This window comes from Streptomyces sp. NPDC055013 (assembly GCF_053608645.1).
Map to the genome: position 1 here is coordinate 56,149 of NZ_JBSGVW010000024.1, position 89,345 is coordinate 145,493.

The following is an 89,345-nucleotide window of genomic DNA, read 5'->3' on the forward strand; positions in this document are numbered from 1 at the left end:
GTACAGCGCGCTGACCCGGCAGGCCTTCGAGGAGAACTACCTCTCCTTCCACGACGAGCTGCCACGCGTCCTGCAGGGCCCCAGCTCGATCGTGCCCGACGAGGTCCCGGCGGGCTCCTGCCGGTTCGTCCACGTCGACGGCTCGCACCTGTACGAGCACGTGTACGCAGACATCGGCGCGGCCCACGACCTGCTGCTGCCCGACGGGGTGGTCGTCCTGGACGACTTCCGCTCCGAGCACACCCCGGGAGTGGCGATAGCCACCTGGGAGGCCGTGATCAACCGTGGCCTGCGTCCGATCTGCCTGAGCACCCAGAAGCTGTACGCCACCTGGGGCGACCCGGAGCCGGTCCAGGAGGAACTGCTGGCGATGGTGCGGGCACGCAAGGACTGCCACCTCAGCGTCCAGCAGGCGGCCGGACACCGCATCATCCGCCTCAAGGCCAAGGGCACGCAGGCCCCGCCGTTCCCGCCGTCCCGGCACGCGGACAGCATCCCCGCGGAGCCCGCCGCGCCCGCCGCGCCCGCCGCGCCCGCCGCCTCCGCCGCTCGACCCGCGCGCCCGAAGGCGCCCCGCAGCCGCGCCCGCAGGCTCGCCGCGGATGTGCTCCCGCCGGTCGTCACCCGCGCGATCCGCAACGCCCGCCGCCGGGCGAGGTGATCCGCCGCACCGCTCAGCCGACCCCGTACCGCGCCTCGATCCCGGCGATCACCACCGCCAGCCCCTCCTCGAAGTGCCGGTCGTAGTCGGTGAAGATCTCCGCGCCCGCCCGAGCCGACAAGGGAAAGTCGGCCATCCGGCGGGCGCGCTGCTCTATGTCGTACCCCTCACGGCGCTCACCCGCGAGCGGCTCGACGCCCTGTTCCTCGGTGACGAAGCCGAGGGTGTAGAAGTACGTCGTCGAGGTCGCGCGGACCGCGTCGGCGAGGGCGAAGCCGGCGGCCGTGAACAGGCGCAGGTTGTCCTCCATCTGCTCGGCGTGCTCGATGCCGGTGAAGCGTGAGCCGCTGAAGACCTTGGCCCCGTCGCGGTAGCCGAGCAGCGCCGCGCGCAGTCCGCGGTTGGACCTCAGGAGCCGCTCCCGCCAGCCCTCGTCCGGGTCGAGGGGCGTCGCGGCGACCATCCGCCGGTACATCTCGGTCGCCATCTCGTCGAGCAGCGCCTGTTTGTCCTTGAAGTGCCAGTACAGGGCCGGCGCCTTGACGTCCAGCTCCTTGGCGATGGCGCGGAGGGTCAGGCCGTCGAGACCGACCTCGTTCAGGAGCTTGAGGGCGGTGGCCGCGACGCGTGTGCGATCCAGGGGCGCTCGGCGTTCCGTATTCACGCTTGACAGCTTAACGCCGTTAAGGGCACGCTCGTGACCGAGGGAACTTAACAACGTTAAGGAGAGTCCGCTCATGAACGCGCATGCGGAGGTACCGGTGGACACGGATGTACTGATCGTCGGCGCGGGCCCCACCGGCCTCGCCCTCGGCATCGACCTCGCGCGGCGTGGCGTGGACGCGCTGGTCGTGGAGCGGGCCGAGCGGCTCTTTCCCGGGTCGCGCGGCAAGGGGATCCAGCCGCGCACCATGGAGGTCTTCGACGACCTGGGCGTCCTCGGCGCGATCCGCGCGGCGGGCGGCAGCTATCCGGTCGGGATGATCTGGCAGGAGGGCCGGCGGGTCGGCGAGCACCAGATGTTCGACCCGGCGGAGGTCACGGAGGACTCGCCGTACAACGAGCCGTGGATGGTCCCGCAGTGGCGGACGCAGGAGATCCTCTTCGCGCGGCTGGCGGAGCTGGGCGGAGAGGTCGCCTTCGACCGGGAGGTCGTCGGGGTCGCACAGGACGAGGACGGCGTGACGGCTCGCTTCGCGTCCGGCGAGAGCGTCCGCGCGCGGTACGTCGTCGCCGCCGACGGCGGCCGTTCGGCCGTACGGCGGGCCCTCGGCATCGGTATGACCGGGGAGACCGTCGACCCGAGCCCGACGCTGGTGGCGGACGTCAGGATCACGGGCCTGGACCGGGACAACTGGCATCTCTTCCCGCCGCGTGGGGAGGGCCAGGACTTCCTCGCGATCTGCCCCCTCGCGGGCACGGAGGACTTCCAGGTCGCGGCCCGGTTCCCCGAGGGGACGTCGGTGGACGTCTCACCGGACGGCGTGCGCAAGGCGGTCGCGGCGCGTTCCCACCTCGCGCCGGAAGACGTGACGGAGGTCCGCTGGGCCTCGGACTTCCGGCCGCGGGCGGCCCTGGCGGACCGGTTCCGGGACGGGCGGGTGTTCCTCGCGGGGGACGCCGCGCACATCCACTCGCCGGCGGGCGGGCAGGGCCTCAACACCAGCGTCCAGGACGCCTACAACCTGGGCTGGAAGCTGGGCGCGGTGCTGCGGGACGGGGCCGACGCGGCGCTCCTCGACACCTACCAGGAGGAACGGCGTCCCGTCGCCGCCGACATGCTCGGCCTGTCGACGAGCGTGCACCGCGGCCAGGTGCGCCGCGGCGAGGCGACCCGTCAGCTCGGCCTGGGGTACCGGGAGTCGTCGCTGACCCGGGAGACACGGCCGACGCCGGGCCCGGTGCGGGCGGGTGACCGCGCGCCGGACGGGACGCTGGGTGGCGTGCGGCTGTTCGACGCGTTCCGGGGGCCGCACTGGACCCTGGTCGCGGTGGGCGCGCAGACACCGGAACTGCCGGAGGCGGTACGGGTGGTCGGCGGGCAGGAGCAGGCGTCGTACGGCGGGGGCCTGCTCCTGGTCCGGCCGGACGGGTATGTGGGGTGGGCGGGCGGGACGGCCGACGGCCTGCCCGCCTACCTCGCGCGCGTCGGCCTCTGATCAGGTGCCGGCGAGCGAGAGCTTCACCGCGAACCCGAGGAACAACGCCCCCGCCGCCGAAGTGGCCCCGGCCGACAGCCGCTTGCGCCGGCGGAACGCGGCCGCCAGCTTGGTGCCGCCGAATATCAGCGCGCTGAGGTACAGGAAGCTCGCGAGCTGCGCGAAGGCGCCGAGCACGACGAACGACAGCGCGGGGTAGGCGTACGCCGGATCGACGAACTGCACGAAGAAGGCGACGAAGAAGAGGATCGCCTTGGGGTTGAGGAGGCTGACGACGAAGGCCCGCCGGAAGGGCCGCTCCTCGGAGGCCGGGGCCAGGCTGTCCTCGACGACCGCCTCGCGCCGGGCCCGCCACATCCCCCAGGCCGCCCGCATCATCCCGATCGCCAGCCAGGTCAGATACCCGGCTCCCGCGTACTTCACGATCCCGAACAGCACGGCGTTCGTCTGCAGCAGGGAGGCGACGCCGGCGGCGGACAGTGTCATCAACACGGTGTCCCCGCACCAGACACCGGCCGCGGCGGTGTACCCGGGACGCACGCCCCGGCGCGCGGCGACGGACAGCACGTACAGCGAGTTGGGACCGGGCAGCAGGACGATCAGGATCAGGCCCGCGAGATAGGTGGGGAGGTCGATGACACCGAACATGGAATGGAGTGTGGCACGCGGGTACGACATTCCGATCCCGGATTTCAGCGGGCGAGACGGCGCGGATCAGAAGGCGTCGCTCGGGACGTACGTCCCCCAGATCTCCCGCAGCGCGTTGCACACCTCCCCCACCGTCGCCCGGGCCCGCAGCGCGTCCTTCATCGGGTACAGGACGTTGTCCTCCCCCGCGGCGGCCTTCCTCAGCGCGGCGAGGGCCGAGTCCACCGCGGACCGGTCGCGCCCGGCGCGCAGCTGCGCGAGACGCTCCGCCTGCCGGGCCTCGATGGCGGGGTCCACGCGAAGCGGCTCGTACGGCTCCTCCTCGTCGAGCTGGAAGCGGTTGACGCCGACGACGACCCGTTCGCCGGAGTCCGTCTCCTGGGCGATCCGGTAGGCGCTGCGCTCGATCTCGCCCTTCTGGAAGCCGTGCTCAATGGCCGCAACCGCGCCGCCGAGGTCCTCGACGCGCTGCATCAGCCCGACCGCGGCCGCCTCGACGTCGTCGGTCATCCGCTCGATGGCGTACGAGCCCGCGAAGGGGTCCACCGTCGCCGTCACGTCCGTCTCGTACGCCAGGACCTGCTGGGTGCGCAGGGCGAGGCGGGCGCTCTTGTCCGTGGGCAGCGCGATCGCCTCGTCGAAGGAGTTGGTGTGCAGGGACTGGGTGCCGCCCAGGACGGCCGCGAGGCCCTGCACCGCCACACGCACCAGGTTCACCTCGGGCTGCTGGGCCGTCAGCTGGACGCCGGCCGTCTGCGTGTGGAAGCGCAGCATCAGCGACTTGGGGTTCCGCGCGCCGAACTCGTCCCGCATCACCCGGGCCCAGATCCTGCGGGCCGCACGGAACTTGGCGACCTCCTCCAGGATCGTCGTACGGGCCACGAAGAAGAAGGACAGCCGGGGCGCGAAGTCGTCCACGTCCATGCCCGCCGCCACCGCCGTGCGGACGTACTCGATGCCGTCGGCGAGCGTGAAGGCGATCTCCTGCGCGGGGGACGCACCCGCCTCGGCCATGTGGTAGCCGGAGATCGAGATCGTGTTCCAGCGCGGGATCTCGGCCTGGCAGTACCGGAAGATGTCGGCGATCAGCCGGAGCGAGGGCTTCGGCGGGAAGATGTACGTCCCGCGCGCGATGTACTCCTTCAGCACGTCGTTCTGGATCGTGCCGGTGAGCCGGTCCGCCGCGACCCCCTGCTCCTCCGCCACCAGCTGGTACAGCAGGAGCAGCAGCGCGGCCGGCGCGTTGATGGTCATCGACGTGGACACCTTGTCCAGCGGGATCCCGCCGAACAGCACCCGCATGTCGTCGATCGAGTCGATGGCCACGCCCACCTTGCCGACCTCGCCGTGCGCGATCGGCGCGTCGGAGTCGTGGCCCATCTGGGTGGGCAGGTCGAAGGCGACCGACAGGCCGGTCGTGCCGTGGGCGATCAGCTGCCGGTAGCGGGCGTTGGACTCCGTCGCCGTACCGAAGCCGGCGTACTGGCGCATCGTCCAGGGGCGGCCGGTGTACATCGTGGGGTACACGCCGCGGGTGAAGGGGTACGAGCCCGGCTCACCCAGCTTCTCGGCCGGGTCCCAGCCGCTGAGCGCGTCCGGCCCGTAGACCGGCTCGATGGGCACTGCGGACTCGGACTCGCGCGTCATGGTGTGTGCCTCCGAGGTCGCCGTGGTTGTCGCCCGCAAAGACGGACGGTGTCCTTCACCTCTGTGTCCAACCATGCCGCGTAGTTCGCAACCGGTCACGTGCGGGGAACATCTCAGGTGACACCAGGGCGGTCGGGCGGTCGGGGTGGCCGCGGTGAGACGACGGGGGCCGGGATGCGTACCAGGGGTATGGGGCGGACACGGGACAGGGGCATGGGGAGCGGGACCGCCGTACTGGCCTGTGGTGCCGCGCTGACCGTGCTGTGCGGCTGCACCGTGCAGGCCTCCGGCGAGGAGGAGCGGCGCTCGCCCGTGCACATAGAGCTCCCGAGCGGCACACCGTCCCCGAAGTCGGCACCGCCCGACGGCAAGCCGAGCGCGAAGCCCACGCCCGCGGCACCACCCGCCGTGCTGTGGTCCCGGGGCGACGAGGGCCGTGACGTACGCGAGCTCCAGGCCCGTCTGCGTCAGATCGCCTGGCTCTTCGACGGGCCGACGGGGACGTACGACGATCTGACGGAGCAGGCGGTCAGGGGATTCCAGGGCAAGCGGGGACTGCCGAGAACGGGGAAGACCGACGAGGTCACCTGGCAGCGGCTGCTGCGGATGACGCGCGAGCCCGGCAAGTGGGACCTGTATCTGATGGGCGGCCAGCCGGCTGACGCGCCGGACGCGCGGTGCCTGACCGGCCGGGTGCTGTGCATCAGCAAGTCGAGCCGGACGCTGCGCTGGATGATCGACGGACGGTCGGTCCTGACGGTGCCGGTGCGGTTCGGGTCGCAGTACACACCGACCCGGGAAGGTGTGTTCAGCGTCTACTGGAAGTCACGGCACCATGTGTCGACGCTCTATGACTCGCCGATGCCGTACGCGATGTTCTTCAGCGGCGGCCAGGCGGTGCACTACTCGTCCGACTTCGCGGCCACGGGTTACGCGGGCGCCTCGCACGGCTGCGTCAACGTACGGGACGAGCGGGCGATCGCGGAGATGTTCGCGCAGGTGAGGACCGGCGACAAGGTCGTCGTCCACTGGTGAGGCGCGAGGGGTGGGTGTGGGGCGCGGGCGGGACCGGGGGAACGTGTCCCGCCCGCGCCGATGCACTGAGCCGTAGGTACGGGGGGAACCCCGGCTCTGTGCGACGGCCGATGACCAGTCGGCTCACTCACATCAGCGCCATGGCGGCCGAAAGTGTCACTCCTGCGGCGAAGAATTTTCAACCAATCACAAAACCGCAGGTCAGCGACCTGTGACGGAAGTGAGGACGTGGTCCGGCAGGAGGGCGGCCGCGCGTGCCACGACAGTGGACGGATCCGCTACGGCGCTGTGCGCGCGGTGGCCGTCACCGCCGCCATCACGGTCACGGCCGCGGTCACCGTGGTGGTCACGGTCGTCGTCGCCGTGCCGGCCGCCCCGGCCGTCGCCGCGCCCATCGGCACGGTCGCCCTCGTCGTCGTCGCTGTCCCGGTCCCGGTTCCTGTCCCGGTCCCTATCCCGGTCGCGGTCGCGGTCCCTGTCCTTGCCGCCGCCCGACTTGCCCCAGGTGCCGTCGCCGGCGGCCTTGAGGACGCCCTTGCAGTACTTCCGTACGCGTTCGGAGCCCCCCGCCGCGCGCTCCAGGGCGCGGCGGCGGTCGTTGGACAGGTCCTTGCCGTCGCTCAGGTCGCGGCAGTACGCGGTGACGACCTTCCACCAGCCGCCGGCGGCCTTGTCCCGGTCAGGAGCCGATCCGCGGTCCGGGGCGGGACCGCCGGGTTCGGCACCCTCGGTCGTGCCCGGATCGGTGGGCGCCCGCGAGTCGTCGTCGGGCGTTGGTCCGCCCTGCACGCCGCCTTCCGGCGAGGGCGAGAAGAGCGGGCGTTCCGGTGGTGCCGGTGCCGAGACCGTGGCGGCCGGGCGGCCCCCTTCGTCTTCGACGAACGGCGATGTCAGGACTCCGGTTCCGGCCGCGACCGCAACCCCGCCGATCATGCCGACGGCCAGCGCGGCGGCGAGACCGAGCCGTACGGGACGGGCCCAGCGGGGCCGGCGGACACCGTTGTCGGCGCAAGCGATACGAACCAGCCCGACGTCGACGGGCCCGGCACCGGGGGTGTCGCTGTCCTCGCAGGCACCGGATGCGGAGCCTTGGCCGACGGTCGCCGACTCGGCGTCCCGGCCCGCGCGTGCCGCGCGGAACGCCTCCAGCGCTGCGGCCTCTCCGGGGAGTTCCGTGCTGCTCAGCGGGGGTTCGGCGGTCAGCGCCTCAAGCGTCTTGGCGAGGCGTTCGGCCTGATCGCGGTCGGCCGGATCGACAGCTTCGAGTGACTCTCCGCGCAGCAAACGCTCCGCCGTTTCGCGGTCCAGCCACCTGTACTGCTCGTCGGCCATCACACATCCTTCTGCGTCCGCGCACGCATATGCGTCACACTCGCAGACGTCACCGCACGGTCGCGGGTTCCTCGCTGAGGAGGCAGGGCGTCGAGCACGCCGGTCGATTCCGGATCGTCGCCGAGCAGCTCGGCGAGCCTCTTCAGACCCCGGTGCGCGGCGGTGCGTACGGCACCCGGCCGCTTGCCCAGCGTCTGGGCGGCCGTTTTGGCGTCGAGCCCCACGACCACGCGCAGGACGACGGCCTCGGCCTGGTCCTGCGGCAGGCGGGCGATGAGGGAGAGGGTGCCGTCGGTGGCCAGGGCCTCCATGGCCTCCCCCGCCGTGTCGGACTCGGCGGCCTTCCCGGTCAGCTCCGTCTCGTCGCCGCCGATCGCGGGGCGGCGGCCGCGCATGCGTATGTGGTCCAGGGCGCGGTTGCGGGCTATCCGGGCGGCCCAGCCACGGAAGCGGTCCGCGTCCCCGCTGAACCGCTCCAGGTCACGCGCTATCTGCAGCCACGCCTCCGACGCGACGTCCTCGGCGTCCGGGTCGCCGACCAGCGTCCGTACGTACCCGAGCAGCCGCGGGTGCACAGCGCGGTACACAGTCCGGAACGCGCTCTCGTCCCCGTCCTGTGCCGCAAGCACCGCGGCGGTCAGCTCCGCGTCGTCCCCCAGCACTGCGCCCCTTTTGCGCCTAAGCCGGTGCCGCTGTCGCGGACCGGTTCTCGCCGTCGTGGTTCCTCAGTCGATGGTTGCGGTTCTGGAACCGCAGGTCGTTGCGGTGGTCATACACCTTCCGCGTCCGGCGCGAAAGGCACGTTACGGCCTGAAAGCGCTGCTCGTCCATGTCCGTACAACGTGCAACTACCCCGGATTCCGCGATGTCTCCGCCCAGGTGTGACAGAAAACGCAGTCATGGCGCTGTAGAAAGTACGGGCCGCCGCGCGGCCCGTGCCGCGCGACGGCCGGGGCCTCTCCTGTGGGGGGTGGCGGCCCCGGTCGTCTCGCGCAAGGCCCGTGTCGCGTCGGTGCGGGGTCAGTCCTTCTTCTCGGCGCTCTTGCCGGACTCACCCTTGTCGCCCGGGCCCCGGCTCCGGCTGCTGCCGGTGACACCGCCCTCGTCAGCCCTGTTCGCGGACCCGTTCGTCGGCCCGCTCTTCGCCCTCGCCAACTGATCGGCGCAGTACGCGGCCACCTTGTCCGCACCGCCCGCCGCCGCGACGAGCCGCTGCCAGGCCGTCGAGTCCAGGGCGTTGCCGCGATCCTCGACCTGGTCGTACGCGCGGCACCGGGCCTCGGTGTCCTGGGCGGTGGCCGGGTGGCCGGGCTCGGCGGAGCCGGCGCCGGACGCCGCGGAGGGGTGCGCGGCGGTCGGCCGGTCGGGGGCGCCGGCCGACGGAGCGGGCCTGGCCCCGTTGTCGCCGGGAGCCTCCGAGGAGCCGGACGAGCCGATCGCGGCGACCGCCACGCCGCCCAGCGCGAGGCTCGCGACGAACAGGGAGAGCGTGGTCTTCACCGACAGCGCCAGTCGGCGCGGCGCACGCGGCCGCCAGTCGTCCCGGCGCCGGGTGCGTGCCCCGTGGGCGCCCGCGGCACGCGCGGCACGGAAGGCGGCCACGGCACGCTGCTCGCCCTCGGCGTCCGCGGGGTGCCCGCGCAGTACGGCGGCGGAGAGCAGCGCCTCCAGTTCGGCGTCGTCGAGGGCCACGGCCGGGCCGGAGGCGTAACCCGCCGCCCTGTCGTCAGGGTGCGCATGCCGACGGCCGGGTTCTCCGCCGCGGCTCTGCCGTTCACCCATGCCCGTTTTCCCGTCCCTGTCCGACCTGCTTGGTTGGCTTTCGCCACTCTTTGGCTGCGCAACCGCTGCGACCTGTGTGGCCCATGTGGCTGTTGTGGCTGCTGTCGTTGCTGTTGTGACTCACGAGCTTCTAGAGCCTGTACGTCCGTCACGCCCCGTACCACTCACCGCGCACGCCGCCTCGCTTCATCGAAGCGCCGTGGCACCGGTGCGCGATGCGCCGAAGCGCCGCCCGTCAGCCGCCGACACCCTCACTGTTCATTTCGATTCCCCCAGCGTCCGGGGGCCGCCATCCGTCACACCTGCGACGCCCAGCTGCTCGGCCAGGCGCTTCAGCCCCCGGTGGGCGGCCGTCCGGACCGCGCCGGGGCGCTTGCCGAGGACGCGTGCGGCGGCGGGGCCGTCGAGGCCGACGACGACCCGGAGCAGTACGGCCTCGGCCTGGTCCTTCGGCAGCCCCCGGACCAGCTCGAGGGCGTGCTCGGTGGAGATCGACTCCAGGGCCTGGTCGTGCGTGTTCTGCGGACCTGGGAGGTCCAGTACGTCGTGCTCCAGCGCCGACGACCGCGGCCGTACCTTCTGCCGGCGCAGATGGTCCAGCGCCCGGTGCCGGCCGATGGTCGCGGTCCAGCCCCGGAATCCGGCGCCGTCTCCCTTGAACCGGCCGAGGTCCCGGGCTATCTCCAGCCAGGCGTCGGACGCCACGTCCTCCGCGTCGTTCCCGACCAGCCCGCGCAGGTACCCGAGCAGTCCCGGGTGCACCAGCCGGTACGCGACCGCGAAGGCGGCCTCGTCACCTTCCTGAGCCCGCGCGACGGCCGCGCTCAACTCCCCGTCGTGCGCGTGCCCGCGGCGGGGTTCCCCTCCCTGGCCCAAGAACTGTCCTCGTCCGTACCGGTTCGCGGCGGATTCGCACCCCGCGGTGCGGCCACCCTTTCCCACGCCCCTCCACGGTCAACAGCGCCCGGCCTCACAGAAGTGTCACAGGGGCCGCGCCTGCGGCCGGTCGCTACAACCATTGCCGCCCATGGGGAGTCAGAGACGCCGCGACCTGCACACAGCCCCATCACAGGGATGGCATACGATGCGGCGCGATCCACATAAAGTTCGCATAAGAGGATGTAACGTCATGTCAGCTCGCAGTCCATTTCGCTCCCTTCGCGGCATATCCTCCGTCGTCGCCCTGCTCGCGATCGGTGCGGTGGGATGCTCGGACGTCGTCGACAGCGCCAAGGACGGCGCGAAGAAGGTGGCCCGCCAGAGATCGGTGTTCTCGCTGAACGTCGGGGACTGCTACAACCCGAACAACAAGGGCGAAGGCACGGAGATCCTCGTCGAGATCGTGCCCTGCGCCGAGGCGCACACGGGTCAGGTCGTCGGCGACTTCAAGATCGAAGAAGGGTCGAAGTACCCCGGCACCGACGCGGTCGCCGCCATCGCCGACGAGCGATGCCCGGTCGAGGCCGGGAAGTTCGCCCCGGACACCTGGGCGCTCCCCAAGGGTGTGGCCCTTCTCCACTACACCCCGACCCAGGAGAGCTGGGCGACCGGCGACCGTGCCGTCAGCTGCAGCTACACCAAGGACTCGGGCACCTTCACCGGCGCGCTGAACGCGAAGTCCCTGAAGCCCGAGCAGACCGCGTACCTGAACGGTTCGAACGCCGTCTACGAGGCGCTGTGGACCAACCAGTCCGAGAAGGACTCCGTCGAGGCGGACTTCGCCGGCTACAAGGCGCAGGCCAAGGCCGTGGCGGCCGCCCTCGACGCCCATGTGAAGGGCCTGAAGGACGTCGACGGCACGGAGGTCGGCAAGCTCCGCGCGGACCTGACGAAGACGGCCGCGCACTGGAGGAAGGCCGCGAACGCCGCCGACACGGACGCCTTCTACCTCGCCTACGACCCGGCGTTCACCGGCATCGACCCGAACAAGACGGTCGCCGCCCGCAAGGAACTGGGCCTGGCCACCACCGTCCCGGCCGACGAGGCGGAGGTCTGGGCGAGCTGACGCTCCCTCGGCCCCGGCCGGGACCCCGCCCCTCCAGGGCGGCCCGGCCGGGCCGTCTTCCCTCCGTCGCCTACCGCTGGACGGCGTCCCGGCACAGCAACCGCAGCGACCCGTCGCCCGCGAAACACCGCCGCGCCTCGTCCATCGGATCCCACAGCCGACCGTCGGGCGTACGGATCCAGTGGTCGCCGCCCGACGCCCACCACTCGGCGCCGGCCTGACGGGCGATCACCTCACCGGCGTACGCGCCGAGGCCGCGCAGCGTGTTCTCCACGGCGGCGTACGGCGTCCGTTCCCGGCGCAGTTCCTCGATCATCCGGTCGACCCGCCACAGGCTCTGCGCCGAGTAGTCGAGTCGCAGCCGGGCCCCCTCACGCATCGTCGCCACCGCGTCCGCCGCCCACCGCACCGGCTTGGTAGCGGCTGCGGGCCTGGTTTCCGCTTGAGTCGTCACACCCTGGAAAGCGTGTCTGAACTGGGATTCGTCACCCGGATCCGGCGACTCCCCGGGACCGGTGCAGGACCGCCCCACCTCGCCCCCACCACAGTCACAGGACTCACCCAGGAACCAGGTTTACGAGAGAGTGACGCTTCGCCGCTCCCGTGCGCTCCACTCACTGATGAGCCTGTACTTCCATCTCCGAGCAGTGCCGCCCTCGGCGCTGCGCAACAGCGCGACCTGGTTCCAGCACCTGTTCCAGGACGACTGGGACACCGTGCGCCGACGGCTCGACCGGCACCGCGACGAGATGCTGGACCAGCGGTACGCCGAGCAGCACGCCCTCTACGCCGGGAAGGTCCAGGACGGGCCGCGGGCCGACGTGGTCCTGGGCGGCCGGCCGGTGAACCACCCGGTGCCGGAACACCCGCCGTTCCTGATCCTCACCGCGGCTCAGGTCACCCGCGTGGCCGACTACCTCGGATCGACCGACTTCGAGGGCCTGTGGCGCCCACTGCAGGCCACAGTCCCTCCCGAACCGGAAGTGCGCACCATCCTCGCGGCCGCCCACCGCGACCTGACGGCCTTCTACACCCGAACCGCGGAGTACGGCGACGCGGTGGTGAAGTGCGTCCTGCCATGAAGGGCGAGAGTCCTGCAACGCCCCAAAGGGGCGCGGGGAACTGCGCGACAAGCCCCCCCCCACGCACCCGCACCCGCCCCGCGGCACCCCCTCAGGCGGCCCGGCACCACCCGCGGAGCTATCCGCGGAGCGTCCGCGCACGCCGGGAAACCACCGCCCGCAGCACCCGCCGCCCCTCCGTCGACACCTCCAGCGCCCGGCGCAACCCGCTCGCGCCATGCCCGGCCAGAATCTCCAGGACGCCGATCTGGCGGCGAAGTTCGGCGGCGACGAGCGGCGACATGCCCTGCGTACGACCCTCGGCCGAGGCGGAGGGCTCCTCCGCGCGGGCCGAGCCGATCGCCTCGGGGAGGGCGTCGGCCGAGGACGCGTCGTCCTCCGCGGGGTCGAGGAGCCGGTGGATCTGCAGCGAGGCGACGGAGCAGGCGTCGGCCCAGATCCGTGCCTCGGCGGCGGACCGTACGGCCGGGGCCGCGGCCAGCATCCGCCGGGCGAGCAGGGCGGCCTCGTCCTCGACGTCCGCGTCGTCCATGACATCGGCGACGCCGAGCTTCGCGCGTACCTGCTCCAGCAGTTCACCCCACGCGGCGGAGTCCCCGCCGTCCGCGAGGTTCGCCCACAGCGGCCGCAGCACCTCGTCGTCACCGCCGAGCAGCGGCACGCACCGATCCAAACAAGCCAACCCGCTGGCGGCCAGTCCGCGTTCGTCGGCCTGAGCGATCAATTCCACCAGGCTCATCCACGCCTCCCTAAGCGGGTCATTCCTGAGGGTCGGGGTCCCCGCACAGAACCCTGACGAGCTCCGACCTTTACGGAGCCCGCACTTCCCCTTACTGCGTGCGACTGCCCCGGAGTGTCACAGGGGCACGACGCCCAGCCGGTCGAGCAGCCGGAAGAAGAGGTTTTCGGCCAAAGAGTCCGCATCAGCGGTGAGTACGGCGACGAGCGACTCGGCGTTCACTTCGTGCCCGGCCTCGGCGGCCCAGGCGACGGCCCGCTCGGCGGCGTCGGGGGGTTCGAGGAAGTAGTCCTCGAGCGTGAGCCCTTCGGTTCCGGCGCCGAGGTACCCGGCCATCGCGCCGCGCGCGAGACACGTCGTCCAGGCTCCGCTCTCCGGCGCCGCCGCCTCCACCACCACGCAGTCGCTGTCCATGACGTACCCGAAGAGCGCGGGCGCCCCCGTCTCCAGGGCCAGGGCGTTCATGCTCCCGACGTCGGCGCCGCTGCTCGGGTACTCCCACACCTGCCACCCGCCGGGCGCCTCCGCCCGCAGGGTCATCCCTTCGGCGCCCGCCAGCGCGTCCAGCTCCGCCAGCGGCCGCTCCCCGCGGCCCACGACGAAGTACCCCCAGTACCCCATTCCGGTTCCCCCTGGCTGTTCGGTACGGCTCGGGCCGAATACACCACAGTCGCACGGGGGTTCGCAGCCGTATCGGCCAATCCGCGGCTCAGTCCAGCCGGTCGGCGAGCGCCCTGAACTCGGCCCAGGACAGTTCCGGCTCACCCGCGTCCCACAGCTTCTGCACCGTCGCCCGCAGCGGCATCCGGATCCCGGCCGCGACCTGTTCCTGTGTCTGCGAGTTCGCGAGGTCGCACCACACGGCGAAGGACCCGCCGAGGATCTGGTCGTCGTACTTGGCCGGCACGGGCGACGTGCCCCGCAGGACGCGCGGCGTCCACTGTTCGTAGATCCGCTGACCCGTCGGATAGACGAAGGTCTGCGGCTCCCCGAGCACGTAGTAGAGGAACTCGTCGTTGTAGTTGATGACCTTCCGACCCGTGCTCAGATACTCCTCGGGCAGCCGGGCGCCGATCTCCTTGCCCGTCCAGTACGCCACCTGGATGTCCTTGTCCGGCTGGACGGAGGTGTCCCGGAAGAACCCGTCGTTCCACGCCCGGGGCGTGCGGTCGTCGGCGCGGACGGTGGCGGCGCGGCCGTTGAGCCACCCCGTGGCGAGGTCGGCGACGGTGGCGCCGGAGCCGTAGGCCTTTCGGGCGGCCGCGGCGAGCTGCGGGTAGGACGCCTCGGGATTCGAGACGACCAGCGCCTGGTACTCGTCGGCGCCGAGGTGCCACTGGTCGCCGGGGAAGAGGCCGGCGTACTCGTTGAGCAGGTCGTCGACGATCTCGGCGGACTCGGGCTTGGAGATGTCGATGGCGCCCCGGGTCGCCACCCCGTTGACATTGCGCAGCTGAAGATCGGGGTGCGCGGCGATCACGGCGCCCAGATGCCCCGGCGAGTCGATCTCGGGCACGATCTGGATGTGCCGGCTCTGGGCCAGCTTGACGATCTTCTGCACCTGCGCCTTGGTCAGATGCTGCTGGGACACGATCTCGGGATGCGACTCGGACTCGATACGGAATCCCTGGTCGTCGGAGAAATGCAGCCCCAGCTGGTTGTACTTCAGGTCGCCGAGCTCCCGCACCCGGTCCTCGATCCAGTCCGCGGTGAAGTACTTGCGGGCCATGTCGAGCATGAACCCGCGCACCGGCTTGGCGGGCTCGTCCCGCACGACGCCCTCCGGCGCCGTACCCCCGTCGTGGACCTCCTGCTTGAGCGTCCGGGTCCCGTAGAAGACCCCCGCCTCACCGGGCCCGCTGATGGTCACCCGCCCGCCGCGCACGGTCATGGCGTACGACTCCGGGTCCGCACCCTCGTCGTCGTTCAGGGCCAGCCGCACGTCCCCGGCCCGCACGTCGTCCTTCTCGCCGGCGTACTTGAGCCCCAGCTCACCGGCGATGAGCCGGCCCTCGTCGGCCAGGCCCGCGTCGCTCACGACGACCCGCTCGCCCTGCGCGGGACGCCAGCCGGGCCCACGGGCGGCGGTGTGAGAGGTCACGGCCGGGATGGTGCGGGGGGCCTTGGAGAGCGGGTACGACCGAGTGGGCGAAGGAGTCGGGGTCGTCGCCCCTCTCGAGGCGGCCTCGCCGGTCCCCGGCCCCGACCGCCGCTGCTCCGACTGCGCCGACGATCCGTCGTCGCCGGTGGCCAGGAGCCCGAGGCTCACCCCGGCCCCGACCGTCACGACGACCACGGCGACGATCAGCACCCATGTCTGCTTCAGCGCCCTCGTGGCCGATGCCCGGCGCCTGTGCTTGTGCTGGCTCACATGGCCAACGTAGGCCCTATGGGCTCAGCCCGCCGTCCGACCGCCGTCCAGCGAGCGTTCCGAAACTCTCCCGTTCGACTGAAATTCGGGCATCCGTCGGACACCTCACGTCCACACTCGGTAACGTGGCGCCACTCCTCCCCCAAAATCTCCTGTCGAAACCACGTGACGCCCACACACCTTCCTGGCCGAGTCGCCATACCGTCGCTGCCCGAGCAGACCCGCACTCCACCGTCCCCGGACGCGCTGGAGGCGTTCAACGCTGCCCCTGCCGACGCGGTCCGGCGCGTCCTCCTGACCTGCCTGCGCAGCCCCCGCTGGGCCGACCGCCTCGCCGACCACCGCCCGTACCCCGATGTCGAGTCCCTGCTGGCCGCGTCCGACGAGGCGGCCTACGACCTGGCTCCGGGCGATCTGGCGCAGGCCCTGGCAGGAGAAACGTTGCCGGTGCTGCCGGAGGGTGTGTACGGGGCGGCCCATACGGCACTCAGCGCCGCGCATGCCGCATACGAGGCCAAATTCGGCCACGCGTTCGTGATCTGCGTGGACAACCTGTCGCCGAACGAGGCCCTGGACCAGGCACTGGCGGGAATCCGGTCACGTTTGACGAACGATCCCGAGGAGGAACGCGTCGTCGCGGCGGAGGAATTGCGCCGCCTGACGAAGGGGCGGTTGCTGAATTCCCTCAGGGGCGCGGGGCTGTAGTCGATGCGCGGCCACGGCCGCGCGGGCGCGCGACCAGCGTCAACGGCGCCACACTCGATGGATAACCGAACATTCCATCGCATTGGCCGCCAATACCCCATCCGCGTGCCACTTTGATCACATACGCAGCCCCCCGCTCAGCTGCGCGGCGCCACGTGGATACGATGCTGAGGGCCGGTGGACCGTACCCGGCCGGGCCCGACCGACAGCACAAGCCGGCGCGGCCCCAATCCCCGCTCCCGGAGGAACTTCCGTGCCGGCTGGAACGCTGTACCGCGGCCGGGAAGGAATGTGGTCCTGGGTGGCTCACCGAGTCACCGGCGTCCTCATTTTCTTCTTCCTGTTCGTTCACGTGCTGGACACCGCTCTCGTGCGTGTCTCCCCCGAGGACTACGACAAGGTCGTAGCCACGTACAAGACGCCGATCGTCGCGCTGCTGGAGTACGGCCTCGTCGCCGCCATCCTGTTCCACGCGCTCAACGGCCTGCGTGTCATCGCTGTCGACTTCTGGTCGAAGGGCCCGCGCTACCAGAAGCAGATGCTCTGGTCCGTCGTCGGCCTGTGGGTCGTGCTGATGCTCGGGGCGATCTACCCCGTCCTCGGCCACGCCGCTCGTGAACTGTTCGGGAGCTGACGCGCACTCATGTCAAACAACACAGTCACCACTGAGAAGACCGCCACCGGTATCGGCCCGGTCGAGGGCGAGTCCCTCTACAACGTCGACAACCCGGCCCCCTACATCGAGGCACCGCGCCAGCGCACCAAGAAGACCCCGAAGTCCACGCGGGGCAACTTCGAGATGGCCGCCTGGCTCTTCATGCGCCTGTCCGGCGTCGTCCTGGTCGTCCTGGTCATCGGCCACCTGCTGATCCAGCTCGTGCTGGACGGCGGCGTGTCCAAGATCGGCTTCGCGTTCGTCGCGGGCCGCTGGGCGTCCCCGTTCTGGCAGGTCTGGGACCTGCTGATGCTGTGGCTCGCGATGCTGCACGGCGCCAACGGCCTGCGCACGGTCATCAACGACTACGCGGAGCGCGCGAACACCCGGCTGTGGCTGAAGGGCCTGCTCTACACCGCCACGGTGTTCACCATCCTGCTGGGCACGCTGGTGATCTTCACCTTCGACCCGAACATCCGCTAGGCACGGGGCTGAGGCAACCACCATGAAGATCCACAAGTACGACACCGTCATCGTCGGCGCCGGTGGCGCGGGCATGCGCGCGGCCATCGAGTCCACGAAGCGCAGCCGCACCGCCGTGCTGACCAAGCTGTACCCCACCCGCTCCCACACGGGCGCCGCGCAGGGCGGCATGGCCGCGGCGCTCGCCAACGTGGAGGAGGACAACTGGGAGTGGCACACCTTCGACACGGTCAAGGGCGGTGACTACCTGGTCGACCAGGACGCCGCCGAGATCCTGGCGAAGGAGGCCATCGACTCGGTCCTCGACCTGGAGAAGATGGGCCTGCCGTTCAACCGCACCCCGAACGGCACCATCGACCAGCGCCGCTTCGGCGGTCACAGCCGTAACCACGGCGAGGCCCCGGTCCGCCGGTCCTGCTACGCGGCCGACCGCACCGGCCACATGATCCTCCAGACGCTGTACCAGAACTGCGTCAAGGAGGGCGTGGAGTTCTTCAACGAGTTCTACGTCCTCGACCAGCTGATCACCGAGGTGGACGGCGTCAAGAGGTCCGCCGGTGTGGTCGCCTACGAACTGGCGACCGGCGAGATCCACGTCTTCCAGGCGAAGGCCGTGATCTACGCGTCCGGCGGCACCGGCAAGTTCTTCAAGGTGACGTCGAACGCGCACACGCTGACCGGTGACGGCCAGGCGGCCGTGTACCGCCGGGGTCTGCCGCTGGAGGACATGGAGTTCTTCCAGTTCCACCCGACCGGCATCTGGCGCATGGGCATCCTGCTGACGGAGGGCGCCCGTGGTGAGGGCGGCATCCTCCGCAACAAGGACGGCGAGCGCTTCATGGAGAAGTACGCGCCGGTCATGAAGGACCTCGCGTCCCGAGACGTCGTCTCGCGCTCCATCTACACGGAGATCCGCGAGGGCCGTGGCTGCGGTCCCGAGGGCGACCACGTCTACCTGGACCTCACGCACCTCCCGCCGGAGCAGCTCGACGCGAAGCTGCCCGACATCACGGAGTTCGCGCGCACGTACCTCGGTATCGAGCCGTACACGGACCCGATCCCGATCCAGCCCACCGCGCACTACGCCATGGGCGGCATCCCGACGAACGTCGAGGGTGAGGTCCTGCTCGACAACACGACGGTGGTCCCGGGCCTGTACGCGGCCGGCGAGGTCGCCTGCGTGTCCGTCCACGGCGCGAACCGGCTGGGCACGAACAGCCTCCTGGACATCAACGTGTTCGGCCGCCGGGCCGGCATCGCGGCCGCGGAGTACAGCCAGAAGGCGGACTTCGTGGAGCTGCCGGAGAACCCCTCGGAGCTGGTGATCGACCAGGTCGAGCGCCTGCGCACCTCCACCGGCACCGAGCGCGTGGCCACGCTCCGCAAGGAGCTGCAGGAGACCATGGACGCCAACGTCATGGTGTTCCGCACCGAGCAGACGATCAAGACGGCGGTCGAGAAGATCGCGGAGCTGCGCGAGCGCTACAAGAACGTCTCGATCCAGGACAAGGGCAAGCGGTTCAACACGGACCTGCTGGAGGCCATCGAGCTCGGCAACCTCCTGGACCTCGCCGAGGTCATGGCGGTTTCGGCCCTGGCCCGCAAGGAGTCCCGCGGCGGTCACTACCGCGAGGACTACCCGAACCGCGACGACGTCAACTTCATGCGCCACACCATGGCGTACCGCGAGGTCGGCGACGACGGCACGGAGTCCATTCGTCTCGACTACAAGCCGGTCGTCCAGACCCGCTACCAGCCGATGGAGCGTAAGTACTGATGGCAACCCCCGTTATGGACAAGGTCGAGGCGGAGTCCACGGCCTCCCCGTACATCACGGTCACGTTCCGGGTCCGCCGCTTCAACCCGGAAGTCTCCGCAGAGGCCGTGTGGGAAGACTTCGAGCTGGAGATCGACCCGAAGGAGCGCGTCCTCGACGGCCTCCACAAGATCAAGTGGGACGTCGACGGCACGCTGACCTTCCGCCGCTCTTGCGCCCACGGCATCTGCGGCTCGGACGCGATGCGGATCAACGGCAAGAACCGCCTTGCCTGCAAGACGCTGATCAAGGACATCAACCCCGAGAAGCCGATCACGGTCGAGCCCATCAAGGGCCTGACGGTCCTGAAGGACCTCGTGGTCGACATGGAGCCGTTCTTCCAGGCGTACCGCGACGTCATGCCCTTCCTCATCACGAAGGACACGAACGAGCCGACGCGCGAGCGCTTCCAGACGGCCGAGGACCGTGAGCGCTTCGACGACACGACGAAGTGCATCCTGTGCGCCGCCTGCACGTCCTCGTGCCCGGTCTTCTGGAACGACGGCCAGTACTTCGGCCCCGCCGCCATCGTCAACGCGCACCGCTTCATCTTCGACTCGCGCGACGAGGCCGGCGAGCAGCGCCTGGAGATCCTCAACGACAAGGACGGCGTGTGGCGCTGCCGCACGACGTTCAACTGCACGGACGCCTGCCCGCGCGGCATTGAGGTCACGAAGGCGATCGCGGAGGTCAAGAAGGCGCTGATCACTCGGCGGTTCTGATCTTCTCGGCCAAACGGTTGAGGGCCCTGTTTCCGGTGGTGCCGGAGGTGGGGCCCTTAGTCGTGTTGGCATGTCTTCGCCCTACCGAAGGATCTGTTCCGCCTGCACACTCCCAACGGGACCAGGCCTGAGGGGGCGGGTGTCACATGGCCGCACGCCGCGAGTACGCCCAGCCCGACGGGTTCGGCGAAGCGTCGAAACAGGCTCACTTCGTCGCCGCACCCCTTTTGACTGCAGCCGCGCTTGGTCTCGCGGGCGTGGTCGGGGGCGCCGACGACGAGTTCAAGTGGCCGGGAATCACCCTGCTGCTGCTCGTGATGACGTCGATGGCTCTCATCGCCAGCATCCAAATGGGCTATTACGCGCTGCAGTTCAAGTTCACCGAGGACGAGATGGAGGAGCGGAGGAAGGCTCGCCTGTGGCCCCCGCTCACGGAGGAGGAGCGGCGGCTGATCCTCGAGCACTCCCAGATCACGTACGAGAACAGCGTCAGGCGCGCCAACATCACTTTCAACGCCGGCACCTTGATGCTCGGGGTCGGCATCGCGGCAGCGCTCGTACCGCCCGACTGCGCTGATCAGCCAGGCTGGAGAACCGGTGCGGCCGTCTTCGTGCTGCTGTGCACCATCGCCGATGGCGTGTGGATCGTGAAGGTACTCGCCGAGTGACGGACCGCTTCCGAGCGGCGCACACAGGGAGGGCTCATGTACCAAGAGGTCGTACTACCGGGGCTGCCGGTACCGGCGCACCCATGCCCGGGCTGCGGTGCGCCAGTGCGCCGCGGATACTCGGCCATGATCCGGCGCCCGCCCATGGAGCAAGTCGTCAAGAAGGTCCGGGCGGAGAAGATCGATCCGCTGGAACCCGGCGACGTGAAGCACCGAAGTGCCTGCCGATTCCCCCGCGTCCATCCGACTCTGCTGCTCGCCTGCGAGACCGGTCCGGAAATGGACGCATTGCTCAGCGAACTCGACATCGATCCGAGCAAGCAGCCGCGCCCCCCGCCCCGGACAGCTCTCCTCCCACTCCCGGCTAGCATGGCGCCGCGGCACCCCGGGGTCCCGCGGAACTGGGAGGCGGCGCGCGGCGATGGCGTATGGCGAGGAGGGTGGCCGTGCCCCGCGGGCCCGGATATGGGCGGGCATACTCGCCGTCGCCGCGGGGGCCCTGCTCGTCGGGGACCCCGTCCACCGGGCCCACGCCGTCCTGGAGCGGACGGTCAGTTGGTGGCCGTGGGTGCTGCTGGGTCTGGCGTCACTGAACCTGCTCAGGTCGGCCGTCCCCGTCGGCTCGCTCATCGGTCCCTTGACTCTCGGCGCGGTTGCGGTAGTCGGCCTTGCCGCCTCCCACGGGCTGGAGGGACGCACGGCACGCGACCTGCTCGCGCCCACCCTCCTGGCCGTGGCGGGGGCGGCGCTCGTCCTGTCGGCGACGGCCCGCTTCGGCGACCGGACCAGTTGGACCCGCTTGCTGGCGACCGGTGCCGTCGTGGTACCGGCGCGCAGCGGGCCGACGCTGACCGTGCGAGTCGTCCTCGGGGAACTCCGCGTGGACCTGGGCCGGTTGGAGGGTGCGGTCGAGGTCAATGTCACCGCGATCGCCGGACACGTCCGACTCACCGTCCCGCGCACCGGCGAAGTGCGGGTCCACACAGCGGGGGCTCTGCTCACCAGGGTGGCGCTGCCCGATGGCCCATCTAGCTCGCCGCCCGCGGAACTACCTTGTCAGGAGGGCGAGTTCGACGTTCATGTGCTAGGCCTCTGCGGGGCCGTCAGCGTCTCCCGGGCCTGAAACACCCGGACTGGACACGCGCGGACCAGCCGTACGACCACGGCCGTGCTCGTAAGGAAGGCCGGGCTCGTCGCGCCCCGCGAAGGCCTCCGAGACCCGCCAGAAGGCATCCACCTCTCCTGCCCGGTCGGGCAGCGGATGGTGCAGCGCCTCCAGCAGGTCGAACCGGTGGAGGTCGTAGACGACGTGCATGAGTCCCGAATACGCCTGCGCGGCTGTGACCGCTCCCTTGTACGCGACGGCGGCGAGTAGGAGGGCCACTACGGGCAGCCAGCGCACGCCCGGTTCGTCGTACAGCGCCGTCGAGGTGATCACCGCGCAGGCGAGCAGGCTCCAGCAGAGATTCGCCGAGGTGTCGAGGGCGGTCCGGGCGGAGTGCAGCACCCGTGCCAGACGGTCCGAGACCTGGAAATGGATCCGCGGCCAAGAGGAGAGCGTCGTCAGGCCGTAGCGCTCTCCGGCGCTCAACTCGCCCGCCCGCAGGGCGTTGCCGAGCGCGGTAGGGAGCAGAACCTCCTCCGGTGCCGCTGCCGCCATACGCCGGGACGCGTCCGCGGCGACGCGCCGGGTGTTGTCGTCGGCCACAGCCTGGCCCTCGGTGCGGTCACGCAGCGTTCGTCTGCGGCGGCGTTGCAGTTCCATCAGTGCCCCGGCCAAGCGAGCCGTCACGGGCCACCTGTCCCAGTACCCTTCCAGCACGCGTATGGCCCGAACCTGGAACGGCTGCATCAGCAACGCCAGGACCGCGGAAGAGGCAATCAGCATCAGCAGCGAGCCAGCCGTCGCACCGGTACTCGGGGGCACCACCCGGTTCCAGTCGCTGCGTCCGGTGAAACTGCCGGCGCGCAGCAGGCTCCAAAGGCAGACGACGAACAGCCCGCACGGCGCGAGCCCGACCGCCAGCAGCCGCCACACGGAGCCGCCTCTCCCCCTATGCAACCCGCCTCGCAGCGAGCCCACACGCCACACATGCCCACGAATACACATCAGTATGACGATCGGAACGGCCCCGACAAGCTGTGGACACTCGCGGGGACCTGTTCCCCACGGCGCCGGCCGAGCCAGTTCACAGCTGGCTCAGGATCGTCGGGTCCGTGATCTTCATGTCATCCGCCAGCATCCGGTCACCCTCGTACGGCAGGTAACCCGCCTGCGGAGCCGAAGGGCTGGACTTCGGGACGATGCACAGGTACTGGTCGTTCGGGGTCATGAGGATGTTGCCCGAGCCGAAGTGGATCTTGTACGTGTGGCGTTCGCCCTTCACGCGCGGGAAGCGGCCCTCGATGGTGCAGCGGTCGGCGATGGCCAGTCTCGGTATGAGGCGTTCGAGGAGGGCCCGGCGGGTTTCGGCGCTCGCGCCGAGGTCGCCGAAACCATGCGCGTCGACCGTCGGATGCAGGTTCTGGAGGTTGGCGAGCAGGACCACGATGTTGCGTCGCGCGCGTGCGCCCACTTCCAGCTCGTGGTACCGGTCGGCCAGCGCGAGTACCAGCGCGCCCTGGAAACGCGCGTCCGCGGCGCACACCGCGTCGAGGACCTTGCGTCCCTCGTGACCCCAGTGGCCGTCGGCCATCTCGGCGAACCCGAGAAGGTCGGGAACGAGGCGGTCGGTGTCCTCGGCGGCGATCAGGTCGAGGACGGCGGGGACCCGCCGGGCGCGCTCGGAACGCGGCTCGGTCATCAGCCACCCACCAGCGGTACGAGCTTCAGGAACGTGATCCCGGTGCCCAGCCCGAGCTCGATCTCGTCGTCGAGGTCGGTGATCTGGCGGTCGCCGACGAGCACGAGGAATCCGTTGCCGGCGAAGGCCTTGAGCGCCTGCTCGGTCTGGGCCTCGGGGTCCAGTCGGCGGCGGGTGCGCACCGCATAGCCGTTCAGCACGCGCTCCGCGTCCTTCGGCTGCACGAGCCCCTGGAAGACCTCCGGCGTGCACGCGTTGTACTCGGCGACCTCCTGGAACACCCGGCGCCGGATCAACTCGCGCACGGTGAGCCGCTCCTCGGCGATCTCGAGCCCCCAGCCGTCGCTGCGGCCCTCGCTGGTCGTCTCATCGACGAACGTCACGATTCCCATGACGACGACGGTACGAGTCACCACTGACAATCACCGGTTCTCGCCGATCATCGCCTTACCCTGACGGTATGTCAGATGACGAGTCGTACGAACTGCTCGGGTTCGACAACGTGCTACTGCCGGTCGGCGACCTCGCCGAGGCCCTCGCGTTCTACGAGCGCGCCGGGTTCGCGGTCGGGTTCCGGCTCGACGAGGCCGGGATCGCGGGGCTGAAGGTCGGCGGCGAGACGCCCGGGATCCTGCTGCGCACCGAGGAAGGAGTGACGTACCGCCCGCCACCCTGGCCCTCCGCGCGCGTATGGCTGGAGGTGCCGGACGCGCGTGCGGCGGCGCGGGCGTTGTGCGACGCGGGGATCGTGCTGCTCGACGAGCCGGCCTCCGTGGCCACCGGCTGGACGGTCGAGATCGCCGATCCCTGGGGGAACGTCGTCGGGTTCACGGACTACTCCAAACGACCGATGCTCGGGCGTCGGCCCTGACCGACGTCACGGCGGGCCGCGCCCTGACGTGGTGCGTGACGCAGGCCTCACGCAATTGAGTTGAACACGTTCAAAGACAGCTCTAAAGTCATCACTGTCAGCTTTTTGAACGTGTTCAAGGAGGGGGAGGCGTCATGGACCGCACGGTCATCGCCTACGTCATCTACCTGGTCGTCAGCATCGCCCTGACCATCTGGGTGGCCCGCACTCTCAGCCGCAACGGACGGATCTTCCTCGCCGACGTGCTGCGCGGGAACGAGAAGCTCGCCGACGCCGTGAACCACCTGCTGGTGGTCGGCTTCTACCTCGTCAACCTCGGCTTCGTCGCCCTGTATCTGAGCGACGACGACACCGTCGTGGACGTTCGCGGGGTCTTCGAGGCCCTGTCGACCAAGCTCGGCGTGGTGCTGCTGGTGCTCGGTGTGATGCACCTGGGCAACGTCTACGTGCTCAACAAGATCCGGCGGCGCAGTGTCATGGAGCGGGAGCAGACGCCGCCGGTCGCGCCGCAGGACTGGGTCGCTCCGACGGCCGGGGCGTGAGCGGATGCCCGGCGAGGCGACGAGCGGGACGGACGCCATGGCGGACCGCGTCGCGACCGACACGCCCGGGGCTCAGGTCCGCCGCCTGACCGTCCTCCACGACGCCCAGTGCTCCCTGTGCACCTTCCTGCACGACTGGCTCGTACGGCAGCCCCAGCTGGTGCCGCTGGACTTCGTGGCCGCCGGGTCCGACGAGGCGCGGCGGCGCTACCCCGGGCTCGACCACAGCGCCACCCTCGCCGAGATCACCGTCGTCGGCGACGGGGGGCAGGTCTACCGGGGCGGCGCCGCCTGGATCGTCACCCTGTGGGCCCTGCGCGAGCACCGGCCGCTCGCACATCGCCTCAGCACGCCGGCGGGTGCACGGCTCGCCAAGGGGGCCGTGCTCGCCGCCGCCAAGTGGCGAGGGGCGCAGTGGGACGGGACAGGCCGGGGCGGGCGGAGCTATCGGCGTGCGGACGGGTGGACGTACGACACGCGCCGGGGCTGGACGTACGAGCCGCCGGGCTGCGAGAGCGGCACCTGCGCCACGCGGTGAGGCGGGTGCCGAGCGGACCCAACTCGTCCTGAACGGCACGTTTGGGACACCGGTTTGGCATGCACCCTTCCAAAACCGTGCCGGGGTTGGCACGCTGCCCCCGGTTCACCACTCCGCACTCGCACCGACTGTCTGTCGTCCGCCGGGCGGCGCCCCACCCGGTCGCCCGGTCCCCCCATCGCAGAAGGAGTACGCGTGAGAGGCATACCCCGCGTCACCCGCATACCCCGCCCCCTCCTCGGCGCTCTGGTCGGCGTCACCGCGCTGCTCACCGCCGGCGCCCTCGCCACACCCGCGGGCGCCGCGCCGAGGTCCGACAACGCGACCGGCGTCAGCTCGGTCTCGGCCGGCGCGCAGCAGCAGGCCCGTGAGTTCTGGACATCGGAACGGATGCGCGCGGCCACCCCGCTCGACCTGGTGACCGTGAACGGGCACTACGACGGCGGCTCGGCGCCCCTCAAGGGCAAGGCGACCACCATCGCGCCCAGCCCCCCGGTCGACAGCACCGGATCGGACATCGGTGTGCTGGCCTTCCCGAACGGCGGCGCCCAGTGGACCGGCGGCGGAGCGGTCGTGTCCACCGCGGGCCGCGTGTTCTTCTCGTACCAGGGCCGTACGGCGTCCTGCTCGGGCAACGCCGTCACCAGCGCCAACAAGAGCACCGTGATCACGGCGGGCCACTGCGTGAAGCTGGAGGGCGCCTGGCACACCAACTGGGTCTTCGTACCCGGCTACCACGACGGACAGGCCCCCCATGGCCGCTGGACCGCGTCGAAGACGCTCTCCACACCGCAGTGGACGGCGAGCGAGGACATTAACTACGACGTCGGGGCGGCGGTCGTCGCTCCGCTGGACGGCAAGCTGCTGACGGACGTCGTCGGCGGACAGGGGCTGGCCTTCAACACCGGCTACAACCTGCGCATGTACGCGTTCGGCTTCCCGGCCGCGGCCCCGTACGACGGCGAGAAGTTCATCTACTGCAGCGGCAACACCAACCGGGACTTCCTGCTGTCGAACGACCACGGCATGAACTGCAACATGACCGGCGGCTCCAGTGGCGGCCCCTGGTTCACGCAGTTCAACGAGGCCACGGGTACCGGCCTGCTGTCCTCGGTGAACAGCTTCAAGTACAACTTCCTGCCGAACCGGATGTACGGCCCGTACTTCGGCGCCGACGCCCAGAACCTCTACCAGGCGGCACAGGCCTCCTGACCGGCGGCCCGAACGCCACTCGTTAGGCTCTCTTTCCGTGTCCTCGAAGAACGACAGCCCTGAACAGGGCGATGCGCCCAGCAAGTCCGAGCAGACCCGTGCGCTCATCCTGGAGACGGCCATGCGGCTGTTCCAGGAGCGCGGCTACGACAAGACGACGATGCGGGCGATCGCCCAGGAGGCCGGGGTCTCCGTCGGCAACGCGTACTACTACTTCGCGGGCAAGGAACACCTGATCCAGGGCTTCTACGACCGGATCGCCGCCGAGCACCGCGCGGCGATCCGGGACGTCCTGGCCCGCGAGACCGACCTGGAGGCGCGGCTCGCGGGCGTGCTGAAGGTGTGGCTGGACATCGCCACGCCGTACCACGAGTTCGCGGTGCAGTTCTTCAAGAACGCCGCCGATCCCGACAGCCCGCTCAGCCCCTTCTCCGCCGAGTCGGAGCACGCGCGCGAAGAGGCCATCGACATCCACCGGCAGGTGCTCGCGGGCTCCGCGAAGACCAAGGTGCCCGAGGACCTCCGGGACGTACTGCCCGAGATGATGTGGCTCGGCCAGATGGGGCTCGTCCTGTACTGGATCTTCGACCGGACCGAGGGGCGCGAGCGCAGCTATCGGCTGGCCGAGCGGTCCGCCCGGCTGACCGCCCGGGGCGTGGCGCTGGCGCGGTTCCGGGTGCTGCGGCCGCTGGTGCGCGATGTGCACGAGCTGTTCACGGACTTCCTGCCCGGGATGACGAACGCGCTGCCGGACCCGGCGAAGGGCCGGACGAAGGACAGGACGAAGGGCAAAGAGGCGCCCGTCGAGGACGAGCGCCCCTGAACCCTCCTGCCGTGCCGGTCAGCTGACGCCGCCCCCGCGCGGTGCGGCGTCCACCTCACCCTCGGCCAGCTCGACGTCGTGCACGAGCGGCCCGTCCGCCACGACGACCTGCCCCGCGCGCGACCCGTACGACGGGGCGGTCGTCGCCAGCAGATACGTCCCCGGCGCCGGCACGGACACGATGTACGAGCCGTCCGCCAGCGACGTCACCCGGTCCACCTGGCGCCCGCCCTTCGTCAGCAGCGTCACCGCGGCGCCGTCGACCGGCTCACCGTCGGCCGTGCGGACGTACCCGTGCACGACCGAGGCCCGGCCCGCCCCGGTCGGCTCCTCCTCGGCCGCCGGCGCGACCGCCTCCTCCTTCGGCTCGACCGCCAGGTGCGGCAGCCGCTTCTCCATCCAGTCCGGCAGCCACCAGTTGGACCTGCCGAGCAGGTGCATCGCGGCCGGCACCAGGGCCGTACGCAGGATGAACGCGTCCAGGGCGACGGCGGCCGCGAGGCCGATGCCCGCCATCGCGCCTTCCATGTCGCCGCTCAGCACGAACGCGCTGAACACGCAGATCATGATCAGGGCGGCCGAGTTGATGACCCGGCTCGTCTCCGCGAGGCCGACGCGCACCGCGCGCGCGTTGTCCTTCGTGTGCACCCACTCCTCGTGCATACGGCTCACCAGGAACACCTGGTAGTCCATGGAGAGGCCGAACAGCAGGGACAGCATGATGACCGGCAGGAACGACGTGATCGGTCCCTCCTTGCCGACACCGATCAGCTCGGTGCCCCAGCCCCACTGGAAGATCGCCACCAGGACGCCGAAGGACGCCGCCGCCGCGATGAGGTTCATCAGGGCGGCCGTCAGCGGCACCACCAGCGAGCGGAAGGCCACCATCAGCAGCAGGAAGCCGAGCGCGATGATCGTCGCGACGAAGTACGGCAGGCGATCGCCGGTCACCGAGGCGAAGTCCTTGAAGACCGCCGTCACTCCGCCGACATGGGCCTCGGCCCCGGACTTCGGGATCACGTCGTCGCGCAGCCGGTCGATCAGCCGGTCCGTCTGCTCGGACTGCGGTGAGGTGGCCGGTACGACCTGGATGACCGTGACGCCGTTCGCGGGCGGGAGGGCGGCCACCTGGGCGACGCCCTCGGTCGACCGGATGCCGTCGACCAGGCCGGCGGGGGCGTCGCCGTCGACGACCACCTGGAGCGGGCCGTTGACGCCGGGCCCGAAGCCCTCGGCGAGCAGGTCGTAGGCCTGCCGGGTCGTGGTCGACTCCTGGTGGTTGCCCTGGTCGGTGGCGCCCAGGCGGAGCGACAGCACCGGTATCGCGAGGATTGCCATGACCACGACGGCCAGCGCCGCGAGCCGACGCGGGCTCTTCTGGACGTACGCCGACCAGCGCGCCGCGAGGCCGCTCGCCTCCTCCGGCTCCGGTCCCGCGGCGGCGAGCCGACTCCGCTGCCGGCGGCTGAGGACGCGCATGCCGAGCAGGCCGAGAAGGGCGGGCAGCAGAGTGATCGCGGCCAGCACGCTCAGGACGACCGTCAAGGAGGTCGCGACGACCACGCCGTCCAGGAACCGCATGTTCATCACCAGCATGCCCGCGAGCGCGATGCACACCGTGCCGCCCGCGAAGAGCACCGCGCGCCCGGAGGTGTTGAGGGCCGTCACCGCCGACTCCTCCGGCTTCATCCCGCGCAGGATGCCGCGACGGTGCCGGGTGACGATGAACAGGGCGTAGTCGATGCCGACGCCGAGGCCGATCAACGAGCCGAGCAGCGGGGCCACTTCGGGAACGTCCGTGACGTGGCTGAGCAGCATCGTCCCGATCAGGCCGGTGCCGACGCCCGCGATCGCCACGACGATCGGCAGCAGCATCGCGAAGAACGAGCCGAACGCCAGGAACAGCACGACCGCGGCGGCCAGAATGCCGACCGCCTCCGCCGTGCCCTGCGGCGGCTCCTGGGTACGGGCGATCGCCTGGCCGCCCAGCTCGACCTGGAGTCCGTCGCGTTCGGCGGCCTGCGCCGTGTCGACGACGTCCTCGATCAGCTCCTTCGGGATGGCGTTCGCCTGCTCGGTGAAGGTGATCTGGGCGTACGCGATCCGCCCGTCCCGGCTGATCTGCGCGGCTCCCTGGGCCACGTACGGGTCGGTGACCTCACCGACGCCCTTCATCCGCCCGATCTCCTCCAGCGCGGGCTCGATCCGGGACCGTACGGACTCGTCCCGGACGGACGCCCCGCCGTCCCCGTCCACCTTCCACACCACCGTGTCGGTGTCTCCCGCGCGCTCCGGGAAGGCCTTCTCCATCAGGTCGTACGCGGTGGTGGAGTCCGTGTTCGGCAGGGAGAAGTCGTTCGCGTAGTTCGTGCCCGCGGCCGAACTCGCCGCTCCCAGGCCGAACAGTGCCCCCAACCACAGCAACAGGACCACCAGCCGGTGCCGATAGCACCACCGTGCCAATGCCGCCACGCTCAACGCTCCTTATTCGGTTCGGTCGGTCCCCCAGGTCCTGGGCAACAGGATTGGCGGCGCCGCGCGCGCGTGGCAGGCGTGGGCCATGACTCTCAAGGAACTCCAAAGCGGCCGCCCACCCGACTGTCAGCGGCGCCGCCGATACTGGGGGCATGACGACGGCTTCCGGCACCGTGCTGATCGTGGAGGACGAGGAGAGCATCGCGGACGTCCTCGCGATCGCCCTGCGCTACCACCGCTTCGAGGTCATGACCGCGGGCACGGTCCGCGAGGCGCTCACCCTGGTCGAGCGCACCCGCCCGGACGCGGCGCTGCTCGACGTCATGCTCCCGGACGGGGACGGCCGGGCGCTCGGGCGCGAACTGCGCGAGCGGCGCCCCGACCTGGCGCTGGTCTTCCTCACCGCGCGCGACTCCCCCGCCGAGATCGTCGGCGCCCTCGGCTTCGGCGACGACTACATCACCAAGCCGTTCAACATCGACGAGGTCATAGCCCGCGTCACGGCGGTCCTGCGCCGCACCCGCCCCGCCGACGTCCTCCCGCAGCGACCGCCCCTGCGGTACGGCGACCTGGAGCTGGACGAGACGACGTACTCGGTCCACCGCGCGGGCCGCACCGTCGAACTCACCCCCACCGAGTACGCCCTGCTGCGCTTCCTGGTGCGCAACGGCGGCCGGATCGTGCCCAAGGAGCAACTCCTGCGCCACGTCTGGCAGTACGAGCACACGCCGCCCGAGTCGACCGTCGTGGAGACCTACATCAGCTATCTGCGGCGCAAGCTGGACACCTTGGGACCGCCGGTGATCACCACACGGCGGGGCGTCGGGTACGGGCTGGCATGAGGCTCGCCGGGATCCTCGACGTCTGCCGCCGGCGCGGCATCCACTCGCTGCGCGGGAAGCTGACGCTGGCGAACGTCGCGCTGCTGGCCGTCGGCATCGTCGTGGCGACCGCGGTCAGCCTGATGACCGCGCGGTTCTACCTGCTCGACAAGGTGGACACCGAACTCCAGGGGGCGCGGACCGCACTGCAGAACGCCGGGTTCACCCTGCGGCAGATCGAGTCGCTGAGTGAACTGGGCATCGCGCTGGACAGGTTCAACGGCGGCGGAGCCACGGACACCGATCCGCTGCCGAGCCCGAGCATGGTGTACGTCGCGGTCGACTCCGGCGGGAAGCCCGTGGCTCTGGGCCCTTTGCAGCCGACGCCGCGGCAGCACGCCCTCGCCGCCGCCGCGAAGAACCCGGTCGACTTCGCCGCCGACGAGGAGCCACGGGACGTACGGGTCGAGGGTGACCGCCACCGGATGGTCGGCGCACGGCTGTCGGACGGCACCGTCGTGCTGATCGCCATGCCGACCGAGAGCCTGCACGAGGGCATGGGCAAGGCACTGCGGATGGACCTCGCCGTCGGCGCCCTGCTGCTGGCCCTGCTCGGCTGTCTGACGATGATCAGCGTGCTGCGCTGGATGCGGCCGTTGGAGGACATGGTGGAGACCTCGTCGGCCATCGCCGACGGCGACCTGACCCGGCGAATCCCCTCCAGCCGCGACTCGACCCTGGAGGTGGAACAGCTCCGGGTCGCCCTCAACACCATGCTCCATCAGGTCGAGTCGGCCTACCGCACGCGTGAGCGCAGCACGGCACAGCTGCGCCGCTTCGTCGGTGACGCCTCGCACGAACTGCGCACGCCGCTGTCCGCGATACGCGGCTACCTCCAGCTGTACGACAAGGGGATGCTCACCGACCCGGCCGAGCGGAGACGGGCCTGGGACCGGATGAACGGCGAGGTCGACCGCATGGGGCGCCTCGTCGACGAGCTGCTCACCCTCGCCCGCCTCGACCAGCGCCCCGAACTGCGTTTCCGCAACGTCGACTTGAGCCGACTCGTGCGCGAGGCCGCCGAGGACCTGCGGGTGCAGCAACCCGAGCGGCCCATCACCGTCGACGCCGCCGGCACACTGCTCGTGCACGCCGACGAGTCGGGGCTGCGGCAGGTGCTGGGAAACCTGCTGAGCAACGTCCGCACGCACACGCCCTCCGATGTGCCGGTGCGGCTGGGGGTGGAGCGGACGGGCGGGGTCGTACGGCTGTGTGTCGCGGACAAGGGGCCGGGGCTGTGCGAGGAGGACGCGGCACGCGTCTTCGACCGGTTCTTCCGGACCGGCGGGGGCGCGGGCAGCGGACTGGGGATGGCGATCGTGCAGGGGGTGGTGGAGGCGCACTGCGGGGAGGTGGCGGTGCGGACCGCGCCGGATGACGGGCTGGCGGTGACGGTGACGCTGCCGTCGCGGTGAACAGGGCGCGCATCCACGCCCGCGCCTGCGCGCGCCTTTACGCCCGTAAAGCCTGCCGGGTCTCATGGGTTGGCGTCGGCGAGGACGAGTGCCCACACCGTCTTCCCGTGCCGCCCCCGGCTCCACACCCCCCACGCCGAGGCCAGGTTCTCCACGAGATGCAGGCCGCGGCCGGTCTCCTCCGACTCCCCCACCGACCTCAGCCGCGGGACGAGTTGCCCCTCGTCCGACACTTCGATCAGACAGGATCCGTCGGCGAGTGCGGTCACGGCCACCTCGAACTCGCGCTCCAGCAGCGGGCCGTGGCGTACGACGTTGGTGGCCAGCTCGGAGACGAGCAGCACGGCGTCCTCCAGCGCCGGATCCCTGGGCCCGTGCCCCCAGTCGGCCAGGTGGTTCTGGACCCGGCGCCGGGCGAGACCTACCGACGCCGGATGCCGGGGCAGCCGGAAGGCGTTGCGTCTCAGCACGTTTGCTCCTCACCCCGCGCACACCTTCGACACATGGTGCAGCGCCGAGCGGTCCCCCGGCATCACCGGGCGAATGTCAAGGCCGCGAGATCGCGTCAGATCCGGGTGAGACGTCAGATCCAGGTGAGGCTCCAGAGACGGAAGAGGCCGGTACCGTCCGACAGATACTGACCACCGCCGACGTCCTCGCTTGCGACCACGTACTCCTTGGCCTGCCACAGCGGGATCACCGGGACGTCGCGGGCGACGGCCTCCTGCAGCGAGCGGAAGTCCTTCGTGGCCTCGCCGCGGTCGGCGTACTGCTGGCTGGCCGTGATCAGCCGGTCGACGGCCTTGTCGCTGTAGCCGGTGTTCATGGTGCTCTTGGTGCCTACGAGCGGACCACCGTAGGTGTCCGGGTCGGGGAAGTCGGCGACCCAGCCGACGGCGTACGCGTCGAGCTTTCCGCTCGCCCAGCGCTTCTGGAAGTCGGTCCACTCGTAGCCCTTGACCGTCACCTTGAACAGCCCGCTCGCCTCCAGCTGCCGTTTGATCTCCGCGGCCTCCTCGGCGGTCGCGGCGCCCCGGCCGGTGGCGTAGCCGTAGGTGAAACGGACTGGCAGGCTGACGCCGGCTTCGTCGAGCAGGGCGCGCGCCTTGGTGGGGCTCAGGTTGGGGTAGCTGTCGAAGAACGAGGTGGTGTGGCCGGTGATGCCCGTCGGGATCAGCGAGAACAGCGGGTCGACGGTCCCCTTGTAGACCGTGGCCGCCAGCCGCTCGCGGTCGATCAGCCAGGCCAGTGCCTGCCGGACCCGGACGTCGTGCAAGGGTGAGCCCGTGCGGGTGTTGAAGTACAGATTGCGGGTCTCGGAGCTGTCGGCCTCGGAGACGCGCTGGCCCGGGTCGGCGGAGTTCAGACCGGCGAGAACCTCGGGCGGCAGCGTGCGGGTGGCCACGTCGATCCGCTTCGCCTTCCACGCGCTGTCGAGGGCGTCCGCGTCGGAGAAGTAGCGCAGTTCGACGGGGCGGCCGGTTTCCTTCAGGGCGCCCCTGTAGAGGGAGTTGGGCGCGAGGACGGCCTTGCTGTCCTTCGTATACGCGGTCAGGGTGTACGGCCCGGTGCCGTCGACAGCGTTGTCGGTGCGCAGCGCGTCGGCCGGATACTTCTCGCGGTCGACGATCGCGCCCGCCCCGGTGGCCACCTTCAGCGGGAACGTGGCATCGGGCGACGATAGCCGGAACGTCACGGTACGGCCGCCGGCGCTCACCGAGCCGAGGGTGTCCAGCAGGGAGGACGGGCCGACGTCCGACTTGATCCGCTTGACCCGGTCGAACGAGTACTTGACGTCCTGCGCGGTCATGGCGCGCCCGCTCGGGAAGGTGAGTCCCTCGCGCAGCTCGCAGCGGTACGTACTCAGATCGCTGCCGACGAACTCGCAGCTCTGGGCCGCGTCCGGCACGGGTGTGACGCCGCCCGGCTCGAAGGTCAGCAATGACTGGAAGACGTTGTTGAACAGCGCCCACGAGCCGGCGTCATAGGCGCCGGCCGGGTCGAGCGACGTGACGGCGTCCGTCGTGCCGACCGTGATGGTCCTGTTCTCGTCCCCCTGCGACGGCAACAGCTGCCAGCCGCCCACTCCCACGGCCGCCAGCACGAACAGCGTCGCGAGAATCCGCATGCGAACCGAACGCATGGGTGTGCCCTCTCCCCGGCCCTCAACGGGCCCCGCATGAGCAGTGAATTGGGCCGCCTCCCCTTGGCGGCGCGCACACCTAATCACACGTGTTTCAGCAGGGGGAAGAGGATTCTGGTGACATGGGAAAGAACTTACCTACGGGCGTTTCGGCCGTGTTTCACAGGTGGTCCGTAGTTCATCCACAGGCAGGGTGCGGCGAGTTGGGCGGGCCCCACGCCGACCGGGCAGCCGTCGTCAGGCCTGACGGGACGCCAGCTCGATCACCGTGATGTCCGACGGAGCGCCCACGCGCGTCGGAGGGCCCCAGGCGCCCGCGCCGCGGCTGACGTACAGCTGGGTGTCGCCGTACCGCTCCAGGCCGGCCAGGGTCGGGTTCGCCAGCTCCGCGACGAGATTGCCCGGCCAGAGCTGGCCGCCGTGGGTGTGGCCGGAGAGCTGGAGGTCGACGCCGTGATCGACGGCGTCGTGGATCTGGATCGGCTGGTGGGCGAGGAGCACGCACGCGCGTGCCGTGTCCCGGTTGCCGAGGGCCTTGGCGAAGTCGGGGCCCTGGCCCTCGCTCTCGCCCGCGACGTCGTTGACGCCGGCCAGGTCGAAGTGAGGCAGTTCCGTGCGGGCGTTCTCCAGGGGGCGCAGGCCCAGGCGGCGTACCTCCTCGACCCACTGCTCGGCGCCCGAGAAGTACTCGTGGTTGCCGGTGACGAAGAACGCGCCATGTCTCGCCCGGAGCCCGGCGAGCGGGGCCGCGGCCGGGCCGAGGTCCTTCACGCTGCCGTCCACCAGGTCGCCGACCACCGCGATCATGTCGGGCTGCGTGCCGTTGATCGTGTCGACGACCTTCTGCGCGAAACCGCGGCCCAGGACCGGGCCCAGGTGCACGTCGCTGACGACGGCGATCCGGTAACCGTGCGCCGCGCGCGGGAGCTTGGCCAGCGGGACGGTGACCCGCTTCACCTTGGGGCCGCGCAGCACGCCGTACGAGCCGTAACCGACGGTCCCCACGGCAGCCGCGGCGGCGGCCCCGGCGACGACTCTGGAGACGAAGAGGCGGCGGGTGGGGGCGGCCAGGGGGCGGGAGGGTGCTGTGGGGTCGGGGGCGGGGTCGGTCACGGAGGCCGGGGACGGGTCGGTCGCAGTCGCCGGGGCCGATCCGTTCGCGGACGTCGGGATCGGGTCCGTCACGGACGCCGGGGACGGGCTGGGGGTGGGGGTGGGGGCCGGAGACGGCTCGGTCGTGAGCGCCGAGGCGGCCCCGGCACTGGTCGCCGCAGTAATGCCCGTCGAGGGCACCGCGGTCGAGCCTGCAGTAGGAGCCGTCGCCGAGCCGGCCGTGGGCGCCATGGTGGGGCCCGCCGTCGGTGCCCCGGTCGGGACGGTCGTGGGCGTCGGGTCCGGGGCGGCCGTACGCGTCGGCGCCGGGCCGGACGCGTGGGTGAGGGTCTGGCGGTCGGCGGTCCCCGTGTCGGGCGACGTGGCCGGCATCACACCCACCGGCACGGACTCCGGCTCGGGCTCGCCCGCGCGCGCCCGCCGTTCGAGCCACCGTCGCAGCAGAGGTCGTACGACCTCACCCGCCAGCACACCCAGCATCAGGTACATCGACAGGGCCAGCCACAGGAAGCCCGGCCAGGCCAGGACCTGCTGGAGCCAGAAGGGCGCGCCCGAGCGCTCGGCGACGAAGGCCCCGATCGTCAGCGCCCAGCCACCGGCGATGACCACCACGCCCGCGCGGCGCACGAACCCGGGGCCGCGGGTCGTGTCGCGGAACAGACGGCGCCACAGCCACCAGTTGCCCACCACCAGGACGGACAGCACCAGCAGTGCGACAAGCGCGAAGACGATGACCACGCCGACGTTCCCTTTCCCTTGCGTGCTCAGTGAACGCCCGGCGCGATGGCCGAGTTCCTATGACGTCCGGCGCAGTGCGCGCACTCCACGCAACCCGATGACCCCGACGACCGTCCCCAATACGAAGGAGACGACGGCGAGCAGCAGATGCACCCAGAAGTAGGCCGTCGGGTGACCGTCGTCGAACGCGAGCCCGCTGCTGTCCTTGATCAGGTTTTTGACGAAAGTGACCCAGATGACCCAGCTCCACACCCCGAAGGCGAGCAGGAACCAGGAGACGGGGCGGCTGAGCTTCATGCGTTCAGTATCGCCGTCGCGTGTCCGGCCGTCCGGGCGGGGTGGGGACAGAAGCGGGACTTCCATGGGAACGGCATGTACGTTCTCGCTCGTGTCCGCACCCAAGAAGACCACCGGGCGAGCCCTGCTGGTCACTTCAGCCGTCGTGTCGTCCCTCGCGCTGACCGCGCCCGTCTCCTACGCGGCTCCCAAGCCGTCACCGAGTACGAGCCCGTCGGCCACTCCCCCGGCGAACATGTCGACCGTGGGCGGCGAGCGGCTGGGACAGGCCGGCACCCAGGTGAACCTCGCGGGAGGCGTCCCCGTCCTGCCCAAGGACCTGACCGCTCGCTCCTGGGTCGTCGCCGACGCCGAGTCCGGCGATGTGCTCGCCGCCCACAACGCGCACTGGCGGCTGGCGCCCGCGAGCACCATGAAGATGCTGTTCGCCGACACGCTGCTGCCGAAGTTCCCGAAGACCATGGAGCACGAGGTCGTCCCGTCCGACCTGGCGGACGTCGGGTCCGGCTCCAGCATGGTCGGGATAAAGGAGGGCGAGAAGTACAGCGTCCACGACCTGTGGCTCGGGGTCTTCCTGCGCTCCGGCAACGACGCCGTGCACGTGCTGTCGAAGATGAACGACGGAATCGACAACACCGTCAAGGAGATGAACGAGCACGCCGAGGAACTGCAGGCCCTCGATACGCACGCGGTGTCCCCCGACGGCTACGACGCTCCGGGCCAGGTCTCGTCGGCGTACGACCTGACGCTGATCGCCCGCTCCGGGCTGCAGAAGAAGGACTTCCGGGAGTACTGCTCGACCGTCAGCGCCAAGTTCCCGGGCGAGACGAAGAAGAACAAGAAGGGCAAGTCCGTCCGGGGGACCTTCGAGATCCAGAACACCAACCGACTGCTCAGCGGCGACTCCGACATCTCCGTCTACCAGGGCATCGCGGGTGTCAAGAACGGCAACACCACGAACGCCGGCTCCACCTTCACCGGCGTCGCCGAGCGCGACGGCAAGGTGCTGCTCGTCACCGTCATGAACCCGGAGAAGAGCGAGCACAACGAGGTCTACAAGGAGACCGCGAGGCTCTTCGACTGGGGCTTCCAGGCGGCCGGCAAGGTGCAGCCGGTGGGTGAGCTGGTGCCGCCGAAGAGCGCGGCGCAGGCCACCGCCCAGCCGGGTGCGAACGACTCCGGGGAGGCCGGTGGCGCCGGGGACGCCGAGAAGTCCTCGAAGCCGGCGGTGGGGGCCTCGGCCGCGGACGGTTCGAGCGGCGTCGGCGTCGCGCTCGGGATCACCGGCGGCGCACTGGTACTGCTCGCGGCGGGCGCGTTCCTGATCAACCGCCGGTGGCCGCTGCCCGACCTGGTGCGGCGTCGGGGCCGTTCCTGACCTCGGGCTTTTCGGGCTCACTCTTCCCGGGCTCATCCGTCTCGGGCTCGCCGGGGCTTTCGGACTCGTCAGCGAGCTCGACCTCCTTGCTCTGCGTCGCCGTCCAGGCGGCGCAGAACACCACCAGCTTCGAGGTGAAGTTGATCCACAGCAGCAGGGCCACGGGCACGCCGAACGCGCCGTACATGCTCTTCGTGGCCACGCCCTGCATATAGCCGCTGAGCAACAGCTTCAGCAGTTCGAACCCGATCGCGCCGATCAGGGCGGCCACCATCAGCCGGCGGCGCGGCGGTTCGACGCCGGGCAGCAGGGTCAGCACGTACAGCAGAAGCAGGAAGTTGGCGAGTACGGCGACCAGGAACGCGGCGATCTGCAGCAGGATGCCGCCCCAGCCGCCCTCGTCGATGCCCAGCTGCCGGGTGATCCAGCCGACCAGGGCGGAGGCGATCGTGGAGGCCGCGATCGTCACCAGCAAGGCGCCGCCGAGGCCCAGGAGGACACCCAAGTCCTTGGCCCTGCGCAGGATGGGGTTCTCCTCCTCGTCGGGCAGCTCCCACACGGCGCGCAGGCACTCGCGCGTGGCGGTGACCCAGCCGATGCCGGTGAACAGCAGGAGGGCGCCGGCGATGAGGCCGACGGTGCCGGCGTTCTGCACCAGCGCGTCGATGTCGAGCTGGCCGGAGATGCCGGGCACCTGGTCGGCGATCTTGTCCTCGAGCTTGTTCTGCTGCTCCGTGCTCAGCGTCGCGGCGGCGATCGACGCGGCCACGGTGAGCAGCGGGAACAGCGCCACGAAGCTGGTGAACGTCATCGCGGCGGCCAGCCGTGTCCAATGCACCCGGTCCATGCGCTCGTACGACCGCCACGCGTGCGTGGTCATCAGCCAGGTCGCCGCGGACCCGACGACGGGGAGCTTCTTCAGCCAGTCCATGATCCGACTCTGCCCTCCCTCCGGAAGACCATTGTGCGAGTGCCCCAAAACCGCAGGACCGTAGCCAGCACCATCCCGATTCCGGCTCCGGAGACGGTGTCCGCGCGCTGGGAGGTGAAGCCGAGCCCGTAGTGGCTCACGGTGAGACACAGCAGCTGTACGGCCGCCCCGGCGATGTTCACCACGAGGAAGACGGCGTAGGGGCGCAGGCCTTTCGGCTGGGTGTGGCGGTAGGTGCCGAGGGCGTTCCCGGCGTACGCGACCGTGCAGGCGGCGACGAAGGAGAGGGCCTTGGCGGTGAGGGGGCCGTGGGCGGCCGGGCCTCGCAGCCAGGTGAAGAGGGCGAGGTCGACGGCGTAGGCGAGCAGGCCGACGGTGGCGAAGCCGAGGAGCTCACGCCGGTCACCCCACACGCGTACCCCTCGCCGCGTCCCCGCGCTCGCACGCACGCGTGCCACCCTCTCGCCCCTGCTCCCGCAGACGCGAGCCATCCCCCTCGCCTCCGCCCTCCCCCGCACGCGAGCCCTCCCCGTCGCTTCCGCCCTCCCTCACATGCGTACAGCCCCTCTCACCCCCGCCGTGCCACCCACGCGTGGCGATCACTTCACCCCGGCCCCGCCACACGCGCGTGCCTACCAATTGGCCACCGCCAGCCCGTACATGGCCAGCCACACCATGCCGATGAGGGCGAGCGCGCGGTCGCGCAGGACGACGTCCTCGGGTTCGCCCGCGGTGCCGCGGTCGGCGAAGACGGCGTAGCGCAGGACGGCGAGGATGAAGGCGACCACGGACAGCTGACGCCAGGGCAGCACGCTCGTGTGCGGGACGCCGCCCTCCTCCAGGGCCCACAAGCAGTAGGCGAGGACGGCGACCCCGGCCGCCAGCTGCCAGACGAAACGCAGGTAGCCGGTCGTGTACTCGGTGAGCAACGCGCGCGTGGCGCCCGCTTTCCCGGCCATCTGCACGGCCTCGGAGTAGCGCTTGGCCGACACCATGAACAGCGCCCCGAACCCGGTCGTGATCAGGAACCAGCGCGACAGCGGGATGCCGAGCGCGAGCCCGCCGATCACCGCCCGCATCAGGAACCCGGTCGTGACGACGGCGAGGTCGACGACCAGGACGTGCTTGAGGCTGACGCAGTACGCCAGTTGCATGCCGATGTACGCCGCCAGCAGGGCCGCGACGGCCGGTGAGGTCAGCCAGGCCGCGGCGACCGGCGCGAGGGCGGCCAGGGCGCCTCCGACGGCGTAGGCGACGGGCACGGGGACCTGACCGGCGGCGACCGGCCGGTGGCGCTTGGTGGGGTGCGCGCGGTCCGCCTCGGCGTCGCGGGCGTCGTTGATCAGGTAGACGGCGGCGGCACTGGCGGTGAAGAGGACGAAGACGAGCGCGAGTTGGGTCAGGGACTGGGTCGAGAAGAGCCGACCGGCGGCGGCCGGAGCGGCGATGACCAGGAGGTTCTTGATCCACTGCTTGGGGCGTGCGGTCCTGAGCAGGCCTTTCAGCAGCGCACGGGGGCCGCCTTCGCGGGGTGGTGGCACGGCTCGTCGCGGGGGCGTGCGCTGCTCGTGGAGCGCGGCCTGTCTGATGCGCGCGGCGCTCGTCAGGTGCGCGGTCTCAGGCACGGGCGCCCCCTGCGCTCATCCAGCGCGCCCCGGCGCCCGCCGTGAGCGCCCCGAGCGCCACGCCTGCCGCCACGTCCGAGGGGTAGTGCACACCGACGACCAGGCGCGACACGCACATCGCGGCGGCGAGCGGCACGATCGTGTACGCGCCGAGCGCGCCGTAGGCGACGGCGGCAGCCGCCGCGGAGGCCGCGTGGGAGCTGGGGAAGGAGTGCCGGCCGAGGGTGCGTACCAGGGGCTCGACATGCGCCGGGCGCGGGCGGCGCACCACCCGCTTCACACCCATGCTGGCGAGGTGCGCACCCGCGGTGAGCGCCGTACCGCGCAGCCATGCGTCGCGACGCCCACCGTCCACGGCGGCCCCCGCGACGCCGGCCGCCAGCCACAGCGCGCCGTGCTCGCCCGCCCGGGAGAGGACACGAGCGGCGGCGGCGACCCGTGGGTCACGGCCGCGGGCATGGAGTGCGGAAAGGATTCGGCGGTCCGCGCCCCGAAGGCTCCGCTGATCGATGTCGTCGAGATGGTCCATGTGGACTCACTGTTCACGCCCACAGAGCCAGAATTACGGCAATATTGAGCGACATCCCATTAATCACCCATTTCGGGGAGAAGCTGGATGTTTCAGAAGTAATCCCTCAGATGCGGGCGCTACGGTCGCCGACATGCCTGCCGACACCGTCTCCGTCACGGGGTGGGGCCGCACCGCCCCCACCACAGCCCGTCTGATCCGCCCCAGGACGTACGAGGAGGCGGCGGCCGCCGTCCGGGACTGCGGGGCTCGCGGCGGCATCCCGAGGGGCCTGGGGCGGGCGTACGGGGACGCGGCGCAGAACGCCGGGGGTGCCGTGTTCGACATGACCGGCCTGGACCGCATCCACGCGATCGACGCCGACGGCGGCACCGTGGCCTGCGACGCGGGTGTCTCCCTGCACCGGCTGATGGAGGTGCTGCTCCCGCTCGGCTGGTTCGTGCCGGTGACGCCCGGCACCCGCTATGTGACGGTCGGCGGCGCCGTCGGGGCCGACATCCACGGCAAGAACCACCACGTGTCGGGCGCGTTCTCCCGTCACGTCCTGTCGCTGGAACTCCTCACCGCCGACGGCGAGATCCGTACCGTCCGCCGAGGCACGCCCCTCTTCGACGCGACCACCGGCGGCATGGGCCTGACCGGCGTGATCCTGACGGCCACGCTCCAACTCCAGCCGGTGCAGACCTCGCTGATGTCGGTCGACACGGAACGCGCGCGGGACCTCGACGACCTCATGGCACGCCTGGCGGCCGGCGACGACCACTACCGCTACTCAGTGGCGTGGATCGACCTGCTGGCGCGCGGCACGGCCACGGGGCGTGCGGTGCTCACGCGCGGCGACCACGCGCCCTTGGAGGCGCTGCGCGAAGGCACACGCGCGTGGAGAGACCCGCTCGCCTTCCGCCCCGTCCGCCTGCCGGCCGCGCCCGCGCTCCTGCCGGGAGGACTGCTCAACCGCCGTACCGTGGGCTGGTTCAACGAGCTCTGGTACCGCAAGGCCCCACACGCGCGTACCGGCGAACTGCAGCGGCTCTCCGCCTTCTTCCACCCGCTGGACGGCGTCCCGCACTGGAACCGGATCTACGGCCGGGGCGGCTTCCTTCAGTACCAGTTCGTCGTCGGACACGGCCAGGAGGAGACGCTGCGCCGGATCGTGCGGCGCATCTCCGAGCACCGCTGCCCGTCCTTCCTGGCCATCCTCAAACGCTTCGGGGAAGCCGACCCCGGCTGGCTCTCCTTCCCCGCGCCGGGCTGGACCCTGGCCCTGGACATCCCGGCCGGCCTGCCCGGCCTCGCCACCCTCCTCGACACGCTGGACGAGGAAGTGGCCGCGGCGGGCGGGCGCGTGTACCTCGCCAAGGACTCCCGGCTGCGGCCCGAGTTGCTCACCGCGATGTACCCCCGCCTGGAGGCCTTCCGCGCGCTGCGCGCGGAGGTGGACCCGCGCGGGGTGTTCGTCTCGGACCTGGCCCGCCGCCTGGGCCTGTAGCACCGGCGAACGGACCTCTCGCACCGTCAACCCCTCACCTCTCGGACCCTCAGATCACTAGGAGTTGTCGTGAAGGACGCCTTCGGCCTCCCCCAGTCCCTGCTCGTCCTCGGCGGTACGTCCGAGATCGCGCTGGCCACCGCACGCCGCCTGATCGCGCGCCGCACCCGCACCGTCTGGCTGGCGGGCCGCCCGTCACCCGCCCTGGAGAAGTCCGCGGCCGATCTGCGCGCTCTGGGAGCCGAGGTGCACACGGTGGCTTTCGACGCGCTCGACCCCGAGTCGCACGAGACGGCGCTCGGCAAGGTCTTCGCGGAGGGCGACATCGACATGGTGCTGCTCGCCTTCGGGATCCTCGGCGACCAGGCCCACGACGAGCGCGAGCCGCTGAGCGCGGTGCGGGTCGCCCAGACCAACTACACGGGCGCCGTGTCGGCCACCCTGGTCACCGCGAGCGCCCTCCAGAACCAGGGCCACGGCTCCCTGGTCGTCCTCTCCTCGGTCGCCGGCGAACGGGCCCGGCGCGCCAACTTCATCTACGGCTCCAGCAAGGCCGGCCTCGACACCTTCACCCAGGGCCTGGGCGACGCCCTGCACGGCACCGGCGTCCACGTCATGATCGTCCGCCCCGGATTCGTACGCTCCAAGATGACCGCCGACCTGGAGGAAACCCCGCTCGCGACCACTCCGGAGGCCGTCGCGACGGCCATCGAGGTAGGCCTACGGCGCCGCTCGGAGACGGTTTGGGTCCCGGGCGCACTCAGGCTGGTGATGTCAGCGCTACGGCACATGCCACGAGCGATGTTCCGCCGCCTGCCGCTTTAGATCCCGCTGGTGGGGCGCCCGACTCCACAACGCCCCGCGCGACCACCTCGTCGCCATGGTGCCGCCCGCCCCGCTGCCCCTGTGGCGCGGGACCGGGGCGCCGCATCAACGCCGCGCCCCGACAACCCCTCAGGGGCGCGGGGAACTGCGCACCCAGCCACAACGAACCCGCAGCCGACCAACGACCGATCCCGGCACCACCAGCGAAGCCAAAGTGGGGTGCGCATCAACGCCGCGCCCCGACAACCCCCAGGGGCGCCGGGAACTGCGCACCCAGCCACAACGAACCCGCAGCCGACCAACGACCTCCCCCGCCCCACCAGCGGAGCTACCCCGCCGGGATCGACCCACGTTCCACCGAGCCCGCCTGCGGCGGCACCACCGAGCCGCCGAAGGCGAAGTCCCTCAGCCTGCGCCACACACCGTCGGCGCCCTGCTCGTAGAGGGCGAAGCCGTTGCACGACCACGCGGCCTCGTAGTCGGCCAGCTCCTCGAAGGCGCGGTCCATCGAGGCCTCGTCGATACCGTGCGCGACGGTGACATGCGGGTGGTACGGGAACTGCAGTTCACGGGCGACCGGCCCGGAGGCGTGGCGGATCTGCTTCTGCAGCCAGGTACAGGCAGCGGCGCCCTCGACGACCTGGACGAAGACGACCGGCGACAGGGGCCGGAAGGTGCCGGTGCCGGACAGCCGCATCGGGAAAGGACGGCCCGCCGTCGCGACCTCGACGAGATGCGCCTCGATCGCGGGCAGCAGCGAGGCGTCGACCTCCGTCGGCGGCAGCAGTGTGACGTGCGTGGGGATGCCGTGAGCCGCGGCGTCGCCGAAGCCCGCGCGCCGCTCCTGGAGCAGGCTGCCGTGAGGCTCCGGGACCGCGATCGACACGCCGATCGTTACGGTCCCCACGTCGTCTCCTGTCGTCTGTCGGTGAGCTCGCGTCGCGAGGCTCGTCCTGTTGTGCGCTCGTGCCCTGTTGGTGTGCGTGAGCGGCCACCGGTGCGGCCGCTCGGCTATCGACTGTACGGCCACGGCAGTGCTGCGGGCAGGCGCAACGGTAGTGATGTGCAGCGCTCTGCGGTGGTACGGCCGTATTTAGGCCGCCTGCCGTGGTGCGGGCTCAGTGCTTGGCGGGCAGGAAGCCCACCTTGTCGTACGCCTGGGAGAGCGTCTCCGCGGCGACGGCACGCGCCTTCTCCGCGCCCTTGGCCAGGATCGAGTCCAGCGTCTCCGGGTCGTCCAGGTACTGCTGGGTGCGCTCCCGGAACGGCGTCACGAACTCGACCATGACCTCGGCGAGGTCCGTCTTGAGCGCACCGTAGCCCTTGCCGTCGTACTTCTGCTCCAGTTCCGCGATTCCCGCCCCGGTGAGGGTCGAGTAGATCGAGAGCAGGTTGCTGACGCCCGGCTTGTTCGCGACGTCGTAGCGGATGACGGTGTCGGTGTCGGTGACCGCGCTCTTGACCTTCTTGGCGGTGGCCTTGGGCTCGTCGAGCAGGTTGATGAGGCCCTTCGGCGTGGACGCCGACTTGCTCATCTTGATCGCCGGGTCCTGAAGGTCGTAGATCTTCGCCGTCTCCTTGAGGATGTACGGCTTCGGAACGGTGAAGGTCGCGCCGAAGCGGCCGTTGAAGCGCTCGGCGAGGTCGCGGGTGAGCTCGATGTGCTGGCGCTGGTCCTCGCCGACCGGGACCTCGTTGGCCTGGTACAGCAGGATGTCCGCGACCTGCAGGATCGGGTACGTGAACAGGCCGACCGACGCCCGGTCCGCGCCCTGCTTGGCGGACTTGTCCTTGAACTGGGTCATGCGGGAGGCCTCGCCGAAGCCGGTGAGGCAGTTCATGACCCAGGCGAGCTGGGCGTGCTCGGGGACGTGGCTCTGGACGAAGAGCGTGCAGCGCTCGGGGTCGAGACCGGCGGCGAGGAGCTGAGCGGCGGCGAGCCGGGTGTTGGCGCGCAGGTCCGCGGGGTCCTGCGGGAGCGTGATCGCGTGCAGGTCGACGACCATGTAGAACGCGTCGTGGGTCTCCTGCAGGGCCACCCACTGGCGGACCGCGCCGAGGTAGTTGCCGAGGTGGAACGAGCCTGCGGTGGGCTGGATTCCGGAGAGCACGCGGGGTCGATCAGAGGCCATGCTCACCATTCTCTCAGGTGTCGGGGGCCGATCCGGAACGGCACGGAAACAGATCTGACACGGGTGGGAACCGATCCGGTCCGGGCGGTGTACCAAGAATGTGAGAACGCGGGAGGGGGGCCGCATCGTCGATGAGGCCGCGGTGATCGCACGCGTACGCGCCGGAGAGCCGGAGGCGTATGCGCAGCTGGTGCGGGCCCATACGGGCATCGCGCTCAGGGCGGCCGCGGCGCTCGGGGCGGGTGCGGACGCGGAGGACGTGGTGCAGCAGGCCTTCGTGAAGGCGTATTGCTCGCTGGGCCGGTTCAAGGACGGCTCGGCGTTCAAGCCATGGCTGCTCGCGATCGTGGCCAATGAGACGAGGAACACAGTGCGCACGGCGGCCCGCCAGCGCTCGCTCGCCGGGCGTGAGGCGGCGTTCGTGGAGGCGGAGCCCCTGATACCGGAGTCGGCGGACCCGGCGGTGGCCGCGCTGGAGATAGAGCGTCGTGCCGCGCTGCAGTCCGCGCTGGAGAAGCTGAGCGAGGAGCATCGCCTGGTCGTGACCTACCGCTATCTCCTGGAGATGGACGAGTCCGAGACGGCTCAGGCGCTGGGCTGGCCCAGGGGCACGGTGAAATCCCGGCTGAACCGCGCGTTGCGGAAGCTGGGGCGGTTGCTGCCCGATTTTCAGCCTCGGGAAGGGGGTGATGAGCATGAGTGACGGACGCAAGCCCTACGACGGCGACGGTCAGGGGGCGTACGAGGGTGAGGGCGACGGACGACCTGCGTCCGGGCAGGACGGCGCCGGTCGGGGCGGTCGGGGATCCGGCCGCACGGGCACCGGTGATCGCGGCCGACGCGACGCCGCCGGGCTGCCCGAGGAGCTGCGGGCACTCGGGCGTTCGCTGGACGCGCCGGGCGCGGCGGACGGCGCCGAGACGATGGTCGAGCGGGTGCTGGGGCAGATACTCGCCGAGCGCGTACCGGTTCCGGTGGCCGAGCCGTCGGGCGCCGCCGAACGGCTGCGGGCGCTGCGGCGCTGGACGCGGGTGCGGTGGCGTTCGCTGACCGCGACGCTGTGCGGCCTGCTGGCGGTGCTCGTGCTCACGCCCCCGGTGCGGGCTGCGGTCTTCGACTGGTTCGACTTCGCCGGGGTCGAGGTGCGGTACGACCCGTCGGCGGCCCCCCCACCTGGTGCCGAGGTCCCCGGCTGCGGCCGCTCGGTGTCGCTCGCCGATGCGGAGCGCCGCGCCGGGTTCGAGCCGCCGGTGCCGGAGGAGCTCGGCATGCCGGACGCGGTCGCGGTGAGGGGTGAGCCGCGGGGGCGGATCGTGGTGAGCCTGTGCTGGCGCGAGGAAGGGCGCCCGATACGGGTGGACGTGCGGCGCGCGAGCCTGGACGTCGGCTTCGCCAAGACGGTGCGCCAACCGCCGGAATGGATCTCCCTGGGCACCGACACCTCGACCAGCGGCACCACCGATCCGGCCCTGTGGTTCGCCCGACCGCACCTGCTGACCTTCTGGCTCGTCGACACGAGCGGCCGGCGCTATGCCCAAGAGGAGCGGACGGCCGGGCCGACGTTGCTGTGGACCCACGAGGCCAGGGGCGAGGTCGTGACCCTGCGGCTGGAAGGCGTGGCATCGAAGGACCGAGCGGTGGAGATCGCACGGTCGCTCGCGAGGCCGGCCGAGGTGTCCTCGAATTAGGCGGACCGAGCCGTGGCCGGACCACCCACGGTCGGGATCCGAGCCGTGGCCGGGACCAGCCCGTGGCCAGGACCAACCCACGATCGGGACGAGTCCATGGTTGGGGCCAGACCCATGGTCGGCACGGGCCAGGCCCATCGTCGGGACGAAGGCCTGAAGGAGCCGGTCCGGAAATGGTGGGCCGAGGGTGGGAACCCCGGCGGGTCGGGCGGTGTACCAGAAGTGACATGCGGCTCGGGGACGGGCCGCACGGGGTTCGCTCGACTTGGGGGTTCGGATGTGGGGACATGAGATCGGCCGCTCCGAAGGCCGGTTGCCGGGGCAGGAGGCCGGCCGCTCGGAAGCTCGGCCGCATGGGCGCGGGGCCGGCTGGAGGAGCAGGTGTCGTGAACTTACGGCCATGACCGGGGCGTTGGGTGCCACGCTCGCCCTGCTCCTGTGGGGTGCGGCTCCCGCGTCGGCCGGAGGATCGACAAGCGTCTTCCTGGCCTCACCGGAGAGCCAGGAGACGGCTTCGCTGTACTACTCGGACGAGGAGTACGGCGAGCTGGACCGGTTGCTCGGCCCCGGGGGCAGGGGCACGCGGGACAAGCCGCCCGAGGCCGACCTCATGGCGTCCCACCAGATCAGCGTCACGTGGATGGCTCATGACGTGACGCCGTGGCGCCTCGACCGGGTCTACGAGATGGACGACGGGCGGAACGTCTGGATACACACCGCTGTGGGCCGTGACCAGCCGACGAACGGCACCTGGCATCGCGCCGAGCAGCCGGCCCAGCTGCGCATCCTGTTCAAGGACCTGGGCCTGATGAGTAAGGCCTCGGCCGAGGGAAGTGCAGCAGCCGTCCCTCCGGAGTCGGAGGCATCCGGAGACGGCGAGGGCGCGCAGGACTCGTCCGCCCTTGCGACCGACACCACAGGCACCGCGGCCGAGGCGCCGCTGGCCCGATCAACCGGGTCGGGTGACGGCACCGACTGGTGGTGGGCACTGCCGGGCGCGGCAGCCGGAGCGGTACTTGCGCTGGTCCTGCGGCCCTTTGCCACTCGACTGCCTCTGCCGCGCCTGCGCGGTGAACCGGGGCCCAGGCAGGAGCTGCGCGACGTGTGAGGACGGCCTGAGAGGCGGGCCGCGGACCGGACGGGACTGGGGGCCCGGGGCCCGGCAAGGACCGACACGGCCGGCGAGCGAACTGATGGGGCTGATGAGACGCAAGGGGGAGCAGTGGGGGCACTTGGCCGAGGGCGGAGAGGGTGGAAAGCGTGGAGAGCAGCTCGCTGGGGCAAGGCAAGGCTCGCGCTGCTCGTCCTGATGTCGGCTGCGCTGGCCTTGTGCGGACCAGCGATGACCGCCGCGGCGGTGCCGGCGCAGGGGCGGGACGTTCCCGATGTGGCGGTGGTCGTCGCGGGTGGCACGGGACGGACGACGACTCTGCGCTCCGGCGAGTCGGCCTTCGCTCGCCTCTGGCAGCTGCTGCAGCCGACGTATGTCGGGACGGAGCGGGTGTCCGAGGAGTGGGTCGAAGGGCGTCATCCGTCGATGCGCATCACGGTGATCTGGGGACTGACCGGGGTCGGTGGCTGGCCTCGCACGAATCGGTCGCCGGGCGGAGACGTGGCCATCCAGCGGCAGGACCAGCTGTTCGTGGCCGGGGACGGCACGCCCTGGGTGCGCTCGGATCTCGCTCCCGACGTGGAGGACGACGACATCCGCTGGCACCGGGCCCCACGCTCCGTCTTCGAGCGGCTGGACCTGGCAGGACTCCTCGGCGAGACGGAGGACCAGCTCGTCGAAGCCTCTGACGCCGGGGAGCGGCCAGGCCTGGCGATGAATGATGCCGGGTGGGCGGTGGCCGGGCTTGCCCTCGGGTTCGCGACCGGAATGGGCGGCACGCTCCTGATACGCCGCGCGGCGGCCCGGCCGGGGGCCGGACCGCCGCGGGAGGAACCACGCCATGAGTTGATCGACCTGGATCTCTGAGAACGCCAGGAAGATGCCCCAGAGGCGTCAGCCCAGGTCGATCTCCGGGTACAGCGGGAAGCCCGCCACGAGGTCGGTGGCGCGGTGGGAGATCTCGTCGGCGACCTTCGGGTCCAGGATGTGCTGAGCCTTGGAGGGAGCGCCCTTGCTGGTGGTGCCGGGTTCGGTGGTGGTGAGGACGCGGTCGATGAGGGCGGCGACCTCGTCCATCTCCGCGGTGCCCAGGCCACGGGTGGTCAGGGCGGGGGTGCCGATGCGGATGCCGGAGGTGTACCAGGCGCCGTTGGGGTCGGCCGGGATGGCGTTGCGGTTGGTGACGATGCCGGACTCGAGGAGCGCGGCCTCGGCCTGGCGGCCGGTGAGCCCGTAGGAGGAGGCGACGTCGATCAGGTTGAGGTGGTTGTCGGTGCCGCCGGTCACGAGGGTCGCGCCGCGGCGCGTCAGGCCTTCGGCCAGCGCCCGGGAGTTGTCCACGATGCGCTGGGCGTAGTCGCGGAAGGACTCCTGGCGGGCCTCGGCCAGGGCGACGGCCTTGGCGGCCATGACATGCGGGAGCGGGCCGCCGAGGACCATCGGGCAGCCGCGGTCGACCTGGTCCTTGAGGGAGTCGTCGCACAGGACCATGCCGCCGCGCGGGCCGCGCAGCGACTTGTGGGTGGTGGTGGTGACGATCTGGGCGTGCGGGACCGGGTCGAAGTCGCCGGTGAGGACCTTGCCGGCGACGAGACCCGCGAAGTGGGCCATGTCGACCATGAGCGTGGCGCCGACCTCGTCGGCGATCTCGCGCATGATCCGGAAGTTCACGAGACGGGGGTAGGCGGAGTAGCCGGCGACGATGATCAGCGGCTTGAACTCGCGGGCGGAGGCACGCAGCGCCTCGTAGTCGATCAGGCCCGTGGTGGGGTCGGTGCCGTAGGAGCGCTGGTTGAACATCTTGCCGGAGATGTTCGGGCGGAAGCCGTGGGTGAGGTGGCCGCCGGCGTCCAGGGACATGCCGAGCATGCGCTGGTTGCCGAAGGCCTGGCGGAGCTCGGCCCAGTCGGCCTCGGTGAGGTCGTTGACCTGGCGGACGCCGGCCTTCTGCAGGGCGGGGGCCTCGACCCGGGCGGCGAGGACGGCCCAGAAGGCGACGAGGTTGGCGTCGATGCCGGAGTGGGGCTGGACGTAGGCGTGACGGGCGCCGAAGAGCTCGCGGGCGTGCTCGGCGGCGAGGGACTCGACGGTGTCGACGTTGCGGCAGCCGGCGTAGAAGCGGCGGCCGACGGTGCCCTCGGCGTACTTGTCGCTGAACCAGTTGCCCATCGCCAGGAGGGTGGCCGGGGAGGCGTAGTTCTCGGAGGCGATCAGTTTGAGCATCTCGCGCTGGTCGGCGACCTCCTGGCCGATGGCGTCGGCCACGCGCGGCTCGACGGCGCGGATCACGTCGAGGGCGGAGCGGAAGGCGGTGGACTCGGTGGAAAGGGGCTCGGCTGGCATGGGGACCTCCGGACGTCGTGTGCTGCGTTCACGGTTCGGCCCAGGCGCACGGCACTCGGTACTGGACGACGAGGTCCAGTGGGCCGCTCCCCGATGGTCGGTCCCATCCCAGCGCGCCAGTCACGGCCCGTCGATCAGCCTACCGGGCGCGCCGATGCGGCATGGTCCCGCGTCCGCCATGCGAGCAACGATAGGAAGGGGCCCCAAAGCACTCGAACGGCCAGAAATGGACAGTGGCCACGAGTCTCGTGACTGGCGGAGCGCGAGTCCTCGTGGCGGCGGAAACGGAGAGCCCCGTGAGTACGTCGAGCACCACCGAATCCCTGATCGCCGCGGTCGACGCGCACAGCGCCCACAACTACCACCCGCTGCCGGTCGTGGTGGCGACGGCGGACGGGGCGTGGATGACGGATGTGGAGGGGCGGCGGTATCTGGATCTGCTCGCCGGGTATTCGGCGCTCAACTTCGGGCACGGCAACCGGCGGATCCTGGACGCGGCGAAGGCGCAGCTGGAGCGGGTGACGCTGACGTCGCGGGCGTTTCATCACGACCGGTTCGCTGCGTTCTGCGAGCAGCTCGCCGAGCTGTGCGGGATGGAGATGGTCCTGCCGATGAACACCGGGGCGGAGGCGGTGGAGACGGCGGTGAAGACCGCCCGGAAATGGGGTTACCGGGTCAAGGGAGTGCCTGCGGAGATGGCGAAGGTCGTCGTCGCGGGCAACAACTTCCACGGCCGTACGACGACGATCATCAGCTTCTCCACCGACCTGGAGGCGCGGGCGGACTTCGGGCCGTACACGCCTGGCTTCGAGATCGTGCCGTACGGGGATCTGACGGCGATGCGGGAGGCGTTGACGGAGAACACGGTGGCGGTGCTGCTGGAGCCGATCCAGGGCGAGGCGGGGGTGCTCGTTCCGCCGGCCGGTTATCTGCCGGCGGTGCGGGAGCTGACGCGGGAGCGGAACGTGCTGTTCGTGGCGGACGAGATCCAGTCGGGGCTGGGGCGCACGGGTCGGACGTTCGCGTGCGAGCACGAGGGGGTGGTGCCGGATGTGTATGTGCTCGGGAAGGCGCTCGGGGGCGGGGTCGTGCCGGTGTCGGCGGTGGTGTCGGCGGCCGATGTGCTCGGCGTGTTCCGGCCCGGGGAGCACGGGTCGACGTTCGGCGGGAATCCGCTGGCCTGTGCGGTGGCGCTGGAGGTGATCGCGATGCTGCGGACGGGCGAGTTCCAGGAGCGGGCGGCGCGGCTCGGCGCGCATCTGCATCGGGAGCTGGGCCTGTTGGCCGGGACGGGGCGGGTGACGGCGGTGCGGGGACGCGGGCTGTGGGCGGGGATCGACATCGCCCGGATGTACGGCACGGGGCGGGAGGTGTCGGAGAAGCTGATGGACCGGGGTGTGCTGGTCAAGGACACCCATGGATCGACGATCCGCATCGCGCCACCGCTGGTGATCGGGGAGGAGGATCTGGACTGGGGGCTCGGCCAGTTGCGGGGTGTGCTCGGGATGTGAACCGGCGCCGTCGGCCGGCCGGCGTCAGCTGTGTGCGGTGTGGTCGAGGATCGCGTGGGCGAGGGGCTTGTGGAGCTCGGGCGGGAGGGCGTGGGCCATGCCGGGGAGCTCCACGAGGTTGGCACCGTGGATCGTCTGGGTCAGGTGGTGGGCGTGTGGGAGGGGGTAGACGGGTTCGGCTGGGGCTGAGACGACGAGGGTGGGCACGGTGGACCGGGCGAGCTGCTCGGTGCGGAGCATTCCGGAGGTGTCGGCGCGGGCGTGGGCGTCGCCGGGCCTGTGGTGGCCGGTGTGGGCGATGACCTTGCGTTCCAGGGTGCGGAAGTAGTCGGCGTCGAAGGGGAGTTGGTCGCCGGACAGAGCTCGCCAGTGTTCGACCCGCCGGTCCAGCTCGGCATCCTGGCCCTGGTCCGTCCACGGCTGGGACCACAGTTCGATGATGCGGGGGTCGACGCCCGGGAGTTCCTCCGGCGGGGTGCGGGTGCCGTCCGGGTGAAGGTACGGGGCGTCGCTGAGGGCACCGGTGCCGATCAGGGTCGCACTGCGCAGGCGATCGGGGTGATCGGCGATCAGGAGCTGGGTGAGCATGCCGCCCAGCGACATACCGACGACATGGGCACGTGCGACGCCAAGTCCGTTCAGGACCGCGAGGGCGTCGTCGGCGAGGGTTGTGAGGGGGTAGGGGTGGCTGTCGAATGCCCAGGTGGAGCGGCCGGTGTCGCGGTGGTCGTAGCGGATGACTCGGTGCCGGGCGGCGAGCAGGCCGACCAGCTCGTCCGGCCAGCCGAGGCCGGAGGCCTGTGCGCCCATGATCAGCAGGAGCGGGGGCGCGTCGGGGGCGCCGCGGTCTTCTGCCCAGAGGTGGATGCCGGGTGCTGCGTCGATGACGTGTTCCATGCGACCCCCTTCGAAGTACGAGACGATACGTACCGTATCGCATCATCGCCGATATCGCTGCCGCTGCCGGTCGGTCCTGCCGTTCTCAGGCTCCTGGGTTTGGTGCGCCGGCCGGCACTTTCAGAGGATCACGTGCGGAAGGAAGCGCGCGTACCCGTCCGTGATCAGGCCGGACGACTCGCGGATGCCCAGGCCCGCCGACTCGCCCTCGACGACCCACGCGCCGAGGACGACGTGGTTGCCGTCGAAGGTGGGGAGGGGGGCCAACTGCTGGTAGCAGCACGGCTCTTCGCGGGCGGCCGGGTCGGCGCCGGTGGTGTTCGAGGACGTCGGTTCGTGCACGGTCACCCCGGCGCCCTCCCGGCCCAGCAGGGGCTTGGCGACGTAGCCCGTCGTCCTCGCCAGCTCCCGTGGCCCGTCGAGATGGGCGGGGAGCAGGTTCGGGTGGTCCGGGTAGAGCTCCCAGAGGATGGCGAGGAGGGCCTTGTTGCTGAGGAGCATCTTCCAGGCGGGCTCGATCCACAGCGTCGAGCCGGTGCCGCCGCCGTTGTCGAGGGTGCCGAGGACGTGGTCGGCGAAGCGGTCGGTGGTGAGCCACTCCCAGGGGTAGAGCTTGAAGCAGCTGCGGATGAAGCGCAGTCGGGTGTCGACGAAGCGGCCGGAGAGGTGGTCCCAGCCGATCTCCTCCATGGAGATCCAGCCGGTGTCCAGCCCCGCCTGTTCCGCGGTCTCCTTCAGATAGGCGACGGTCATCATGTCCTCGCCGAGCTCGTCGGCGGAGGAGTACGCGAAGTACAGGGGGCTGCCGGGCGGGAGCAGGGCGGACTGTTTCCTCCAGGCGGCGATGAGGCGTTCGTGGAGGGAGTTCCACTGGTCGGCGCCGGGGAAGCGCTCCTCCATCCAGAACCACTGGGGCGAGGCGGCCTCGACGAGGGACGTGGGGGTGTCGGCGTTGTACTCCAGGAGCTTCGCCGGGCCGGCGCCGTCGTAACGCAGGTCGAAGCGACCGTAGACGGAGGGGAGTTCGGCGCGGCGGTGCCAGGCGTCGGCGACCGCGTGCACGATGCGCGGGTCGGTGATGCCGAGGTCGGCGAAGCGGTTCTCGGCGACGATGTGCTCGGCCGCCGTCAGGCACATGCGGTGGAGTTCCTCGACGACCTCCTCCAGCGCCTCGACCTCCTCCAGGGAGAAGACGTAGTAGGCGCTCTCGTCCCAGTACGGGCGCAGGGAGTTGTCGGGGTGGCGGGTGAGGGGATAGATGAGCCCCTGCTCCTCGACGGTCTGCTGCCAGCCGGGGCGGGGGATGGCCGTGCGGCGCTCCATCGTCTGCGGGTCCTGCTCAGCCGCCGCCGCTGCCCGAGCCCGAGCAGCCGAAGCCGCCGCGGTCGACGGCCTCGCTGCGGCTGAAGGTGCCGTAGTCGGCGCGGCCTCCTGAGACGTCGGCGTCGTAGTACCAGGCGGCGTCCGCGCTGCCGGTCTTCTTCTTGCCGCCCTTGCCACCCTTGCCGCTCTTGCCGTACGAGGTGCTCGACCCCGTGCCGGACTTGCAGTTCTTGTCCGCGACGACCTTGTAGCCCTCGTAGGTGTAGCTGTCGCGGTCGACGCAGCGGCGGTCCGGGTCGGAGCTGCAGGAGGTGAGGGCCGCGGCTATGACTCCCATGCCGCCGAGGACGACGGTGCTGGAGCGCAGCCTGCGTCGTGTTTCCGCCATGTGTGTCTCCCCCGATGGTCCTGCTGCGACTCGTCCGGCGGACAGCCTAGAGATCGTTTCGTACGGGGCTGTCGGGGGGCTGCCCATTCGATGCTCGCCTACAGTCGCTTTGTGCTGTTTGGGATGGTGTGTGCACTGGGTGCGGCGGTCTGTTTCGGTACGGCCACCGTCCTGCAGGCGATTGCCGCGCGGGCGGCGAGTGCGCAGGGCGGCCGGGGTGGCGAGGCGGGGGTGCTGCTGCGGGCGCTTCGGCAGTGGCGGTATCTGGCCGGGCTGGCCTTGGACGGGCTGGGGTTCGTGTTGCAGGTCGTCGCCCTGCGGTCGCTTCCCATCTACGCCGTCGGGGCGGCGTTGGCGTCCAGTCTCGCGGTGACGGCGGTCGTCGCGGCGCGGTTGCTGCGGGTGCGGTTGCGGCGCAGTGAGTGGGCCGCGGTGGGGGTGGTGTGCGCCGGGCTCGCGATGCTGGGGCTCGCTTCGGGGGCGGAGGGGGATGGAGAGGGGTCGGACGCGCTCAGGTTCGCGATGCTCGGGGTGGCTCTGGCGGTGCTGGGGGTCGGGCTGGCCGGTGGGCGGTTGCCGGAGCGGGGGCGGGGGTTGGTGCTGGGGTTGGCCGCGGGGTTCGGGTTCGGGGTGGTGGAGGTGGCGGTGCGGTTGATCGACTCGGTGGCGGTGCCGGAGCTGTTGGCCAACCCGGCCACGTATGCGCTGGTGTTGGGGGGCGGGGCTGCGTTTCTGGCATTGACGTCTGCGTTGCAGCGGGGGTCTGTGACGACTGCGACGGCGGCGTTGGTGATCGGGGAGACGATTGGGCCCGCGCTGGTGGGAGTGGTGTGGCTGGGGGATCGTACGCGGGAGGGGTTGGCCTGGCTGGCGGTGCTGGGGTTCGTGGTGTCGGTGGTGGGGGCGTTGGCGTTGGCGCGGTTCGGGGAGGCGCCGGTTGCCTCCGGCGGGGAGGAGGACGGGGAGGGGCGGGCTCGGGTGGCCGACTGAGTGGGGCCTCGCCCTCGGACGCCGGACGGGCCGGAATGCCCACGCCCCCTCACGGCAACGCCCTCGCCAACGCCTCCAACGCCCCCGCCCACGCATGGTCCGGCGGCGTCCCGTATCCCACGACCAAGGCATCCAGCGGGGGCACCGTGGCCGACTCGTGGCGGTAGGCCGTCAAGCCGTGGAGGGCCAGGCCCTGCCAGGTTGCTGCCTGGGTGACGGACTGTTCCGTGCCGGGTGGGAGGCGGAGGACGGCGTGGAGGCCGGCGGCGATGCCGGTGACCTGGAGGTGGGGGGCGTGGGTGGCGAGGGTGCGGACCAGGGCGTCTCTGCGGCGGCGGTAGCGCAGGCGGGCGGCGCGGACGTGGCGGTCGTAGGCGCCGGAGGTGAGGAACTCCGCCAGGGTCAGCTGGTCCGGGGTGCCGCAGGTGTCCACGCCGCCCTTCGCCTCCGTCACCTCCGCCAGCAAGGCCGGCGGCAACACCATCCAGCCCAGGCGCAGGCCGGGGGCGAGGGACTTGCTGGCCGTGCCGAGGTAGACGACGCGGTCGGGGTCCAGGCCCTGAAGTGCGCCGACGGGCTGGCGGTCGTAGCGGAACTCGCCGTCGTAGTCGTCCTCCAGGACCACACCGCCGGTGCGGCGCGCCCAGTCGACCACGGTCGCCCGGCGGTCGCGGTGCAGGGGCACGCCCATCGGGAACTGGTGGGCGGGGGTGAGGAGGACCGCCCCCTCGTGGCTCAACTGCCCCGGGTTCGTGCCCAGGTCGTCGAAGGGGAGCGGGGTCGTGGACAGGCCCGCCCTCGACAGTTGCCTCCAGTGCGGTGGCAGGCCGTACGACTCCACGGCCACCGTCTTCAGCCCGCGTGCCCGTAGCACGGTGGCGAGCAGGTGCAGGCCGTGTGCGAACCCGGCGCACACGACGATGTGGTCGGGGTCGGCGCGTACGCCGCGGGCTCGGGAGAGGTAGCCGGCGAGGGCGGTGCGCAGCTCGGCACGGCCGCGCGGGTCGCCGTAGCCGAGGGCGTGGTTCGGGGCGGCGAGGAAGGCACGGCGGGCCGCCTTGAGCCACTCCGTGCGGGGGAAGGCGGAGAGGTCGGGGGTGCCGGGGACCAGGTCGTAGGCGGGGCGGGGGCGCTCCGGACGGGGACCCGTGAAGGGGCGGGCGCGGGCGTGAGGTGGGGCGATGGCACGGGGCGCGGTGCCGGCGCCGGGCGTCGTGGCCGCGCCGGATGCCGGTCTGACGCCGGCCGCGGTCGTGGCGCCCGATGCCGTCGCCCCGCCCCCTGACGGGATCACCTCCCGGTCAGCCACCCTCGTGCCCGACCCCTGGCGGGCGGTGAGCCAGCCCTCCGCGACCAGTTCGGCGTAGGCCTCGGCGACCGTGTTGCGGGCGATGCCCAGGTCGGCGGCGAGGGAGCGGGAGGAAGGCAGGCGGGTGCCCGGGGCGAGGCGGCCGGTGCGGACCGCTTCGCGCAGGGCGGCTGTCAGGCCCCGCCGCAGGCCGCCTCCCGCCGGTTCCAGGTGGAGGTCGACGCCCAGAGTGGCCCAAGGTTTCGGCATGGAAGTGGACCATACTCCTGGGCTGCTTCGCTCCTAGGGTCGAGATCATGACCACCACGGACACGACCTCGGCCTCGACCAGTACCTCCACCTCGACTATGACCTCGACCATCGAGTACGCCCCCGAACGCCCCGCCCGGCTGCAGTGGGCCCAGCTCGCCCCCGACGTCTACAAGGCGATGATCCGGCTCGACACCGCCGCCAAGAAGGGCCTCGACCACAGGCTGTACGAGCTGGTGAAGATCCGCGCGTCGCAGATCAACCACTGCGCGTTCTGCGTCGACATGCACAGCAAGGACGCGATCGCGGCGGGCGAGAGCGTCGAGCGGATCGTCCAGCTCAGCGCCTGGGACGAGTCGCGGCACTTCTACACCGAGAAGGAGGTCGCGGCCCTGGAGCTGACCGAGGCGGTGACGGTCCTGACGGACGGCTTCGTGCCGGACGAGGTGTACGAGCGGGCCGCCGAGCACTTCGAGGAGGCCGAGCTGGCTCAGTTGATCTCGGCGATCGCGGTGATCAACGCCTGGAACCGGTTCGGCGTGAGCTTCCGCATGGCCCCCGGCCACCACCAGCCCGCACAGCACGCGGGCGGACACAAGTGACGGCCCGAACGGCCCGAACGGCCCGGTCGGCCCGGTCGGCCCGGACCCGGTCTCTCGACCCAGCGGTCGGGCAGGCCATGTCCGCCCTCAGCGCCACCGCCAGGAAGGGCCTCGGCGACCCCGCGCTCGCCGAACTCGTCGTCATCCGGGCCTCGCAGCTCAACCACTGCGCCTTCTGCCTGGACATGCACCTCACGATCGCCCGCAAGTACGGCGTGAGCGAGCGGCAGCTCGATCTGCTGGCCGCCTGGGAGGAGGCCGAGGACGTCTACGACGAACGGGAGCGGGCCGCGCTCGCGCTGACCGAGGCGGTCACGGTCCTCACGGACGGCTTCGTGCCCGACGATGTGTACGAGCGGGCCGCCGCGCACTTCGACGACTTTGAACTCGCCCATCTCATCGGGCTGATCGTCGCCATCAACAACTGGAACCGGGTGATGGTCGCCCGCCGCATTCCACCAGGGGGATACCCGACGTGACCGAACGACGGACGGAAACCGTGAGCAAGGTCGACGCCTTACGCGCACTGCACCGGCGCCGCTCCCCCGGCGACCCGCTGGTCCTGCCCGGTCCCTGGGACGCCGCCAGCGCCCGCGTCTTCGTCGAGGCGGGGTTCCCGGCGCTCGCCACGCCGAGTGCGGGGGTCGCCGCCTCCCTCGGCCATGAGGACGGGCAGACCCCGGCCGACGAGATGTTCGCGGCGGTCGCGCGGATCGTACGTGCGGTCGACGTGCCGGTGTCGGCGGACATCGAGGGCGGGTACGGGATCGCGCCGAAGGAGCTGGTGGAACGGCTGCTGGAGACCGGGGCCGTGGGGTGCAACCTGGAGGACTCCGAAGGCGGGGTCCTGAAGGATCCGCGCCGGCATGCCGAGTGGCTCGCCGAGGTGCGGCACGCCGCCGCCGACCGGCTCTTCGTCAACGCCAGGATCGACACGTTCATCCGGGCGCGCCAGGACGCCGACCCCAAGCGGGCCGCCGAACAGGCCATCGAGCGCGCCGCCCGGTACGTCGCCGCCGGCGCCGACTGCGTCTATCCGATCGGCGCCCCCGTGGACGTACTGCCACTGCTGCGGTCCGGCATCCAGGGGCCGATCAATGTGCACGGCACCGTGACCGGCGGCCCCTCGCCCGCCGAACTCGGCGAACTCGGGGCCACTCGCATCACGTTCGGGCCGGGGCTCCATCGCACCGCCACTCAGGCGCTGCGCGGCATCGCCGCCGGCCTCACCTCGTGAACGTCAGGACAGCCACGCCTTCCACGTGGACTCGTGGCTGTCCGCCCACTTCTTCGCCGCCTCCTCGGGGGACATCTTCTGGTCGGCGATCATCAGGGAGACCTCGTTCTGGTCCTCGGTCGTCCACTTGAACTTCTTCAGCAGGGCCGCGGCCTCGCCGCCGTTCTTCGAGAAGTCGGCGTTGAGGTACTTCTGCAGCGGGGTGTGCGGATAGGCGCAGGCGACCTTCTCCGGGTCCGCGTCGCAGCCCTCCTTGTACGCCGGCAGCTTCACCTCGGTCATGGGGACCTTCTTGAACAGCCACTGCGGCGTGTACCAGTACGTCAGGAAGGGCTTCTTCTCCTTGGCGAACTGCTTGATCTGGGTGATCTGCGCGGCCTCCGAGCCGGCGAACACGACCTGGTAGTCCAGGTCGAGGTTCTTCACCAGCGCCTTGTCGTTGGTGACGTAGGAGGGCGAGCCGTCCATCAGCTGGCCCTTGCCGCCGCTCTCGGCGGTGCGCATCTGTTCTGCGTACTTGTCGAGGTTCTTCCAGTCGGTGACGTCCGGGTGCTGCTCGGCGAAGTACGTCGGGACGTACCAGCCGATGTGCCCGGTGACCCCGAGGTCGCCGCCGGGCACGATCGTCTTCTTGTCCTTGACGTACCGCTGCTCCTCCTCCGGGTGGCCCCAGTCCTCCAGGAGCGCGTCGACCCGGCCCTGGCTGAGGGCGTCCCAGGCGGGCACCTCGTCGATCTGGACGGTGTCGACGCGGTAGTCGAGCTTCTTCTCCAGCAGGTACCGCACGACGGCCACGTTGGCCTGCGCGCCGACCCAGGACTGGACGGACAGCGTCACGGTCCTGGCGCCCTGCGCGTTGGCGAACGGCGAGGCCTGCTTGGTCATGTCGGCGGCGCCGCAGCCGGTCAGCAGCGCCAGCGAGGACACGCCGGCCACTACGGCAGTCTTACGAGACGCACGGGTACTACGCGTACGAAGTCGCATGTCACGCTCCCTTCTTCGCGCGGCGTTCCGTCGGCTGGGTCACGCGGTCCAGCATCAGGCCCAGGCAGACGATCGCCGCGCCGGCCACCAGACCGGTCGCGAGGTCGCCCTGCGCGAGGCCGAAGACGACGTCGTAGCCGAGCGCGCCACCGCCGACCAGGCCGCCGATGATGACGACGGCGAGGACCAGGACCACGCCCTGGTTGACGGCGAGCAGCAACGCCGGGCGGGCGAGCGGGAGCTGGACCTGCCGCAGCTGCTGGGCCGGGGTCGCGCCGAGTGAGCGGGACGACTCGAGGGCGGCCGGGTCGACCTGGCGCAGGCCCTGGGTGGTGATGCGGACGACGGCGGGCAGCGCGTAGACGACGGCCGCGGCGACCGCGGGTGCGCGGCCGACGCCGAACAGCGCCACCACCGGGATCAGGTACACGAACTGCGGCATCGTCTGGAAGACGTCCAGGACGGGCCGCAGCAGGCGTTCGAAGCGGTCGCTGCGGGCCGCCGCGATGCCGGTCGCGAAGCCCAGGACCAGCGTGACGGCGACGGCCGCGAGGACCTGGGAGAGGGTGTCGAGCGACGGTCCCCACACGCCCAGTACGCCGATCGCGGCCATGGCGAGCACGGCGGTGAGCGCGGTGCGCCAGGTGCCGATCAGCCAGGCGAGGGTGGCGACGATCAGCAGGACGGACCACCAGGGCAGCCACTGCAGGCCGTCGCGCACGGGGTCGAGGACCCAGGTGGTGAAGTGGGCCGCCCAGTCGGCGGTGCCGCCGATGACGGGGACGCCGGAGTAGAGGTGGGCGGTCATCCAGTCGACGGCACGGTTGACCGGCTCGGCGATGTTCAGGGTCCAGGCGTCGGGCCAGTCGAGGCGGCCCAGGAGGCGTCCGGCGACGGCTACGGCGACGGCGGCGACCAGGGCGTACAGCCAGCGTGCCCGGCCGTTCGGCTGGGGCTCGTCGCCGAGGCCCTCCCCGGCCGCTCCGGTCACCCGGTCCAGTACGACGGCGAGGAGCACGATCGGGATGCCGGCCGCGAGCGCCGCGCCGACGTCGACCGAGGCCAGCGCCTGGTACACGCGGTCACCGAGGCCGCCGGCGCCGATGACCGAGGCGATGACCGCCATCGACAGCGCCATCATGATCGTCTGGTTGAGGCCGAGCAGGAGTTCCTTGCGGGCCAGCGGGATGCGGGCGGTGAGCAGGCGCTGCCGTGCGGTGGCGCCCAGCGACTCGACGGCCTCCAAGACCTCCTTGTCGGCGCCGCGCAGGCCGAGTGCGGTGAGGCGGGCCATCGGCGGGGCGGCGTAGACGACGGTGGCCAGGACGGCGGCGGGGACGCCGATGCCGAAGACCAGGACGACGGGGAGCAGGTAGGCGAAGGCCGGGAGCACCTGCATGGTGTCCAGGACGGGGCGCAGGACCCGGTCCATACGGTCGGACAGCCCGGCGGCGAGACCCAGCAGCATGCCCACGACGACCGAGGCGAGGACCGCCACGATCATCAGCGCGAGGGTCTGCATGGTCGGGATCCACATGCCAAGGAACCCGCAGGCCAGGAACGCGGCAGCCGTGCCGGTGGCGAGCCTCGGTCCCGCGACGCGCCAGGCGGTCAGGGACGCGGCGGCCGTGACGCCGGCCCAGCCGGCGGCGAGGAGCACCAGGTACACGGCGCGTACGCAGATCACGACCGCGTTGCTGATGTGGCCGAAGAAGTAGAGGAACAGCGGGTGGCCGTCCCGGTTGTCGATGATCCAGTCGCTGGTTCTGGTGAGCGGCTCGGAGAAGTCGACGGTGAGCGCGGAGGGCCAGGTGCCGCTCGCCCAGCGGGCGTTCGCCAGCGGGACGAGGATCACGGCGACGAGCGCCAGCAGCAGGAGCTTGCGGACGACCGGGCGTTTGAGGATGCCGGGCGCGGTGGCCCTGGGGGCGGCGGCTGTGACGGTGGCCATCAAGCCACCTCCTTACTCTTCTCCACGCCCGCACCCTGCTGCGTCCCGGCCACGACGCCGAGAAGCCGCTCGTGGTCGACGACGCCCAGGCACCGTCCGCCTTCCATGACGCGGGCCGGGGAACCGGTGCGCGCCACGGCCTCGATCGCCTCGGACACCGTGGCGTCCGGCGCGATCGCCGGACCGCTGCCGGTCTCGTCCGCCGACGCGGCCCGCATGGCCGTACGCACGGTCATGACCTGCTCGCGCGGGACGTCCCGGACGAACTCGCGGACGTAGTCGTCGGCCGGGGAGCCCACGATCTCCTCCGGCGTGCCCAGCTGGACGACGCTGCCGTCGCGCATCAGGGCGATGCGGTCGCCGAGCTTCAGGGCCTCGCTGAGGTCATGGGTGATGAAGACCATCGTGCGGCCCTCCTCGCGGTGCAGGCGCACGACCTCCTCCTGCATGTCCCGACGGATCAGCGGGTCCAGCGCACTGAACGGCTCGTCGAAGAGCAGCACCTCCGGGTCCACCGCCAACGCCCGCGCGAGGCCGACGCGCTGGCGCTGCCCCCCGGACAGCTGGCCCGGCCTGCGGTGCTCCATGCCCTCCAGGCCGACCTTGGCCACCACCTCGGCGGCCCGCTCACGGCGCTCCGCCTTGCCGACACCCTGGATCTCCAGGCCGTACGCCACGTTGTCCAGGACAGTGCGGTGCGGCAGCAGGCCGAAGTGCTGGAAGACCATCGCGGCTCGGTGGCGGCGCAGTTCGCGCAGCCGGGTCTTGTCCATGGCGCGGACGTCCTCACCGTCGATGGCTATGGAGCCCGCCGTCGGCTCGATGAGCCGGGTCAGACAGCGCACCAGCGTGGACTTGCCGGAGCCGGACAGGCCCATGACGACGAAGACCTCGCCCTTGCGCACGTCGAAGGACACGTCCCGCACCGCCGCCGTGCAGCCGGTCCGCTCGCGCAGCTCGGCGGGCGCGAGCGAGGCCAGCTCCGGGTCGGCGGGCACGCGGTGCGCCTTCGAGCCGAAGACCTTCCACAGGCCCTCGACGGAGAAGACCGGCGTGTCCTCGGGCGTCGCCGCCTTGGTCGCGGTCGTCGTACTCGTCACGTTCTCGGGCGTCGCAGTACTCATCACGCCTCACTTCCCATCAGGTCGACGGCCTTCTCCCCGACCATGAGCACCCCGATCATCGGGTTCACGGCGGTCATCGTCGGGAAGACGGAGGCGTCGGCGATACGAATTCCGTCCAGGCCGCGGATCCGCAACTGCGGGTCCACCACGGCCATTTCGTCGTCGGCGGCGCCCATACGGCAGGTACCGGCCGGGTGGTACACGGTGTGCGCGACCTTGCGCGCGTACTCGCTCAGCTCCTCGTCGCCCGTGACGTCCGGGCCGGGGCACACCTCGCGCTTGAGCCAGTTCGCCAGCGGTTCGGTCCTGGCGATCTCGCGGGCGATGCGGATGCCGTCGACGAGGGTGCGGGCGTCGTAGTCGTCCTCGTCGGTGAAGTAGCGGAAGTCGAGCGCGGGCTTCACGGACGGGTCGGCGCTGGTGAGGTGGAGCCGGCCGCGGCTCTTCGGCTTGGGGATGTTCGGCGTCATGGACACCCCGAACTCCGGGCGCTCGTAGCCCAGTCGCTGCGGGTTGTCCGTGAACGGGATCTGGTAGAAGTGGAACATCAGGTCCGGGCCCTGGTGTTCGGGGTCGCGGCGGACGAACAGGCCCGCGTCGGAGTCCATCGCGGAGTTGTCCGGGATCGGGCCGTCGGTCTCCCAGACGATCACCGACTCGGGGTGGTCGAGCAGGTTCTCACCGACACCCGGCAGGTCGTGGACCACCGGGATGCCCAGCTCGGTGAGGTCCTCCTTGGGACCGATGCCGGAGTGCATCAGCAGCCGCGGCGAGTCGACGGCGCCGGCGCACAGGACGACCTCGCGGCGGGCGCGGACGAGGAGTTCCTCGCCGTCCTTGGTGCGCACGTGGACGCCCTCGGCGCGGGTGCCGTCGAGCTCCAGCCTGTACGCCCAGGTCTCCAGCAGGATCGTCAGGTTCTCGCGCTCGTCCATCACCGGGTGCAGATACGCCACCGACGCCGACGAGCGCTTGTTGTTCTCGGGGTGGTAGGCGAGGTCGAAGAAGCCGACGCCCTCGGTGAAGGGCTGCTTGTTGAAGCCCTCGACGCGCGGGACGCCGAGCGCGCCCTGGGCGGCGTCGACGAAGTCGCGGGCGATGGCGTTGCGGTCCTTCTCGTCGACGGGGACGACGTTGTTCTTCAGCCGGGCGTAGTACGCCTCCATCGGCACCGCGCCCCAGCCCGTGGCGCCGGCCTCCTCCCACTCGTCCCAGTCGGACGGCAGCGGCTTGAAGGCGATGAGGGTGTTGTGGCTCGAACACCCGCCGAGGACGCGGGCCCGGCTGTGCCGGATGTGCGAGTTGCCGCGTGGCTGCTCGGTGGTCGGGTAGTCGTAGTCCAGCTCGCCGCCGAGCAGACCCATCCAGCGGCGCAGCGTGAGGACGTCGTCGCGGCCGACGTCGCTGGGCCCGCCCTCGATCACGGCGACCGTGACGTCGGGGTTCTCGGTGAGGCGGGAGGCGATGACCGAGCCGGCCGTGCCGCCGCCGATCACGACGTAGTCGTAGACATGGGTGCTCTGGGACATGGTGGGGGTGGCTCCAGGGGGCGTGCGAGGTCTTACGGGGTTGAGGGGAGCGGGGCCGGACCGGTCAGCCGGCGAACCACCGCACCGGCTTCGGCGCGAGGTTCTGGTAGACGTGCTTGCTCTCGCGGTACTCGGCGAGTCCGGCGGGCCCGAGTTCACGGCCCACTCCGCTCTTGCCGAAGCCGCCCCACTCCGCCTGCGGGAGGTAGGGGTGGAAGTCGTTGATCCAGACGGTGCCGTGCCGCAGCCGGCCGGCGACCCGGCGGGCACGTCCCGCGTCGGCGGTCCAGACGGCGCCGGCGAGGCCGTACTCGGTGTCGTTGGCGAGGGCGATCGCCTCGTCCTCGGTGCGGAAGGTCTCGACGGTGAGGACCGGGCCGAAGACCTCCTCGCGCACGACCCGCATCTCGCGGTGGCAGTGGTCGAGGACGGTCGGCTCGTAGAAGTAGCCGTTCGCCGGGCGCTCCGGAGACGGCTCGGGCCGCCTGCCGCCGGAGCGCAGCACCGCGCCCTCCTTGAGCGCGGAGTCGACGTACGCCTCGACCTTGGCGCGCTGCTGCTCGGAGACGAGCGGTCCGCACTCGACACCGTCGGCGGTGCCGCGGCCGAGCCGGATCCGGCCTGCCCGGCGGGCGAGTTCGGCGACGAAGCGGTCCCTGACGGACTCCTCGATGATGAGGCGGCCGCCGGCCGAGCAGACCTGGCCGCTGTGGATGAAGGCGGCGTTGAGGGCCTGGTCGACGGCGGTGTCGAAGGCCGCGTCGGTGGCGCAGGCGTCGGCGAAGACGACGTTGGGGTTCTTGCCGCCGAGTTCGAGGGCGACCTTCTTGACGGAGGGCGCCGCGGCCTGGGCCACCTTCGTGCCGCTGACCAGGCCGCCGGTGAAGGAGACGAGGTCGACGTCGGGGTGCTCCGCGAGCCGGGCGCCGACGGAGTGGCCGGGCCCGGTCACGATGTTGGCGACCCCGGCCGGCAGGCCCGCCTCGACGAGCAGCTCGATCAGGGCGATGGTCGTCAGCGGGGTGATCTCGCTGGGCTTGACGACGAAGGTGTTCCCGGCGGCGAGGGCCGGCGCGATCTTCCAACTCGCCTGGAGGAGGGGGTAGTTCCAGGGGGTGATCAGCGCACAGACACCGACCGGCTCATGGACGACGACGCTGTGCAGGTCGGGCGAGCCCGCGTCGACGACCCGGCCCGGGGCCTCGGCGGCGACGAGGTCGGCGAAGTAGCGGAAGGCGTCGGCGACGCAGTCGATGTCGACCCGACCCTCCTCGACGGTCTTGCCGGCGTCGCGGCTCTCCAGCAGGCCGAGCTTCTCGCGGTCGCGCGTCAGCAGGTCGGCGACGCGGCGCAGCAGGGCGGAGCGCTCGGCGACGGGCGTGCGCGGCCACTCCCCCTGGCCGCCGTCGAAGGCACGGTGGGCTGCCGCCACCGCCAGATCGGTGTCCTTCTCGTCGCCCTCGGCGACCACGGCGAACGGCGTGGCGTCCGCGGGGTCGAGGATCTCGCGCGTGGCGCCGGAGACGGCCGCCCGCCACTCTCCTCCTATGTGGAGGGTGCCGCGCGCCTGGAGTTCCGTACTGTCCGCCATGATCGGTGTTGCCTTCCGTTCCTGTTCAGAGCCCCTGTGTCACACACGTGTCACTCACGGGACCGAGTGCGCCTGCCCCCGACCTCCGAATGCATGCGCGATCCACGGCCGAAAGTGCGCTGCGTCACGGAAGATGCGAACAAATACGACAAAAGGCAGCCGACTCCTCCCCTCGCTCGACGCAGCGTGTCGTGGCGGGAGGCCTCCGGCGGCGGAGCTATCGTCGCCGGCGGCGACCCGGTGCCGCCGCCGTTCCCGGGGTGAGCTGTGACCCCTGGTGCGCGGCCGCGGTCCGACCGCGACATCACGACGAGGCCGGCGCTACGTCGGATCGGAGCCGGACGGAGTGCCATGACATCAGCGGGGTCCGGGCAGCAGCCGGTGCAGGCACGCGCAGTCGTCGTCGCGCGGCACGGAAAGCTCTGGCTTGTGCCGACCATCCTGTCCGCGCTGGTGGCACTGTTCCTGTCGCTGCTCTACATGGGCGGCATCATCAATCCGAACGACAGCCTGCGTGATCTGCCGATCGCCCTGGTCGATTCGGACGAGGGCCCGCCGCTGCCGGGACAGCGGCAGCCCGTGGGGGCGCAGTTGAGCCGGGAGGTCATCGCGGCGACTCCGTCGACGGCCGTGCAGTGGCGCAGACTGAACCAGGCCCAGATGCAGGAGCAGTTGGCGGCGGGCAAGATCTACGGCGCCCTCGTCGTCCCGGCCGACTTCACCTCGTCGGTGGCGGCTCTGACGACCTCCCGCGCCACGGCACGGCCCACCCTCACCATCCTCACCAACCCCGGCCTGGGAAGCCTCGGTTCGTCCCTGGCCAACCAGATCTCCCAGCGCGCCGCTCACCAGAGCTCCCTGACGATCGGCCGTCAGCTGACCGACCGGGCCAAGGCCGGCGGTGCCGACGCGACGCTCCGCGCCCTCCTGGCCGACCCGGTCACCGTCACCACCCGGGTGGGTCACCCGATCGGCCGCCACAGCGGCCTGGGTCTGAGCGCCTTCTACTACACGCTGCTCCTGGTGCTCACCGCCTTCGTGGGCGGCAACATCATCAACAACGGCGTCGACGCGGGCCTGGGCTACACCGACAACGAAATCGGACCCTGGCACTCGCGACGCCCGACGGTCCCGATCAGCCGTACGCAGACACTGCTGCTGAAAATGATCATGACTGCCGGCATTGCCGTGATCACCACCAGCCTGACGATGGTCGCCACGGTCGCGATCCTGGGCATGGACGCGTCGCATCTGCCGTTGCTGTGGATCTTCTCGTACTGCGCCAGCCTGGCCGTGGGTCTGGGCGTGCAGGCCATCAACGCGGCCTTCGGCGGCATCGGCCAGGTGGTGTCCATGTTCGTGTTCATCGCCCTGGCCCTGCCGTCCTCGGGAGCGACGGTCCCCCTCCAGGCGGTTCCCGACTTCTACCGCTTCCTCGCCCTGTTCGAACCGTTCCGGCCGGTGACCGACGGCGTGCGCGCCATCCTCTACTTCGACGCCCGCGCCGATGCCGGCCTGACCCACGGCTGGACCATGATCGGCATCGGCCTCGCCGTCGCTCTGCTCTTCGGCTTCGCCATGACCCGCTACTACGACCGCAAGGGGCTGCACCGCCTGGTCCTCCAGGAGGCGTGATCCGGCGCTCGGGCGGTCAGGTGGTGTGCAGGGGTTCCCTGAAGGCCTTGCGGAACACCGGCGCGGCGAAGGGAATGATCGGGGACATCATCTTCGCCTTGAACGTGCTGGGATGCCGTTCGAGATCGACGTCGATGCGCGTGCCCTCATCCGTGGGAGTCATCTGGAACTCCCAGCCGCCCGAGCCGAAGGGCTTCGACTCGCGCGTGGTGACGGTGACGTGGTTCGTGGACGGGTCCCATTCGTAGCGTGCGCGCTCCCAGGACTTCTCATTGCCCTCGGTGACCTCGGCCCAGGTGTCTCCGCGCTCGTGGACCTGGAAGTGCTCGGCGTCGATGGAGGGCCACTCCTCGACGCGGGTGGGGCTGAAGTTGGTCAGTACCCCCATGACCTCGGACGGGCTCATCGAGGAGTTCACGTGGAAATGCAGGGATGGCATCGACCTGCTCCTTCGTTCGAGAGGACCGCTGGAGGACCACTTCTCAGAATGCACTCCGGCTCAGAGCTGCGCACCGGCAGGCTCGCGGCCCGGTCCGAGGTCTGGACGCCGACCAAACCTTTGACTAAAGTCAAATAAATATGGAGCCAGTGTCGACGGACCATGTGACGGCCTTCCGCCGCTTCAACCGTTACTTCACGCGCCGCATCGGCGTACTGGACGACCACTACCTCGGCCAGGACCGCCCGCTCGGCGAGGCCCGGCTGCTGTTCGAGATCGGGGACGGCGCGTCCCTCAGGGAACTCAGGAGCCGGCTCGGTCTGGACGCCGGGTATCTGAGCCGGATGGCCAAGGCGCTGGAGGCCCAGGGCATGGTCAGGCTGAGCGCGCACCCGCAGGACAACCGGTCGCGCATGATCGAGCTGACCCCGGCCGGGCGGGTGGAGGTGACGGAGCAGGACCGGCGGGCGGGCGTCGCCGCGGCCGGCTTGCTGGCGGGCCTGAGCGCACCGCAGCGCACCGAACTGACCGGGGCGATGGCCACCGCCCAGCGGCTGCTGCGCCTCGCGGGCATCACCGTCGACCTCGTCGACGGCGCCGCACCGGACGCCCGGGCCTGTCTGGACGCCTACGCGGCCGACCTCGACGAGCGGTTCCCCGAGGGGTTCGACAAGGACGACCTCGTACGGCCCGAGGAGGTGTCCGGCGACGCCGGCGCGTTCTTCGTCGCCTACGAGGAGCGCCGCCCCGTGGGCTGTGGAGCGCTACGGCGCCTCGAACCCGGCGTCGGCGAGATCCGCCATGTCTGGGTGCACCCCGACGCCCGCCGCCTGGGCCTCGCCCGCCGTCTGCTCGCCGCCCTCGAACAGGAGGCCGCCGCACGGCACCTGACCGCCGTACGCCTGGACACGCACGCCGCACTCACCGAGGCGCAGGCGATGTACCGGGCCTGCGGATACACGGACATCCCGGCCTATGACGACAACGTCTATGCCAGCCACTGGTTCGAGAAGCGGCTGCCTTCCGCCTGACCGCCCGTGAGGGCCTCAGCTCGGAGTGAACGCCGCCCTGACCTGCTCCAGCGTCTCCTGCGTCGCGGGCCAGTCCTGCGTCGTGCCCCGCACGACCATCGCGTACAGGCGTCCGTCGTCCGTCCGGAAGACCCGGTCGACGGCCTTGACCCGCTCGCCGAGCTCCTCGCTGTCGTACTCGTAGACGAGCTCGCTCGCATACGTCTCGTCAGGGACGGCTCCCCGGCTGATCTGGGTGAAGCCGGGCTGCCCGGAGAGGCTGTCGACGGCGATGTCGAGGGCGTCGTCGGGGGTGTAGCCCGGTTCGACCACCTCGAAGATCTGCAGCAGGCCGAGCTCGTCGGGCGAGGTGTAGAAGACGACGGCCCCGCCCTTCTGCTCGCTGCGCGTCCAGTCCTCGGGGACGACGGTGGAAAAGCCCGAGGGGTCCTCGACCGCCCGGAACCCGTCGGGCACCTCGGGCGACCCGGATGCCGCGGTGAACGGGTCCTCGGAGGTGGGAGCCGGGTCGGACCAGGTGCCCGAGGGCGGTTCGGCCTGTCCGTCCCGGGACGTCGCGACCGTGCTCGACGAGGCGCCGCCCGCCTTGTCGTCGTCCCCTGCCCGGTCGACCGCCAGCCAGGTCGCGAGCGCGGTGACCGCGACCGCCGCGCCGACCGCGCCGGCGATGACCCTGTTCCGGCGGCCGCGCGGGGCCCCGGGCGGTGCGACGGGCGCCTGCGGCCAGTCGGGGCCCGGGGCAGGCGGTAACGACCCGTCCAACGGTTCCCCGGCGGGCCACTCCCCCGGCGCCCCCGCCGTCGGCGGCTCGGGCGGCGGGGGCGGAGCCGGGTGACCGCCCGCGCCCACCCGCTCCCACGACTGGGTGTCCTTGTTCCACCGGACCTCGCCGGCGCCCCCGCCGCGCATCGCTCAGCCCCCGATGAGGCCGGCCACGGCCGTGCCGAGGGCGGTGGCGGACGTGATCGCGCCGAGGACGCCGCTCGCCGCCTCCAGGGCGGTGCGGAGCCGGTCCAGGACGCCGGGCTGGGCGCTGCCGGTGGTGGTCACCTGCCGCTCGGTCTCCTCCAGGCTCGCGGAGAGCTCCTCCGTCTCGGAAGTGGCGGGGTACCGCTTCAGGTCCTCACTGAGGTCGCGGACGGCCTTCAGCAGGGCCTGATGCGACGCGTCGGCCGGGGCCGACGTCGAGGTGTACGCGGCACTGGCACCGGCACCGACCGCGATGCCGTTGCCGGTGACGGATCCCCCGACGTACGTACCGGAGCCGGGTCCGTCGGCGGCTGGCGGCTGGTTCATGTGGTCCCTCCGTTGGTTGCTGCTGTTCGACGCGCTGGTGCGATGGGCTGATGCGGCGCTCTGCTGCGACGCGCTATTTCGACGCGCCACCGGCACCGGCCGACGCGGCCGGGGGCGGCTTGCCGGCCGGCGAGTTGGCCTTGCTGTCCTTGCCGATCGCGATCCCGTTGCCCTGAACGTTGCCGCCGACGAAGGTCCCGCTGTTGTTGAACACGTTGGTGACCTTCTGCTCGAACTCGGCGACCTCGTACCCCGCGTTCCACAGCGCCTCGCCGACCCCGCTCGCGATCCGGTCCTGGATGGACTTGAGGTAGCGGGCGATGTCCATCTCCTGGAAGAGGGTCGCCCGGTCGTCCGCGCCCAGTTCCCGCACGGACGCACCGGGCCCGTCCGGCAGCGTGTCCGCGTGGACGTCGGTGAGCTGCCGCCACGTCTGGGCGACGGCGCGGGCGAGGACCCGCAGGGCGTCGCCGGTCGCGGCCGGGATACGCAGCAACGCGAAGAGGTAGCGGCCGAAGCCGCCGCGGTGCAGATGCTCGTGCGCCTTCCGGTCGGCGGTCGCGAACAGCCCGTTGACCGGCGGCAGTACGTGCGGGGCGACTTCGAGCATCAGCATGCCGCCCTGGGTGTGGACCCGGACGAAGACCGTGACGACGACCTCCTCGTCCCACCCGCCGACACGCACCCGCAGGAAGTGCCGGCGCTGCTCGCCGCCTTCCTCCACCGCGTCGGTGCGGTGCATCCGATACGTGTCCTGCGTGTACGGGAAGGCCATCCGGCCCGGCAGCCCTTCCGCGGGCAGGAACACGCACTCGTCCACGACGAGTTCGCGCAGCCGGTCGAGCACGGCGTCGGAGGCCTGCGGGGAGGTGCGCGCCGACGGCTCCCGCAACTGCTCCACCAGTGGCTTGATCTTCTCCAGGACCGTGGCGTTGTCGAGCGGTTCCGCGGGCGTCGCGTCGGTCTTCCTGAGAGCGTCGAGGGGGGAGTCCCCGTCGCCGGTCGTGCGGGGGCGCAGTTCGATCGAGAGGGACCAGGGTTCGAAGGGCAGTCCCGCGCCGCGGAACGGGTCGGCCTTCGTGTAGAGGATCAGCGGCGCGTGCTGCTCCTGGCGGATACGCCGGCTCAGTTCGCCGAACCGAGGTGCGGATGCCGCCTCGGCCGGGTCGTCGGCGACGTTCGGGAAACGCTGCTTGGACAGCTCGCCTGCGATCGTGCGGGCGAACTGGCCCCGCTGCCCCACGCTGAGCAGGGCCAGCAGCAGCGGCAGCGCGAGCAGGCAGGCGGCGGTGAAGCGGTTGGGTTCCGCGAGGGCCGCGTTCAGCAGGTCGAAGGGGGTGCCGAGGTCGGCGCCGTCCGACGAGTCGAGGAAGCTGTCCCCGGAATCGCCGTAGGAGTCGGACGCGTACTCGTCCGGACCGGCGATGAGCAGCCGGAACAGGGTGACGTACACGAAGACCAGGGTGATACGCCCGTACCAGCGCAGTACGAAGGCGAGGAGCCGCCGGAACATGGCGAACTGCGGGAACTTCCCGTCGATGTCGCGGCTGCCGCCCAGCCGGCGGCCCAGCGCGATCAGGAGGATCGGCCAGATCACCACGGTGATGTGGAACTTGGTGATCGCCGCCACGACCACCCACAGGGCGATCATCCCCGCCGACCACGCCACTTCCTGGCGGCGGGAACGCAGGGCATGGGCGAGGACACGGGCCGCGTCGTAGCCGTAGGAGGGCGCGGCGAACCGCTCGCGGTGCACGTACAGTTCGTCGATCACCGCGTCCCGGTAACCGACGTGCAGATACGTCCCCGCACAGAGCAGCCGGCACGCCTCACTCCGCGCCGGGTCGACCGGACGGCGTGGCCCGGATCTCGGCGCTTGCTCCCGCTGCGGCGGAAGCTGCGGCTGGGTCATGGATCGTCCCCCGATTCAGGAACCAGTCATGGCAGGTTGCCTGACCTGTCATGGCGCAACCAACTGACCCATTCTGCACAGGAGTTGGTCTCGCCAGGATCGACCAGCATAGGACACCCGTGTGACGCGAGTCACCCGAAGCCGTGGTCTCACCCCCTTCCGCTCACGTTTCCTGCGCAGCGCCTGCACCAGGCCTGCGCCGAGGGAGCGGAACCACGGTGAGTGGCGAACTTGGCCTCCTGTCACGGGAGTTCGGGCCACGATGTTGCGGTGTCCACCTTCTTGGAATCTCGGATCCGCCGAGCGAGCTCAGCGTGACGTTCGGCGTCCAGGTCGGCCAGCACCTCAAGCTCGGGATCGTCGGTGGCAACGGGCAGGCGCACCTCACCGTCACCGCCAGTTGGAAGCCGTCACCCGGCGCGGAGTGATGGTGGACTGGTTCAGGCCGGTCAAGGCAGCGCCGGACACCGAGGGGAGATCCCGCGTCGCGTCGGTGCGCCGCACGACCGACGGCAAGACGGCCGGCGCTGCAGTCGCACTCGGCGGTGACGCGATGCTGACCTGCGCGCACGTCGTCAACGACGCCGTGGGCAGCACACTGTTCGAGACCCGCTGTTCGTCGAGGTGCAGGGGCGCGGAAGACGGAGCGGTACCCCGCGCGCGTGGCGCACTGGATCGCCCCACGCACACGCGAGGGCACTGCCGTGCGGGACGGCGACGGGGAGTGGCTCGGCGATCTGGCGGTGCTGCGGATCGACGCGCCGCCCGTCGGCCTGCCCGCGGCAGACCGGCGTACGGCCATGTTTCCCGGTCAGCAGGTGCGGGCCTGGCACGGCAGCGGGCACAGCGCGACCTTCGCCGATCTACGGGTCGCCGCCCTCGACGGCTCCGTCGGCTACCTCGACGGCAAGGCCACGGGCATGGCGGTCGGCCCCGGCTACAGCGGCGGCCCGCTGTGGTGGACCGCGCCGTACTACTCCTTCGTCCTCACCGACTGGGCCCCTGCGGCTCGACCGGTCGGCCGACACCGTCCTCGATCTGACCGACCGGCTGATCCTGTGCTGCGGCAGTGCGGGCTGGTTCCTCGACGCCGCCTGGCGGGTGCTCGACCGGCTGCGGGGCAGCGGGCGCCGCCGGCTGGCGGACGAGGCGATCGTCGTGGTGACGCAGGTGGAGGGGGTCTCCAGCCGACCGGTACCGGCCGATCTGCCCGGCCGCTTCGACATCGGTGCCGACCAGGTGGTCGCCGTCCCATTCGACAAGGCTCTGCACTCCCCGGGCTTCCGGGAACTGGAGCAGTTGCGGACGCCGACGCTGAACGCGTTTCTGGACCTGGCCGAGTTGGTCGTAGGGCGCTGAACGGGTCGACTGCGGGGAAGCGGGGATGCGGACGCAACGATCCCCGGGCAGCCGTGCCGCCCGGGGATCGGTGTGAGCGTCGGATCGCGCCCGTCAGATGAGGCCGAGGGAGCGGACCGCCTCGCGCTCCTCCTCGAGCTCCTTGACGGAGGCGTCGATGCGGGCGCGGGAGAACTCGTTGATGTCCAGGCCCTGGACGATCTCGTACTTGCCGTCCTTGGTGGTGACCGGGAAGGAGGAGATCAGGCCCTCCGGTACACCGTACGAGCCGTCGGACGGGATGCCCATGGAGACCCAGTCGCCGTCGGCGGTGCCGTTGACCCAGGTGTGGACGTGGTCGATGGCGGCGTTGGCGGCGGAGGCGGCGGAGGAGGCGCCGCGAGCCTCGATGATCGCCGCACCGCGCTTGGCGACGGTCGGGATGAAGTCGTCGGCCAGCCACTTCTCGTCGTTGACGACCTCGGCGGCGTTCTTGCCGGCGACCGTGGCGTGGAAGATGTCCGGGTACTGCGTGGCGGAGTGGTTGCCCCAGATCGTCAGACGCTTGATGTCGGCGACCGTCGAGCCCGTCTTCTTCGCGAGCTGGGTCAGCGCGCGGTTGTGGTCGAGGCGGGTCATCGCGGTGAAGCGCTCGGCCGGTACGTCCGGGGCGGCGGCCTGCGCGATGAGCGCGTTGGTGTTGGCCGGGTTGCCGACGACCAGGACCTTGATGTCGTCCGCGGCGTGGGCGTTGATGGCCTGGCCCTGCGGCTTGAAGATGCCGCCGTTGGCCTCCAGGAGGTCACCGCGCTCCATGCCCTTGGTGCGGGGGCGGGCACCCACGAGCAGCGCGACGTTGGCGCCGTCGAAGGCGACGTTCGGGTCGTCCGAGATCTCGATGCCCTGAAGGAGCGGGAACGCGCAGTCGTCGAGCTCCATGGCGGTGCCTTCGGCGGCCTTGAGCGCGGGGGTGATCTCAAGGAGGCGCAGCTTGACCGGCACGTCCGCGCCGAGCAGCTGGCCGGAGGCGATGCGGAAGAGCAGGGCGTAACCGATCTGGCCGGCCGCGCCGGTGACGGTGACGTTCACGGGAGTGCGGGTCATGGCGTTCTCCGTATGACAGCTGGCGGTGAGGGCATCCCTGCCCCGGGGTGCGGGACGTAGAGATGATCGATCTCTTGGCGTCGAGAGATCCACCGGTCAGGCTATCGCGCCTCCGGGATCTCGCACGGCCGGGTCCGTGTGGCCCGGCCCACAGAGAGCCACAAGTGGGCCGAAAAGCGGCGGCCGCCCTGTCCGGGAGAGGGTGGACGCGGGCGGCCGCCGGGTGGGGGTACCGGTTGCCGGACTCCCGTGGGGGTACGGTGCGCGTGCCCACTTTGCCGACGGCCATTCCTGTCCCACCCGAAATCTTTTCGCCCCGGTCCTTTCGCCCCGGTCGCCCCGGTCGCCCCGATCCGCAGGCCCGTCGCGAACGCCCGACGCCGGCCAGGCCGCGAGGGCCGGACCGGCGTCGAGACAGCGCTCCGAGGATCTTTCGGGCGCTCCGCTACTGCGTGCACCCCTCCTGGCCGGCGGCCAGCGTCGCGCAGGCCGTGGCCTCGCCCGCGTCCTTCACGGCCACCATCGGCGTGTACGCGATCGTGTCGCCGACGACGGTGATCGTGCCGCTCTGCTTCTTCTTGCCGACCGACACCTCCACCTCGTCCCCCTGCGCGGCCTGCGTGATGCGGCCCCACGCGGCGCCGCACGTCTCGCTGTAGCGCACCTCGACCACGGCCGCGCCGACGGTCGCGGTCTTGGCGGTCGTCACGAGGTCACCGCTGCACCCCATGCTCTCCGCGTCCTTGCCGGTGCAGGAGTCTCCGCTGCACTTGACGCCGGCCGGCAGGTCGGGGTCGGTCGTCGCGGACGGAGAGGGCGAGTTGGCGGCCTCGCCGCCCTTCTGCCCGCGGCCGGCGTCGGTGAAGAAGAACACCGCCGCGATCACGACCAGCACGCCGACGACCCCCGCGAGGAACATCGTCAGCCGCCGCTTGCCACCGCCACCACCGGAGGACCCGCCTCCGGGACGGGGGCCCTGCGGAGGCTCGCCGTACGGCTGGGGCGCACCCTGCGCCCACCCCGACGCGGCGGACGCCCCGGACACACCGGATGCCCCGGACGTCGTGGACGCCCCGGACGCTCCCGACGGCACCGCACCCGACGTACGGCCACCCGCCGCCGGACCTCGATACCCCGCAAGCCCCCACGAGTTGCCCCCGGAAGCGGCCCCGCCGTCCCGGACGTCGGCTTCGTCCGAGTCCCGCACCGAGGAATCCCGGACCGAGTCCCGTACGGAGGAGTCCCGCACCGGTGTATCGCGAACCGCGGAATCCCGCGCGGCCGAGTCCCGCACCTCCGGCGCCGTCGGCTGTGCGGGCACCGGAGGCACCGTCGGTGCCACACCCGCCGGACCCGCAATGCCGGGCGTCGCCGTCGCGCTCCCGCTCTTGCGTGCCGTCCGGCCCGCCTTCGCGCCCTCCTTGGCGCTCGCCGGGGGCGCCCCGAACTCGCTCAGCGCCGCGCGGGCCTGGGAGATCCGGATGGCCTCCATGGTCATGTCGTGGCGCATCTCCGAACGGCTCCAGGCCCGTTCGGCGAGCTCCCACATCGTCGTCACGTGGACCGGATTCGTACCCGTGACCTCGGCAAGCGCCACGATCGCACCCTTGGGCGCGAGCAGCCGCCCGTTCAGATACCGCTCCCAGGACGTCTTGCTGTATCCCGTGCGGTCGGCCAGCGCCGCGATGCTCAGACCGCTGCGGTCCACGAGCCGGCGCAGCTGGCTCGCGAACTCCCTGACCTGCGGATCGAGTTCATCCGGCAAGGCCCTCCAACGAGGCATTGCTTCCCCCTCTTCCCCCCGGTTCGTGCTGGTGGTTCTCGCGTTTCCCCCGCGCGTGGTGCCCTCTGCCGAGTCCCCGATGTGGCTACCCACAGGGATGCGCCCAGTAAGGATCTCAGTTCCCGGGGTGGGGGCGCACGGGAGCATTGGGACCGTGGGCATGCACCGTTGCACGCCCGTCGAATGGCGTCCAGTGTTCCATCGGCGACCCTCCTCGGCCGACGCAACCCTGGTAGTAAGCCCTTGCCAACACGCGGGACGACCCCGGTGCGTCCCCGGTCGACCACGCTAGCCCGCCTGTTGAACGACTTCCTTGCAAATGCGCGAACTTGTCAACACATCGACACACAGAAAGCACATAAACGATCACGCCCGTCACAGGGGTCGTATTCGGGCAGGTCAGACGCGGGGGCCTCACCGGGCTCACCCCAGCGCAAGGGCCCCGACCAGTGCCGTCAGCACCAGAACCACGACGAGCGCGACGGCGGCCGCCAGCAGCCAACTCGACGACGGCTCCGGTTCCTTCGGCGGCGCGTCCCACCACGGCAGGGTGGGGTCGTCCTCGTAGCCCTCGGGCCCCTCGTGCGCCTCGCCCGCCTCACGCGGCCTGTGCATCCCGTGCGCCCCGTGTGCCCCGGGCTCCGCCTTCGTGGGCATCACCGCAGGCTTCGGCCATGCCTGTACGGCCAGTTCCCACCGCACCCCGAAGCGCTCCGCCTCGTCCCTGTCGGTCCCCGCCACCCGGCACAGGGCCACGACCGCCTGCCGGGGCGGGGGCTGGGTGGCGTTGAGGTAGCGCTGCCAGGAGGACTTGCTGTACGCGGTACGCGCGCCCAGCGCGACCAGGCTCAGGCCCGTGCGGTCCTTGAGCTGCCGCAACTGCTCCACGAAGTGCCGCACCTCCGGCGGCAGATCGTCGGGCAGCGGCTGCCACGCACCCATCGCTCACCTCCGAACCAGATCCGATCGGGTGACGACACCGGGCGACGCATTGGTTCCCGACGTAGCGGAACGGTCACTTCCGTGCCACAGCGCACTGACAGGCGTTGAACAGCCCCTTCGCCGTGCCCGAGGCTTGACGCAGACGGCGGCCCGTCCTTCCTCGGGGGAGAGGACGGGCCGCCGTCGCGCCCAGTGGCCTTCGGGGCCGGGAGGCCTCAGCCGTCCACCGTGAAATGCAGGGCGTCCTTCAGGAACGGGATCTTCAGCCACGGGTCCGGCTGCGCCATCAACGCCAGCAGCACGATCACGAGGCCCAGCACGCCGTACGTCACTATGTCCGTGAAGCGGGAACGTACGGCGAGCATGCCGACGCTCGGCAGGAGCCACCGCAGCACCGCGCCGACCAGCAGGGCGCTGCCGATCACCAGGGTGCCGACCCGGAAAACGTCGAGCGCGGTGATCAGCAGACCCACCGCGACCATGCCCAGCACCAGCAGGACCGGCCACTGCCGGGCGGGCGCCGGGGCGTCACCGGGAGCGGCGCGGCCGCCGCCCTCGGGACGTGCCGTGTCCTTGGTGAACAGCGGGAAGCGGCGGGTGGTGCGCCGGGGCGTACCCTCCGCGTCCGGAGCGCTCACCGGATCCCGGACCTCGATCTCCTCGGCGTCCTCGATCTCCTGCGCCTTGCCGGCGCCGCCCTCAGCCGACACTGCGCTCCGCCGCCTCGACCACGTTGACCAGCAGCTGCGCCCGCGTCATCGGGCCCACGCCACCGGGGTTGGGGGAGATCCAGCCGGCCACCTCGGCGACGCCGGGGTGGACGTCGCCCACGATCTTGCCCTCGGCGCTGCGCGAGACACCGACGTCGAGGACGGCCGCGCCGGGCTTCACGTCCTCGGGGCGGATCAGGTGGGCGGAGCCCGCGGCGGCGATGATGATGTCCGCGCTCTTCAGGTGTGCGGACAGGTCCCGCGTGCCGGTGTGGCACTGGGTCACCGTCGCGTTCTCGCTGCGCCGGGTCAGCAGCAGCGGCATCGGACGGCCGATGGTGACACCGCGGCCGACGACCACGACCTCGGCGCCCTTGATCTCGACGCCGTACCGGCGCAGGAGGGTGAGGACGCCGTTCGGGGTGCAGGGCAGCGGGGCCGGCTCATTCAGGACGAGGCGCCCGAGGTTCATCGGGTGGAGGCCGTCGGCGTCCTTGTCCGGGTCCATGAGCTCCAGGATCCGGTTCTCGTCGATGCCCTTGGGCAACGGCAGCTGGACGATGTAGCCGGTGCAGGCCGGGTCCTCGTTCAGCTCGCGGACGACCGCCTCGATCTCCTCCTGCGTCGCCGTGGCGGGCAGCTCGCGCTGGATGGAGGCGATGCCGACCTGGGCGCAGTCGCGGTGCTTGCCGGCGACGTACTTCTGGCTGCCGGGGTCCTCCCCGACCAGGATCGTGCCGAGGCCGGGCGTGATGCCCTTCTCCTTCAGCGCCGCCACGCGGGCGGTCAGATCGGACTTGATCGCGGCTGCGGTGGCCTTGCCATCGAGAATCTGGGCGGTCATGACCCCCATCCTCCCGGATGACGCCCTCGGTGTTCCAATCGGACGCCCGGCCCGTGACGTACATCGCCCCAGCAAGATCCCGAAGATTGCATCTGCACAACAGGTTCCGCCTCAGACTGGACAAAATCGCACGGTACCTAGAACGATGAACGGCGCAGTTTCGCGGAACGTGTTCGGGGGGCAAAACCGCTCAAATCGTGAAGTTCCTCCGCGCAATGCCGCATCGTCCCCGCATTCGCAACGGAGGAATCCGGCCATGAGTTTCGGCTCGCCCAACCCGCCTTACGGTCAGCCGCAGGACCCGAATCAGGGCTACGGGTACCCCCAGCAAGGACAGCAGCCCGGTTACCCGCAGCCGGGACAGCCTCCCTACCCGCAGGGTCAGGCCGGTTACGGCTACCCGCAGTCGCCGCAGGGCGTGCCCCCGCAGGGCGGCTACGGCTATCCGCAGCAGCCGGGTTACCCCGGCGGTTCGGGCATGCCTCCCCGCGTGGCGTCCATGGGCCGGCGCTTCGGCGCGCGGCTGATCGACGGTGTGGCGTTCACCGTGATCTACATCATCCTTGCCGCCGTCGGTGTCGCGGGCTCCTTCAGCGCGGCAAACGAATGTGACCCCAACGCCGTCGACTACAGCTCCTGCGTGAACGACGCCAGCTCCGACATCGTGGCCTCGATCGGCGCCGTGGTCGGTGTCTTCGCGGTGATCGGCCTGCTCTACGAGTGGCTCATGGTCGGCCTGGTGGGCGCCACCCTGGGCAAGATGGCCGTCGGCCTGCGGGTCGTGAAGGCCGACACCGGCCAAAAGCCCGGCCTGGGCTCCTCGTTCATCCGCTGGATCATCCCGATCGTCGGCAGCCTGGCCTGCGGCATCGGCCAGCTCCTCGTCTACCTGTCCCCGTTCTGGGACAAGTCTGGCCGCCAGCAGGGCTGGCACGACAAGGCCGCGAGCACGATGGTCGTACAGAACTGACCTCACCCGAGGTTTCGTCGGGCGGGATTCACTTCACGCCAAACACAGCCGATGGCCGTGTCTCACTCGTACGAGGGGGGCACGGCCTCGCTGCGTCGCCCTACCCTGACGTGGGTAGCCGTCAGGCACGGGGAGACGCACCTTGTACAGCATCATCGTGGTACCTCCGCCGACCACGGAGGACGAGACCGACCGCACCCAGCTCCGGCTGGCGCCCGGCGAGCGGCTCGGCTTCGGCCGTTCCGCCGCCGACAACGACCTCACGATCGCGCACGACGGGGTGTCCCGCAGAGCGGGTCAAATCACCGCGCAGGGCGCCTTCTGGATACTGAGCAACCTCAGCCGGGAACAGACGTACGTCGTGGAGAACCCGGAGGGCGCGGGCGAGCACGTCAAGGTCGGGCCGGGGCGCCTCGACGCGCCGATCCCCTTCGAGTTCTCGCGGATCGTGCTGCCGGCGGCCGGCGATCTGCTGCCGATCGAGGTGTGGGCGCCGCGCCACGACTACCTCAGCTCCGAGGGCGGCCTGGACGGCGCGACCACCGCCCCCGCGTTCTCGGTCGACCGCGCCAAGCGCTACTTCGCGGTCCTGGCCGCCCTGTGCGAGCCCCGGCTGCGCGGTGAACCGCACGCCCCGCTGCCCACGGTCGACCAGGTCGTGGACCGGCTGCGCCCCAACTGGCCCGCCGCGTCCCGTACGTCGGTCCAGTGGAACATCGACTACCTCGCCGTGAAGCTGCGGCTCAAGCCCGGCCCGGAGACGGCGGACACGGGTCCGCGGCTCAACGGCAAGAAGGAGTCGCTGGTCTCGCTGGCGCTCCGGTTCGACCTGGTGCGGGAGGACGATCTCGTCGTCCTGCGTGAGTCGTCGCCGTCAGTTCCGTCGCCCTCGGCTTCGTCCGCGTCGGCGTCCGGCCGGGTGGCCCGGTGACCGAGCCGTATGCCGTGCCGGTGCCGAAGGGGTACCGGGTGGGCGTGTGGGAGGTGCGGGAGCCGATCGCCACGGGGGCGTTCGGGAGTGTCTACGAGGGCAGGCGCGTCGGAGACGACGAGGCCCTGCCGAAGACGGTCGCCCTGAAGTTCCTGCCCACCGGCACCGGCACCCCCCGCCAACTCACCCACCTGCGCGAACTCATCGAGCGCGAGGTCGCGTTGCACCGCCGGCTGAAGCAGCCGCGACTGATCCGGATGTACGACACCCTCACCGTCGACGACCCGGCCCGTCCCGCCCTCGACGGCGCCACGATCCTCGTGCTGGAAAAGGCGCAGGGCTCCCTGTCCGCACTGCTCTCGGCGGAGCCGCGCCCCGGCTCCGGCCCCGTCCTGCTCGCGCAGATCTGCGAGGGGCTGGCGCAGCTGCATCACGCGGGCTGGGTGCACGGGGACCTGAAGCCGGCCAACGTGCTGCTGATGAAGGACGGTTCGGCCCGGCTCGCCGACTTCAACATGGCGGCGGAGCTGGAGGGCACGCACGCGTACACGCCCGCCTTCTCGACGCCCGACTACACGCCGCCGGAGCTGCTCTGGTCGGAGATCGGCGAGCGCGGCCGCCGTATCCGCCCGTCGGCCGACGTCTGGGCGTTCGGCGTGCTGGCGCATCTGGTCCTCACCGGCTCCTTCCCGCTGCCCGGCGCCACCCCGTCGAGCCGCCGCGACGCTGCCGCCGCCTACGCGCGCGGCACCGACGAACTACGCCTGTCACCCGAACTCCCGGACGTCTGGCGGGAGATCGTGCGGGACTGTCTGACCCGTACGCACGGCGACCGGATCGGCACGCAGGCGCTGGTGCGGATGGTGGGCGCCGCGGCGGGCACGGGCAGCTCGCCGCGGCTGCCGCGGGCGCTCCTCCCCCGCCGCCGCTCCCGCCGTACGACGATGCTGACCGCCGCGACCGCCGTGGTGGCGCTGGCGGCCCTCGGCTACGGCGTCGGCAACTGGGCGGACACCGGCGCCGCCGGGGGCGGAAGCGGGGCCGGCGGCCCGGGGCGCGAGACCACGAGGGGCACGGCCGCCTCCTACGGCGCCTCCGAACTGCGTACCGACAAGGGCGTCCCGGTGGCCTACCGCCGCCTCATCGTCGACTCCGCCCACGACTGCGTCCGGCCCGAGGTCACCCCCGCACTGATCGCCGCCCTGCTGAAGGCGGAGAGCAACTTCGACCCGGACCTGGCCGACCGGTCCGTGGGCAAGGAGGGCGAGTACGGCATCGCCCGCTGGACGCCGAGTCTGCTGCGCTGGTGGATCCGCGCGGACGGTGTCCCCGCGACACAGACTCCCAAGCCTCCCCTCACCCCTGCCGAGTCCATCCCCGCCGTGGGCCGCTACCTCTGCTACATGGAGCCGCTCCTGAACCGGACGGGCCTGTCCGGCGACCGCAAGGTGCTGCTGGCCGCCGCCTACCGCACCTCGACCAAGGTGGTGAACAACGCGGGCGGCGTTCCCCCGAAGTACCGCGACTACGCCACCCGCGTCGCCCACTACCTCAAGGAGTACACGCCGCCCGCGAAGTAGGGACCCTGAGAGTTCACAGGTACCGCTCGGGGCCGGTCGGCGCCACGGTGTTCCTGTCCACCAACGGGGGTGGCAATTCCGGAGGGACACCGACCATGAAGCGCATGCTCGCCTCGCTGGGAGCCGTTGCCGTACTCGCCACGGGCGCCGTGGTAGTGACGCCGACGGGGGCATCGGCGGCACCGAACGGCTGCTGGGGCAGCGGGCCGAACAACTCCCGCTACTGCCACAACTACCAGGCCGGGAACGTGATGTTCAACGGAAACGTCGCGGGCCGGCTGAACGCGGGTGACAACTGGTTCGTCTGCCAGAAGAAGTTCCCGGGCCAGGAGAACCCGCCGGTCGGCGACGCCCGAAACGACTGGTGGCTGTGGACCCAGGCCGACACGAACGTCAGCAACGGCGGCTGGGGCTGGTTCCCCGCCAACAAGGTGTCCGGCGGCGTGAACTACGGGGCGATCCCGGGTCTGCGCACCTGCTGAGCGCCTGCTGACGGCACGCGTCGCGGCCTCCGGCTCCCTCGGGGGAGGGCCGGAGGCCGCTACGCGTGCCCGTGCGTCTCCCTTCTCCGGCAGCGACCAGGACCTGAAGCCTGCTCGGTTATTGCAGTGAACTCATGTGCGAACCCAGGGAAGATGGCCCTGCGTCACTTACCGGAGCACCGAAGCCCCGGGTCCCCGAAGCTGCAGGTCTGATCCGCAGGCCTGATCCTGCAAGGAAGGTTCACGCGTGAGACCGAGCCGTATCGCCCTGACCCTCGTGGCAACCGCACTGACCCCGGCGCTCCTGCTGGCCGCCCCGGCCTTCGCCGCCGAATCGGCCCCGCCGTCGGCCGTCACCGTGGCAGCCGCCTCCGACACGGACGGCCCGAACGTCGACGACATGTCCGACGACGACGTCCGCGTCGCCATCATGCGCATCATCGCCGACCCAGAGACCGGCAGGGCCGTGTACGCCGCCGCGCAGAAGGCGATGGACGGCACCATCGAGGACCAGCGGTACTTCCTGAAGACGGGCCGCTGGATCGCCCAGGCCGAGGACGACCGCGTGGCCATCGCCCGCATCCTCGGCACCGCCGACCCGAAGACCGACAAGGCGGTCATCAGGGAGGCCAACGAGGCCCTCGACGCCAACACTCCGGAAATCCTGCGCGCCTTCCTGGAGACCGGCCACCGCCTAGCCCGCGCCGAGGACGACCGCGTCCGCGTCGCCCGCATCCTCGCCGACCCGACCATCAGCGACGCCCTGCGCGCGGCGGCGGAAGACGCCATCGACGGTACGCCGGAGGAACTGCGGTACTTCCTCGAGACCGGGCAGTACGAGGTGGACGGCTAGGTCCCCGCCTCGCGGACGCGCCATGCGGCGGGCAACCTTCGTGGTCTGTCCGGAACGCCCCTTACCCTGCCCTTCGTTGGCGGGGAAAGGGTTGTCCTCATGGGATCGGTTGTCCTCATGGGATCGGTTGTCCTCATGGGATCGGTTGTCCTCATGGGATCGGTTGTCCTCATGGGATCGGTTGTCCTCATGGGGTCGGGGGAGGGGGACGAGTCCGTGCACAGCGTCATCGTCGTACCACCGGCTTGCGCCGGGCCGGACGGCCAGATCAGGATCGCCACAGGGGAACGGCTCGCCTTCGGCAGGGCGGGAACCGGCGGCGGACTCACCATCGCGCACGACGGGGTGCCCCGGGTCGCCGGGGAGATCACCGCGCACCGCAACTTCTGGCTGCTGAGCAACCTCAGCGAACACCAGACCTACGTGGTGGAGAACCCCGAGGGCGCCGGGGAGCACATCAAGGTCGTCCCGGGCCGGGTGGACGCGCCCGTGCCGTTCGAGTTCTCGCGCGTGGTCCTGCCCGCGGCGGGCGATCTGCTCGCCTTCGACGTCTGGGCGCCGCGCCACGCCTTTCGCAGCGTGGCGCGCACCGGCCTCTCCGGCTCCGTCACCACCCCGGCCTTCGCTCTCGACCGCACCAAGCGGTACTTCGCGGTCCTGACCGCCCTGTGCGAACCCCGGCTGCGCGGCGAACCGCACGCCCCGCTGCCGGCGGTCGAGCAGCTGGTGGAGCGCCTGCGGTCGGTCTGGCCGGCGGTCACCAGGTCCGCGGTCTACTGGAACATCGACTACCTCGCCGTCAAGCTGCGGCTACGACCCGGCCCCGACACCGCCGAGCCCGGACAGCGCGTCAACGGCAAGAAGGAGTCGCTGGTCTCGCTCGCGCTGCGTTTCGATCTGGTCCGTGAGGACGATCTGGTCGTGCTGACCGCCGCGCCGAGCGAGGTGGCCGGATGACCGGGCGGCACCCGCACGCGGTCCCCGTACCGCCCGGCTACCGCGTGGGCCACTGGGAGATACGAGAACCTCTCGCCTCGGGCGCCTTCGCGACCGTGTACGCGGGCAGGCCGACCGGCGAGGCGGATCCGGCACTGCCCCGCCGGGCCGCCCTGAAGTTCCTGCCGACCGGCACCCGCACCCCGCGTCAGCTGCGTCATCTGCGCGAACTGGCCGAACGGGAAGTGGAGGTGCTGGAGCGGCTGCGAGCTCCCCGCCTCATCCGCATGTACGAAACTCTGACCGTCGACGACCCGGACCACCCGGAGCTGGACGGGGCCACCGTCATCGTCCTGGAGCGGGCCGAGGGCTCGTTGGACGCCGTGCTGGAGCACGACCCGAAGCCCGTGGCCGGGCCCGCGATGCTGGCCCAGGTCTGTGAGGGCCTGCGTCAGCTGCACCATGCGGGCTGGGTCCACGGCGACCTGAAGCCGGCCAACGTGCTGCTGATGAAGGACGCCTCGGTGCGCCTGGCCGACTTCAACATGGCGGCGGAACTGGACGGCACACACGCCTACGCCCCCGCCTTCGCCACGCCCGACTACACCCCACCCGAGCTGCTGTGGCCGGAGATGGACGAGCGCGGCACCCGGATCCGCCCGTCCGCCGACATCTGGGCGTTCGGGGTCCTCGCACACCTCGTCCTCACGGGTTCCTTCCCGCTGCCTGGCGGCAGCACGGAGGCACGCACGGACGCGGTGACGCGCTACGCACACGGCGCCGAGGAACTTCGCCTCTCCCCTGAACTGCCCGAGCCCTGGCGGGAGATCGTCCTGGCCTGCCTCGCCCCCACCCACACGGGACGCATCACGGCGGAAGCTCTGCTACGACGCGTGGAGCGAGCGGCCCACACCCCGCGCTCGGGCCGCCTGCCACGCCTGCGACCCCGCCCCTGGCACCGGCACCCGGTGGTGACGGCGATGCTGGCGACGGCGCTGGTGCTGCCGGCGGCCCTGGTGGGCGGAGCGTACGTCCACGTCAACCACGACGACGGAACACCGGTGTACGAGGCCCTGCCCGCCGCGTCGAGGGCCCCGATCAGCACGGACGGCAAGGTGTCCGTCGGCTACGACCGCTGCCCGCGGGACAGCGTCTGCTTCTTCAGCGAGCACAACGGCTGGGGCCACATGTGCAGTTGGCGGGGCGACGACGCGAACTGGCTGGCGGGCGAGGAGACGTGCGGGTGGGCGGCCGACGGCCCCGTCCGCTCGATCTTCAACAACCTCGCGGGAGATCGGCGGAACCACGACGTGGCCTACTACCGCGGCACGGACTTCGAGGCGGCCGGCTACGACCGCAGCCGCGAGGCCCAACGCACCGGCTGCGACAGGGTCAACTCCATGGACAACCTCGCAGGCACGTACGCGCCGCGCTCACACCGGCTGGTCGACAGTTGTGCGAGCGGGGAGACGACGACGTGGGGCAGGTTCCTGTCCCTGTTCGAGTGAACAGGGACAGGAACGGATGAACCTTACGGATAGAGCGTGTAGGTGTTGGCGGTGTTGCAGTTGCAGTCCTTGTGCTGCGAGGCCTCGATCTTGTACACCGGGCTGCGCTTGGTCGCCGTCGAGCTGCTGTTGGCCCAGCTGCCCCACGACCCCTGCACCTTGATCCGCACCCAGGCGTTGCCCTCACAACTCCCATCGTTCTTCTTGGTGGTGGTGGCCACGTGATCGCTGACCTTGCCGACGTAGGTGGTGTCGTCGGAGCAGTTCCGGCTCCAGGTCTTGCTGTCATCGGCGGTCGCCGGCGCGGCCGCGAACATCGTCACGCTCAGCGCCGCGACGGTCAGCGCCGCCCCGTACTTGACTCGCGTCAGTGTCATGAGTTCTCCCCGTTTCCGGTGAACGAGCGGGGCATCGGCAACTGCAAGCCCCGACCGCAGTCTGCGGGGCGCCCGCTTTCCGCCGTACCTACAACTTTGCAGGTTCCCTCGAGCCACCGGACCCGCTCACCATGGCCACGCCACAACGGCAAGGAAGAGGAACGAAGGAAGAGGAACGGGGGAAGCCATGAAGCACTTCCGCGGATCGCGCACGGCTGCGGTTGCCGTCGCCGGTCTGACGCTGCTGGCCGGGCTGGGCGTGACCGGTACCGCGCCCGAGGCCGGCGCCGCCACCAACTGGTGCAACAAGACGCTCGGCCGTTTCATCGGCGGCGGGAACGGCCACGAGCTGGCCAACATCCCCGCCTACGGCAGCACCGACAACTGCATCACCGCCGAGGGCGCCTCCGGCTCCCACGTGGAGGCGATCCAGAAGGCCCTGCGCCACTGCCACAAGCGGACGAGGGTGGCGGTCGACGGCGACTTCGGACCGATCACCGAGGAGGAGCTGAAGAAGGTACAGGCCGCGCTGGGCCTGGAGGACGACGGCGTGTACGGCCCGAAGACCCGCGACAAGCTGAAGTGGCGCAGCACCACCGGCCACTGCGACACCCTTCCGTAGCCGCGAGCGCCCATCCCCCTGCCGCCTCACGCGGTAGCCTCACATCAACTGACGGGACACGAGTGGCCGTTGGGGAAGAGCAGCACTCGGGGGATCCATGACCGACCAGCGGCAGCCCATGCCATCACCCACCCCGGCGGCCGTCGACGCCGCTCTGGTGCAGGCGGGCGCCACCCCGCTGAAGCCGACCGCCCCCGCCCGCATCGGCCCCTACGTCCCCCTCGGACTGCTCGGCAGCGGCGGTATGGGCCACGTCTACCTGGCCCGTCCCGCCGCCGGCACCCCCGGCCTCGCCGCCGTCAAGGTGATCCGTCCCGAGTACGCCGAAGACCCTCGCTTCCGGCGGCGTTTCGAGCGGGAGGCCGCCGTGCACGGCCGGGTTCACACGCCGCGCACGCCGCAGCTGCTCGGCACCGGGTTCGACGACTCGCTGCTGTGGATGGCGACGCAGTACCTGCCCGGCCTCAACCTCGCCGAAGCGGTCCGCGAGTGCGGCAAGCTGGAGCGCGCCGGGGTGTGGCGGCTGGTCGGGGACATGGGGCAGGCCCTGTCGGCGCTGGCCGCCGCCGACGTCGTACACAGGGACCTCAAGCCGTCCAACGTGATCCTGTCCCTGCAGGGCGCCCACGTCATCGACTTCGGCATCGCGCAGGCCGCCGACAGCAGCGCGATCACGTCGACCGGGAGCCGGGTCGGCACGCCCGCCTTCATGTCACCCGAGTATCTGCGCGAGGGCCGCTGCGACACCGCATCCGACGTCTTCTCCCTCGCGGGAAGCCTGATCTACGCCGCCACCGGGCACGCCCCGTTCGGGGACGGAACGGGCGTCGACGTGATGCACCGGGTCGCGTTCGAGGAGCCCAAGCAGGACATCATGGCCGAACTCTCGTCCGTGGAACCCGCGTTGGCCGCCCTCCTGACCGCCTGTCTCGCCAAGGATCCCGCCGGGCGCCCCACCCCGCGGCAGCTCACCGACGCCGCCACGGCAGCCGGTCACGGCGGCGCAGCGGTCTGGCACGAGCCGCTGAGCGCCCGGCTGCTGGCCCGACGGCAGGCCTGCGAGGTGCTGGAAGGTGTCGCCGTCCAGGAGACCGCCCGGGCACCCCTGAGTTCGCACGCCTCCCGGACCTCCCAGGAGACGGTCCAGTTGCGGCTGCCGGGGGAACGTACGGCTGCCCCCGCCCCGGACGACGACGGCAAGCGGCGCAAGCGGCGGGCATACCTCGCCGTCGCCGCGGGTCTCGCCGTCTGTGCCGTCGCCGCGGGCGCCTTCTTCCTCACCGGCCCGTCCGTCGACGAAACGGCCTCGGCTGCGGCTACGTCGGCCGCCGGCACCGCCCCCGACGACGCGCGGGGCTCTTCCCTCCCCAGCTCCTCCGCGTCGCCCTCCCGCGACAGGGAGAAGGGGGAGGGGAAGGAGAAGGACACCGACGCGAAGGCGTCGGCCGCCGCCGAGTCGGCCGACCCGAGCGCCTCCGAGGGCGGCGGCGCGGGCGGAACGCAGGCCACGCCCGGCGAGGGCTCCACCCCCTCCGACGGCGACGAGGGCGGCAGCGGCAACGGCGGGGGCGCCCCGACCGCCACCCCCACCAGGACCGCCACGACGCCGGCCGTCCCGCCCTGGATCTCGGACTGCGCCCACTACTCCGGCACCGAACTCACCGACCGGGGCGACAAGGGTCAGCGCGTCGTCCAGGTCCAGTGCATGCTCAGCAAGCGCGGCTACAGCGTCGGCGGCTCGGGCGTGGACGGAGAGTTCGGCGCGGACACGGAGTCCGCGGTCAGGCTGTTCCAGAGCGACAAGGGGCTGGAGGTCGACGGCGAGGTGGGGCCCAACACCTGGGCGGCGCTGCGCAGTTCGACATGACGGCGGCAGACGCGGGTGAGGGGCGGGCCGCACCGACGGCCCCCCCCACACCCCAGCCGGCTCAGTGGAAGAAATGCCCCGTCCCCC

General features: G+C 71.0%; 89 protein-coding genes and 1 riboswitch (1 of these 90 running past the window's edge). Of the genes, 44 read left to right on the forward strand and 45 right to left on the reverse strand.

Annotated elements, in window-relative coordinates:
• Window positions 1-661 carry the 3' portion of a class I SAM-dependent methyltransferase gene (locus ACWGDB_RS26585; protein WP_453824706.1) on the forward strand. 278 nt of this gene lie to the left of the window's left edge, so only the last 661 of its 939 coding nucleotides appear in the window; its start codon lies beyond the left edge, outside the window; its stop codon occupies window positions 659-661.
• A gap of 13 nt (window positions 662-674) precedes the next feature.
• On the opposite strand, the gene ACWGDB_RS26590 is transcribed toward ACWGDB_RS26585, so the two are convergent.
• Window positions 675-1,325 carry a TetR/AcrR family transcriptional regulator gene (locus tag ACWGDB_RS26590; RefSeq protein ID WP_453824707.1) on the reverse strand — a complete coding sequence of 217 codons (651 nt, stop codon included), beginning with the start codon at window positions 1,323-1,325 and terminating at the stop codon, window positions 675-677.
• A 97-nt stretch (window positions 1,326-1,422) separates the two neighbouring features.
• Between ACWGDB_RS26590 and ACWGDB_RS26595 the strand changes: the two genes are divergently transcribed.
• The gene (locus ACWGDB_RS26595) at window positions 1,423-2,820 is read left to right on the forward strand and encodes an FAD-dependent oxidoreductase (protein WP_453824782.1); all 1,398 of its coding nucleotides are present in this window, start codon (window positions 1,423-1,425) and stop codon (window positions 2,818-2,820) included.
• Here ACWGDB_RS26595 and leuE read toward each other — a convergent pair whose 3' ends face one another.
• Both leuE and ACWGDB_RS26605 read right to left on the reverse strand, forming a co-directional pair.
• Entirely contained in the window at window positions 2,821-3,468 is a 648-nt protein-coding gene (leuE, locus tag ACWGDB_RS26600; protein ID WP_453824708.1) for a leucine efflux protein LeuE, read from the reverse strand.
• Between the two features lie 66 nt (window positions 3,469-3,534).
• Window positions 3,535-5,115, reverse strand: coding sequence for an acyl-CoA mutase large subunit family protein (locus ACWGDB_RS26605; protein WP_453824709.1), 1,581 nt, complete (start codon window positions 5,113-5,115; stop codon window positions 3,535-3,537).
• Window positions 5,116-5,328: 213 nt separating this feature from the next.
• Here ACWGDB_RS26605 and ACWGDB_RS26610 point away from each other — a divergent pair, with 213 nt between their 5' ends.
• Window positions 5,329-6,150 carry a L,D-transpeptidase family protein gene (locus ACWGDB_RS26610; RefSeq protein ID WP_453824710.1) on the forward strand — a complete coding sequence of 274 codons (822 nt, stop codon included), beginning with the start codon at window positions 5,329-5,331 and terminating at the stop codon, window positions 6,148-6,150.
• A 201-nt stretch (window positions 6,151-6,351) separates the two neighbouring features.
• Here the strand turns inward: ACWGDB_RS26610 and ACWGDB_RS26615 are convergent, their stop codons facing one another.
• The 4 genes from ACWGDB_RS26615 to ACWGDB_RS26630 form a co-directional block, all read right to left on the reverse strand.
• Window positions 6,352-7,482 (reverse strand): hypothetical protein, encoded by a 1,131-nt coding sequence (locus ACWGDB_RS26615; protein ID WP_453824711.1) that lies wholly within the window; start codon window positions 7,480-7,482, stop codon window positions 6,352-6,354.
• The gene (locus tag ACWGDB_RS26620; protein ID WP_427840255.1) at window positions 7,482-8,144 is read right to left on the reverse strand and encodes an RNA polymerase sigma factor; all 663 of its coding nucleotides are present in this window, start codon (window positions 8,142-8,144) and stop codon (window positions 7,482-7,484) included. Before ACWGDB_RS26620 ends, ACWGDB_RS26615 begins: the two co-directional genes overlap by 1 nt.
• A gap of 358 nt (window positions 8,145-8,502) precedes the next feature.
• On the reverse strand, window positions 8,503-9,264 hold the full coding sequence (locus ACWGDB_RS26625; protein ID WP_453824712.1) for a hypothetical protein: 762 nt from the start codon (window positions 9,262-9,264) through the stop codon (window positions 8,503-8,505).
• A gap of 258 nt (window positions 9,265-9,522) precedes the next feature.
• Window positions 9,523-10,140, reverse strand: a complete 618-nt coding sequence (locus ACWGDB_RS26630; protein WP_453824713.1) for an RNA polymerase sigma factor — start codon at window positions 10,138-10,140, stop codon at window positions 9,523-9,525.
• Between the two features lie 253 nt (window positions 10,141-10,393).
• Here ACWGDB_RS26630 and ACWGDB_RS26635 point away from each other — a divergent pair, with 253 nt between their 5' ends.
• Window positions 10,394-11,269 carry a septum formation family protein gene (locus tag ACWGDB_RS26635; RefSeq protein WP_453824714.1) on the forward strand — a complete coding sequence of 292 codons (876 nt, stop codon included), beginning with the start codon at window positions 10,394-10,396 and terminating at the stop codon, window positions 11,267-11,269.
• A gap of 70 nt (window positions 11,270-11,339) precedes the next feature.
• Here ACWGDB_RS26635 and ACWGDB_RS26640 read toward each other — a convergent pair whose 3' ends face one another.
• Window positions 11,340-11,723, reverse strand: a complete 384-nt coding sequence (locus ACWGDB_RS26640) for a hypothetical protein (protein ID WP_453824715.1) — start codon at window positions 11,721-11,723, stop codon at window positions 11,340-11,342.
• Between the two features lie 166 nt (window positions 11,724-11,889).
• Between ACWGDB_RS26640 and ACWGDB_RS26645 the strand changes: the two genes are divergently transcribed.
• Entirely contained in the window at window positions 11,890-12,351 is a 462-nt protein-coding gene (locus ACWGDB_RS26645) for a DUF1877 family protein (RefSeq protein WP_453824716.1), read from the forward strand.
• Window positions 12,352-12,469: 118 nt separating this feature from the next.
• On the opposite strand, the gene ACWGDB_RS26650 is transcribed toward ACWGDB_RS26645, so the two are convergent.
• The 3 genes from ACWGDB_RS26650 to ACWGDB_RS26660 form a co-directional block, all read right to left on the reverse strand.
• Window positions 12,470-13,090, reverse strand: coding sequence for a hypothetical protein (locus ACWGDB_RS26650; protein WP_453824717.1), 621 nt, complete (start codon window positions 13,088-13,090; stop codon window positions 12,470-12,472).
• A 117-nt stretch (window positions 13,091-13,207) separates the two neighbouring features.
• Window positions 13,208-13,711 (reverse strand): hypothetical protein, encoded by a 504-nt coding sequence (locus ACWGDB_RS26655; protein ID WP_383630179.1) that lies wholly within the window; start codon window positions 13,709-13,711, stop codon window positions 13,208-13,210.
• Window positions 13,712-13,799: 88 nt separating this feature from the next.
• Entirely contained in the window at window positions 13,800-15,401 is a 1,602-nt protein-coding gene (locus ACWGDB_RS26660; protein ID WP_453824783.1) for a beta-N-acetylhexosaminidase, read from the reverse strand.
• Window positions 15,402-15,626: 225 nt separating this feature from the next.
• On the opposite strand from ACWGDB_RS26660, the gene ACWGDB_RS26665 reads away from it, so the two are divergent.
• The 7 genes from ACWGDB_RS26665 to ACWGDB_RS26695 all read left to right on the forward strand — a co-directional run bounded on the left by ACWGDB_RS26665 (window position 15,627) and on the right by ACWGDB_RS26695 (window position 21,633).
• Window positions 15,627-16,166: a 2-oxo-4-hydroxy-4-carboxy-5-ureidoimidazoline decarboxylase gene (locus ACWGDB_RS26665; protein WP_453824718.1), complete on the forward strand. Its 540-nt coding sequence runs from the start codon at window positions 15,627-15,629 to the stop codon at window positions 16,164-16,166.
• Between the two features lie 253 nt (window positions 16,167-16,419).
• Window positions 16,420-16,800: a succinate dehydrogenase, cytochrome b556 subunit gene (sdhC, locus tag ACWGDB_RS26670; protein ID WP_079052045.1), complete on the forward strand. Its 381-nt coding sequence runs from the start codon at window positions 16,420-16,422 to the stop codon at window positions 16,798-16,800.
• Window positions 16,801-16,809: 9 nt separating this feature from the next.
• On the forward strand, window positions 16,810-17,304 hold the full coding sequence (locus tag ACWGDB_RS26675) for a succinate dehydrogenase hydrophobic membrane anchor subunit (RefSeq protein WP_453824719.1): 495 nt from the start codon (window positions 16,810-16,812) through the stop codon (window positions 17,302-17,304).
• Between the two features lie 22 nt (window positions 17,305-17,326).
• A complete protein-coding gene (gene sdhA, locus ACWGDB_RS26680; protein WP_453824720.1) occupies window positions 17,327-19,081 on the forward strand; it encodes a succinate dehydrogenase flavoprotein subunit in 1,755 nt (584 codons plus the stop codon).
• Entirely contained in the window at window positions 19,081-19,842 is a 762-nt protein-coding gene (locus ACWGDB_RS26685; RefSeq protein ID WP_383613769.1) for a succinate dehydrogenase iron-sulfur subunit, read from the forward strand. Before sdhA ends, ACWGDB_RS26685 begins: the two co-directional genes overlap by 1 nt.
• Before the next feature lie 146 nt (window positions 19,843-19,988).
• Window positions 19,989-20,510, forward strand: coding sequence for a hypothetical protein (locus ACWGDB_RS26690; RefSeq protein WP_453824721.1), 522 nt, complete (start codon window positions 19,989-19,991; stop codon window positions 20,508-20,510).
• Window positions 20,511-20,931: 421 nt separating this feature from the next.
• Window positions 20,932-21,633 (forward strand): hypothetical protein, encoded by a 702-nt coding sequence (locus tag ACWGDB_RS26695; RefSeq protein WP_453824722.1) that lies wholly within the window; start codon window positions 20,932-20,934, stop codon window positions 21,631-21,633.
• On the opposite strand, the gene ACWGDB_RS26700 is transcribed toward ACWGDB_RS26695, so the two are convergent.
• From ACWGDB_RS26700 to ACWGDB_RS26710, 3 genes are all read right to left on the reverse strand, one after another.
• The gene (locus tag ACWGDB_RS26700) at window positions 21,595-22,548 is read right to left on the reverse strand and encodes a hypothetical protein (protein WP_453824723.1); all 954 of its coding nucleotides are present in this window, start codon (window positions 22,546-22,548) and stop codon (window positions 21,595-21,597) included. The two genes, ACWGDB_RS26695 and ACWGDB_RS26700, sit on opposite strands and share 39 nt — an antisense overlap.
• A gap of 151 nt (window positions 22,549-22,699) precedes the next feature.
• On the reverse strand, window positions 22,700-23,314 hold the full coding sequence (locus ACWGDB_RS26705) for a DUF7737 domain-containing protein (protein ID WP_453824724.1): 615 nt from the start codon (window positions 23,312-23,314) through the stop codon (window positions 22,700-22,702).
• A complete protein-coding gene (locus ACWGDB_RS26710; protein ID WP_453824725.1) occupies window positions 23,314-23,706 on the reverse strand; it encodes a hypothetical protein in 393 nt (130 codons plus the stop codon). Before ACWGDB_RS26710 ends, ACWGDB_RS26705 begins: the two co-directional genes overlap by 1 nt.
• A 68-nt stretch (window positions 23,707-23,774) precedes the next feature.
• Here ACWGDB_RS26710 and ACWGDB_RS26715 point away from each other — a divergent pair, with 68 nt between their 5' ends.
• The 5 genes from ACWGDB_RS26715 (at window position 23,775) to ACWGDB_RS26735 (ending at window position 27,300) form a co-directional block, all read left to right on the forward strand.
• Window positions 23,775-24,185, forward strand: coding sequence for a VOC family protein (locus ACWGDB_RS26715; protein WP_453824726.1), 411 nt, complete (start codon window positions 23,775-23,777; stop codon window positions 24,183-24,185).
• 134 nt (window positions 24,186-24,319) lie between these two features.
• Entirely contained in the window at window positions 24,320-24,727 is a 408-nt protein-coding gene (locus ACWGDB_RS26720) for a hypothetical protein (protein WP_383613760.1), read from the forward strand.
• A gap of 37 nt (window positions 24,728-24,764) precedes the next feature.
• Window positions 24,765-25,265: a thiol-disulfide oxidoreductase DCC family protein gene (locus ACWGDB_RS26725; RefSeq protein ID WP_453824727.1), complete on the forward strand. Its 501-nt coding sequence runs from the start codon at window positions 24,765-24,767 to the stop codon at window positions 25,263-25,265.
• A 195-nt stretch (window positions 25,266-25,460) separates the two neighbouring features.
• Entirely contained in the window at window positions 25,461-26,477 is a 1,017-nt protein-coding gene (locus tag ACWGDB_RS26730; protein WP_453824728.1) for a trypsin-like serine peptidase, read from the forward strand.
• A gap of 37 nt (window positions 26,478-26,514) precedes the next feature.
• Complete coding sequence (locus tag ACWGDB_RS26735; protein WP_427840267.1) at window positions 26,515-27,300, forward strand: TetR/AcrR family transcriptional regulator; 786 nt, start codon at window positions 26,515-26,517, stop codon at window positions 27,298-27,300.
• Between the two features lie 18 nt (window positions 27,301-27,318).
• Here ACWGDB_RS26735 and ACWGDB_RS26740 read toward each other — a convergent pair whose 3' ends face one another.
• Window positions 27,319-29,763 carry an MMPL family transporter gene (locus ACWGDB_RS26740; protein ID WP_453824784.1) on the reverse strand — a complete coding sequence of 815 codons (2,445 nt, stop codon included), beginning with the start codon at window positions 29,761-29,763 and terminating at the stop codon, window positions 27,319-27,321.
• Between the two features lie 164 nt (window positions 29,764-29,927).
• Here ACWGDB_RS26740 and ACWGDB_RS26745 point away from each other — a divergent pair, with 164 nt between their 5' ends.
• Both ACWGDB_RS26745 and ACWGDB_RS26750 read left to right on the forward strand, forming a co-directional pair.
• Window positions 29,928-30,617, forward strand: a complete 690-nt coding sequence (locus ACWGDB_RS26745) for a response regulator transcription factor (protein ID WP_453824729.1) — start codon at window positions 29,928-29,930, stop codon at window positions 30,615-30,617.
• On the forward strand, window positions 30,614-32,071 hold the full coding sequence (locus ACWGDB_RS26750) for a sensor histidine kinase (RefSeq protein ID WP_453824730.1): 1,458 nt from the start codon (window positions 30,614-30,616) through the stop codon (window positions 32,069-32,071). The genes ACWGDB_RS26745 and ACWGDB_RS26750 overlap by 4 nt, the downstream gene beginning before the upstream one ends.
• A gap of 62 nt (window positions 32,072-32,133) precedes the next feature.
• Here ACWGDB_RS26750 and ACWGDB_RS26755 read toward each other — a convergent pair whose 3' ends face one another.
• The 4 genes from ACWGDB_RS26755 to ACWGDB_RS26770 form a co-directional block, all read right to left on the reverse strand.
• A complete protein-coding gene (locus ACWGDB_RS26755) occupies window positions 32,134-32,541 on the reverse strand; it encodes an ATP-binding protein (RefSeq protein ID WP_453824731.1) in 408 nt (135 codons plus the stop codon).
• Between the two features lie 113 nt (window positions 32,542-32,654).
• Entirely contained in the window at window positions 32,655-34,214 is a 1,560-nt protein-coding gene (locus tag ACWGDB_RS26760) for an ABC transporter substrate-binding protein (RefSeq protein WP_453824732.1), read from the reverse strand.
• 237 nt (window positions 34,215-34,451) lie between these two features.
• The gene (locus tag ACWGDB_RS26765; RefSeq protein ID WP_453824733.1) at window positions 34,452-36,065 is read right to left on the reverse strand and encodes a metallophosphoesterase; all 1,614 of its coding nucleotides are present in this window, start codon (window positions 36,063-36,065) and stop codon (window positions 34,452-34,454) included.
• A gap of 57 nt (window positions 36,066-36,122) precedes the next feature.
• Window positions 36,123-36,362 carry an SCO4848 family membrane protein gene (locus ACWGDB_RS26770; RefSeq protein ID WP_062702372.1) on the reverse strand — a complete coding sequence of 80 codons (240 nt, stop codon included), beginning with the start codon at window positions 36,360-36,362 and terminating at the stop codon, window positions 36,123-36,125.
• Window positions 36,363-36,453: 91 nt separating this feature from the next.
• On the opposite strand from ACWGDB_RS26770, the gene ACWGDB_RS26775 reads away from it, so the two are divergent.
• Complete coding sequence (locus ACWGDB_RS26775) at window positions 36,454-37,740, forward strand: D-alanyl-D-alanine carboxypeptidase family protein (RefSeq protein WP_453824734.1); 1,287 nt, start codon at window positions 36,454-36,456, stop codon at window positions 37,738-37,740.
• Here the strand turns inward: ACWGDB_RS26775 and ACWGDB_RS26780 are convergent.
• The 4 genes from ACWGDB_RS26780 to ACWGDB_RS26795 form a co-directional block, all read right to left on the reverse strand.
• Window positions 37,688-38,671: a YihY/virulence factor BrkB family protein gene (locus ACWGDB_RS26780; RefSeq protein ID WP_453824735.1), complete on the reverse strand. Its 984-nt coding sequence runs from the start codon at window positions 38,669-38,671 to the stop codon at window positions 37,688-37,690. The genes ACWGDB_RS26775 and ACWGDB_RS26780 overlap by 53 nt on opposite strands.
• The gene (locus ACWGDB_RS26785; protein ID WP_453824785.1) at window positions 38,659-39,084 is read right to left on the reverse strand and encodes a GtrA family protein; all 426 of its coding nucleotides are present in this window, start codon (window positions 39,082-39,084) and stop codon (window positions 38,659-38,661) included. Before ACWGDB_RS26785 ends, ACWGDB_RS26780 begins: the two co-directional genes overlap by 13 nt.
• Window positions 39,085-39,303: 219 nt before the next feature.
• Window positions 39,304-40,296 (reverse strand): decaprenyl-phosphate phosphoribosyltransferase, encoded by a 993-nt coding sequence (locus ACWGDB_RS26790; RefSeq protein ID WP_453824736.1) that lies wholly within the window; start codon window positions 40,294-40,296, stop codon window positions 39,304-39,306.
• Window positions 40,289-40,825, reverse strand: a complete 537-nt coding sequence (locus tag ACWGDB_RS26795; protein ID WP_453824737.1) for a phosphatase PAP2 family protein — start codon at window positions 40,823-40,825, stop codon at window positions 40,289-40,291. Before ACWGDB_RS26795 ends, ACWGDB_RS26790 begins: the two co-directional genes overlap by 8 nt.
• Window positions 40,826-40,958: 133 nt before the next feature.
• On the opposite strand from ACWGDB_RS26795, the gene ACWGDB_RS26800 reads away from it, so the two are divergent.
• Both ACWGDB_RS26800 and ACWGDB_RS26805 read left to right on the forward strand, forming a co-directional pair.
• Window positions 40,959-42,314 carry an FAD-binding protein gene (locus ACWGDB_RS26800; protein ID WP_453824738.1) on the forward strand — a complete coding sequence of 452 codons (1,356 nt, stop codon included), beginning with the start codon at window positions 40,959-40,961 and terminating at the stop codon, window positions 42,312-42,314.
• Between the two features lie 69 nt (window positions 42,315-42,383).
• A complete protein-coding gene (locus ACWGDB_RS26805; RefSeq protein WP_453824739.1) occupies window positions 42,384-43,139 on the forward strand; it encodes a decaprenylphospho-beta-D-erythro-pentofuranosid-2-ulose 2-reductase in 756 nt (251 codons plus the stop codon).
• Window positions 43,140-43,467: 328 nt separating this feature from the next.
• Here ACWGDB_RS26805 and ACWGDB_RS26810 read toward each other — a convergent pair whose 3' ends face one another.
• Complete coding sequence (locus ACWGDB_RS26810) at window positions 43,468-44,046, reverse strand: 2'-5' RNA ligase family protein (protein ID WP_453824740.1); 579 nt, start codon at window positions 44,044-44,046, stop codon at window positions 43,468-43,470.
• 211 nt (window positions 44,047-44,257) lie between these two features.
• A complete protein-coding gene (gene trpS, locus ACWGDB_RS26815) occupies window positions 44,258-45,271 on the reverse strand; it encodes a tryptophan--tRNA ligase (protein WP_453824741.1) in 1,014 nt (337 codons plus the stop codon).
• A 100-nt stretch (window positions 45,272-45,371) separates the two neighbouring features.
• Between trpS and ACWGDB_RS26820 the strand changes: the two genes are divergently transcribed.
• From ACWGDB_RS26820 to ACWGDB_RS26835, 4 genes are all read left to right on the forward strand, one after another.
• Window positions 45,372-45,974, forward strand: coding sequence for an RNA polymerase sigma factor (locus ACWGDB_RS26820; RefSeq protein WP_427840279.1), 603 nt, complete (start codon window positions 45,372-45,374; stop codon window positions 45,972-45,974).
• A complete protein-coding gene (locus ACWGDB_RS26825) occupies window positions 45,967-46,959 on the forward strand; it encodes a hypothetical protein (protein WP_453824742.1) in 993 nt (330 codons plus the stop codon). Before ACWGDB_RS26820 ends, ACWGDB_RS26825 begins: the two co-directional genes overlap by 8 nt.
• Window positions 46,960-47,359: 400 nt before the next feature.
• The gene (locus tag ACWGDB_RS26830) at window positions 47,360-48,067 is read left to right on the forward strand and encodes a hypothetical protein (RefSeq protein WP_453824743.1); all 708 of its coding nucleotides are present in this window, start codon (window positions 47,360-47,362) and stop codon (window positions 48,065-48,067) included.
• Window positions 48,068-48,301: 234 nt separating this feature from the next.
• Window positions 48,302-48,937 carry a hypothetical protein gene (locus tag ACWGDB_RS26835; protein WP_453824744.1) on the forward strand — a complete coding sequence of 212 codons (636 nt, stop codon included), beginning with the start codon at window positions 48,302-48,304 and terminating at the stop codon, window positions 48,935-48,937.
• 27 nt (window positions 48,938-48,964) lie between these two features.
• Here the strand turns inward: ACWGDB_RS26835 and ACWGDB_RS26840 are convergent, their stop codons facing one another.
• A complete protein-coding gene (locus ACWGDB_RS26840) occupies window positions 48,965-50,413 on the reverse strand; it encodes a glycine hydroxymethyltransferase (protein ID WP_453824745.1) in 1,449 nt (482 codons plus the stop codon).
• A gap of 31 nt (window positions 50,414-50,444) precedes the next feature.
• Window positions 50,445-50,547: riboswitch (ZMP/ZTP riboswitch) on the reverse strand.
• A 162-nt stretch (window positions 50,548-50,709) separates the two neighbouring features.
• Here ACWGDB_RS26840 and rocD point away from each other — a divergent pair.
• Entirely contained in the window at window positions 50,710-51,924 is a 1,215-nt protein-coding gene (gene rocD, locus ACWGDB_RS26845; protein WP_453824746.1) for an ornithine--oxo-acid transaminase, read from the forward strand.
• A gap of 24 nt (window positions 51,925-51,948) precedes the next feature.
• Here the strand turns inward: rocD and ACWGDB_RS26850 are convergent, their stop codons facing one another.
• The 3 genes from ACWGDB_RS26850 to ACWGDB_RS26860 form a co-directional block, all read right to left on the reverse strand.
• Window positions 51,949-52,821 (reverse strand): alpha/beta fold hydrolase, encoded by an 873-nt coding sequence (locus ACWGDB_RS26850; RefSeq protein WP_453824747.1) that lies wholly within the window; start codon window positions 52,819-52,821, stop codon window positions 51,949-51,951.
• A 120-nt stretch (window positions 52,822-52,941) separates the two neighbouring features.
• Window positions 52,942-54,144 (reverse strand): glutathionylspermidine synthase family protein, encoded by a 1,203-nt coding sequence (locus tag ACWGDB_RS26855; protein ID WP_453824748.1) that lies wholly within the window; start codon window positions 54,142-54,144, stop codon window positions 52,942-52,944.
• A 16-nt stretch (window positions 54,145-54,160) separates the two neighbouring features.
• Complete coding sequence (locus ACWGDB_RS26860; RefSeq protein ID WP_453824749.1) at window positions 54,161-54,532, reverse strand: hypothetical protein; 372 nt, start codon at window positions 54,530-54,532, stop codon at window positions 54,161-54,163.
• Window positions 54,533-54,655: 123 nt separating this feature from the next.
• Here ACWGDB_RS26860 and ACWGDB_RS26865 point away from each other — a divergent pair, with 123 nt between their 5' ends.
• Window positions 54,656-55,522: a hypothetical protein gene (locus ACWGDB_RS26865; protein WP_453824750.1), complete on the forward strand. Its 867-nt coding sequence runs from the start codon at window positions 54,656-54,658 to the stop codon at window positions 55,520-55,522.
• Between the two features lie 49 nt (window positions 55,523-55,571).
• Here the strand turns inward: ACWGDB_RS26865 and pdxR are convergent, their stop codons facing one another.
• Window positions 55,572-57,080: a MocR-like pyridoxine biosynthesis transcription factor PdxR gene (pdxR, locus tag ACWGDB_RS26870; RefSeq protein WP_453824751.1), complete on the reverse strand. Its 1,509-nt coding sequence runs from the start codon at window positions 57,078-57,080 to the stop codon at window positions 55,572-55,574.
• Between the two features lie 98 nt (window positions 57,081-57,178).
• Here pdxR and ACWGDB_RS26875 point away from each other — a divergent pair, with 98 nt between their 5' ends.
• The 3 genes from ACWGDB_RS26875 to ACWGDB_RS26885 all read left to right on the forward strand — a co-directional run bounded on the left by ACWGDB_RS26875 (window position 57,179) and on the right by ACWGDB_RS26885 (window position 58,919).
• Window positions 57,179-57,682, forward strand: coding sequence for a carboxymuconolactone decarboxylase family protein (locus ACWGDB_RS26875; RefSeq protein WP_453824786.1), 504 nt, complete (start codon window positions 57,179-57,181; stop codon window positions 57,680-57,682).
• 77 nt (window positions 57,683-57,759) lie between these two features.
• Window positions 57,760-58,161: a carboxymuconolactone decarboxylase family protein gene (locus ACWGDB_RS26880; RefSeq protein WP_453824752.1), complete on the forward strand. Its 402-nt coding sequence runs from the start codon at window positions 57,760-57,762 to the stop codon at window positions 58,159-58,161.
• Between the two features lie 20 nt (window positions 58,162-58,181).
• Entirely contained in the window at window positions 58,182-58,919 is a 738-nt protein-coding gene (locus ACWGDB_RS26885; RefSeq protein WP_453824787.1) for an isocitrate lyase/PEP mutase family protein, read from the forward strand.
• A 3-nt stretch (window positions 58,920-58,922) separates the two neighbouring features.
• On the opposite strand, the gene ACWGDB_RS26890 is transcribed toward ACWGDB_RS26885, so the two are convergent.
• From ACWGDB_RS26890 to ACWGDB_RS26910, 5 genes are all read right to left on the reverse strand, one after another.
• The gene (locus ACWGDB_RS26890; protein ID WP_453824753.1) at window positions 58,923-59,903 is read right to left on the reverse strand and encodes an ABC transporter substrate-binding protein; all 981 of its coding nucleotides are present in this window, start codon (window positions 59,901-59,903) and stop codon (window positions 58,923-58,925) included.
• 1 nt (window position 59,904) lies between these two features.
• Complete coding sequence (locus ACWGDB_RS26895; protein ID WP_453824754.1) at window positions 59,905-61,854, reverse strand: ABC transporter permease; 1,950 nt, start codon at window positions 61,852-61,854, stop codon at window positions 59,905-59,907.
• A complete protein-coding gene (locus tag ACWGDB_RS26900) occupies window positions 61,854-62,978 on the reverse strand; it encodes a quaternary amine ABC transporter ATP-binding protein (protein ID WP_453824755.1) in 1,125 nt (374 codons plus the stop codon). Before ACWGDB_RS26900 ends, ACWGDB_RS26895 begins: the two co-directional genes overlap by 1 nt.
• Entirely contained in the window at window positions 62,978-64,507 is a 1,530-nt protein-coding gene (locus ACWGDB_RS26905) for a GMC family oxidoreductase (RefSeq protein WP_453824756.1), read from the reverse strand. Before ACWGDB_RS26905 ends, ACWGDB_RS26900 begins: the two co-directional genes overlap by 1 nt.
• 64 nt (window positions 64,508-64,571) lie before the next feature.
• Entirely contained in the window at window positions 64,572-66,098 is a 1,527-nt protein-coding gene (locus ACWGDB_RS26910) for an aldehyde dehydrogenase family protein (RefSeq protein ID WP_453824757.1), read from the reverse strand.
• 351 nt (window positions 66,099-66,449) lie between these two features.
• Between ACWGDB_RS26910 and ACWGDB_RS26915 the strand changes: the two genes are divergently transcribed.
• Window positions 66,450-67,733 carry a DUF3533 domain-containing protein gene (locus ACWGDB_RS26915; RefSeq protein WP_453824758.1) on the forward strand — a complete coding sequence of 428 codons (1,284 nt, stop codon included), beginning with the start codon at window positions 66,450-66,452 and terminating at the stop codon, window positions 67,731-67,733.
• A 16-nt stretch (window positions 67,734-67,749) separates the two neighbouring features.
• Here the strand turns inward: ACWGDB_RS26915 and ACWGDB_RS26920 are convergent, their stop codons facing one another.
• On the reverse strand, window positions 67,750-68,172 hold the full coding sequence (locus ACWGDB_RS26920) for a hypothetical protein (RefSeq protein ID WP_453824759.1): 423 nt from the start codon (window positions 68,170-68,172) through the stop codon (window positions 67,750-67,752).
• A gap of 140 nt (window positions 68,173-68,312) precedes the next feature.
• Here ACWGDB_RS26920 and ACWGDB_RS26925 point away from each other — a divergent pair, with 140 nt between their 5' ends.
• Window positions 68,313-69,203: a GNAT family N-acetyltransferase gene (locus ACWGDB_RS26925; protein WP_453824760.1), complete on the forward strand. Its 891-nt coding sequence runs from the start codon at window positions 68,313-68,315 to the stop codon at window positions 69,201-69,203.
• 15 nt (window positions 69,204-69,218) lie between these two features.
• On the opposite strand, the gene ACWGDB_RS26930 is transcribed toward ACWGDB_RS26925, so the two are convergent.
• From ACWGDB_RS26930 to ACWGDB_RS26940, 3 genes are all read right to left on the reverse strand, one after another.
• Window positions 69,219-69,965: a hypothetical protein gene (locus ACWGDB_RS26930; RefSeq protein ID WP_453824761.1), complete on the reverse strand. Its 747-nt coding sequence runs from the start codon at window positions 69,963-69,965 to the stop codon at window positions 69,219-69,221.
• Window positions 69,966-70,115: 150 nt separating this feature from the next.
• Window positions 70,116-70,499 (reverse strand): hypothetical protein, encoded by a 384-nt coding sequence (locus ACWGDB_RS26935; protein WP_453824762.1) that lies wholly within the window; start codon window positions 70,497-70,499, stop codon window positions 70,116-70,118.
• Window positions 70,500-70,572: 73 nt separating this feature from the next.
• Complete coding sequence (locus ACWGDB_RS26940) at window positions 70,573-72,411, reverse strand: hypothetical protein (RefSeq protein ID WP_453824763.1); 1,839 nt, start codon at window positions 72,409-72,411, stop codon at window positions 70,573-70,575.
• Window positions 72,412-72,629: 218 nt separating this feature from the next.
• On the opposite strand from ACWGDB_RS26940, the gene ACWGDB_RS26945 reads away from it, so the two are divergent.
• Together ACWGDB_RS26945 and ACWGDB_RS26950 are read left to right on the forward strand one after the other, a co-directional pair.
• Window positions 72,630-72,839, forward strand: coding sequence for a CU044_2847 family protein (locus ACWGDB_RS26945; RefSeq protein ID WP_453824764.1), 210 nt, complete (start codon window positions 72,630-72,632; stop codon window positions 72,837-72,839).
• Between the two features lie 673 nt (window positions 72,840-73,512).
• Window positions 73,513-73,770, forward strand: a complete 258-nt coding sequence (locus ACWGDB_RS26950; protein ID WP_453824765.1) for a hypothetical protein — start codon at window positions 73,513-73,515, stop codon at window positions 73,768-73,770.
• A gap of 93 nt (window positions 73,771-73,863) precedes the next feature.
• On the opposite strand, the gene ACWGDB_RS26955 is transcribed toward ACWGDB_RS26950, so the two are convergent.
• The 5 genes from ACWGDB_RS26955 to ACWGDB_RS26975 form a co-directional block, all read right to left on the reverse strand.
• Window positions 73,864-74,853: a malate dehydrogenase gene (locus ACWGDB_RS26955; protein WP_383613630.1), complete on the reverse strand. Its 990-nt coding sequence runs from the start codon at window positions 74,851-74,853 to the stop codon at window positions 73,864-73,866.
• Window positions 74,854-75,298: 445 nt separating this feature from the next.
• The gene (locus tag ACWGDB_RS26960; RefSeq protein ID WP_453824766.1) at window positions 75,299-76,618 is read right to left on the reverse strand and encodes a DUF2690 domain-containing protein; all 1,320 of its coding nucleotides are present in this window, start codon (window positions 76,616-76,618) and stop codon (window positions 75,299-75,301) included.
• A 441-nt stretch (window positions 76,619-77,059) separates the two neighbouring features.
• Window positions 77,060-77,578 carry a helix-turn-helix domain-containing protein gene (locus ACWGDB_RS26965; RefSeq protein WP_453824767.1) on the reverse strand — a complete coding sequence of 173 codons (519 nt, stop codon included), beginning with the start codon at window positions 77,576-77,578 and terminating at the stop codon, window positions 77,060-77,062.
• A gap of 215 nt (window positions 77,579-77,793) precedes the next feature.
• Window positions 77,794-78,288, reverse strand: coding sequence for a DUF3017 domain-containing protein (locus ACWGDB_RS26970; RefSeq protein WP_453824768.1), 495 nt, complete (start codon window positions 78,286-78,288; stop codon window positions 77,794-77,796).
• Complete coding sequence (locus ACWGDB_RS26975) at window positions 78,278-79,132, reverse strand: bifunctional methylenetetrahydrofolate dehydrogenase/methenyltetrahydrofolate cyclohydrolase (protein ID WP_453824769.1); 855 nt, start codon at window positions 79,130-79,132, stop codon at window positions 78,278-78,280. Before ACWGDB_RS26975 ends, ACWGDB_RS26970 begins: the two co-directional genes overlap by 11 nt.
• 256 nt (window positions 79,133-79,388) lie before the next feature.
• Here ACWGDB_RS26975 and ACWGDB_RS26980 point away from each other — a divergent pair, with 256 nt between their 5' ends.
• The 7 genes from ACWGDB_RS26980 to ACWGDB_RS27010 all read left to right on the forward strand — a co-directional run bounded on the left by ACWGDB_RS26980 (window position 79,389) and on the right by ACWGDB_RS27010 (window position 86,392).
• The gene (locus ACWGDB_RS26980; RefSeq protein ID WP_383613615.1) at window positions 79,389-80,102 is read left to right on the forward strand and encodes an RDD family protein; all 714 of its coding nucleotides are present in this window, start codon (window positions 79,389-79,391) and stop codon (window positions 80,100-80,102) included.
• Window positions 80,103-80,244: 142 nt separating this feature from the next.
• On the forward strand, window positions 80,245-81,033 hold the full coding sequence (locus ACWGDB_RS26985) for an FHA domain-containing protein (RefSeq protein ID WP_453824770.1): 789 nt from the start codon (window positions 80,245-80,247) through the stop codon (window positions 81,031-81,033).
• The gene (locus ACWGDB_RS26990; RefSeq protein WP_453824771.1) at window positions 81,030-82,613 is read left to right on the forward strand and encodes a protein kinase domain-containing protein; all 1,584 of its coding nucleotides are present in this window, start codon (window positions 81,030-81,032) and stop codon (window positions 82,611-82,613) included. Before ACWGDB_RS26985 ends, ACWGDB_RS26990 begins: the two co-directional genes overlap by 4 nt.
• 95 nt (window positions 82,614-82,708) lie before the next feature.
• The gene (locus ACWGDB_RS26995; protein ID WP_453824772.1) at window positions 82,709-83,095 is read left to right on the forward strand and encodes a hypothetical protein; all 387 of its coding nucleotides are present in this window, start codon (window positions 82,709-82,711) and stop codon (window positions 83,093-83,095) included.
• A gap of 247 nt (window positions 83,096-83,342) precedes the next feature.
• Entirely contained in the window at window positions 83,343-83,948 is a 606-nt protein-coding gene (locus tag ACWGDB_RS27000; protein WP_453824773.1) for an ALF repeat-containing protein, read from the forward strand.
• Between the two features lie 216 nt (window positions 83,949-84,164).
• A complete protein-coding gene (locus ACWGDB_RS27005) occupies window positions 84,165-84,905 on the forward strand; it encodes an FHA domain-containing protein (RefSeq protein ID WP_453824788.1) in 741 nt (246 codons plus the stop codon).
• Window positions 84,902-86,392 (forward strand): protein kinase domain-containing protein, encoded by a 1,491-nt coding sequence (locus ACWGDB_RS27010; RefSeq protein ID WP_453824774.1) that lies wholly within the window; start codon window positions 84,902-84,904, stop codon window positions 86,390-86,392. The genes ACWGDB_RS27005 and ACWGDB_RS27010 overlap by 4 nt, the downstream gene beginning before the upstream one ends.
• A 23-nt stretch (window positions 86,393-86,415) precedes the next feature.
• Here the strand turns inward: ACWGDB_RS27010 and ACWGDB_RS27015 are convergent, their stop codons facing one another.
• Window positions 86,416-86,769: a hypothetical protein gene (locus ACWGDB_RS27015; RefSeq protein WP_453824775.1), complete on the reverse strand. Its 354-nt coding sequence runs from the start codon at window positions 86,767-86,769 to the stop codon at window positions 86,416-86,418.
• A 187-nt stretch (window positions 86,770-86,956) separates the two neighbouring features.
• Between ACWGDB_RS27015 and ACWGDB_RS27020 the strand changes: the two genes are divergently transcribed.
• Together ACWGDB_RS27020 and ACWGDB_RS27025 are read left to right on the forward strand one after the other, a co-directional pair.
• Entirely contained in the window at window positions 86,957-87,391 is a 435-nt protein-coding gene (locus tag ACWGDB_RS27020) for a peptidoglycan-binding domain-containing protein (protein ID WP_453824776.1), read from the forward strand.
• A gap of 97 nt (window positions 87,392-87,488) precedes the next feature.
• Window positions 87,489-89,258, forward strand: a complete 1,770-nt coding sequence (locus tag ACWGDB_RS27025) for a protein kinase domain-containing protein (RefSeq protein ID WP_453824777.1) — start codon at window positions 87,489-87,491, stop codon at window positions 89,256-89,258.
• The last annotated feature ends 87 nt before the right edge of the window (window positions 89,259-89,345 follow it).

Excerpts from the sequence above, each read along its gene's own strand:
- ACWGDB_RS26965 (WP_453824767.1), bottom strand. The coding sequence starts at position 77,578 with ATGGGTGCGTGGCAGCCGCTGCCCGACGATCTGCCGCCGGAGGTGCGG.
- ACWGDB_RS26625 (WP_453824712.1), bottom strand. The coding sequence starts at position 9,264 with ATGGGTGAACGGCAGAGCCGCGGCGGAGAACCCGGCCGTCGGCATGCG.
- ACWGDB_RS26760 (WP_453824732.1), bottom strand. The coding sequence starts at position 34,214 with ATGCGTTCGGTTCGCATGCGGATTCTCGCGACGCTGTTCGTGCTGGCG.
- ACWGDB_RS26725 (WP_453824727.1), top strand. The coding sequence starts at position 24,765 with ATGGCGGACCGCGTCGCGACCGACACGCCCGGGGCTCAGGTCCGCCGC.
- ACWGDB_RS26980 (WP_383613615.1), top strand. The coding sequence starts at position 79,389 with ATGAGTTTCGGCTCGCCCAACCCGCCTTACGGTCAGCCGCAGGACCCG.
- ACWGDB_RS26975 (WP_453824769.1), bottom strand. The coding sequence starts at position 79,132 with ATGACCGCCCAGATTCTCGATGGCAAGGCCACCGCAGCCGCGATCAAG.
- ACWGDB_RS26610 (WP_453824710.1), top strand. The coding sequence starts at position 5,329 with ATGGGGAGCGGGACCGCCGTACTGGCCTGTGGTGCCGCGCTGACCGTG.
- sdhA (WP_453824720.1), top strand. The coding sequence starts at position 17,327 with ATGAAGATCCACAAGTACGACACCGTCATCGTCGGCGCCGGTGGCGCG.
- ACWGDB_RS26635 (WP_453824714.1), top strand. The coding sequence starts at position 10,394 with ATGTCAGCTCGCAGTCCATTTCGCTCCCTTCGCGGCATATCCTCCGTC.
- ACWGDB_RS26655 (WP_383630179.1), bottom strand. The coding sequence starts at position 13,711 with ATGGGGTACTGGGGGTACTTCGTCGTGGGCCGCGGGGAGCGGCCGCTG.
- ACWGDB_RS27010 (WP_453824774.1), top strand. The coding sequence starts at position 84,902 with ATGACCGGGCGGCACCCGCACGCGGTCCCCGTACCGCCCGGCTACCGC.
- ACWGDB_RS26800 (WP_453824738.1), top strand. The coding sequence starts at position 40,959 with ATGCCTGCCGACACCGTCTCCGTCACGGGGTGGGGCCGCACCGCCCCC.
- leuE (WP_453824708.1), bottom strand. The coding sequence starts at position 3,468 with ATGTTCGGTGTCATCGACCTCCCCACCTATCTCGCGGGCCTGATCCTG.
- ACWGDB_RS27020 (WP_453824776.1), top strand. The coding sequence starts at position 86,957 with ATGAAGCACTTCCGCGGATCGCGCACGGCTGCGGTTGCCGTCGCCGGT.
- ACWGDB_RS26875 (WP_453824786.1), top strand. The coding sequence starts at position 57,179 with ATGACCTCGACCATCGAGTACGCCCCCGAACGCCCCGCCCGGCTGCAG.
- ACWGDB_RS26770 (WP_062702372.1), bottom strand. The coding sequence starts at position 36,362 with ATGAAGCTCAGCCGCCCCGTCTCCTGGTTCCTGCTCGCCTTCGGGGTG.
- pdxR (WP_453824751.1), bottom strand. The coding sequence starts at position 57,080 with ATGCCGAAACCTTGGGCCACTCTGGGCGTCGACCTCCACCTGGAACCG.
- trpS (WP_453824741.1), bottom strand. The coding sequence starts at position 45,271 with ATGGCCTCTGATCGACCCCGCGTGCTCTCCGGAATCCAGCCCACCGCA.
- ACWGDB_RS26905 (WP_453824756.1), bottom strand. The coding sequence starts at position 64,507 with ATGTCCCAGAGCACCCATGTCTACGACTACGTCGTGATCGGCGGCGGC.
- ACWGDB_RS26705 (WP_453824724.1), bottom strand. The coding sequence starts at position 23,314 with ATGACCGAGCCGCGTTCCGAGCGCGCCCGGCGGGTCCCCGCCGTCCTC.
- ACWGDB_RS26615 (WP_453824711.1), bottom strand. The coding sequence starts at position 7,482 with ATGGCCGACGAGCAGTACAGGTGGCTGGACCGCGAAACGGCGGAGCGT.
- ACWGDB_RS27015 (WP_453824775.1), bottom strand. The coding sequence starts at position 86,769 with ATGACACTGACGCGAGTCAAGTACGGGGCGGCGCTGACCGTCGCGGCG.
- ACWGDB_RS26995 (WP_453824772.1), top strand. The coding sequence starts at position 82,709 with ATGAAGCGCATGCTCGCCTCGCTGGGAGCCGTTGCCGTACTCGCCACG.
- ACWGDB_RS26825 (WP_453824742.1), top strand. The coding sequence starts at position 45,967 with ATGAGTGACGGACGCAAGCCCTACGACGGCGACGGTCAGGGGGCGTAC.
- ACWGDB_RS26675 (WP_453824719.1), top strand. The coding sequence starts at position 16,810 with ATGTCAAACAACACAGTCACCACTGAGAAGACCGCCACCGGTATCGGC.
- ACWGDB_RS26840 (WP_453824745.1), bottom strand. The coding sequence starts at position 50,413 with ATGCCAGCCGAGCCCCTTTCCACCGAGTCCACCGCCTTCCGCTCCGCC.
- ACWGDB_RS26920 (WP_453824759.1), bottom strand. The coding sequence starts at position 68,172 with ATGCCATCCCTGCATTTCCACGTGAACTCCTCGATGAGCCCGTCCGAG.
- ACWGDB_RS26710 (WP_453824725.1), bottom strand. The coding sequence starts at position 23,706 with ATGGGAATCGTGACGTTCGTCGATGAGACGACCAGCGAGGGCCGCAGC.
- ACWGDB_RS26695 (WP_453824722.1), top strand. The coding sequence starts at position 20,932 with ATGGCGTATGGCGAGGAGGGTGGCCGTGCCCCGCGGGCCCGGATATGG.
- ACWGDB_RS26715 (WP_453824726.1), top strand. The coding sequence starts at position 23,775 with ATGTCAGATGACGAGTCGTACGAACTGCTCGGGTTCGACAACGTGCTA.
- ACWGDB_RS26900 (WP_453824755.1), bottom strand. The coding sequence starts at position 62,978 with ATGAGTACTGCGACGCCCGAGAACGTGACGAGTACGACGACCGCGACC.
- ACWGDB_RS26895 (WP_453824754.1), bottom strand. The coding sequence starts at position 61,854 with ATGGCCACCGTCACAGCCGCCGCCCCCAGGGCCACCGCGCCCGGCATC.
- ACWGDB_RS26915 (WP_453824758.1), top strand. The coding sequence starts at position 66,450 with ATGACATCAGCGGGGTCCGGGCAGCAGCCGGTGCAGGCACGCGCAGTC.
- ACWGDB_RS26830 (WP_453824743.1), top strand. The coding sequence starts at position 47,360 with ATGACCGGGGCGTTGGGTGCCACGCTCGCCCTGCTCCTGTGGGGTGCG.
- ACWGDB_RS26880 (WP_453824752.1), top strand. The coding sequence starts at position 57,760 with ATGTCCGCCCTCAGCGCCACCGCCAGGAAGGGCCTCGGCGACCCCGCG.
- ACWGDB_RS26690 (WP_453824721.1), top strand. The coding sequence starts at position 19,989 with ATGGCCGCACGCCGCGAGTACGCCCAGCCCGACGGGTTCGGCGAAGCG.
- ACWGDB_RS26650 (WP_453824717.1), bottom strand. The coding sequence starts at position 13,090 with ATGAGCCTGGTGGAATTGATCGCTCAGGCCGACGAACGCGGACTGGCC.
- ACWGDB_RS26780 (WP_453824735.1), bottom strand. The coding sequence starts at position 38,671 with ATGGACTGGCTGAAGAAGCTCCCCGTCGTCGGGTCCGCGGCGACCTGG.
- ACWGDB_RS26890 (WP_453824753.1), bottom strand. The coding sequence starts at position 59,903 with ATGCGACTTCGTACGCGTAGTACCCGTGCGTCTCGTAAGACTGCCGTA.
- ACWGDB_RS26955 (WP_383613630.1), bottom strand. The coding sequence starts at position 74,853 with ATGACCCGCACTCCCGTGAACGTCACCGTCACCGGCGCGGCCGGCCAG.
- ACWGDB_RS26795 (WP_453824737.1), bottom strand. The coding sequence starts at position 40,825 with ATGGACCATCTCGACGACATCGATCAGCGGAGCCTTCGGGGCGCGGAC.
- ACWGDB_RS26860 (WP_453824749.1), bottom strand. The coding sequence starts at position 54,532 with ATGGCGGAAACACGACGCAGGCTGCGCTCCAGCACCGTCGTCCTCGGC.
- ACWGDB_RS26685 (WP_383613769.1), top strand. The coding sequence starts at position 19,081 with ATGGCAACCCCCGTTATGGACAAGGTCGAGGCGGAGTCCACGGCCTCC.
- ACWGDB_RS26750 (WP_453824730.1), top strand. The coding sequence starts at position 30,614 with ATGAGGCTCGCCGGGATCCTCGACGTCTGCCGCCGGCGCGGCATCCAC.
- ACWGDB_RS26940 (WP_453824763.1), bottom strand. The coding sequence starts at position 72,411 with ATGACCCAGCCGCAGCTTCCGCCGCAGCGGGAGCAAGCGCCGAGATCC.
- ACWGDB_RS27025 (WP_453824777.1), top strand. The coding sequence starts at position 87,489 with ATGACCGACCAGCGGCAGCCCATGCCATCACCCACCCCGGCGGCCGTC.
- ACWGDB_RS26745 (WP_453824729.1), top strand. The coding sequence starts at position 29,928 with ATGACGACGGCTTCCGGCACCGTGCTGATCGTGGAGGACGAGGAGAGC.
- ACWGDB_RS26850 (WP_453824747.1), bottom strand. The coding sequence starts at position 52,821 with ATGGAACACGTCATCGACGCAGCACCCGGCATCCACCTCTGGGCAGAA.
- ACWGDB_RS26910 (WP_453824757.1), bottom strand. The coding sequence starts at position 66,098 with ATGGCGGACAGTACGGAACTCCAGGCGCGCGGCACCCTCCACATAGGA.
- ACWGDB_RS26865 (WP_453824750.1), top strand. The coding sequence starts at position 54,656 with ATGGTGTGTGCACTGGGTGCGGCGGTCTGTTTCGGTACGGCCACCGTC.
- ACWGDB_RS26645 (WP_453824716.1), top strand. The coding sequence starts at position 11,890 with ATGAGCCTGTACTTCCATCTCCGAGCAGTGCCGCCCTCGGCGCTGCGC.
- ACWGDB_RS26855 (WP_453824748.1), bottom strand. The coding sequence starts at position 54,144 with ATGGAGCGCCGCACGGCCATCCCCCGCCCCGGCTGGCAGCAGACCGTC.
- ACWGDB_RS26720 (WP_383613760.1), top strand. The coding sequence starts at position 24,320 with ATGGACCGCACGGTCATCGCCTACGTCATCTACCTGGTCGTCAGCATC.
- ACWGDB_RS26925 (WP_453824760.1), top strand. The coding sequence starts at position 68,313 with ATGGAGCCAGTGTCGACGGACCATGTGACGGCCTTCCGCCGCTTCAAC.
- ACWGDB_RS26605 (WP_453824709.1), bottom strand. The coding sequence starts at position 5,115 with ATGACGCGCGAGTCCGAGTCCGCAGTGCCCATCGAGCCGGTCTACGGG.
- ACWGDB_RS26935 (WP_453824762.1), bottom strand. The coding sequence starts at position 70,499 with ATGAACCAGCCGCCAGCCGCCGACGGACCCGGCTCCGGTACGTACGTC.
- ACWGDB_RS26835 (WP_453824744.1), top strand. The coding sequence starts at position 48,302 with ATGACCGCCGCGGCGGTGCCGGCGCAGGGGCGGGACGTTCCCGATGTG.